This is a genomic window from Actinacidiphila sp. bgisy167 (assembly GCF_965342175.1).
Lineage (GTDB): Bacteria > Actinomycetota > Actinomycetes > Streptomycetales > Streptomycetaceae > Actinacidiphila.
Map to the genome: position 1 here is coordinate 1 of NZ_CBDRBL010000002.1, position 112,471 is coordinate 112,471.

The 112,471-nt window shown below is 72.8% G+C and carries 101 protein-coding genes and 4 pseudogenes (1 of these 105 cut by a window edge); 49 read left to right on the forward strand and 56 right to left on the reverse strand.

Annotated elements, in window-relative coordinates; translation table 11 throughout:
- The first annotated feature begins 99 nt into the window (after positions 1-99).
- A complete protein-coding gene (locus tag ACRWND_RS01040; protein WP_431944804.1) occupies positions 100-738 on the forward strand; it encodes an HAD family hydrolase in 639 nt (212 codons plus the stop codon).
- Between the two features lie 14 nt (positions 739-752).
- On the opposite strand, the pseudogene ACRWND_RS01045 reads toward ACRWND_RS01040, so the two are convergent.
- Both ACRWND_RS01045 and ACRWND_RS01050 read right to left on the reverse strand, forming a co-directional pair.
- A pseudogene (locus ACRWND_RS01045) lies at positions 753-998 on the reverse strand (transposase); the annotation flags it as partial.
- Positions 999-1,170: 172 nt separating this feature from the next.
- Positions 1,171-2,382 (reverse strand): pyridoxal phosphate-dependent aminotransferase, encoded by a 1,212-nt coding sequence (locus tag ACRWND_RS01050; RefSeq protein ID WP_431944806.1) that lies wholly within the window; start codon positions 2,380-2,382, stop codon positions 1,171-1,173.
- Between the two features lie 105 nt (positions 2,383-2,487).
- Between ACRWND_RS01050 and ACRWND_RS01055 the strand changes: the two genes are divergently transcribed.
- On the forward strand, positions 2,488-3,102 hold the full coding sequence (locus tag ACRWND_RS01055) for a winged helix-turn-helix transcriptional regulator (protein WP_431945071.1): 615 nt from the start codon (positions 2,488-2,490) through the stop codon (positions 3,100-3,102).
- A gap of 138 nt (positions 3,103-3,240) precedes the next feature.
- Here the strand turns inward: ACRWND_RS01055 and ACRWND_RS01060 are convergent, their stop codons facing one another.
- The 15 genes from ACRWND_RS01060 to ACRWND_RS01130 form a co-directional block, all read right to left on the reverse strand.
- Positions 3,241-3,996: a sirohydrochlorin chelatase gene (locus ACRWND_RS01060; RefSeq protein ID WP_431944808.1), complete on the reverse strand. Its 756-nt coding sequence runs from the start codon at positions 3,994-3,996 to the stop codon at positions 3,241-3,243.
- A gap of 2 nt (positions 3,997-3,998) precedes the next feature.
- Positions 3,999-4,919 carry an ABC transporter permease gene (locus ACRWND_RS01065; RefSeq protein ID WP_431944810.1) on the reverse strand — a complete coding sequence of 307 codons (921 nt, stop codon included), beginning with the start codon at positions 4,917-4,919 and terminating at the stop codon, positions 3,999-4,001.
- Positions 4,906-5,700, reverse strand: coding sequence for an ABC transporter ATP-binding protein (locus tag ACRWND_RS01070; protein WP_431944812.1), 795 nt, complete (start codon positions 5,698-5,700; stop codon positions 4,906-4,908). Before ACRWND_RS01070 ends, ACRWND_RS01065 begins: the two co-directional genes overlap by 14 nt.
- A gap of 53 nt (positions 5,701-5,753) precedes the next feature.
- Positions 5,754-6,881: an ABC transporter substrate-binding protein gene (locus tag ACRWND_RS01075; protein ID WP_431944814.1), complete on the reverse strand. Its 1,128-nt coding sequence runs from the start codon at positions 6,879-6,881 to the stop codon at positions 5,754-5,756.
- Positions 6,882-7,280: 399 nt separating this feature from the next.
- Positions 7,281-8,630, reverse strand: a complete 1,350-nt coding sequence (locus ACRWND_RS01080) for a sulfate adenylyltransferase subunit 1 (protein ID WP_431944816.1) — start codon at positions 8,628-8,630, stop codon at positions 7,281-7,283.
- A gap of 2 nt (positions 8,631-8,632) precedes the next feature.
- Positions 8,633-9,568 (reverse strand): sulfate adenylyltransferase subunit CysD, encoded by a 936-nt coding sequence (gene cysD, locus ACRWND_RS01085; protein WP_431944818.1) that lies wholly within the window; start codon positions 9,566-9,568, stop codon positions 8,633-8,635.
- A gap of 118 nt (positions 9,569-9,686) precedes the next feature.
- Complete coding sequence (gene cysC, locus ACRWND_RS01090) at positions 9,687-10,232, reverse strand: adenylyl-sulfate kinase (RefSeq protein WP_431944820.1); 546 nt, start codon at positions 10,230-10,232, stop codon at positions 9,687-9,689.
- Positions 10,233-10,336: 104 nt separating this feature from the next.
- On the reverse strand, positions 10,337-11,011 hold the full coding sequence (locus tag ACRWND_RS01095; protein ID WP_431945073.1) for a phosphoadenylyl-sulfate reductase: 675 nt from the start codon (positions 11,009-11,011) through the stop codon (positions 10,337-10,339).
- Between the two features lie 29 nt (positions 11,012-11,040).
- On the reverse strand, positions 11,041-11,220 hold the full coding sequence (locus ACRWND_RS01100) for a hypothetical protein (RefSeq protein WP_431944822.1): 180 nt from the start codon (positions 11,218-11,220) through the stop codon (positions 11,041-11,043).
- Positions 11,217-12,914, reverse strand: a complete 1,698-nt coding sequence (locus ACRWND_RS01105; RefSeq protein WP_431944824.1) for a nitrite/sulfite reductase — start codon at positions 12,912-12,914, stop codon at positions 11,217-11,219. The genes ACRWND_RS01100 and ACRWND_RS01105 overlap by 4 nt, the downstream gene beginning before the upstream one ends.
- Before the next feature lie 168 nt (positions 12,915-13,082).
- The gene (locus ACRWND_RS01110) at positions 13,083-13,166 is read right to left on the reverse strand and encodes a putative leader peptide (RefSeq protein ID WP_431945075.1); all 84 of its coding nucleotides are present in this window, start codon (positions 13,164-13,166) and stop codon (positions 13,083-13,085) included.
- 93 nt (positions 13,167-13,259) lie between these two features.
- A complete protein-coding gene (locus ACRWND_RS01115) occupies positions 13,260-14,297 on the reverse strand; it encodes a carbohydrate kinase family protein (protein ID WP_431944826.1) in 1,038 nt (345 codons plus the stop codon).
- Between the two features lie 26 nt (positions 14,298-14,323).
- On the reverse strand, positions 14,324-14,902 hold the full coding sequence (locus ACRWND_RS01120) for a GNAT family N-acetyltransferase (protein ID WP_431944828.1): 579 nt from the start codon (positions 14,900-14,902) through the stop codon (positions 14,324-14,326).
- A 97-nt stretch (positions 14,903-14,999) separates the two neighbouring features.
- A complete protein-coding gene (locus ACRWND_RS01125; RefSeq protein WP_431944830.1) occupies positions 15,000-16,289 on the reverse strand; it encodes a GAF domain-containing protein in 1,290 nt (429 codons plus the stop codon).
- Positions 16,290-16,648: 359 nt separating this feature from the next.
- Entirely contained in the window at positions 16,649-18,283 is a 1,635-nt protein-coding gene (locus ACRWND_RS01130) for an acyl-CoA dehydrogenase family protein (RefSeq protein ID WP_431944832.1), read from the reverse strand.
- A gap of 18 nt (positions 18,284-18,301) precedes the next feature.
- Between ACRWND_RS01130 and ACRWND_RS01135 the strand changes: the two genes are divergently transcribed.
- Together ACRWND_RS01135 and ACRWND_RS01140 are read left to right on the forward strand one after the other, a co-directional pair.
- Positions 18,302-19,462, forward strand: a complete 1,161-nt coding sequence (locus ACRWND_RS01135) for a YihY/virulence factor BrkB family protein (RefSeq protein ID WP_431944834.1) — start codon at positions 18,302-18,304, stop codon at positions 19,460-19,462.
- Between the two features lie 139 nt (positions 19,463-19,601).
- The gene (locus tag ACRWND_RS01140) at positions 19,602-20,279 is read left to right on the forward strand and encodes a helix-turn-helix domain-containing protein (protein ID WP_431944836.1); all 678 of its coding nucleotides are present in this window, start codon (positions 19,602-19,604) and stop codon (positions 20,277-20,279) included.
- Between the two features lie 91 nt (positions 20,280-20,370).
- Here the strand turns inward: ACRWND_RS01140 and ACRWND_RS01145 are convergent, their stop codons facing one another.
- A complete protein-coding gene (locus tag ACRWND_RS01145) occupies positions 20,371-20,763 on the reverse strand; it encodes a VOC family protein (protein ID WP_431944838.1) in 393 nt (130 codons plus the stop codon).
- A gap of 1,144 nt (positions 20,764-21,907) precedes the next feature.
- Between ACRWND_RS01145 and ACRWND_RS01150 the strand changes: the two genes are divergently transcribed.
- Together ACRWND_RS01150 and rsgA are read left to right on the forward strand one after the other, a co-directional pair.
- Positions 21,908-22,864 carry a hypothetical protein gene (locus ACRWND_RS01150; RefSeq protein ID WP_431944840.1) on the forward strand — a complete coding sequence of 319 codons (957 nt, stop codon included), beginning with the start codon at positions 21,908-21,910 and terminating at the stop codon, positions 22,862-22,864.
- Positions 22,865-23,091: 227 nt separating this feature from the next.
- Positions 23,092-24,213 carry a ribosome small subunit-dependent GTPase A gene (rsgA, locus tag ACRWND_RS01155; RefSeq protein WP_431944842.1) on the forward strand — a complete coding sequence of 374 codons (1,122 nt, stop codon included), beginning with the start codon at positions 23,092-23,094 and terminating at the stop codon, positions 24,211-24,213.
- Positions 24,214-24,255: 42 nt separating this feature from the next.
- Here rsgA and ACRWND_RS01160 read toward each other — a convergent pair whose 3' ends face one another.
- Complete coding sequence (locus tag ACRWND_RS01160) at positions 24,256-24,387, reverse strand: hypothetical protein (protein WP_431944844.1); 132 nt, start codon at positions 24,385-24,387, stop codon at positions 24,256-24,258.
- Between the two features lie 335 nt (positions 24,388-24,722).
- Between ACRWND_RS01160 and ACRWND_RS01165 the strand changes: the two genes are divergently transcribed.
- Positions 24,723-26,174 (forward strand): protein phosphatase 2C domain-containing protein, encoded by a 1,452-nt coding sequence (locus ACRWND_RS01165; RefSeq protein WP_431944846.1) that lies wholly within the window; start codon positions 24,723-24,725, stop codon positions 26,172-26,174.
- On the opposite strand, the gene ACRWND_RS01170 is transcribed toward ACRWND_RS01165, so the two are convergent.
- Entirely contained in the window at positions 26,132-29,311 is a 3,180-nt protein-coding gene (locus tag ACRWND_RS01170; RefSeq protein ID WP_431944848.1) for an alpha-mannosidase, read from the reverse strand. The two genes, ACRWND_RS01165 and ACRWND_RS01170, sit on opposite strands and share 43 nt — an antisense overlap.
- A gap of 90 nt (positions 29,312-29,401) precedes the next feature.
- Here ACRWND_RS01170 and ACRWND_RS01175 point away from each other — a divergent pair, with 90 nt between their 5' ends.
- Positions 29,402-30,817 (forward strand): glycoside hydrolase family 47 protein, encoded by a 1,416-nt coding sequence (locus tag ACRWND_RS01175; RefSeq protein WP_431944850.1) that lies wholly within the window; start codon positions 29,402-29,404, stop codon positions 30,815-30,817.
- A gap of 25 nt (positions 30,818-30,842) precedes the next feature.
- Here ACRWND_RS01175 and ACRWND_RS01180 read toward each other — a convergent pair whose 3' ends face one another.
- Positions 30,843-31,337, reverse strand: a complete 495-nt coding sequence (locus ACRWND_RS01180) for an OsmC family protein (protein WP_431944852.1) — start codon at positions 31,335-31,337, stop codon at positions 30,843-30,845.
- 2 nt (positions 31,338-31,339) lie between these two features.
- Positions 31,340-31,993: a GntR family transcriptional regulator gene (locus tag ACRWND_RS01185; RefSeq protein ID WP_431944854.1), complete on the reverse strand. Its 654-nt coding sequence runs from the start codon at positions 31,991-31,993 to the stop codon at positions 31,340-31,342.
- A 346-nt stretch (positions 31,994-32,339) separates the two neighbouring features.
- Here ACRWND_RS01185 and ACRWND_RS01190 point away from each other — a divergent pair, with 346 nt between their 5' ends.
- Entirely contained in the window at positions 32,340-32,699 is a 360-nt protein-coding gene (locus ACRWND_RS01190) for an ATP-binding protein (RefSeq protein WP_431945077.1), read from the forward strand.
- A gap of 173 nt (positions 32,700-32,872) precedes the next feature.
- Here the strand turns inward: ACRWND_RS01190 and ACRWND_RS01195 are convergent, their stop codons facing one another.
- Positions 32,873-33,907, reverse strand: coding sequence for a DUF2637 domain-containing protein (locus ACRWND_RS01195; protein ID WP_431944856.1), 1,035 nt, complete (start codon positions 33,905-33,907; stop codon positions 32,873-32,875).
- A gap of 360 nt (positions 33,908-34,267) precedes the next feature.
- On the opposite strand from ACRWND_RS01195, the gene ACRWND_RS01200 reads away from it, so the two are divergent.
- Positions 34,268-35,065: a GntR family transcriptional regulator gene (locus ACRWND_RS01200; RefSeq protein WP_431944858.1), complete on the forward strand. Its 798-nt coding sequence runs from the start codon at positions 34,268-34,270 to the stop codon at positions 35,063-35,065.
- 3 nt (positions 35,066-35,068) lie between these two features.
- Here ACRWND_RS01200 and ACRWND_RS01205 read toward each other — a convergent pair whose 3' ends face one another.
- Together ACRWND_RS01205 and ACRWND_RS01210 are read right to left on the reverse strand one after the other, a co-directional pair.
- Positions 35,069-35,836 (reverse strand): hypothetical protein, encoded by a 768-nt coding sequence (locus ACRWND_RS01205; RefSeq protein WP_431944860.1) that lies wholly within the window; start codon positions 35,834-35,836, stop codon positions 35,069-35,071.
- A 207-nt stretch (positions 35,837-36,043) separates the two neighbouring features.
- Positions 36,044-37,690 (reverse strand): PucR family transcriptional regulator, encoded by a 1,647-nt coding sequence (locus ACRWND_RS01210; protein ID WP_431944862.1) that lies wholly within the window; start codon positions 37,688-37,690, stop codon positions 36,044-36,046.
- 263 nt (positions 37,691-37,953) lie between these two features.
- Between ACRWND_RS01210 and ACRWND_RS01215 the strand changes: the two genes are divergently transcribed.
- From ACRWND_RS01215 to pucD, 3 genes are read left to right on the forward strand one after another with little or no spacing between them, the layout of a single operon-like run.
- Positions 37,954-38,841 carry an FAD binding domain-containing protein gene (locus tag ACRWND_RS01215; protein ID WP_431944864.1) on the forward strand — a complete coding sequence of 296 codons (888 nt, stop codon included), beginning with the start codon at positions 37,954-37,956 and terminating at the stop codon, positions 38,839-38,841.
- Positions 38,832-39,398, forward strand: a complete 567-nt coding sequence (locus tag ACRWND_RS01220) for a (2Fe-2S)-binding protein (RefSeq protein ID WP_431944866.1) — start codon at positions 38,832-38,834, stop codon at positions 39,396-39,398. Before ACRWND_RS01215 ends, ACRWND_RS01220 begins: the two co-directional genes overlap by 10 nt.
- 5 nt (positions 39,399-39,403) lie before the next feature.
- Positions 39,404-41,785, forward strand: coding sequence for a xanthine dehydrogenase subunit D (gene pucD, locus ACRWND_RS01225; RefSeq protein WP_431944868.1), 2,382 nt, complete (start codon positions 39,404-39,406; stop codon positions 41,783-41,785).
- A 102-nt stretch (positions 41,786-41,887) separates the two neighbouring features.
- Here the strand turns inward: pucD and ACRWND_RS01230 are convergent, their stop codons facing one another.
- Complete coding sequence (locus tag ACRWND_RS01230) at positions 41,888-42,448, reverse strand: NADPH-dependent FMN reductase (RefSeq protein WP_431944870.1); 561 nt, start codon at positions 42,446-42,448, stop codon at positions 41,888-41,890.
- 117 nt (positions 42,449-42,565) lie between these two features.
- Here ACRWND_RS01230 and ACRWND_RS01235 point away from each other — a divergent pair, with 117 nt between their 5' ends.
- Positions 42,566-43,075 carry a MarR family winged helix-turn-helix transcriptional regulator gene (locus ACRWND_RS01235; protein ID WP_431944872.1) on the forward strand — a complete coding sequence of 170 codons (510 nt, stop codon included), beginning with the start codon at positions 42,566-42,568 and terminating at the stop codon, positions 43,073-43,075.
- A 149-nt stretch (positions 43,076-43,224) separates the two neighbouring features.
- Here the strand turns inward: ACRWND_RS01235 and ACRWND_RS01240 are convergent.
- Positions 43,225-45,811: pseudogene (locus tag ACRWND_RS01240) on the reverse strand (ATP-binding protein).
- 524 nt (positions 45,812-46,335) lie between these two features.
- Here ACRWND_RS01240 and ACRWND_RS01245 point away from each other — a divergent pair.
- Positions 46,336-46,572: pseudogene (locus tag ACRWND_RS01245) on the forward strand (AMP-dependent synthetase); the annotation flags it as partial.
- A 241-nt stretch (positions 46,573-46,813) separates the two neighbouring features.
- Here ACRWND_RS01245 and clpB read toward each other — a convergent pair.
- From clpB to dnaK, 5 genes are read right to left on the reverse strand one after another with little or no spacing between them, the layout of a single operon-like run.
- Positions 46,814-49,453, reverse strand: a complete 2,640-nt coding sequence (gene clpB / locus ACRWND_RS01250) for an ATP-dependent chaperone ClpB (RefSeq protein WP_431944874.1) — start codon at positions 49,451-49,453, stop codon at positions 46,814-46,816.
- A complete protein-coding gene (locus tag ACRWND_RS01255) occupies positions 49,444-49,851 on the reverse strand; it encodes a chaperone modulator CbpM (protein ID WP_431944876.1) in 408 nt (135 codons plus the stop codon). Before ACRWND_RS01255 ends, clpB begins: the two co-directional genes overlap by 10 nt.
- Positions 49,848-50,801, reverse strand: coding sequence for a DnaJ C-terminal domain-containing protein (locus ACRWND_RS01260; protein ID WP_431944878.1), 954 nt, complete (start codon positions 50,799-50,801; stop codon positions 49,848-49,850). Before ACRWND_RS01260 ends, ACRWND_RS01255 begins: the two co-directional genes overlap by 4 nt.
- Before the next feature lie 6 nt (positions 50,802-50,807).
- Positions 50,808-51,419: a nucleotide exchange factor GrpE gene (locus tag ACRWND_RS01265; RefSeq protein WP_431944880.1), complete on the reverse strand. Its 612-nt coding sequence runs from the start codon at positions 51,417-51,419 to the stop codon at positions 50,808-50,810.
- Positions 51,420-51,427: 8 nt separating this feature from the next.
- Complete coding sequence (gene dnaK, locus ACRWND_RS01270) at positions 51,428-53,335, reverse strand: molecular chaperone DnaK (RefSeq protein ID WP_431944882.1); 1,908 nt, start codon at positions 53,333-53,335, stop codon at positions 51,428-51,430.
- Between the two features lie 712 nt (positions 53,336-54,047).
- Here dnaK and ACRWND_RS01275 point away from each other — a divergent pair.
- A complete protein-coding gene (locus ACRWND_RS01275; RefSeq protein WP_431944884.1) occupies positions 54,048-55,676 on the forward strand; it encodes a PucR family transcriptional regulator in 1,629 nt (542 codons plus the stop codon).
- A 678-nt stretch (positions 55,677-56,354) separates the two neighbouring features.
- Positions 56,355-58,142 (forward strand): glyoxylate carboligase, encoded by a 1,788-nt coding sequence (gene gcl, locus ACRWND_RS01280; RefSeq protein ID WP_431944886.1) that lies wholly within the window; start codon positions 56,355-56,357, stop codon positions 58,140-58,142.
- A gap of 109 nt (positions 58,143-58,251) precedes the next feature.
- On the opposite strand, the gene ACRWND_RS01285 is transcribed toward gcl, so the two are convergent.
- The 4 genes from ACRWND_RS01285 to ACRWND_RS01300 form a co-directional block, all read right to left on the reverse strand.
- Positions 58,252-58,797: an EF-hand domain-containing protein gene (locus ACRWND_RS01285; RefSeq protein ID WP_431944887.1), complete on the reverse strand. Its 546-nt coding sequence runs from the start codon at positions 58,795-58,797 to the stop codon at positions 58,252-58,254.
- Between the two features lie 127 nt (positions 58,798-58,924).
- The gene (locus ACRWND_RS01290; protein ID WP_431944889.1) at positions 58,925-59,650 is read right to left on the reverse strand and encodes a hypothetical protein; all 726 of its coding nucleotides are present in this window, start codon (positions 59,648-59,650) and stop codon (positions 58,925-58,927) included.
- A 399-nt stretch (positions 59,651-60,049) separates the two neighbouring features.
- Entirely contained in the window at positions 60,050-60,949 is a 900-nt protein-coding gene (locus ACRWND_RS01295; protein ID WP_431944891.1) for a 2-hydroxy-3-oxopropionate reductase, read from the reverse strand.
- A gap of 15 nt (positions 60,950-60,964) precedes the next feature.
- Positions 60,965-61,795 carry a TIM barrel protein gene (locus tag ACRWND_RS01300; RefSeq protein ID WP_431944893.1) on the reverse strand — a complete coding sequence of 277 codons (831 nt, stop codon included), beginning with the start codon at positions 61,793-61,795 and terminating at the stop codon, positions 60,965-60,967.
- Positions 61,796-61,911: 116 nt separating this feature from the next.
- On the opposite strand from ACRWND_RS01300, the gene ACRWND_RS01305 reads away from it, so the two are divergent.
- From ACRWND_RS01305 to ACRWND_RS01330, 6 genes are all read left to right on the forward strand, one after another.
- Positions 61,912-62,163: a hypothetical protein gene (locus tag ACRWND_RS01305; RefSeq protein WP_431944895.1), complete on the forward strand. Its 252-nt coding sequence runs from the start codon at positions 61,912-61,914 to the stop codon at positions 62,161-62,163.
- On the forward strand, positions 62,160-62,540 hold the full coding sequence (locus ACRWND_RS01310) for a helix-turn-helix domain-containing protein (RefSeq protein WP_431944897.1): 381 nt from the start codon (positions 62,160-62,162) through the stop codon (positions 62,538-62,540). The genes ACRWND_RS01305 and ACRWND_RS01310 overlap by 4 nt, the downstream gene beginning before the upstream one ends.
- Before the next feature lie 248 nt (positions 62,541-62,788).
- On the forward strand, positions 62,789-63,304 hold the full coding sequence (gene uraD, locus ACRWND_RS01315) for a 2-oxo-4-hydroxy-4-carboxy-5-ureidoimidazoline decarboxylase (protein ID WP_431944899.1): 516 nt from the start codon (positions 62,789-62,791) through the stop codon (positions 63,302-63,304).
- The gene (uraH, locus tag ACRWND_RS01320) at positions 63,301-63,639 is read left to right on the forward strand and encodes a hydroxyisourate hydrolase (RefSeq protein WP_431944901.1); all 339 of its coding nucleotides are present in this window, start codon (positions 63,301-63,303) and stop codon (positions 63,637-63,639) included. The genes uraD and uraH overlap by 4 nt, the downstream gene beginning before the upstream one ends.
- Positions 63,640-63,646: 7 nt before the next feature.
- On the forward strand, positions 63,647-64,534 hold the full coding sequence (gene pucL, locus ACRWND_RS01325; RefSeq protein WP_431944903.1) for a factor-independent urate hydroxylase: 888 nt from the start codon (positions 63,647-63,649) through the stop codon (positions 64,532-64,534).
- Positions 64,535-64,546: 12 nt separating this feature from the next.
- Positions 64,547-65,932, forward strand: a complete 1,386-nt coding sequence (locus ACRWND_RS01330; RefSeq protein WP_431944905.1) for an 8-oxoguanine deaminase — start codon at positions 64,547-64,549, stop codon at positions 65,930-65,932.
- Between the two features lie 67 nt (positions 65,933-65,999).
- Here ACRWND_RS01330 and ACRWND_RS01335 read toward each other — a convergent pair whose 3' ends face one another.
- Complete coding sequence (locus ACRWND_RS01335; RefSeq protein ID WP_431944907.1) at positions 66,000-66,998, reverse strand: hypothetical protein; 999 nt, start codon at positions 66,996-66,998, stop codon at positions 66,000-66,002.
- Positions 66,999-67,253: 255 nt separating this feature from the next.
- Here ACRWND_RS01335 and ACRWND_RS01340 point away from each other — a divergent pair, with 255 nt between their 5' ends.
- Positions 67,254-67,574 carry a nuclear transport factor 2 family protein gene (locus tag ACRWND_RS01340; protein WP_431944909.1) on the forward strand — a complete coding sequence of 107 codons (321 nt, stop codon included), beginning with the start codon at positions 67,254-67,256 and terminating at the stop codon, positions 67,572-67,574.
- Positions 67,575-67,651: 77 nt separating this feature from the next.
- Here ACRWND_RS01340 and aceB read toward each other — a convergent pair whose 3' ends face one another.
- Both aceB and ACRWND_RS01350 read right to left on the reverse strand, forming a co-directional pair.
- Positions 67,652-69,274 carry a malate synthase A gene (gene aceB / locus ACRWND_RS01345; protein WP_431944911.1) on the reverse strand — a complete coding sequence of 541 codons (1,623 nt, stop codon included), beginning with the start codon at positions 69,272-69,274 and terminating at the stop codon, positions 67,652-67,654.
- Positions 69,275-69,444: 170 nt separating this feature from the next.
- A complete protein-coding gene (locus tag ACRWND_RS01350) occupies positions 69,445-70,098 on the reverse strand; it encodes a nucleotidyltransferase family protein (RefSeq protein WP_431945079.1) in 654 nt (217 codons plus the stop codon).
- Positions 70,099-70,159: 61 nt separating this feature from the next.
- Between ACRWND_RS01350 and ACRWND_RS01355 the strand changes: the two genes are divergently transcribed.
- Positions 70,160-70,825 (forward strand): histidine phosphatase family protein, encoded by a 666-nt coding sequence (locus ACRWND_RS01355; RefSeq protein WP_431944913.1) that lies wholly within the window; start codon positions 70,160-70,162, stop codon positions 70,823-70,825.
- A 158-nt stretch (positions 70,826-70,983) separates the two neighbouring features.
- On the forward strand, positions 70,984-71,292 hold the full coding sequence (locus ACRWND_RS01360) for a DUF5955 family protein (protein WP_431944915.1): 309 nt from the start codon (positions 70,984-70,986) through the stop codon (positions 71,290-71,292).
- Between the two features lie 174 nt (positions 71,293-71,466).
- Here the strand turns inward: ACRWND_RS01360 and ACRWND_RS01365 are convergent, their stop codons facing one another.
- The 4 genes from ACRWND_RS01365 to ACRWND_RS01380 form a co-directional block, all read right to left on the reverse strand.
- Positions 71,467-72,351: an LLM class F420-dependent oxidoreductase gene (locus tag ACRWND_RS01365; RefSeq protein ID WP_431944917.1), complete on the reverse strand. Its 885-nt coding sequence runs from the start codon at positions 72,349-72,351 to the stop codon at positions 71,467-71,469.
- Positions 72,352-72,521: 170 nt separating this feature from the next.
- The gene (locus tag ACRWND_RS01370; RefSeq protein WP_431944919.1) at positions 72,522-72,758 is read right to left on the reverse strand and encodes a helix-turn-helix domain-containing protein; all 237 of its coding nucleotides are present in this window, start codon (positions 72,756-72,758) and stop codon (positions 72,522-72,524) included.
- Entirely contained in the window at positions 72,758-73,243 is a 486-nt protein-coding gene (locus tag ACRWND_RS01375; RefSeq protein ID WP_431944921.1) for a DUF2975 domain-containing protein, read from the reverse strand. The genes ACRWND_RS01370 and ACRWND_RS01375 overlap by 1 nt, the downstream gene beginning before the upstream one ends.
- A gap of 98 nt (positions 73,244-73,341) precedes the next feature.
- Positions 73,342-74,106 (reverse strand): IclR family transcriptional regulator, encoded by a 765-nt coding sequence (locus tag ACRWND_RS01380; protein ID WP_431944923.1) that lies wholly within the window; start codon positions 74,104-74,106, stop codon positions 73,342-73,344.
- Between the two features lie 260 nt (positions 74,107-74,366).
- Between ACRWND_RS01380 and allB the strand changes: the two genes are divergently transcribed.
- From allB to ACRWND_RS01395, 3 genes are all read left to right on the forward strand, one after another.
- Complete coding sequence (allB, locus tag ACRWND_RS01385) at positions 74,367-75,728, forward strand: allantoinase AllB (RefSeq protein ID WP_431944925.1); 1,362 nt, start codon at positions 74,367-74,369, stop codon at positions 75,726-75,728.
- Complete coding sequence (gene alc / locus ACRWND_RS01390; RefSeq protein ID WP_431944927.1) at positions 75,725-76,834, forward strand: allantoicase; 1,110 nt, start codon at positions 75,725-75,727, stop codon at positions 76,832-76,834. Before allB ends, alc begins: the two co-directional genes overlap by 4 nt.
- A gap of 266 nt (positions 76,835-77,100) precedes the next feature.
- Positions 77,101-77,700 carry an SMI1/KNR4 family protein gene (locus ACRWND_RS01395; protein WP_431944929.1) on the forward strand — a complete coding sequence of 200 codons (600 nt, stop codon included), beginning with the start codon at positions 77,101-77,103 and terminating at the stop codon, positions 77,698-77,700.
- 356 nt (positions 77,701-78,056) lie between these two features.
- Here the strand turns inward: ACRWND_RS01395 and ACRWND_RS01400 are convergent, their stop codons facing one another.
- Genes ACRWND_RS01400 through ACRWND_RS01415 form a run of 4 tightly spaced genes read right to left on the reverse strand, consistent with a single transcriptional unit; the run spans position 78,057 to position 82,647 of the window.
- Complete coding sequence (locus tag ACRWND_RS01400; RefSeq protein WP_431944931.1) at positions 78,057-79,415, reverse strand: GH1 family beta-glucosidase; 1,359 nt, start codon at positions 79,413-79,415, stop codon at positions 78,057-78,059.
- Between the two features lie 37 nt (positions 79,416-79,452).
- The gene (locus ACRWND_RS01405; protein WP_431944933.1) at positions 79,453-80,313 is read right to left on the reverse strand and encodes a carbohydrate ABC transporter permease; all 861 of its coding nucleotides are present in this window, start codon (positions 80,311-80,313) and stop codon (positions 79,453-79,455) included.
- Positions 80,306-81,316, reverse strand: coding sequence for a carbohydrate ABC transporter permease (locus ACRWND_RS01410; protein ID WP_431944935.1), 1,011 nt, complete (start codon positions 81,314-81,316; stop codon positions 80,306-80,308). Before ACRWND_RS01410 ends, ACRWND_RS01405 begins: the two co-directional genes overlap by 8 nt.
- A gap of 14 nt (positions 81,317-81,330) precedes the next feature.
- Positions 81,331-82,647, reverse strand: a complete 1,317-nt coding sequence (locus ACRWND_RS01415; protein WP_431944937.1) for an ABC transporter substrate-binding protein — start codon at positions 82,645-82,647, stop codon at positions 81,331-81,333.
- Positions 82,648-82,786: 139 nt separating this feature from the next.
- On the opposite strand from ACRWND_RS01415, the gene ACRWND_RS01420 reads away from it, so the two are divergent.
- Together ACRWND_RS01420 and ACRWND_RS01425 are read left to right on the forward strand one after the other, a co-directional pair.
- Entirely contained in the window at positions 82,787-84,058 is a 1,272-nt protein-coding gene (locus ACRWND_RS01420) for an ROK family protein (RefSeq protein ID WP_431944939.1), read from the forward strand.
- Positions 84,059-84,092: 34 nt separating this feature from the next.
- Positions 84,093-84,908, forward strand: coding sequence for an AIM24 family protein (locus tag ACRWND_RS01425; protein WP_431944941.1), 816 nt, complete (start codon positions 84,093-84,095; stop codon positions 84,906-84,908).
- Between the two features lie 204 nt (positions 84,909-85,112).
- Here the strand turns inward: ACRWND_RS01425 and ACRWND_RS01430 are convergent, their stop codons facing one another.
- On the reverse strand, positions 85,113-85,715 hold the full coding sequence (locus ACRWND_RS01430; RefSeq protein ID WP_431944943.1) for a TetR/AcrR family transcriptional regulator: 603 nt from the start codon (positions 85,713-85,715) through the stop codon (positions 85,113-85,115).
- Positions 85,716-85,939: 224 nt separating this feature from the next.
- Between ACRWND_RS01430 and ACRWND_RS01435 the strand changes: the two genes are divergently transcribed.
- The 4 genes from ACRWND_RS01435 to ACRWND_RS01450 all read left to right on the forward strand — a co-directional run bounded on the left by ACRWND_RS01435 (position 85,940) and on the right by ACRWND_RS01450 (position 89,892).
- Positions 85,940-86,422 carry a peroxiredoxin gene (locus ACRWND_RS01435; protein ID WP_431944945.1) on the forward strand — a complete coding sequence of 161 codons (483 nt, stop codon included), beginning with the start codon at positions 85,940-85,942 and terminating at the stop codon, positions 86,420-86,422.
- 247 nt (positions 86,423-86,669) lie between these two features.
- Positions 86,670-87,698 (forward strand): L-threonine 3-dehydrogenase, encoded by a 1,029-nt coding sequence (gene tdh, locus ACRWND_RS01440; protein ID WP_431944947.1) that lies wholly within the window; start codon positions 86,670-86,672, stop codon positions 87,696-87,698.
- 63 nt (positions 87,699-87,761) lie between these two features.
- Positions 87,762-88,955 carry a glycine C-acetyltransferase gene (locus ACRWND_RS01445; RefSeq protein ID WP_431944949.1) on the forward strand — a complete coding sequence of 398 codons (1,194 nt, stop codon included), beginning with the start codon at positions 87,762-87,764 and terminating at the stop codon, positions 88,953-88,955.
- A 4-nt stretch (positions 88,956-88,959) separates the two neighbouring features.
- Positions 88,960-89,892 (forward strand): LysR family transcriptional regulator, encoded by a 933-nt coding sequence (locus tag ACRWND_RS01450; protein ID WP_431944951.1) that lies wholly within the window; start codon positions 88,960-88,962, stop codon positions 89,890-89,892.
- A 45-nt stretch (positions 89,893-89,937) separates the two neighbouring features.
- On the opposite strand, the gene ACRWND_RS01455 is transcribed toward ACRWND_RS01450, so the two are convergent.
- On the reverse strand, positions 89,938-90,759 hold the full coding sequence (locus tag ACRWND_RS01455) for an HAD hydrolase family protein (protein WP_431944953.1): 822 nt from the start codon (positions 90,757-90,759) through the stop codon (positions 89,938-89,940).
- A gap of 441 nt (positions 90,760-91,200) precedes the next feature.
- Here ACRWND_RS01455 and ACRWND_RS01460 point away from each other — a divergent pair, with 441 nt between their 5' ends.
- From ACRWND_RS01460 to ACRWND_RS01525, 14 genes and pseudogenes are all read left to right on the forward strand, one after another.
- The gene (locus tag ACRWND_RS01460; protein WP_431944954.1) at positions 91,201-92,493 is read left to right on the forward strand and encodes an ABC transporter substrate-binding protein; all 1,293 of its coding nucleotides are present in this window, start codon (positions 91,201-91,203) and stop codon (positions 92,491-92,493) included.
- 2 nt (positions 92,494-92,495) lie between these two features.
- On the forward strand, positions 92,496-93,392 hold the full coding sequence (locus ACRWND_RS01465) for a carbohydrate ABC transporter permease (protein WP_431945081.1): 897 nt from the start codon (positions 92,496-92,498) through the stop codon (positions 93,390-93,392).
- Complete coding sequence (locus ACRWND_RS01470) at positions 93,392-94,312, forward strand: carbohydrate ABC transporter permease (protein WP_431944956.1); 921 nt, start codon at positions 93,392-93,394, stop codon at positions 94,310-94,312. The genes ACRWND_RS01465 and ACRWND_RS01470 overlap by 1 nt, the downstream gene beginning before the upstream one ends.
- Positions 94,309-96,420 (forward strand): alpha-galactosidase, encoded by a 2,112-nt coding sequence (locus tag ACRWND_RS01475; protein WP_431944958.1) that lies wholly within the window; start codon positions 94,309-94,311, stop codon positions 96,418-96,420. Before ACRWND_RS01470 ends, ACRWND_RS01475 begins: the two co-directional genes overlap by 4 nt.
- 55 nt (positions 96,421-96,475) lie before the next feature.
- Positions 96,476-97,234, forward strand: a complete 759-nt coding sequence (locus ACRWND_RS01480; RefSeq protein ID WP_431944960.1) for an SDR family NAD(P)-dependent oxidoreductase — start codon at positions 96,476-96,478, stop codon at positions 97,232-97,234.
- Between the two features lie 49 nt (positions 97,235-97,283).
- Positions 97,284-98,045, forward strand: coding sequence for a FadR/GntR family transcriptional regulator (locus ACRWND_RS01485; RefSeq protein ID WP_431944962.1), 762 nt, complete (start codon positions 97,284-97,286; stop codon positions 98,043-98,045).
- Positions 98,042-99,187 (forward strand): galactonate dehydratase, encoded by a 1,146-nt coding sequence (gene dgoD / locus ACRWND_RS01490; RefSeq protein WP_431944964.1) that lies wholly within the window; start codon positions 98,042-98,044, stop codon positions 99,185-99,187. Before ACRWND_RS01485 ends, dgoD begins: the two co-directional genes overlap by 4 nt.
- Entirely contained in the window at positions 99,181-99,978 is a 798-nt protein-coding gene (locus tag ACRWND_RS01495) for a hypothetical protein (protein WP_431944966.1), read from the forward strand. The genes dgoD and ACRWND_RS01495 overlap by 7 nt, the downstream gene beginning before the upstream one ends.
- Positions 99,979-100,005: 27 nt before the next feature.
- Positions 100,006-100,641 carry a bifunctional 4-hydroxy-2-oxoglutarate aldolase/2-dehydro-3-deoxy-phosphogluconate aldolase gene (locus ACRWND_RS01500; protein WP_431944968.1) on the forward strand — a complete coding sequence of 212 codons (636 nt, stop codon included), beginning with the start codon at positions 100,006-100,008 and terminating at the stop codon, positions 100,639-100,641.
- Complete coding sequence (locus ACRWND_RS01505) at positions 100,638-101,528, forward strand: SMP-30/gluconolactonase/LRE family protein (RefSeq protein WP_431944970.1); 891 nt, start codon at positions 100,638-100,640, stop codon at positions 101,526-101,528. Before ACRWND_RS01500 ends, ACRWND_RS01505 begins: the two co-directional genes overlap by 4 nt.
- Positions 101,529-101,537: 9 nt before the next feature.
- Entirely contained in the window at positions 101,538-102,515 is a 978-nt protein-coding gene (locus tag ACRWND_RS01510) for a sugar kinase (RefSeq protein ID WP_431944972.1), read from the forward strand.
- An 81-nt stretch (positions 102,516-102,596) separates the two neighbouring features.
- Positions 102,597-103,823, forward strand: coding sequence for a cytochrome P450 family protein (locus tag ACRWND_RS01515; RefSeq protein ID WP_431944974.1), 1,227 nt, complete (start codon positions 102,597-102,599; stop codon positions 103,821-103,823).
- A gap of 175 nt (positions 103,824-103,998) precedes the next feature.
- Complete coding sequence (locus ACRWND_RS01520; protein WP_431944976.1) at positions 103,999-104,388, forward strand: hypothetical protein; 390 nt, start codon at positions 103,999-104,001, stop codon at positions 104,386-104,388.
- A 137-nt stretch (positions 104,389-104,525) separates the two neighbouring features.
- Positions 104,526-105,264: pseudogene (locus tag ACRWND_RS01525) on the forward strand (SAM-dependent methyltransferase).
- Positions 105,265-105,292: 28 nt separating this feature from the next.
- Here ACRWND_RS01525 and ACRWND_RS01530 read toward each other — a convergent pair.
- From ACRWND_RS01530 to ACRWND_RS01560, 7 genes are all read right to left on the reverse strand, one after another.
- Positions 105,293-105,961 (reverse strand): hypothetical protein, encoded by a 669-nt coding sequence (locus ACRWND_RS01530; protein ID WP_431944977.1) that lies wholly within the window; start codon positions 105,959-105,961, stop codon positions 105,293-105,295.
- A gap of 206 nt (positions 105,962-106,167) precedes the next feature.
- Complete coding sequence (locus tag ACRWND_RS01535; RefSeq protein WP_431944979.1) at positions 106,168-107,211, reverse strand: Gfo/Idh/MocA family protein; 1,044 nt, start codon at positions 107,209-107,211, stop codon at positions 106,168-106,170.
- Between the two features lie 201 nt (positions 107,212-107,412).
- A complete protein-coding gene (locus ACRWND_RS01540; protein WP_431944981.1) occupies positions 107,413-108,432 on the reverse strand; it encodes a Gfo/Idh/MocA family protein in 1,020 nt (339 codons plus the stop codon).
- A 31-nt stretch (positions 108,433-108,463) separates the two neighbouring features.
- Complete coding sequence (locus ACRWND_RS01545) at positions 108,464-109,375, reverse strand: sugar phosphate isomerase/epimerase family protein (RefSeq protein WP_431944983.1); 912 nt, start codon at positions 109,373-109,375, stop codon at positions 108,464-108,466.
- A 191-nt stretch (positions 109,376-109,566) separates the two neighbouring features.
- The gene (locus ACRWND_RS01550) at positions 109,567-110,460 is read right to left on the reverse strand and encodes an ATP-binding cassette domain-containing protein (protein ID WP_431944985.1); all 894 of its coding nucleotides are present in this window, start codon (positions 110,458-110,460) and stop codon (positions 109,567-109,569) included.
- Between the two features lie 5 nt (positions 110,461-110,465).
- A complete protein-coding gene (locus tag ACRWND_RS01555; protein ID WP_431945083.1) occupies positions 110,466-111,545 on the reverse strand; it encodes an ABC transporter permease in 1,080 nt (359 codons plus the stop codon).
- Positions 111,545-112,471, reverse strand: partial view of a sugar ABC transporter substrate-binding protein gene (locus ACRWND_RS01560; protein ID WP_431945085.1) — the 3' portion only. It continues 78 nt past the right edge of the window; 927 of the gene's 1,005 nt are visible here — the last part of the coding sequence; the start codon falls outside the window, past its right edge — the gene reads right to left on this strand; the stop codon is at positions 111,545-111,547. The genes ACRWND_RS01555 and ACRWND_RS01560 overlap by 1 nt, the downstream gene beginning before the upstream one ends.

A 112,471-nucleotide genomic window follows, 5' to 3' on the forward strand; every position in this document is an offset into this window, starting at 1 on the left:
GTGGCGCGTGGGTCGTTACTGGGGCTGAGGCGGAGCACCACCGGGGAGCGGTCTGCGACGGCACGCCTAGCCGCTGCGGCCTCCGGAGGGAATGAGGCTGTGAAGAAGTACATCCTCTCCGATCATGACGGCGTCCTGGTCGACACCGAGTTCTGGTATTTCAAATCCGCGGAACGCGCCCTGGCGGAGGCCGGTTTCACGCTGGACAAGGATCAGTACCTTCAGGACATGGCCCGTGGATCGGGCTCATGGGCCCAAGCCAAGGCGGCCGGCATCGAAGACCGGACCCTCAGCCGGGTTCGCGAGGCCCGCAACGGCTACTACCAGGAGTACCTGAGGACTGAGGCCATTGAGATCGAGGGCGTCGTCGACACTCTTGCCGAACTGTCGGCGCACATCCGCATGGCCATCGTGACGACCGCGAAACGGGCCGACTTCGACATCATCCATGAGAAGCGCCAGATCAGGCAGTTCATGGATTTCGTCATTGTTCGCGAAGACTACCAACTCGCCAAGCCGCACCCGGAACCGTACCTGGCCGGGCTGAAGCGCTTCGGCGCAACCAGGGAGGAGACTCTGGTGGTGGAGGACTCGGCCAGAGGACTGACCTCGGCGGTTGCGGCCGGTATCGACTGCGCTGTTGTCCATAACGAGTTCACGAAGGACAACGACTTTTCCCAGGCAAGTTACCGGATCGACAGCCTGAGCGAATTGAAGGGCATCCTCCGGGTGAGCTGACCACCTTGGCGCGGCTAACCTGCTGGCCCGACCTTCTTGGTCCAGTCGGTGCGGGGGCTTTTGCGGGTGAGGCGTCGGGTCATCATGGTGATGAGTGCCCAGTTCAGGTGGGCTTCAGAGTGCTGCGGGAGACGTTCGTAGTCGCGTGTGTTGCGGCGGGCGTTCATGCACCAGCCGATCGTGCGCTCGACTTTCCAACGGCGGGGCAACACGACGAAGCCCTTGGCCCCTTTGGGCCGGGAGACGATGCGCAGGCTCAGCATTGGCCAACGGGTCGTTCGCCAGAACAGTGCGGTAGGCCGCGCCGGTCCTCGTCGGTGAGCTTCTTCGTCCACACCGGTTCGGCGAGCACCCGCTGGACGAGCGCCGACGGTTTTCCGCCGCCCTGCCGTAGCCGCTGGTCAGTGCGGGGCGCCCGGCCCCCGGGAGGTGTCACTGCCGGTAGCCCGCGAGGAAGCGGCCGATGCGGCTGATCGCCGCGTCCAGGTCGTCGGCCCGGGGGAGGGTCAGGATGCGGAAGTGGTCCGGGCGCGGCCAGCTGAAGCCGGTGCCCTGCACCACCTGGATCTTCTCCCGGAGCAGCAGGTCGAGCACGAACTTCTCGTCGTCGTGGATCCGGTGCACCTTCGGGTCCAGCCGGGGGAAGGCGTACAGCGCGCCCTTGGGCTTGACGCAGCTGACGCCAAAGATCTCGTTCAGCTTCTCCCATGCCTTGTCACGCTGCTCGTGCAGCCGCCCCCCGGGCAGGATCAGGTCCTTGATGCTCTGCCGTCCGCCGAGCGCGGCCTGGATCGCCTGCTGGGCCGGGACGTTGGGGCACAGCCGCATCGATGCCAGCATCGTCAGGCCCTCGAGGTAGCTCCTGGCGTGCTGCCGAGGGCCGGTGACGACCAGCCACCCGGAGCGGAAGCCCGCCACCCGGTAGGCCTTGGACAGCCCGCTGAAGGTCAGGCACAGCACGTCGGGGGCGAGCTGGGCCGCCGTGTGGTGGACGGCGTCGTCGTAGAGGATCTTGTCGTAGACCTCGTCGGCGAAGACGACCAGGTGGTGGCGCCGGGCCAGGTCGAGCATGCCCTCGAGGAGTTCGCGCGGGTAGACCGCGCCAGTCGGGTTGTTGGGGTTGATGATGACCAGCGCCCGCGTACGGCTGGTGATCTTCGAGGCGATGTCGTCGAGGTCGGGGAACCAGTCCGCCTGCTCGTCGCAGAGGTAGTGAACGGCCTTGCCGCCGGCCAGGTTCGTCACGGCCGTCCACAGAGGGAAGTCCGGGGCCGGGATCAGCACCTCGTCGCCGTCGTCGACGAGGGCCTGGACGGCCATCTGCACCAGTTCCGACACCCCGTTGCCGAGGAAGACGTCGTCCACGCCGACGTCGGCGAGCCCGCGCTCCTGGTAGTGCTGGGCCACCGCCCGCCGGGCGGACAGGATGCCGCGCGAGTCGCTGTAGCCGTGCGAGGCGGGGAGCGTGCGGATGATGTCCTGGAGGATCTCCTCGGGCGCCTCGAAGCCGAAGAGCGCCGGATTGCCCGTGTTGAGCCGAAGGACGCTGTGGCCGGCCTCCTCCAACGCGTTGGCGTGCTCGATCACCGGCCCGCGGATCTCGTAGCAGACGTCGGCCAGCTTGCTCGACTGCTTGTACTCCATGCGACGGCCTCCCGACCCGGTCCGGCGATCCTGCTCGGTGCGACTGCTCTCCTTGGTTTTACCAAGTACGTGCTTGGAAAGTCCAACTCCTTGTCTACACTGGGGATCATGCCGCGCCGAAGTTACGACCAGTACTGCGCCGTCGCCCGGGCCCTGGACACCGTCGGGGAGCGCTGGACGCTCCTGATCGTCAGGGAGTTGCTGGCGGGCCCCCGCCGCTACACCGACCTCCACGCCGACCTGCCCGGCGTCAGCACCGACGTCCTCGCCTCACGGCTCAAGGAGATGGAGCGCGACGGCCTGGTCAACCGCCGCCGCCTCGCGCCGCCCGGTGCCGCGTACGTCTACGAACTCACCCCGCGCGGCCGCGGACTGCTCTCGGTGCTCGGCGCCCTCGCCGAGTGGGGCGCGCCGGAACTGCGGGAACCCCGGCCCACCGACGCCGTCCGCGCGCACTGGGCCGCCGTGCCCCTCATGCGGCATCTCGCAGCGCTGCCCGGGGCGCTCGCGGGGGTGGTCGAGGTCCGCCTCGACGAGGGCGCCTTCCACATCGAACTGGGCGGTGTGACCCCGTCGTACGCGGACGGCCCCGCCGAACGTCCCGACGCGGTGCTGGCCCTGCCGGCGGGCGCCGTCCAGGACCTCGGCGGCACCCTGCTCGACGGCGGCGCGAAGGTCACCGGAGACGGCCCCCTCGCGGACGCCCTGCGCGGCGCCTGAGGGCCGTACACGACATTCCGCTCGGCCCGCGCCGCACTGCCCGGCGGCGCTCGGCGGACGGGCATGGGGCGGGGTGGGACGGGTCGTTCGGCTGTCCCGGCCTCTCGCGCCCTGAGGCCACGAGAGGCTGCCGCCGCCTCAGGCCGACGCGAGCGACACGCGCGGCAGCAGCGCCTCGTCGAAGCGGCGCAGCAGCAGCCGGGCGACCTCGGGGGCGTCGCCGAGGACGTCGGCGAGGACGTCCGCCCCGGAGGCCTGGGCGCCGCGGGCGATGCGGTCGGGCAGGAAGCCCGGCGCGAGGACGTACGGCGCGACGGCGATGTGCCGCACCCCCTCGGCGCGCAGGGCGCGCACCGCCTCGTCGGTGGTGGGAAGGGATGCGGAGGCGAAGGCAGGCCGCACGTCGCGCCAACCGGTACGCCGCCACTCCCGCGCGATGTCCTCGATCACCGCGATCGCCTCCGGGTCGGAGGAGCCCGCCGAGGCCAGGACGATCCCGGTCGAGGGGCGGTCGCCGGGGCCGAGCCCGGCTTCGCGCAGCCGCCGCTCCAGGGCGCCCAGCAGCAGCGGTGAGGGGCCGAGCACGCCCGCCCGGCGCACCCGCATCCCGGCGTGCCGCGCCGCGCACTCGCGCAGCACCGCCGGGATGTCCGACTTGGCGTGGAAGGCACGGGTCAGCAGCAGGGGAAGGGCCACCACGTCGCGCACGCCCTCCGCGGCCAGCCGGTCCACGACCTGCGGCACGTCGGGGGCGCAGTGGTCGAGGAAGGCCGTCTCCACCCGTTGTCCGGGGCGGGCCGCACGGACCTGTTCGGTCAGGGCGTGGACGGTCGCGGCGTGCCGCGGGTCGCGGCTGCCGTGGGCGATGACGAGGAGGACGTGGCGCGCGGTCATGGTCAGCCTCGAGCGAGCAGGCCGCGGCCGCGCAGCACCGTGCGTTCCAGCGGCGCGAAGACCAGCAGTTCGATGCCGATGCCGACGACCAGGATGAGCAGGATCGCGGCCAGCACGCTCGGCATGTCGGACAGTTCGCGTCCCTGCTCGAGCAACTGGCCCAGGCCCACGCCGAGGTCGGGGGAGGTGGCGATCAGCTCGGCGGCCATCAGGGAGCGCCAGGAGAACGCCCAGCCCTGCTTGAGGCCGGCGAGGTAACCGGGCAGGGCGGCGGGCAGCAGCACGTGCCGCACCGCGTGGACGCCGGTCGCGCCGATGGTGCGCCCGGCCCGCAGGAACAGCGGCGGGATCTGGTCGACGCCCGCGACGAGGCCGTTGGCGATCGAGGGCACCGCGCCCAGCAGCACCACGCAGTAGATCGTGGCGTCCGACAGCCCGAACCAGATGATCGATGCGGGCACCCACGCCACCGACGGCAGGGACTGCAGGCCCGACAGGATCGGCCCGATCGCGGCCCGCACCACCCTTACCCGCGCCACGAGCAGGCCGAGCGGCGTGCCGATCACGACGGAGGCCACGAAGCCCAGTGCGCCGCGTGACAGGCTGGTCCAGACGTAGCCGAGCAGGGTGCCGTCGAGCCACTTGTCCTGCAGGGCCCGTCCCACGTCAGCGGGACTGGGGAGCTGGTAGTGCGGCTTGACCTCGAAGTGGTACGCGAGCTGCCACACCACCAGCACCAGGGCGATGGCGACGAGCGGGGGGACGGCCTTCTGCAGCAGCACGCGGGCCGGCGGCACGCGCGGGGCGGAGGGCGTCTCCAGGGCGTCGAGCCCGGCCCCGATCCCCGCGAGATCCCCGGAGGGCGCGGTTTTCGCGGCGTCGGTGGCGTGCGCGGCGTGCGCCTTCGTCTCAGTGCTGGCCATGGCGGCGGATCTCCCCCCGGAGGTGTTCGGTGATCTCCACGGAGAGCTCGGCCACGGCCGAGTCCTCGATGCGGCGCGGCTGCGGGATGTCGACCTTCCACTCCCGGGCGATCCGTCCCGGCCGCGAGGAGAGCAGCACGACCCGCTCGGCGAGCCGCACCGCCTCACGGACGTTGTGGGTCACGAACAGCACCGACAGGCGGGTCTCGGACCAGATGCGGGTGAGCTCCTCGTGCAGGACGTCGCGGGTGATGGCGTCGAGCGCCGCGAACGGCTCGTCCATCAGCAGCAGCCTGCTGTCCTGCGCCAGCGCCCGGGCCAGCGCGACCCGCTGCCGCATGCCGCCGGACAGCTCGTGCACCCTCCTGCCGTACGCGCCCTTGAGGCGGACGACCTCCAGCAGCCGCTCGGCCTCCGGGCGCCGCTCGGCGCGCGGCACACCGCGCATGCGCAGGGCGAGTTCGATGTTCCTGCCCGCGGTGAGCCACGGGAACAGGGCGTGGTCCTGGAACATCAGGGCCGGGCGGCCGCCGGGGGTGTCGATGCCCCCGGCGGTCGGCCGGTCGAGTCCCGCGACCAGGTTGAGCAGCGTGGACTTGCCGCAGCCCGAGGCCCCCAGGAGGCAGACGAACTCGCCGGGGGCGACGTCGATGCTGATGTCGTCCAGCACGTGCGTTTGCGCGCCGGGACGGCCGAAGGACTTCGAGACGTGCTCGAGCCGGGCGGCGTGGGGGGCCGTGTCGGCCGTCACGGCGGGCTGGTCGGTGAGTGCGGTGGCCATGGCGTCACCTCCTGAGGGCTGGGGTTGCGGGCTTCATCGGGTGCTGCCGGGGGTCAGCCGCCGAGACCGGCGTCGTCGACGGTGGGCTTCCCGTCAGCCTTCAAGACCTTGTTGAGGAGCGTCAGGTCGTAGATCCCCTCGAGGTCGGGCTTCTCCAGCAGGCCCGCGGTGACGGCGTGGTCGGCCTCGGTCCGCAGGGTGGACGCCAGCGGGTCGTCGATCACCTGGATGCTCTTCCACGCCGGGTCGATCACATCGGCGGGCAGCGGCTTGCCGGAGAGCCTCTCCAGCTGGGCGTTGGCGTCGGCCTTCGCCTCCTCCGGGTGGGCGTTGATCCAGGCGTTGGTCTTCACCGAGCCGCGCAGCACGGCCTCGACGACGTCCGGGTGCTCCTTGAGGAAGGCCTGGGAGACGATCACGTTGGTGATGACGAACTTCTTGTCCGGCCACAGGTCGCTCTCGTCCAGGAGCACCTTCGCGCCCTCGGCCACCAGCTTCGAGGCGGTCGGTTCGGGCACCCACGCGCCGTCGATGGAGCCGGTCTTGTAGGCGTCGGGCGTCACCTTGTTGTCCGTGCGGACCACGGAGACGTCGCCCTTGCCGCTGGTGGGATCGACCTTCCAGCCCTGCTCGGCGATCCAGTTGAGGAACGCCACGTCCTGGGTGTTGCCGAGCTGGGGCGTGGCGATCTTCTTGCCCTTGACGTCCTTCAGTGTCTTGATCTTGTCCGGGTCGACGACCAGCTTCACGCCGCCGGAGGCCGAGCCGGAGATGATCTTCAGGCTCTTGCCGCCGGACTTCGTCCAGCCGTTGATCGCGGGGGAGGGGCCGATCCAGCCGATGTCGATGGAACCGGCGTTGAGGGCCTCGATCTCGGCCGGGCCGGCGTTGAACACCGACTCCTTGATCGTGGTGCCCGATCCCAGCTCGTCGGCGAAGAAGCCCTCCTTCAGGCCCACCAGCGCGGTGGCGTGGGTGAGGTTCGCGAAGTAGCCGATCTTCACCGTCGAGGCGGACAGCTTCTTGCTGGTGCCGCTGCTCGCGGCCGCACTGGTGGTGTCGTCCTTCTTCTCGGAGCCGTAGCCGCACGCGGCGAGGGCCAGTAGCGGCAGAAGGGCGGCGCCCGCTATGAGGCGGCGACGGGCGGACGTTCTCGGGGCGGTAATGCGATCGGCAGTCACGGGAGGCGGTCCTCTCGATGGCCCCGGCTCGCGCCCGCTAGGGCGTGTTTCGAAAGTAGCGCCGGCCGCCCGAAGGGCGGGTCCCGCGGCGTCTGGTGCGGTGCATCGCAAGGCGGAGAGTCGTCCTCGTAGTGGGCTACTCGGACGATTCGACAACGCAGCGAGGTGCCGTGCCGGGCGTCGCGGGACAGGCGGGACTTTCGAAACACGCCCTAGGGCGCGCCGGGGTGGTGGCTGTCTGGTGGTCGGTGGTGCGGCGCCGCGTGCGCGGCGCGGGTACGGTGCTCGGCCGGGGTCAACGCGCACATCGCGTGACACCGCCCGTGCCGCTGCCCAGAGCGCCGCTGCCGACGCGACCGCCCTCCTTGGCGAAACCCGCGAAGGCGTCGTCGAACGCCATCAGAAATCCCACCCCTCGTCGTCGGCGGCCGCGCGGTCGGCGGCCGTGGCGGTGCGGACGGCGAAGGCCTCGCCCGCCATGCCGGCGGTCAGCGTGGCGCCGTCCGCCGGGTCGATCAGCAGGAAGGAGCCGGTGAGCCGCGAGTCGGCGTACGCGTCCAGCGGCAGCGGCTCGGCGGTGCGCAGCACCACCGCGCCGATGTCGTTGACGCCGAGCCCGCCCGGCTCGTCCTGGTGCTCCAGCCCCCGGGTCAGGTCGATCCGGTACGGCAGGCGCTTCACGATCGCCTTGACCGTGCGCGTGCCGTGCTTCAGCAGCACGCGCGCGCCGACCGTCAGCGGCCGCTCGTGCAGGTGGCACACGGTCGCCTCGACGTCTTGCGTGGTCTTTGGGGCGGCGTCGGACGGCGCGATCAGGTCGCCGCGCGAGACATCCAGGTCGTCGCTGAGCAGCAGGGTCACCGACTGCGGCGCCCATGCCGCGTCGACCGGGGTGCCGAGCGCGTCGATGCCGCTGATCGTGCTCGTGAGCCCGGACGGCAGCACCGTCACCGGGTCGCCGACGCGCAGCACCCCCGAGGCGATCCGCCCCGCGTAGCCGCGGTAGTCCGGGTGCTCCGCGGTCTGCGGGCGGATCACGTACTGCACGGGGAAACGCGCGGGGTGCCCGCTGGGGTCGCTGCCGACAGGCACGGTCTCCAGGTGCTCGAGGACCGTCGGCCCGCCGTACCAGTCCATGGTGGCCGACGGGGCCACGACGTTGTCCCCGGCCAGCGCCGAGATGGGGATCGCGGTGACCTCCGGGACGCCGATCGAGGCCGCGTAAGCGGTGAACTCCTCGGCGATGGCCGCGAAGACCGGCTCCGACCAGTCGACCAGGTCCATCTTGTTCACCGCGAGCACCACGTGCGGCACCCGCAGCAGCGCGGCCACCGCCGCGTGCCGGCGGGTCTGCTCCACGACGCCGTTGCGGGCGTCCACCAGGATCACCGTCAGCTCGGCGGTCGAGGCGCCGGTGACCATGTTCCGCGTGTACTGCACGTGCCCCGGCGTGTCCGCCAGGATGAAGCGCCGACGCGGCGTCGCGAAGTAGCGGTACGCCACGTCGATGGTGATGCCCTGCTCGCGCTCCGCGCGCAGGCCGTCGGTGAGCAGCGCCAGGTCCGGGGCCTCCTGGCCGCGGCGGGCGGAGGCCAGTGCGACCGCCTCCAACTGGTCGGCGAGCACCGACTTGGAGTCGTGCAGCAGCCGGCCCACCAGCGTGGACTTGCCGTCGTCGACCGAGCCCGCGGTGGCGAAGCGCAGCAGGGAGGTGGCCGAGAGCTGCTCGGCGGCGGTGCCGGTGGTCATGGCTAGAAGTACCCCTCGCGCTTGCGGTCTTCCATCGCGGCCTCGGAGAGCTTGTCGTCGGCCCGGGTGGCGCCTCGCTCGGTGAGCCGGGACGCGGCGATCTCGGCGATGACGGCCTCGATGTCGGCGGCGTCGGAGTCCACCGCGCCGGTGCAGGACATGTCGCCCACCGTGCGGTAGCGGACCAGCCGGGTCTCCACCGGCTCGCCGTCCTTCGGGCCGCCCCAGTCGCCCGCGGTCAACCACATGCCGCCGCGCCGGAACACCGCGCGCTCGTGGGCGTAGTAGATCCCCGGCAGCTCGACGCCCTCGCGGGCGATGTACTGCCAGACGTCCAGCTCGGTCCAGTTGGACAGCGGGAAGACCCGCACGTGCTCACCGGGGGCGTGCCGGCCGTTGTAGAGCTGCCACAGCTCGGGGCGCTGGCGGCGCGGGTCCCACTGGGAGAACTCGTCGCGCAGCGAGAACACCCGCTCCTTGGCGCGGGCCTTCTCCTCGTCGCGGCGGCCGCCGCCGAAGACCGCGTCGAAGCGGTTCTCCTGGATGGCCTCGGTCAGCGGCACGGTCTGCAGCGGGTTGCGGGTGCCGTCGGGACGCTCGCGCAGCCGTCCGTCGTCGATGTAGTCCTGCACCGAGGCGACGTGCAGCCGCAGGGCGTGCTTCGCCACGGTGCGGTCCCGGTACTCCAGCACCTCGGGGAAGTTGTGACCCGTGTCGACGTGCAGCAGCGAGAAGGGCACCGCCGCTGGGGCGAAGGCCTTCAGCGCCAGGTGGAGCATGACGATGGAGTCCTTGCCGCCGGAGAAGAGGATCACCGGCCGCTCGAACTCGCCCGCCACCTCCCGGAAGATGTGCACCGCCTCCGACTCCAGCGCGTCCAGGTGGGACAGCGCGAAGGGGTTGCCGGTGTTCTCGCCGGCCGCGACGACCGTGGTCACGCCGTGCCCCCTTCGTTCGCGCCCAGGGCACGCACGTCTATGGTGCCCCCGTGTCCGTCCGGTTGGCGGACGCGCCGCCCGCCGGTCGGCTGCGGCCCGGCGGCCGCGAGCAGGTCGCTCACGCGAGTCCCCTCTCCACCAGGAGCGCCGTGACAAGCGCCGCTGAGTCCTCGACGGTGTGGTCCTCGGTCCCGATCCGCAGGTCGGGGGCCTCGGGAGCCTCATAAGGGTCGTCGACACCGGTCAGGCCGGAGATCTCGCCCGCGGCCTGCTTGGCGTACAGGCCCTTCACGTCCCGTACGGAGCAGACCTCCACCGGGGTGGCGACATGCACCTCCAGGTACGTCGTGCCCCGCGCCTCGTGGCGCTTGCGGACGGCCTCCCGGCTGTCGGCGTACGGCGCGATGACCGGGACCAGCACCTTGACCCCGTGGGAGGCGAGGAGTTCGGCGACGAAACCGATCCGCTGCACATTGGTGTGCCGGTCCTCGCGGCTGAAGCCCAGCCCGGCGGAGAGGAACTCACGGATCTCGTCGCCGTCCAGGACCTCCACGCGGTGCCCGTCGCCGCGCAGCCCGGCGGCCAGCGCACGGGCGATCGTCGTCTTGCCCGCGCTCGGCAGCCCCGTGAGCCACACCGTGGCCCCTGTGCCCGTCACGCCCATCGACTCCTCCCGGGAGGCCTGATCCGCCCGCTCCCACTGTCCTGCCGGTACCTGCTGCGCCTTCTGCGCTTCCCGCGGCGTCTGTCGCGCCTGCCGTGCCGTCATCAGCCGTGCAGCCCGCACTCGGTCTTGGCCCGTCCCGCCCAGCGGCCGGCCCGCGGGTCCTCGCCGGCCAGCACCCGGCGGGTGCAGGGGGCGCAGCCGACCGAGGCGTAACCGTCCGTCAGCAACGGGTTGCTGAGCACGCCGTGCTCGGTGACGTAGGCGTCCACGTCCTCCTGCGTCCAGCGGGCGATGGGGGACACCTTCACCTTGCCGCGCCGGGCGTCCCAGCCGACGACCGGTGTGTTCGCCCGGGTGGGGGACTCGTCGCGCCGCAGGCCGGTCGCCCAGGCGTCGTAGCCGGTCAGACCCTCCTCCAGCGGCTTGACCTTGCGCAGCGCACAGCACAGGTCGGGGTCGCGGTCGTGCAGCCGCGGCCCGTACTCGGCGTCCTGCTCGGCCACGCTCTGACGCGGCGTCAGGGTGATGACCCGCACGTCCATGACGGCGGCGACGGCGTCGCGGGTGCCGATGGTCTCCGGGAAGTGGTAGCCGGTGTCGAGGAAGACGACGTCGACGCCCGGCACGACGCGTGCGGCCAGGTGCGCCACGACCGCGTCCTCCATCGAGGAGGTGACGCAGAACCGGGACCCGAAGGTGCCGACGGCCCAACGCAGGACGTCGAGCGCGGGTGCGTCCTCGAGATCGCGGCCCGCCCGCTCGGCGAGCTCGCGCATCTCCTCCGGGGTGTGCCGCTGCACGCTGTTCACGCATCGCCTCCGTCGGGGGTTCTGCCACGCAGCCCCCGGGCCAGCAGACCCAGGAACTTCAGCTGGAAGGCGCGGTTGCACGCCCGGCACTCCCAGGCGCCGTGGCCCTGCTCCGCGGGGTGCAGGTCCTCCTCCCCGCAGTAGGGGCAGTGGAAGGGTGCGGCACGCTCGCTCACGACAGCGCCTCCTCGCTCGCACGCGTCACCCACTGCGCGAAGCGCTCGCCGTCCGCGCGCTCGGCCTGGAAGCGCCGCAGAAGGCGCTCGACATAGTCCGGCAGTTCGTCCGCGGTGACCTTCAGGCCGCGGACCTTGCGGCCGAAACCGGCCTCCAGGCCCAGCGCGCCGCCCAGGTGCACCTGGAAGCCCTCCACCTGGTTGCCCTCGTCGTCCAGCACCAGCTGGCCCTTGAGGCCGATGTCGGCGACCTGGATCCGGGCGCAGGCATTGGGGCAGCCGTTGACGTTGATCGTGATCGGCTCGTCGAACTTGGGCAGCCGGCGCTCGAGTTCGTCGATCAGCAGGGACCCGCGCGCCTTGGTCTCGACGATGGCCAGCTTGCAGAACTCGATGCCGGTGCACGCCATCGTGCCGCGCCGGAAGGGGGAGGGCCGCACCTGCAGGTCGAGCGCCTCCAGGCCGGCGACGAGGGAGTCGACCTGGTCCTGCTCGACGTCCAGCACGATCATCTTCTGCTCGACGGTGGTCCGCAGCCGGCCGGAGCCGTGCGCCTCCGCCAGTTCCGCGATCTTGCTGAGCGTGGCGCCGTCGACCCGGCCGACGCGCGGCGCGAAACCGACGTAGGAGCGGCCGTCCTTCTGGCGGTGCACCCCCACGTGGTCCCGCCACTGCTCGACCGGCTGGTCGGGGGCGGGGCCGTCGGTCAGCCTGCGTCCCAGGTACTCGTCCTCCAGCACCTGGCGGAACTTCTCCGCGCCCCAGTCGGCGACCAGGAACTTCAGCCGGGCGCGGTTGCGCAGCCGCCGGTAGCCGTAGTCGCGGAAGATCGAGATGACGCCTTCGAAGACGTCCGGGACCTCCTCCAGGGGCACCCACGCGCCCAGCCGGACCCCGATCCTGGGGTTGGTGGACAGCCCCCCGCCGACCCACACGTCGAAGCCCGGCCCGTGCTCGGGGTGGCGGACGCCGACGAAGGCGACGTCGTTGATCTCATGGGCCACGTCCAGCAGCGGCGAACCGGAGATCGCCGACTTGAACTTGCGGGGGAGATTGGAGAACTCCTTGTTCCCGACGATGCGGCGGTGCGCCTCGTCCACGGCCCACGTGCCGTCGATGATCTCGTCCTCGGCGATCCCGGCGACGGGCGAGCCGAGGATGACGCGCGGGGTGTCGCCGCACGCCTCGGTCGTCGACAGGCCCACGGCCTCCAGCCGCTGCCAGATCTCGGGCACGTCCTCGATGCGGATCCAGTGCAGCTGGATGTTCTGCCGGTCGGTGATGTCGGCCGTCCCGCGGGCGAACTGCTGGGAGATCTCCCCGATGACGCGCAGCTGCCCGGTGGTGAGCCGGCCGCCGTCGATGCGGACCCGGAGCATGAAGAACTTGTCGTCCAGTTCCTCCGGCTCCAGGATCGCGGTCTTGCCGCCGTCGATTCCTGGCTTGCGCTGGGTGTACAGGCCCCACCAGCGCATACGGCCGCGCAGGTCGGCGCTGTCGATCGCGTCGAATCCGCGGTAGCGGTAGATCGTCTCAATGCGTGTCCGCACGTTGAGACCGTCGTCGTCCCGCTTGAACTGCTCGTTGGCGTTCAGCGGGGTCATGTGGCCGGCCGCCCACTGGCCCTCGCCGCGGTGGCGACTCACCTTGCGGTGCGGCACGGCGGCCTTCGGCTGGTCAGGGGTGGAAGCCATGGCGATGCGGTCCTTCTGCAGGATGGAGAGAGGCGGTGGTAGCGCAAAAAGCCCCCTTGGCCAGCGGGCACGCCAGACGCCGCGGACAGCGCGGAGCGGGGGCGCGTCGTCGCGCCCGCGGGGCCGGGGACGGCCGGGATCAGTCCTTGAGGGGACGGCGGCGAGTGCTCAGCACGCCGGACAGATGGCGCTGGACATACGTCCGAGATCGACGTGCAGTCGACCTACCAAGGCGATTCCAGTGCGAGACATGCCGAAAGCGTGGCATGCGTTACTCGGACCAGTCCACCGTTATCCATATGATGGACGTTGTCATCCCGCATTCCGAGATATGGGCGGTGCCCGTCACCCGACGGGACGCCCCGGACTCAGGAAACCTGCCGCGATCGCCCGGAAACCGTCGTGCCCGCGGGTCCCCACATGCCGCAGCTTGTGGGCCGCCAGCGCGGCGCCCAGCCGCACGCCCGCACCGAGCAGGGACCGGTCCGCGACCAGCGCCGCCAGCAGCCCCGCCGCGAAGACATCGCCCGCCCCCGTGGCGTCCTCGACCTGCCCGTCGGGCAGCGGGCGGTGCCCGTAGAGCTCCACGGAGCCGGGCCGGTGGACCTCGACGCGGTCCGGGTACTTGACCACGGCGGCGCCCTCCCGCCGGGTCCGTACGGGGGCCAGCCGCTCGAACTCCCGCCCGTTGACCAGCAGGTAGTCGCTCATCGCCGCCATGGCCAGCACATCGTCGGTCGGCTCCGCCGACCAGATGTGCCCGGGGTCGAAACAGATCAGGGTCCCGGGTGAACGCCGCCGCACCTCCACCAGCAGCCGGTGCAGCGCCGCCCCGCCGTCCGGATCCAGGAAGGAGGTGACGTGCACCGCCCGGGCCGCCGCCAGGTAGCCGGCGATCTCCGTGAAACGCTCCCGCACATGGGCGGCGATCCCCGTGTTGGCGCCGGTGTGGGTCAGCAGCGTGCGCTCCCCGGCGTCGTGCACGGACAGGCAGATCCCGCACAGCCGGTCCGGGTCCCCGGCCACCAAGCGCCGGTCGATGCCGAGGCCGTCGAGGACCGCCGACGGGCCCGACGCCCCCAGGGGGTCGCGGCCCGCGACGCCCACGTAGCCGAGTCGCAGCCCCCGCCCCAGACGGCTCAGGGCGTGGAGGGCGTTGAAGGCCGAGCCGCCCGGCTCCGGCGTCAGCGGCACCCCCTGGGCGCGCAGCCACTCCAGCCCGGCGTGAACGGCTCGCTCGTCGACCATGCGCTCGCCGCCGCTCTCCAGCGGACGCCGCAGCCCCATCCGCGCGCCGAGCCTGGCCAGCACCTGCCTGCCGTCCAGGGCGGACGCCCCGGTGATGAGGTCGAGATTGAGCGCCCCGACCCCGACGACGTCCACGCCCCGCCCTCCCCCCTGGCCGGCCCCTACCGGGCTCCTGGCCACGGCCCCGTCACGGGCCTCCTGTCCTCTTCCCCCGTCTCGGTGCGGAAGATGCGGAAGCCGCGCTTCTCGTAATTGGCCAGCGCGTGCGGACCGTCCAGGCTGCAGGTGTGCACCCACACCCGCTTCGTGGGGGCGCGGTCCGGCCAGCGCTCGGCCAGGTCCCAGGCGCGGGCGATCCCGACGGACAGCAGGTGCCCGCCGATCCGCCGACCGCGGAAGGCGGGCAGCAGCCCGAAGTACGCGATCTCGACCTGGCCGTCGTCCTGCGGGTCCAGCTCGATGTAGCCGGCCGGGGTGTCCCGGTCGTACGCCACCCAGGTCTCGACGCCCGGGCGCTCCAGGAAGGACCGCCATTGCTCGTACGACCACGGCAGGCGGTCCGTCCAGGCGCAGTCCGAGCCCACCGAGGTGTACAGGAAGCGGCTGAACTCCGGGCACGGCACCTCGGCCCGCGCGATGCGGACGCCCGCGGCCGCGGGGTCCGGCTCCAGGGAGGGCCGCAGGTCGGCATGGGAGGTCTGCTCCAGGGACCAGGTGGTCACGGTGACGCTAGTGCTCATGCGCCACATTGTGCGGCCCCGGGGGGTCGGCGGGTCGGCGGCTCGCTGCGGTGGGCGGTCGGGGTGCGGGGTGGCCGGGACAGGGAGTCCGACCGGGTCACTGCCGCAGGCGTGCCTCGCGGACGGCGGGGGCCGTCGAGTGGGGGAGGAGGTCCATGGGATGGGCGGGGCGTACGACCTCGACGTGGACTCCGTCGGCGAAGCGGTAGGGGCGGTGGTCGAGCACCCCGGCGAGGGTGCGGCGCAACCGGGACATCTCGGCGCGCACCGTCACGGTGCGGGACGGGTCGTCGAACAGGTCGCCGGCGAGTTCCGCGGCGCTGCGGCCGTCCCGGTGCAGGGCGAGCACGAAGAGGAGTTCGGCGTGGCGCGGGCTGAGCTCCTGCGACCAGCCGCCGGCCGCACCGGAGACGCTCACCGTCCAGGTACGGGGACGGCCGAGGTCCAGCACCACGTGCCCGGCCGCCGGCGCCTCCTCCGGCGGGCCGACCCGTACCAGCCAGCCGCCCGGCAGGGGCTCCAGGGTGCAGGTGCCCAGTGCGGGCACCCAGGTGCGTCCGGCGCTCGGGTTGGCGGGCAGCGTGATCCGCTCGACGGGCGGCATCCCGGTCACGGCCGCCGTCCAGCCGTTGGGGTCGACGACCGCCGCCCGGCCCGGCATCCGGGCCAGCAGCGGGGCGGCGACCGAGCGCAGCCGGTCCACGGCCGCCCAGTGCCGGCTGCGCAGTTCGGCCTCGGCGACCCTCGTCACGGCGGTCACCAGCGACAGCATCGTGGGGTGCATGGCGGCCGCGGGCCCGCTGACGTCCACCGCGCCCAGCAGCCGTCCGTCGCGCGGGTCGTGCAGCGGGGCGGCGGCGCACGTCCACTGGTGGTGCACCCGTACGAAGTGCTCGGCGGAGTGCACCTGCATGGGGCGACCGGTGACCAGGGCGGTGCCGATCGCGTTGGTGCCGACGGCCTCCTCCGACCACGACGCACCCTCCGCGAAGCCGAGCCGGTCCGCGCTCCTGCGCACGGCCAGGCTGCCGTCCCGCCAGAGCACCCGCCCCTCGGGGTCGGTCACCACCATGATGTGCCGGGCCTCGTCGGCGACCGAGACCAGCCCGTCGCGCAGTGCCGGCAGTACGTCGCCCAGCGGGGTGCGGCGCCGGCGCACCTCGATCTCGTCGGCGGTCAGCACGCCGGTCTGACTGCCGTTGTCGGGGTCGACACCGAGGTCGAGGGCACGTCGCCAGGAGTCCTGGATGATCGGCCTGGGCACCGTACCGCCCGGTCCGCCGCTCAAGGCGGCGTCCCGCATGCCGGCGAGCAGCCGCGCGGAACGGCGCGGTTCCCCCGCTGAATGGACCGACAACGACCGTGCGTCGATCGGAACCTGGCTCATGGTGCTCCCCGCGTCCGTGTGCGCCGCGCTGTACGCGCCCCGGCAGTGACAGCGACGGCTCGGTGCTGCCACACCACTGCATATGGTGCCGCCGAGCCGTTCCCCGCGATGGGATATCAGGCCAATACCTTGCAACCGTCTGCAACGGTTGCGAATATGCCTGCAGTTGACGGACAGTGACGGCGCATCACGCTACTCGTACGGAGCCCTGAATCCGTACGACGGTGAGGCGAGGCCGGGGGTGGTGCCGAGTCGGCGCGGCACCACCCTCCGTGCGGCGCGGCGGCGGAACGTTTCCCCGCGGGTCCCGTCCCTCCGTCGGGACCTCGGGCGGACCGCCGCCGCACCCGCCCCCCAACTCACACCGGCGGGCGCGCCCGCTCCACGATCGCCGCCAGATCCAGGCCGTTCGGCAGGGTGCCGAAGGTCGCCCCCCAGTCGCCGCCGAGCCGTGAGGCGCAGAAGGCGTCCGCGACCGCCGCCGGGGCGAACCGCACCAGCAGCGAGCCCTGCAGCACCAGCGCCATGCGCTCGACCACCCGGCGCGCCCGCGCCTCGATCCCCTCCAGATCGGCCAGTTCCGTCAGCAGCGAGGTGATCGCGCGGTCCAGCCGGTGGTCCGCGCCGCGCGCCAGGCCGATCTCGCCGAGGAAGGCGTTCAGCGCCTGCGGCTCCCGCTGCAGCACCCGCAGCACGTCCAGGGCCTGCACATTGCCCGAACCCTCCCACACCGAGTTCAGGGGCGACTCGCGGAACAGCCGCGGCAGCCCCGACTCCTCGACGTAGCCGTTGCCGCCCAGGCACTCCAGGGCCTCGGCCACCAGGGGCGGGCAGCGCTTGGTGATCCAGTACTTGGCGACCGCCACCGCCAGCCGCCGCAGGTGCCGCTCCTGCTCGTCGTCCGTGTCGTACGCGGCCGCCAGCCGCAACACGGTCGTCGTGGCCGCCTCCGACTCCAGCGCCAGATCCGCCAGGACGTTGCGCATCAGCGGCTTGTCGATCAGCAGCCCGCCGAACGCGCAGCGGTGCCCGGCGTGGTGCACCGCCTGTGCCACCGCCTGCCGCATCAGCGCGGCCGAACCGGTCGCGCAGTCCAGCCGGGTGGCCGCCACCATCTCGATGATGGTCGCGATCCCGCGCCCCTCCTCGCCGACCCGGCGCGCCCACGTACCGTCGAACTCCACCTCCGCCGAGGCGTTGGAGCGGTTGCCCAGCTTGTCCTTGAGCCGCTGGATCAGGAAGACGTTGCGCGAGCCGTCCGGCAGCACTCGCGGCAGCAGGAAGCAGGTCAGCCCGCCGGGGCCCTGCGCCAGGACGAGGAAGGCGTCCGACATCGGCGCGGAGCAGAACCACTTGTGCCCGGTGAGCAGGTATGTGCCCTCCTCCGCCAGCGGCTCCGCCCGTGTGGTGGCGGCCCGCACGTCCGAGCCGCCCTGCTTCTCGGTCATCCCCATGCCGAACAGCGCCCCGGGCTTGCCCCCGGGCGCCGCGAGCCGGGGGTCGTACACCCGCGACGCGAGCCGGGGCTCCCACTCCGCGGCCAGCTCCGGGTCGGCCCGCAGCGCCGGCACCGCCGCGTGCGTCATCGACACCGGGCAGCCGTGCCCGGCCTCGGCCTGCGACCACACGAGAAAGCCCGCCGCGCGCCGCAGGTGACCGCCGGGGCGCGACCAGGCGTCGGTCAGTCCGGAGGACACGGCCCGCCCCAGCAGCCGGTGCCAGGCGGGGTGGAACTCCACCTCGTCGATCCGGTGCCCGTACCGGTCGTGGGTGCGCAGCACCGGTGGGTGGGCGTCGGCGGCCTCCGCCCACCCCCGCGCCTGCGAGGAACCGGCGGCCCGGCCGATGTCGCCGAGCTCCCGGTGGACCTCCTCCCGAAGCTCGGGCGCCACATGCCGTGCCACCCCCTCCACCAGGGTGGTGTCGGCGGCGTACACGTCATACCCGACCAGGGGCGGAGCCTGGTTGGTCACGGTGTGTGTGGGAGGACTCATGGCAGTTACGGTAGGCGCGTGCAGGCAGCAGACGAAACACCCGAGCGGCCCCGGCGAGGCCGCCTCCACCGGGCGCAGGCCCTCTACCGGAACGTATCCAAGCGCAAGGTCGGCTGGCTGCTGCTCAAGGACACGGTCAACTCGTGCATGGAGTACCGCGTCACCGGACTCGCCGCCGAAGCGGCCTTCTTCGTGCTGCTCTCGCTGCCGCCGCTGCTGCTGAGCCTCGTCGGCGCCATCGGCTACGTCGACGAGGTCATCGGCACGGACACGATCGACAACATCCGCGGCAACATCCTCACGGCCGCCGCAACCGTCCTGTCCGACAAGGGCGTCGACCAGTTGCTGCGGCCCCTGGTCGACGACGTCTTCGGCGGCGGCCGGCCCGACGTGATCTCCATCGGCTTCCTCATCGCCCTGTGGTCCGGATCGCGCGCCCTCAACGTCTTCGTGGACACGATCACGATCATGTACGGGCTGGAGGGCAGGCGCGGCATCATCAAGACGCGGCTGCTGGCCCTGCTGCTCTATGTCGTGGCCCTGGTGATCGGCGCGGTCGTCATGCCGCTGATGGTCATCGGGCCGGACGTGGTGGTGTCGCTGCTGCCGTGGAGCGAGGCCGTGATCCGGATACTGTACTGGCCGGTCGTCATCGTGCTGTCGATCGCGTTCCTCACCACGCTCTACCACGTCTCGGTACCGGTGCGGTCGCCCTGGTACGAGGACATGCCGGGAGCGGCCGTCGCCCTGCTGATCTGGGTCCTGGGCAGCTTCGTGCTCCGCATCTACCTCACCCAGACCGTCGAGGGCCCGACCATCTACGGGTCGCTGGCCGCGCCCGTCGCCGTACTGCTGTGGATCTTCGTGTCGGCCTTCGCGGTACTCGTGGGAGCCGCCGTCAACGCCGCCATCGACCGGGTGTGGCCGTCGATCGAGACGGCGGCCGCCCGCGAGGAGAACGCCCGGGCCAGGGTACGCGCCGCCGCAGACCTGGTCGCCGAGGCGGCCGCCCGCCGCGCCGCGTTCTACGCAGGTCCGGACGACGAGGTCGGCCCGGAGGACGCGCCGGCCGAATTCCCCGAACGCTGGGCGGGCTTCCTGCCACCGGAGGACGTACGGTCCCGGTTGCGCGGCCGCCGCCCCTCGGGCAAGGACGGCGGCAAGCAGCCGCGCGACTGAGGCGCTCCCGTCCGGCGGCCCTGGCCGGGCACGGCGGGGCGCGGAAGGCCCCGGGCGGCCACGGCCGTTCCTCGTCATAGCAAGGGCCGGACCGCGCCCGGATGCGGGCGGTGTCAGTGGCCGGTGCCATGCTGGAGCGGTGTACCGGGAAAGGGGCTCCTCCGTGCCCGGCGCCGTGCTGTGGACGCGGACAGCGGGCGCCAGGGCCGCCCGCGTGCTGCCCGACGGGTGCACCGACCTGATCTGGGGCGAGGACACCGGGCTCTTCGCGGCGGGCCCCGACACCGCCGCCCACCTGTCCGGCAGCCCGCCCGGCACGCGCTACGCGGGGCTGCGCTTCGCCCCCGGCGTCGGGCCCGACGTGCTCGGCGTGCCCGCGCACGAACTGCGCGACCGCCGGGTGGCGCTGGACGCGCTGTGGCCCGGCGCCGAGGCGCGCCGGCTCACCGAGCGCGTCGCCGCGGCCGCCGACCCCGGCGCCGCCCTGGAGTCGCTGCTCCTGGCGCGCGGCGTCCGCCACGTGGCGGACGCGTGGGGACCGGCGATCGCCGCGAGCCTGGCGGCCGGCGCCCGCGTGGCCGCGGTCGCCGAGGACGCCGGGCTCAGCGCGCGCCAGCTCCACCGCCGCTGCCTGGACGCCTTCGGCTACGGCCCGAAGACCCTCGCCCGCATCCTGCGCCTCCAGCGCGCACTGGGCCTGGCTCGCCAGGGCCACACCTTCGCCGACGTCGCGGCCCGCGCCGGCTACGCCGACCAGGCCCATCTCGCCCGGGACGTCCGCGCCCTCGCAGGCCTCCCGCTCGGTGGACTGCTGTAGGTGCACGGCCCGGCCGTCCGCCGGACACACCTCCACCGGGCCGCACGCTTCGGGGGGTGGCGAGGGTCCGGGAGCCCAGGTCGTGCACCGGTCATGACAGCCGTGCGAAGAGGTCCACCGGGTTCCCGTCCGGGTCGAGGACCGTGGCGTACCGCATTCCCCAGGGCGCGTCGAAGGGTTTCAGGTGCCCTGTGTATCCGGCCTCGGTCAGGTCGGCGAAGACCGCGTCCACCTCGGTCGGACCGTCGCACGCGAAGGCCAGCGCCATCCGGTGGCCACCCCGCGGCGGCGTCCACGAGGAATCGAAGGACAGGACCGTCTCCTCGGTGTCCCACGCCAGCCGCAGTCCTCCGGGCAGTGCCGCCTCCACGTGCGGTTCGGCGTCCGCCGCGGCGGGGATCTCCAGCCCCAGCCGGCGGTAGAAGGCCAGGGAGGCGGCCATGTCGGACACCACGATTTCGACGACGTCGATACGAAGAGTCATGCCGCAACGCTAGGGCCGGGCAGCCCGGGACGGCTTGAACGAATCGGACGCGCGGCGACGTTCCCGCTCCTGGACAGGGGCGTGCCGTCGGCCGCGTGCAGCCGGCGACTCGGTGGACGCCACAGCGGCCGCCCGGCACTCCGCGAGGTGACCGCTCCACGCACCCTGGCCCGGTTCGGCCGTACAGCAGCCACCGGTCCGCTGCACCGCGGCGCGACGCTCCACGACGTCCAGGCCGTGTTCGGGCCGCCGCGGGACATCGGTCGAGTCGGCAGGCGGCGCCCTTGGCCCCATCTGTTCTCCTCCGCAGACGCCGAGTTCTGTGTCCGCCGCTGCCGTCGCGTCACGCTGATCAGCGCGCAGATCCGGCGAGACGCCATAGAGCTCTATGTCCCGGGAACGAGGGCACTGGCCCACGTCCGCGGGGCCGCTCACGCGTGCCCGGGGCACCGCGGAACTCGCGTCGTCCGGTCGCCGCCTCAGCCCTGTGACTCTCAACCGACCACCTGGCCGGCTGGCCCTGCGGGTCGAGACGACAGGCGTCACCTCACCCTGACCTTCCGGGCTGAGGCCGGCTCCCAGCCCCTGCCGCAGAACGCCGGGCACTGGATCAGCGCCCACGAGTGCACGCCCCCGGCAAGCGGCGCTCGGGATGACGGCTCCGGCGCGTGAGAGAACCGGTCCCGGTGGATCGCCCGACGGCGTGGCGTTCCGAGGGTGTGACAACGGGACCGGCACTTCAGGGGCGCGCCCCCGACCCGACTGTTGGCGGCCGACCTGGACATGGGGATCGGCGTGCCCGACCGCAACGACGCGGGGCTCGACACGAGGCATGCCGAACCCGCGCCCCACCGCGGAACCCGATGTCCCGCGTCACCGACGCCTCCTCGGGTGGATGACCGGTGACGGGACGGCGAACGCTCGAAGCCGCCGACGGGGCGGGCGTCACGGTTGGGCAACACCCGGCTCGAGGCGGCAGCCGCACGCACCGGTGTGCGCATCATGAGACGCGGGTGGGGCCGTCAAGGGGGTGGAGCGGTGGAGTTCTCGGTGGAGCGGACGCTCGTGAGACGAGGCCGGCGATGGGTGACCGGAGGCCTGGCGACGGTCGGGGTGGCAGTGGTGTGGCTGCTCGCCTCGCGCAGTGCGACGGGCCCCCTGGTGCTGGGCTTCCTGGGGGGGGCTCGCGGCCTGGGCCGGGGCGAAGGACCTGCGCAAGGCGCGGCGGCCGTTCCGGCTGCGGATCGACGCGTTCGGCATCACGCTGCACGACGCGGAGCTCGCATGGGAGCAGATCGACGCGGTCTCCCTCTGGCACGTCCCCAACAGAGGGGACAGCGAGACCACCTCGCCGCCCAAGCCGCGACTCATGCTGTGGCCGGCGCCGGGTGTGGCCTTCCCCCGCAAGCCCGACCGTACCCTCGGCGACCGGCGGCGTTACACGCTCGTCCACTGCGAGGACCTGGACCAGAGCGTTCGCGAACTGACGGCTGTGCTCGCCGAGCACGGCGGCGCCGCCTTCGAGACGGCGCCGCGTTCGGTGCGCCCGCCGGTCCCGGTGACCGTTTCGGGGCCGGAATCGCGCGTGCTCGGGGAGGAACGGCAGTTCGTGGACGGGCGGCGGGCGGGCACCTGGACCTTGGTCTGGGCGGCGATCGCCGTCGTCCACAGCTACTCGTTCTGGGAACTCGTCCACGGCCGCGTCGTCGGCCCCGCGGCCTTCGCCGCCGTCGCGCCGCCCGGCGCGATCTGCTGCTGGTGCCTCGCGGGCCGTTCGTACGGGCGCTGGCGCAAACCGCTGCGCCTGCGCGTCGGGCCGGAGGGGATCGGCATGCGCCAGGCGGGCAATGACGAGTCGTTCTTCGCATGGAGGGACATCGCGGCCGTCACGGTCCACCGCTCGCCGACCTCGGGCGAAACCGGTTTGTGGCTGGTGGTGTGGCCGCTGCCGGGCAGCCGTCCGGACGACGACCCCTCATACCTGATCGACGGTCACAAGGCCTTCTCCTTGGTGCGGCTGGACCGGCTGCCCGGTGGCGCGGAGACCGTCTTGCCGGTGGTGCGGCAGTACGCGGGGGAGCGCTACAGCGAGACGGCGTGAGCCCGCCGGAAAAACCGTTGCGGGGTCCTCCGGCGTACCGGCTAGGGTGTTTCCGTCAGACCACGAGCGAATTGGGAGGTGTGGACGATGACTGTCGCCGCGATGGGCGCTGCCCGCATTCAGAAGATCATCGACATCACCTCAGCGGTCGCCGGCTGACCCGGCCCGTCGCCAAGCATCCGACGGCACAGCACCACGCGACCGCCCTCCCGAAGGGCTCTCCTCCGTTGACCAACGGATCCGTCCCGCAGCCGTTCACCGCGCTCACCGCCTACGGCTGGGACTCGGCACACGACATCGACTTCGCCGTCCACGCGGAGCGGGGACTCACACCCGGCCGCATCGTCCGGGTCGACCGCGGGCTGTGCGACGTCGTCCTCCCCGACGGCGAGCACGGTCTGAAGGCCGTACGCGCCGACACCGAAGACGTCTTCACCCGCGATCCCCTGCGGATCGCCTGCACCGGCGACTGGGTCGCCGTCGACGAGGCCCCGGCCGGCGGCCCCGCGGTACGCGCGCTGCTGCCGCGCCGCACCACCTTCGTCCGCTCCACCTCCTCCAAGCGCTCGGAGGGACAGGTCCTCGCGGCCAACGTCGATCTGGCGGTCATCGCCGTGTCGATCGCCGCGGAACTCGACCTCGGGCGCCTCGAACGCTTCGTGTCCCTGGCGTGGACCAGTGGTGCGCAGCCGCTGGTCGTCCTCACCAAGGCCGACCTCGTCGACGATCCCGCTCCTCTGGCGGACGACGCCCGCGGCGCGGCGCCCGGCGTGGAGGTCCTCGTCGTCAGCGCCGCCACCGGCGAGGGGGTGCCGGAGGTGGCGCAGGCGCTGGGCGGCATCACGTCCGTGCTGCTCGGGCAGTCGGGGGCGGGCAAGTCCACGCTCACCAACGCACTTCTGGGCCGCGAGGTCCAGGAGGTGCAGGCCATCCGAGACAGCGACGGCAAGGGCCGGCACACCACGACCACGCGCGACCTGCTGCCGCTGCCCGGCGGCGGGGTGATCATCGACACCCCTGGGCTGCGCGGGGTCGGACTGTGGGACGCCGACGCCGGTCTCACCCAGACCTTCTCCGACATCGAGGCACTGGCCGGCGCATGCCGCTTCCACGACTGCTCGCACGACTCCGAGCCCGGGTGCGCGGTCCTCGCCGCCCTGGAGGACGGCACGCTGACCCACCGCCGGCTGGACAGCTACCGCAAGCTGCTCCGTGAGAACGCGTGGATCGCCTCCCGCACCGACGCGCGGCTGCGCGCCGAGATCCGGCGCGAGTGGAAGACGCGCTCCGCCGCGGGGCGCGAGATGTACGAGCGCAAGCGCGGCGGCGGTCACCGCAAGGTGTACTGACCGGACCCGGCCCGGCCCCCTCGCAGGGTGCCGGGCCGGCGGTCATCCGGGTCCGTTGTGGCGCTCGCCGCCACGGCGCAGGGTCAGCGGGCTGCCCTCGTGCCAGAAGGTGTAGACGATGCTGCCGAGGCCGAGCGCGACGATGACGACGCCGAGGACGATCGAATAGACCATGGCTCCTCCAGCCCGTTCGAGGCGCGTTTCACCGCGCCTTCACCTTCGATGTTCGAACGTGACCTTCCCTCGGCCGTGCCCTCTCACACGCCTGGTGGAACAACTCGCATGTACGTGCGCCGAGTTGTCCGTATGTGCGGCGCGCGCCGACTCGGGGCGCCCCTCGGCGGCGGCGTACCCGGCGTACCCGTACGGCAGTGCTGCTCAGGGCCCTGTCCTGGCAGGGTGTCCCTGCTGGATCGTCCGACGTGCGGCCCGAGGAGGGGCTCGTACGTCGGACCGTTCGTGTGCCCGAACCCTGTTCCGACGCGCAGCCGCCGGTGGACACTGGGGGCATGAGCCAGCAGGGGGAGACGGGCCGCCGCCAGGAGGACGAGTGGTGGCGGCAGTTGTACGGGCAGCCGGACTCCGTCGGCCGGGAGGTCGGCGACACGCTCGACGACCGCTACAGCTCGGCGCTCTCCGCCCTCGGCGAAGGGGGCGACAGCGAAGCTGCCGACGGCGAAGTGACGGAGGCCGAGGGGTCGGACGGCCGCGACGCGGTGCCGCGGCAGGCCGACCCGTGGCCGACGGATCGGACGGCGGCCCCGGGCGGCCCATCCCGCGGCGGCCCCGGCGGCACCGACACGGACGACGCGGGCTCGCCCGACACTCTGCGGCTGCGTCGCCCGGTCCCGCCGCCGGGAACCGTCCCACCCGCCGCGCGCCCCTGGCAGCACCAGGGCCCGCCCCACCCGCGGACAGCGGCCGAACAGGCCCCGCAACCGCCCGCGCTGCCCCCGGGCTGGGTCCCGGCCGCAGGGTCCGCCGCGGATCCCCGGAGGCCCGCGGCACCCCCTGGCCCTCCAAAACCCCCAGGACCCCTGCCGCCAGAGATCCCCGCCGCCGCGTCCGCCCCGGCAGCCGGGCCTGATCAGGCCCGCCCCGAGGCGCCCTACCTCGGCGACGGCTCGGCCACATACGACCCCGAGCCCACGGCCTGGCCTGAGGCGCACCCGGACGCACTCGACGACCTCGTCCCGGACACCGAACTCGACGGCGCCCGCTACGGACTGCTGACACTTCGTACGGCCTCGGTGCGCGGCGCCACCGCCCGCCTGCGGGGCGAGCCGCGCCGCGACGCCGTGCTGACCGCACGCTTCGGCGACGGCGACGACGCTCTCCTGCTGGTCGCCGTCGCCACCGGGCCGCGCGACTCGGCCACCGCCCACCGCGCCGCCCACGACGTCTGCAGGTGGATGGCGGCAGCGGTGGGCCGCAGCCGGGCCCGGCTCGGCGAGGACATCCGCTCCTCTCGCCGGGGCTCCCTGAAGTCCGGGCTGCACCGGCTCACCGACCGCTGCCGCGGACGGCTGCGGGCCCGCGGACAGGAACTGGGTCTGGACCCGGCCGAGTACACCGCCACCCTGCGCTGCCTCCTCCTGCCCGCCGACCCCGACTGCCGCATCCGGCTCTTCTTCGGGACTGGCGACGGCGGGCTCTACCGCATCCGCGGCGGGGAGTGGCAGGACCTCGACCCCTGGCAACCGGAGGACCCCGAGTCGGGAGACGGCCCTGCCGTACGCTTCCGCTTCCGCGCCACAGTGGCCCGCCCCGGCGACACCCTGCTGCTGTGCAGCGGCGGCCTGGCCGGGCCGCTGCGCGGCGAGCCCGCCCTCGCCGCCCACCTGACGCAGCGGTGGGGCGCCGCCGAGCCCCCGGGCCTTGAGGCCTTCCTCGGCGACACCCGGACCAGGGTCGAGGGCTACGACGGCGACCGCACGGCGGTCGCCGTCTGGGACGACTGACGCGGCCCGGGAGTCAACCGCAGCGTCAGGATCTGGAACGGGCGCAGCGTGACGGCCACCGCGCGGCCCTCGCGTGCGGCTTCCTCCAGCGGGCGCTCCAGCAGGTCGGTGACCCGGGCGCCGGCGAGCGGGAATTCCGTGGTGAGCGTGCCCGAGGCGCGGTCGCCCCGCGACTCGTACAGGCGCACCACCACGTCGCCGGAGCGGTCGTCGGCGAGCTTGACCGACTCCACGGTGACGGCCGGGTGCGAGACCCGCAGCAGCGGTTGCCGCGACGCCAGTGACCGCGCCTGCCGCAGCGGCAGGTTGAGGGCGAGCCCCTCCGCGACCGCGTCGCCCACCGTCGCGCCGGGCAGCAGGGCGTAGCGGAAGCGGTGGGCGCCCTGGTCGGTGTGCGGATCGGGGCTGTGCGGAGCGCGCAGCAGGGTGAGCCGGACGGTGGTGTCGGTGCCGGAGCGTCCCGCGTCGTGGCCGTACGTGGAGTCGTTGAGCAGCGCGACCCCGTAGCCGGGCTCGCCGACGTGCAGCCAGCGGTGGGCGCAGATCTCGAACCGGGCCGCGTCCCAGCCGGTGTTGGCGTGGGTGGGGCGGTGCACATGCCCGAACTGGATCTCGGCGGTGGAGCGCTCGGCGAGCACGTCCAGCGGGAAGGACGCCTTCAGCACCTTCTCCGACTCGTGCCAGTCGACCTCCGTCAGCACGTCCAGACGGCGGCTGCCGGCGGTCAGCCGCAGCTCCTGTACGATCCGGCTGCCGCCGAAGGTGCGCACGATCCGGACGGCGGCCCGCAGCGGCCCCTCCTCCACCAGCTCCACGGACTCCGCCGAGGTAAGGTCGGTGTGCTTGCGCCGGTAGTGGCAGTCGATGTCCCAGGCGTCCCACCGGGTGGGGTGGTCGGGGTGCAACTGCAGCAGGTTGCCCCGCGCCCCCCGAGCCAGCACCTCCCGGCCGGCGCTCAGGTCCCGGACCGAGGCCAGCAGACCGTCGCGGTCGACGGCGACCCGAAGCAGGCCGTTGCCGAGCACGAGACAGCCGTCCTCGCGCATCGCGCCCACCGGCTCCACGGCGGTGTCCGCCCCTCCCTCGACGGCCGCGCAGCCCAGCGCCGGCACACTGACGGCCACCGCCGCCCGGCCGTCGCCCAGAAGCTGCGCGTCGCCGCCCTGCGGCAGGGCGCCCGCCGCGGCGGCGTCCAGCTCGACCACCTCCTGCCGCGCGTACGGCGAGGCGTTGAGCACGAAGGGAGAACCCTGACCACCGCCGGCGCCCAGTGCCCGCACCGCCGCCGCGACAAGCTCCTCCAGTTCCTCCCGCACCTGCGCGTAGGTGTCGCGTGCCTCGCGGTGCACCCAGGCGATGGAACTGCCCGGCAGGATGTCGTGGAACTGGTGCAGCAGCACCGTCTTCCAGATCCGGTCCAGCTCCTCGTACGGATAGGCGTACGAGGACGAGCCGTCCAGCGCGGCCGTCGCGCACCACAACTCGGCCTCGCGCAGCAGGTGCTCACTGCGCCGGTTGCCCTGCTTGGTCTTGGCCTGCGTGGTGTACGTCGCCCGGTGCAGCTCCAGGTAGAGCTCACCGGACCACACCGGGGCCCGTTCGCCGTACTCGGTCTCTGCGGCCGTGAAGAAGGCGGCCGGCTTCTCGATGTCCACCCGGGGCGCACCCTCCAGACTGCGCAGTCGGCGCGCCTTCTCCAGCATCTCCCGGGTCGGACCGCCGCCGCCGTCGCCCCAGCCGAACGGCACCAGGGAGCGGGTGGCGCGCCCCTTCTCGGCGAAGTTGCGCACCGCGTGGGCCAGTTCGCGGCCGGAGAGCTGCGAGTTGTAGGTGTCGACGGGCGGGAAGTGCGTGAACACGCGCGTGCCGTCGATGCCCTCCCACCAGAACGTGTGGTGCGGCATCTTGTTGGACTGGTTCCAGGACAGCTTCTGGGTGAGGAACCAGCGGACCCCCGCGAGCTTCGCCAGCTGCGGGAAGGCCGCGGTGTAGCCGAAGGAGTCCGGCAGCCAGATCTCCTCCGTCTCCACCCCCAGCTCGTCGAGGAAGAAGCGCTTGCCGTGGACGAGCTGGCGGGCCAGCGCCTCGCCGCCGGGCATGTTGGCGTCGGACTCCACCCACATGGAGCCGACGGGCGCCCAGTTACCCGTCCTGACGGCCTGCTGGATGCGCTGCCAGACCACCGGCTGGTGCTCCTTGACCCAGGCGTACTGCTGGGCCTGCGAGCAGGAGAAGACCAGCTCGGGGTAGTCGCGGGCGAGCGCCGTGACGTTCGCGAAGGTGCGGGACGCCTTGCGGACGGTCTCCCGCAGTGGCCACAGCCACGCCGAGTCGATGTGGGCGTGGCCGGTCGCCGAGACGCGGTGCGCGCTGGCGTGCGCCGGCCGGGACAGCACTTCGGCCAGGGCGCGACGGGCGTCCGCGGCGGTGCCGTGAACGTCGTGCAGGTCGAGCGCGTCCAGGGCGTCCTCCAGCGCCCGCAGGATCTCGTGGCGGCGCGGATCGTGGAACTCCAGCTCGTGCATCAGGCCCTCGAGGACCTCCACGTCCAGCTCCAGGTGCCAGACCTCCTCGTCCAGGACGGCCAATTCGGCGGTGTCGAAGCGGTAGAGCGGGGCGGACCCGGCCGTCAGCACGTCGCCCAGCGGTGTCGGCCGCCAGTCCCGCAGCACGGCGGGGTTGGCCGCGGCCTCCAGCAGCAGGCTCACCCGCTCGCCCCCGGCGGCCGGACGAGCCACCGGCACGTGGCGGTTGAGCGGATGGACGCCCTTGACCGGTACGCCCTCGGCGTCGTACACCATGCCCTCGGCCACGAACCCCGGGCCGTTCTCGCCGAACCCCGGGTCGATCACGGCCTCGACCCGGCGGCCCGCCCAAGCCGCCGGCACCGTGCCCTCCAGCCGGAACCAGCTGGTCGACCACGGCGGCCCCCAGGGGGTGCCCACGGAGAACGGCTCGAACTCTCCGTCCGACCACGCCTTCAGCGCCTCGGCGACCGGCAGGGGATCTTCCCGCCGGTCCTCCACATGCCACGCCGACATGACCAGGGGCACCCGGTCGGCGTAGCGGGCGGGCCGGACGAACTGGTCCATGGCCCTGGTCAGACGGCCCTCGACCAGCAGTCGGTCGTCGTGCATCTCAGCTCCTCGCGTCGGCTCACCGGATGGATTCCCCGTCAATGCGGCGGTGTCCCGTAACGCCCGGAAGGCGGACGGGGTTTTCGGGGCATGAGAAACATCGCGCGTCCCCGCGGACTCTCCCGGCGCAGATTCCTCGGTACCGCAGCCCGGCTCGCCCCTCTCGCCGCCGTCCCCTCTCTGTCCCTGCCCGGCACCGCGGCGGCCTCCGCCGACCCGTACGCGGCACTCGCCCGCGCGTCCGTCGCCGAGTTCCGCACCGCATGGGACGCCTACCGCAGACTCGCCTGGGGACGCGACGAGTTGCGGCCGCTGACCGGCACCGGTTCGGACTTCTTCATCCCCGGCAGCACCCTCGGCCTGACGATCGTCGAGGCGCTGGACACCCTCTACCTGATGGAACTGGACGAGGAGCTGGACGCTGCCGTCCGGTGGGTGCGCGACGACCTCGTGCTCGAACAGGACGCTCCCGTGCAGGTCTTCGAGGCGATCATCCGCCTGGTCGGCGGACTCCTGTCGGGGCACCTCGCCACCAAGGACCCGGTGCTGCTCGACCGCGCCCGCGAACTGGCGGACCGGCTGCTCCCAGCTTTCACGCGGTCGCCCACCGGGGCCCCCTACCGCTATGTGAACCTGTCCACCGGAGCGGTCTCCGGCAAGGAGAACCACCTCGCGGAGATCGGCACCTGCATCACCGAGTTCGGCGAGCTGTCCCGGCTCACCGGGAACCGGAAGTACTACAACGCGGCGAAGCGGGCCCTGCTCGCCGTCTACGACCACCGCTCGCGGCTGAACCTGCTCGGCACCAGCATGAACGTCGAGACGGGCGCGTGGACCGGCACCACCGCCACCCTCGACCCGCCCGTCGACTCCTTCTACGAGTACCTCTGGGACGGCTGGGAGCTGTACGGCGACAAGGACCTGCGCACCTGGTACACCACGCTCACCGCGGGTGTGCTCAGGCACCTTTCCGAGCGCCGCTCGGGACGGCTCTGGTTCCGTCAGGCGGACATGCGCACGGGCGCCGCCACCGGGCACGCACAGTCCGAACTGACCTCCTTCTACGCCGGACTGCTCGCCCAGAGCGGACACATCGCCGAGGGCGAGGCTTACCACAACAGCTGGACCGCCGTCCTGCGCTCCTTCCGTCTGCCGCCCGAGAGCCTGGACTACCGCGGCATGCGCGCCCTGGATCCCTCCTATCCGCTGCGCCCGGAGTACGTGGACTCCTGCTTCTTCCTGTGGCTGGTCACGGGCAAGGAGATCTACCGGCAGCGGGCCGCCGAGATGTTCCGGCGGCAGAGGCGGTACTGCAAGGTGGCCAACGGTTACACCGTCGTCCGGGACGTGACCGCCCGTCCCATGAAGCTGGGCGACCTGACCCCGGGCTACTGGTTCAGCGAGAACGCGAAGTACTACTACCTGCTGTTCGCTCGAGCGCGCCGCTTCGACTACCGCTCCAACTACCTCACCACCGAGGGCAACGTCCTGCGGGGCCTGCTCTGACCGGCGCCCGCTCCACGAGGGGAGGTCAGCCGTCCGAGGCGACGGCGACCTCTGCCTCATGGCGCACGGGGAAGTTGACCGAGCCGGCGATGAAGCACAGCCGGTGGGCTTCGGAGTGCAGTTCGACAGCGGCGTCCACCATGGTGGCGGAGGACACCTCCACCCGAGGCCGCAGCAGGACACCCGTGAAGTGCCCGCCGCCGTCGCCGGTCTCCTCCATAGTTCCCTCCGCCCGGTCGGTGTAGCCGGTGACCACCACGCCTGCGGCGGTGCACACGTGCAGATACGACAGCATGTGGCACTGCGACAGCGCGGCGAGCAGCAGCTGCTCGGGATTCCACCGGGCCCGGTCGCCGCGGAAGGCGGGGTCGGAGCTGCCGGGTATCGGGGGAACGGGCAGGCCGGGAGCGGTGAGCTCGTGCTCCCGCCCGTAAGCGCGATACGCACTGGTGCCCGAGCCCCGGTTCCCCGTCCAGACGACTTCGGTGGTGTAGGTGTGGCGCTTGCTGATGTCCGGCACGGTCAACCCTCCTTGTTCGTCTCGTCCCGCTCATGGGCGGCACAGGTGTCCCTGACGTGCTCACGGGCGGCCGCGTGAGCCTCGTCGGCGCGGCCGGCGGCGATCGCCGCCAGCAGCCGGCGGTGCTGCGCGGCGATGTGGCCGCGGCGCTCCGGCGCAGCCGGCGACCGCCGTGTGGAGATATGGATCTGGTCCCACAGCCGCTCGAGCGACCCGGCGGCCACCGGGTTCGCCGAGAGTGTGGCGATCCGGGTGTGGAAGCACCGGTTGTGCCGGGCGGCGTCGACCGGCCGGCCGTCGTCCGCGGCCTCCTCCGCGTCCGCCACGAGTCGCTCCAGGGCGGTCAGTTCGGCGGGCGCTATCTCACCACGCCGCTGCCGCTCGGCGGCCAGCTCCGCCGTCAGCCCCTCCAACGCGCCCCGCACCTCGTACGCGTGCCGCAGCGCCTGCGGCCCCAGGTCGACGACGCTCACCCCGCGCCCCGTGGCCCGCACCAGCCCGTCGGAGACCAGCGCCCGCAACGCCTCGCGCACCGGGGTGCGGCTCATGGCCAGCACCGCCGCGGCCTCGAGCTCGGTCAGGCGCTGGCCGGGGGCGTACACCCCCTCAAGGATCATTTCCCGTAGCCGCGAGTGCGCGGCGTCTGTCTGCTGCACCCCAGCAGTGTATCCATTGCATGCAGTGCATGCAATGGAGGGACGGGACGATCCGTCGTCAGTACATGACTGAGCGTGGCTGCGACGGGGCATGCATTGCGCGTCGATGTTCGACCCCGAAAGGGCGTCAGCGGCCGGAGCGGAGCCGATGGAACGTCAGCCTGTCCAGTCCTCACGGCACTCACAGCCTTCGAAGACAGTCCAGCCGGTTCAGCCGGTCCAGCCAGCCCACCCCGTTCACCCCGCCCTGCCTGTCCCGCCTGCTCCACGTGTCCCACGTGACGGCCCGGAGACCGAAGGGCCCGACGGGGTTCGCCGACTGCACCGCCCCCTTCGGCCCGCCGATCTGCCGGCCGTCGGCGACGTCCGCAGGATGCTGCGCGAGGCGTTACGGCGCTGGGGCGTACCCGCCCTGGCCGGTACCGCCGAACTCCTCACCACCGAACTCGTCACCAACGCCCTGTGCCACACCGACCGCGGCGCCGTTCTCACCGTGACGTTGCAGTCCGGCAGCGGCAGCCGACTCACGGTCGAGGTGCGCGACTTCACGACCCGCCACCCTCGGCTGCGCGCCCCCTCCGAGCGCCGCACCTCCGGGCGCGGACTGCAGCTCGTCCAGTCGCTCGCCGACGCCTGGGGAGTCCGCCCCGACGGCGACGGCACAGGGAAGATCGTCTGGTTCGCACTCGACGCCGGGGTCGCTTGAACCGCCGGCGAACGGCCGCCGCACCACCTTCCCGCGGCCGCGCGCCACGACCGGCCGCCGCTCCAAGGGAGGACACGGCCGTCCCCCCAAGGGCACGGCCGTCGAGCCGCCATACCGAGTGTCCCGCGAGGCGCCGACACCCCGGCCGGGAATCCGGACCGGGGCACGTGCTGTCAGCCGTACTGGCGCTCCAGGTCGGCGAGCTTGCGCTCCAGTGAGTCCAGCTTGGGGAGAGCCGTGGTGTCGTCCTCGGCGGTGAGGTCGATGGTCGCGCGGGTCTCCTCACGCACGGGCGACAGGGCGGGACGGGATCGCCGCGGCAGTCCCGCCTTGTCCGCTTCTATGGCGGGCTCCGCGCCGGCCTGGCTACCGGCCGCTGCCGAGGAGGGGAGTTCGTACTTGCTGCCGCCGCGGTTCCAGATGCGGTGCTGCCGGTTGATCGCCTTGATGCGGGCGCGCTCCAGGCGCTCGTGCTCGCGGCGGCGCAGGCCCTCCTGCTCCTTGCGGGCGCGGTCCTCGCGGACCTCCTCGACGGCTTCGTCCAGAGTGCGGACGCCCTCGAGGAGCATCAGCGACCAGGCGCCGTACGTCTCGCGGGGCGCACGCAGCCAGCGGACCATGCGGATCTGCGGGAGCGGCCGCGGGATCAACCCCTGCTCGCGCAGGGCTGCCCGGCGGGTCTGCTTGAGGGCGCGGTCGAAGAGCACGGCCGCGGACAGCGACATGCCCGCGAAGAACTCCGGGGCGCCGGCGTGGCCGCCTCCCCGGGGCGCGTGCACCCAGTTGAACCAGGCCGCCGCGCCGGCGAACAGCCACACCAGCAGCCGCGAGCCCAGCGCCGCGTCACCGTGGCTGGCCTCGCGGACGGCGAGGACCGAGCAGAACATGGCGGCGCCGTCCAGCCCGAAGGGCACCAGGTACTCCCAGCCGCCGGACAGGCCGAGGTTCTGCCGGCCGAAGCCGACCAGGCCGTGGAAGGAGAGCGCCGCTGCGACCGAGGCGCACCCGAAGAGCAGGACGTAGGAGGCCGTGCCGTAGACGGCCTCCTTCTTGCGGCGCCGTTCTTCCGCGCGCTCCCAGGAATCGGCCTGGCCCGCGTCCGCCTTGCGGGCCTTGCGGTTGTGCAGGAGCACCGCCGCGGCGGCGAGGACCAGCAGACCCGCGGCGCCCGGGAGCGCCCAGTCCAGCGTTATGTCCGTAAGTCTCATCGTGTGATTCCTTGCGTCGCGGTACCGTCGCGCTCGGGCCGCGAAACGGCGTCAGCGCGCCATATTGGCGAAGGCGTGGCGGGTGTGACGCGGTTTCAGGTCAAGACGACTCAAAAGAGGTTCGGCGTGGTGGTGAGATCACCGAAATGCTCGAACCGGTCCTCGGGTATGGAACATGTGAGCGGGACGCGTGCCGCGGCCAGACCTACCGCGGCCCGAGACACGGCCGGTCCCGGACGATGGGGAGGCCGGGCCGTCCCCCGGGCGCGCGAGGCCGGTCGCTCAGCGTGTTGCAATAGAGGGCGGCGTAGCCACCCCCGGGTAGTGCGCCGGCGCACACGACTGCCCCAAGGAGGCCCTGTGGACCACGCCCCTCGCGCCCCGCGGCGCCCCGCGGCGCCCGGGTCGCCCCCTGGCGGCGACGAGCGGGTCCGGGGCGCCCACCCGCACGCCGAGCCCGGTGCCGAGAGCGACCCGGACCGCGCCGGAGGATTCCCCCGGCCGCGCCGGCTGCCCGAGCGGCAGACCGTACGCGACCAGGTGCTGGGCGCTCTGCGCGGCGCCCTGCTCAGTGGCGAGCTGTGCCCCGGGGCCGTGTACTCCGCGCCCGCGCTGGCCGAGCGCTTCGGGGTCTCGGCCACCCCGGTGCGCGAGGCGATGCAACTGCTGGCCCGTGAGGGCGCGGTGGAGGCCATGCCGAACAAGGGTTTCAGGGTGGCCGAGCGCAGCAGCCGGGACATGGCCGAGCTCGCCGAGGTGCGCGCGCTGCTGGAGGTCCCCGTCGTCCTGCGCATGGCGCGCACCCTCCCGGCGGCCCGCTGGGAGCAGCTGCGCCCGCTCGCCGACGCCACGGTGGCCGCCGCGGCCCAGGGCGACCGCGCCGTCTACGCAGAGTCGGACCGGGCCTTCCACCGCGCCCTGCTGGAGCTCTCCGGCAACCGGCAGCTCGTCGCCGTGGCGGACGAGCTGCACCGCAGGGCGCAGTGGCCGGTCACCGAGGACCACGGGTGCGCCCGACCCGGCGCGGCTCCCGCGCGCGGCACCAGCGCCCGCCTGGTCACCGACGCCACACAGCACGCGGCGCTGCTGGAGGCACTGGCCGGCGGGGACCTCGCGGCCGTCGAGTCACTGGTGCGCGGGCACGTCTGCGGGACGTGAGGCTCAGCCCGCGTCCACCTCCAGCTCCTCGGCCAGCCACACGGGCACCCCGCCCAGCGTCCGGACCAGGCGCGCCGCCTCCGCGCGCAGCCGCTCGGCCTCGGGATCCGAGGTGACCCCGGCCAGCGCCGCCAGGGCGGGCGCGACACCGACCGCGTAGCCGAGCTCCACCCGGATCCGCAGCGACTCGGCGAAGCCGTGGCGCGCCTCGGCGACATCCCCGTCGCGGGCCGCGAGCCCGGCCAGATGCCGCCAGGTGTACGAGGTCAGCAGCAGGTCGCCGTGGGCCACCGCACCCGCGTGCGCCCGCCGGTAGGCGGCACGCGCCGCGGCCGAGTCCTCGCCCAGGTTCTCCGCGACCAGCCCGCGCCGGAAGTCCAGCAGCGGCCGCCCCGCCGCACCGGGAGGCAGCAGCGCGGCGCTGCGCATCAGGGCGGCCCGCGCCTCGTCGGCCCGGTCGCGGAGGCCGAAGAGCGTCGCCAGATACGCCAGGTTGCCGCGTTCGCAGGCGGCCTCGCCGCGCTCGTCGTCCGTACGGGCCAGTGCCTCCGCCGTGCGCAGGGCGTCCTCGGCCTCCGCCCAGCCGTCCAGGGTGTACATGCAGCGCTCGATCAGCAACGCCGCCCGCCGTGTCGCCGCCCCGGGCAAGCGCTCCGCGTGCGGTGCGAGCAGCTGCGCGGCCTCCGTCCAGCACCCGCGGCCCCGCAGCCGCGAGACGTCGGGCGGCGTACCGCCACCCGCCGCGTTCGGTCCCACTTCTGCGTCCGACATGGCGATGTCCGCCACTTGCCCTCCCCGAAGCGCGCCATTGAGCCGGTTGCCGGAAGTCCAGCACGACACCGGGTGCCACGCCAAGAGGGCGGACGGCGTGTGATCGGTTTCCCGCCTTCGGCGGCACCTCGCGCCCCAGGCCGGCGACGCGGCTGCCGCCGTCGCCGACGGTGCGGTCCGTGCGGTGCCGCTCCGGCCCGGGGCGCGTCAGCTCATGCGCAGGGCCAGGAAGAAGTCGAGCCTGTCCTCGAGGCGCGACAGGTCGCGGCCCGTCAGTTGCTCGATCCGGCCGATGCGGTAGCGCAGAGTGTTGACGTGCAGATGCAGCCGGTTCGCGCAGCGGGTCCAGGAGCCGTCGGACTCGAGGAAGGCCTCGAGCGTGGGCACGAGCTCCGCGCGGTGCCGCCGGTCGTAGGCGCGCAGCGGGTCCAGAAGGTGGGCGGTGAAGGCGCGGCGGACGTCGTCGGGGACGAACGGCAGCAGCAGGACGTGGGAGGCCAGTTCCTCATGGCCGGCGACGCAGACCCGGCCCGGGCGGGCGGCGGCGACGCGGCGGGCGTGGCGGGCCTCCTCCAGGGCGCCCCGCAGCCCGTCGGCGGAGTGGACGGCGGAGCTGACACCGATGGTGAGTCGCCCGTCCTCGCCGAGGCCCGGGGAGAGGGGGCCGATCAGAACGGAGAGCAGGCCCTCGGCGGTCAGCGCGGGGGCGGCGCCGTCGGACTCCAGCGACGACGACGGGACGAGGGCCGTCGCCTCCTCGCCCGTGTGGGCGACGGCGACGAGGTCGGCGGAGTCGGGTCCGACAGCGCCCGGGTCGACCAGGGCCTCCTCCAGCAGGGCCTGGGCGGCCGGGCCCGCCGCGGGCCCGTCGCCCGCCCAGTCGACGCGGGCGACGACGACCTGCCAGTGGGGCGCGGCGCCGAGCCCCGGCGCCGGCACGGGGGCGGCCAGGCGCAGCCGGGCGCCGATCTCGCCCGGCGCCGCGCCGGTCTGCACGAGGTCCAGCACCTCGGTGGCGAGCCGGCGGCGCACGGTGCGCGTGGCGTCCCGACGTTCGCGCTCCACCGCGATGAGCTGGGTGACGCCGTCCAGCAGGTCCAGGCGCTCGGCCGGCCAGTCACCCGCGTCGGCCTCGACGGCCAGGAACCAGTCGGAGAGCAGCGTGCCGCGGATGTCGTCGGCCGGGACGCCGCCGCGGACGGGGAAGAGCGAGAAGGGGCGCCCCGCGACGTGCGCGCGGTACGGCGCGCGGCGGCCGGACCGGGCGGCGGCCAGGTGCTCGGCGGCGAGCTGGGCCCCCGCGCCGGCGGGCAGCGGGTGGATCGCGCCGGCGATCCGGCGCCCGGTGGCGGACAGCACCCAGGCGCGCAGGTCGAGGTCGCTGCCGAGCAGGTCCAGGACGGCGTCGGGACCGCCGCCGCCGGGCCCGGCGGTCATCAGCCTGCGGTGCCGTTCGACCACGGCGGCCAGGTCCCCGGCCCGCTCGGTGGAGACCTGGCGGACGATGTGCTCCGTGACGGAGGCGAAGGCGACCTCCTCGTCGACCGCGAACAGCGGCAGCCGGTGCCGGGCGCAGGCCAGCACCAGGTCGTCCGGGACGGGGCCGGACTCGGCCTCCCCCGCCGCGAGCCCGGCGACACCGGCGGCGGCCAGGATCCGCACGAAGCGCTCCGAGTCCTCCGGCCCGCGGCGCCACGCCAGCCCGGTCAGCACCAGCTCGCCGCCGGACAGGTAGCGGCTGGGGTCCTTGAGGTCGGTGGTCATCACGCCCCGCACCGCGCGGTCCAGCTCCTCCTCGCCGCCGAGCAGCCGCAGGCCGAGGGAATCGGTGTCCAGCAGTGCGCGCAGCCGCATCGTCGTCGCCTTGTCTCGAACGTTTCCTCGTCGGAGCCGGTACCAGGGTGGCGCACGCCCGGTCGCCCCGGTGTTGCGGCGACGATGCCGACAGATTTCACGTGCGCGTCCTTCGGAGGAACCTACAAGGCCAGCTTAACGACCAGCGATGTGCTTCATGTCTTCGGTGACTGCACCCGGCACCGCGCTCGCCGTGTACTGGATCACAGAGCGTGAACGGGACACGACCAGCCGACCGCCCCTCGACGAAGAAGAGAGCGCTCATGGACTTTCTGCGTCCCGCGACCTGGGAGGAGGCCCTTGCCGCCAAGGCGGAGCACCCCTCGGCCGTGCCCATCGCGGGTGGCACCGACGTCATGGTCGAGATCAACTTCGGCCACCGCCGGCCCGGTGTCCTGCTGGACCTGAACCGCGTCGGCGACCTGTACGCATGGGAAGTGGGGGAGGAGACCGTACGACTGGGCGCCGCCGTCCCCTACGCCCGCGTCATCGAGGCCCTGAGCGGGGAACTGCCCGGCCTCGCGCTCGCCGCGCGCACCGTGGGCTCGCCGCAGATCCGCAACCGGGGCAGCGTCGGCGGCAATCTCGGCGCCGCCTCACCGGCGGGCGACTCGCACCCGCCGCTGCTCGCCGCCGGCGCCGAGGTGGAGGCGGTGTCCGTGCGCGGCACCCGGCTCATCCCGGTCGACGAGTTCTACACCGGGGTGAAGCGCAACGCCCTTGCCCCGGACGAGCTGATCCGGGCCGTGCACATCGCCCGGGCCGACGGGCCCCAGCAGTTCTCGAAGGTCGGCACGCGCAATGCCATGGTCATCGCGGTCTGCGCCTTCGGCCTCGCCCTGCACCCGGCGACCCGGACGGTGCGCACCGGCATCGGCTCGGCCGCGCCCACCCCGATCCGCGCCGCCGCGGCCGAGGAGTTCCTGGCCGCGGCGCTGGAGGAGGAGGGGCTGTGGGAGGGCGCGGGGGTTGTCCCGGCGTCCGTGGTGGGCCGGTTCGCGGAGTTGGTCGCGGGGTGCGCGAGCCCGATCGACGATGTGCGCGGGAGCGCGGCGTACCGGCGGCACGCGCTGGGGGTGATGGCCCGGCGCACGTTCGGCTGGGCGTGGGAGGAGTTCCGCGGCGGGGAGAGGGGTGTGCGATGCGCGTGAGTTTCACCGTCAACGGGCGGCGTCAGGAGGCCGACGACGTCTGGGAGGGCGAGAGCCTGCTGTACGTCCTGCGTGAGCGCATGGGCCTGCCGGGCTCCAAGAACGCCTGCGAGCAGGGCGAGTGCGGTTCGTGCACCGTCCGGCTGGACGGCGTGCCGGTGTGCGCCTGCCTGGTGGCCGCGGGGCAGGTGCAGGACCGGGAGGTCGTCACCGTCGAGGGCCTGGCCGACTACGCCAAGCGGCGGGCCGCGGGCGGTCCCCGGACCGGTCCCGGAACCGATCCGGGCACCGCGCGGCGATGGCAGGCGTCTGCTGCGGGCCCTGCGACGGAACTGTCGCCCGTCCAGCAGGCCTTCGTCGACGCGGGAGCCGTCCAGTGCGGCTTCTGCACCCCCGGGCTGCTGGTCGCCGCCGACGAACTGCTGGAGCGCACCGCGCAGCCCACCGACGCCGACATCCGCGAGGCCCTGTCCGGGAACCTGTGCCGCTGCACCGGCTACGAGACGATCCTCGACGCGGTCCGCCTCGCGGCCGCCCGCACGGCGACGGAGGCCTGACCGCCATGGGCGTGACCCGCACCCCCACACCCACCACCCAGGGCAGCGAGACCCGGGGCGGCGTCGGCGAGTCCACGCTGCGCCCCGACGGCGTCCTCAAGACCACGGGCGAGTTCGCCTACGCCTCCGACCTGTGGCACGAGGACATGCTCTGGGGCCACACGCTGCGCAGCCCGCACGCGCACGCCGAGATCGTCTCCCTCGACGTCTCGCGGGCGCTGGCGCGCCCCGGTGTGTACGCCGTGCTCACCTACGACGACCTGCCCACGGACGTCCGGCACTACGGACTGGAGATCCAGGACACCCCCGTCCTCGCCCACGGCCGGGTCCGCCACCACGGCGAACCGGTCGCGCTGGTCGCCGCCGACCACCCCGAGACGGCCCGCCGCGCGGCCGCCGAGATCCGCGTCGCGTACCGGGAACTGCCCGTCGTCGTCGACGAGGCGACCGCCACCGCCCCGGACGCGCCGCTGCTCCACGAGGGCCGCACCGACCGCCACAGCGGCCATGTCCCGCACCCCAACATCGTGCACCGCCAGCCGATCGTCCGCGGCGACGCCGACGCGGCCGCCCGGCGCGCCGACGTGATCGTCACCGGCGACTACGAGGTCGGCATGCAGGACCAGGCCTTCCTCGGCCCCGAGTCGGGCCTCGCCGTCCCCGCCGAGGACGGCGGCGTCGACCTCTACCTCGCCACCCAGTGGCTGCACGCCGACCTCCGCCAGATCGCCCCCGTCCTCGGCCTGCCCGAGGAGAAGGTCCGCATGACGCTCTCCGGCGTCGGCGGCGCCTTCGGCGGGCGCGAGGACCTGTCGATGCAGATCCACGCCTGCCTGCTGGCGCTGCGCACCGGCAAGCCCGTCAAGATGGTCTACAACCGCTTCGAGTCCTTCTTCGGGCACGTCCACCGGCACCCCGCCCGGCTCCACTACGAGCACGGAGCCACCCGCGACGGGAAGATCACCCACATGCGCTGCCGCATCGTGCTCGACGGTGGCGCCTACGCCTCCTCCTCCCCGGCCGTCGTCGGCAACGCCGCCTCCCTGGGCGCCGGCCCGTACGTGATCGACGACGTCGACATCGAGGCGCTCGCGCTCTACACCAACAACCCGCCCTGCGGCGCCATGCGCGGCTTCGGCGCGGTCCAGGCCTGCTTCGCCTACGAGGCGCAGATGGACAGGCTCGCCGCCGCACTCGGCATGGACCCGGTGGAGTTCCGTCAGATCAACGCGATGTCCCAGGGCAGCGTCATGCCCACCGGACAGGTCGTGGACGCCCCCGCGCCCGTCGCCGAACTGCTGCGCCGCGTCAAGGCGATGCCGATGCCGCCCGAGCGGGAGTGGGAGAGCGCCGGCGGGCGCGTGGACATCCGCGAGCTGCCCGGCGGAGCGTCCAACACCACCCACGGCGAAGGCGTCGTGCGCGGCGTCGGCTACGCCGTCGGAATCAAGAACGTCGGCTTCTCCGAGGGCTTCGACGACTACTCCACGGCCCGCGTCCGGCTGGAGGTGATCGCCGGCGAGCCGGTGGCGACCGTCCACACCGCGATGGCCGAGGTCGGCCAGGGCGGCGTCACCGTCCACGCCCAGATCGCCCGCACCGAGCTCGGCGTCGCCCAGGTGACCATCAATCCCGCCGACACCCAGGTCGGTTCGGCCGGCTCCACCTCCGCGTCCCGGCAGACGTACGTCACCGGCGGCGCGGTGCGGCACACCTGCGAGGCGGTGCGCGCACGCGTCCTGGAGCTGGGCCGCGCCGTGTTCGGCGCGAGCCACCCTGCCTGGGCCACCGCCGGGCTGCGGCTGGAGGGCGGGAAGGTCGTCACCGAGAGCGGGGAGGTGCTGGCGGGGCTCGCCGAGGTGCTGGGCGACGAGGTGATCGACATCGAACGGGAGTGGCGGCACCGCCCCACCGAGCCCTTCGACCTGCGCACCGGGCAGGGCCGCGGGCACGTCCAGTACTCCTTCGCGGCGCACCGTGCCGTCGTGGACGTCGACACCGAACTGGGTCTGGTCAAGGTCGTCGAACTCGCCTGCGCCCAGGACGTCGGCAAGGCGCTCAACCCGCTGTCGGTCGTCGGGCAGATCCAGGGGGGCACGACCCAGGGCCTGGGGCTGGCCGTCATGGAGGAGATCCTGGTCGGAGAGCGGGGCACGGTCCGGAACCCGTCCTTCACCGACTATCTGATCCCCACCATCCTCGACACGCCGCCCATCCCCGTCGACGTGCTCGAACTCGCCGACGACCACGCCCCGTACGGGCTGCGCGGCGTCGGCGAGGCCCCGACCCTGTCCTCGACCCCGGCCGTCGTCGCGGCCATCCGCGCGGCGACCGGGCGCGCCCTCGTCCGCGTCCCCGTGCGGCCGGAGCATCTGACCGGCACGTGAGGAGGCGTCCGCGCGGCGCCGCCCGACACGCGGGTGCACGTCGGGGCCGGGTGGAGGATCACTCCGCCCGGCCCCGGTGTGCTGTGGATCAGCCGCGTGGGATCAGCCGCGCAGCGGCGCGAGGGCGCTGCTCCACTCGATGACCTCGTCGATCAGGGTCGACAGGCTCGCGGCCTGGTGCTCGCCGGGGGCGAACTCGCTGAAGTTGACGAAGTCGGTGAAGAGCGAGAGCGCGACCTGGGAGCGCACGTCGGCCATCTTCAGCTCACCGGCGATCAGCCGCAGGTGCTCGGCGGCGCGGGCGCCGCCCACGGAGCCGTAGGACACGACGCCCAGCGCCTTGTGGTTCCACTCGGCGTGCAGGTAGTCGATGGCGTTCTTCAGCACGCCCGAGGTGGAGTGGTTGTACTCCGGGGTGACGAAGATGAAGCCGTCGAAGCTGGCGATCTTGGCGGCCCACTCCTTGGTGTGGGCGTTCTGGTACTGGCCCATCGCCGGCGGGATGGGCTCGTCGAGGTGGGGGAGCGGGTAGTCGGCGAGGTCCACGAGCTCGAAGGTGGCGTCGCCGGTGTGCTTTCCGGCCTGCTCGAGGACCCAGTGGGCGACCTTCTCGCCGTTGCGGCCGGGGCGGGTGCTGCCGAGGATGATGCCGATCCTGGTCATGTGGCGTGACTCCCGATCTGTCGATGCAAGGGTATGAATTGAAGCTTCAACTTGAAGCTTCAAGTGGACTGTAACAGATCGACTTGAAGCTTCAAGCTATTCGATAGCCTGGGAGGCATGACGAAGAACACACCGGCACGGGAAGCGACCGCCGCGGGGGAGCCGCGCTGGCTGCGGGGCGGCGAGCTGACCGCGTGGATGTCGATGGCCCGGGTGATGTCCCGGCTCCTGCCGGCACTGGAGCGCGAGCTGGAGCGCGACGCCCAGTTGAACTGGATGGAGTACCACGTCCTCGCGATGCTCTCCGAGCAGGTGCGGCACACCATCAGAATGAGCGTCCTCGCGGACCGGGCGAGCTCGTCCCTGTCGCGGCTGTCCCACGTGGTGAGGCGTCTGGAGCACCAGGGCTTCGTCCGCCGCGAGCCGGATCCCGAGGACGGCCGCTACACGCTGGCGATCCTCACGCCGGAGGGGTACGAGAAGCTGGTGGCCTCCGCGCCCGCGCATGTCGAGGCCGTCCGCCGGATGGTCCTGGACCCGCTGGAGCCGGGGGAGCTGGAGGCCCTGCGCCCCGTCCTCGACCGGATCCACGCGGCCGTCGAAGCCGAGGAACGCGGCGGCCGCTGAGGCGGTGCCGCGGCTGCGCGGCGATCCACGACGAGGGAGCGTGACCGGCGACGGGCCGAGGCCACGGGATCAGCGCGAACGGCCCGTGGGCGGCCCGTGGGGTGGTTCCGTTCGTGCGGGGGATGCGCGACGCCGCGGGGGCAGGGCCCTCAGCCGGCCCGGCGGCCCGCGGCGAGCCGCACGATGTCCACCCGTGAGCGGATGCCCAGTTTGCGGTAGACCCGGGTCAGGGTCGCCTCGACCGTCTTGACGCTGACGAAGAGCGTCGCGGCGATCTCCCGGTTGGTGGCGCCCTCCAGAACGAGCGCCGCCACCTGGCGTTCCATCCGGGCGAGCCCTTCCAACTCGGGCAGCGCCGCTTCCGGTGCCTCTCGGCCCTCCGGTGCCTCCCGGCCCCCCGGGGTCGGTCCGAGCCGTTCCAGCCACGGCAGGGCCCTGGCCCGCCGGAACAGCCGGTCCGCCTCCTCCCGTCCCGCATGCGCCGCCCTGAGGTTGCGCCGGTCCGCCTCGACCCGGGCCAGCGCGAGGACGGCGCGGGCCTCCTCCAGGCCGTAGCCGAGCGCGGCCAGCCGCTGCCGGGCCCCGGTCAGCACCGCCACCGCGCCGTCGGCGTCACCTTGGGCGGCGAGCAGCATCCCCTCGGCGCGGTCCAGGACGGCGAGGATGCCGCGCCGGCCGAGCCGCAGCGCGTGCCGGCGTGTCTCGTCGATGACCTCGCGCGCCTCACCGAGCCCGCCGGTCAGCCGTGATCTGCAGCGCGAAGCCCTCGCCGATGCCGGTGTCCTCGGCCAGCCGGAGGCTTTCGCGGGCCAGGTCCAGCGCCGCGCCGCAGCGGCCGGAGCGCAGCTCGATCTCGGCGAGGCCCCGCACGGAGTGGACCTCGGTCTCCACCGCGCCCCGCTGCCGTGCCTCCCCGGCCAGCCGCGCCAACGCGGCTCGTGCCGCGTCGAGTTGGTCGTTCATCACCAGGTAGCGGGAGCGGATGTAGACCGGGCCGTTGTGATCCGTGGCGACGTCCGGGTCCTGCGGCGCGGCGGAGGCCAGAGCCAGCGTTCCGGGGGCGTCGGGGTGCCCCATCAAGGTCTCGTTGAGCGCCTTGAAGGACAGCGCCAGCAACTCCGTGCGGCGGTCGCCCGCCTGCGCGGCGAGCTCCGCCGACCGGGCGGCCTCACAGCGGGCCTCGAGGACGCGGCCGTCCATCAGGGCCCGCCAGGCGAGCTGGTAGCGCACCCGCCCCTGCAGCCGCGGGTCGTCCCCCGCGTCGGCCAGGGCCTGCGGGAAGACGTCGTCCACCTCGCACATGGCCTGTCCGGCCGAGTCGATCACCACACTCCACGCCCGCACCCGGTCCGCGGGGACCGTGGCCCGCGCCAGCACCTCGTGGGCCGTGGCACGGGCGAGTTCGGGCTCCGCGGCGGTCAGCGCGTCCTCGGCGGCCCGCAACCGCCGCTCGTTCGCGGTGGGCGCCGCGTCCTCGGGGGTGTGCCGGGCGGCCAGCAGGCCGAGTTGCGCGGCCATCGAGGGGGCGCCGCGGGCCCGGGCGTCGTCCGCGGCCTCTGCCAGGCTCGCCGCGACCCGTTCGTCCTTGCCGGTCGTCGCCAGCGCCAGATGCCGCGCCCGCTCGATCGGGTCGCCCGCGGCCCCGGCCAGCGCGGCATGGGCGCTGCGCCGGTCCTCCGGGGTCGCCTCCGCGTACAGCGCCGCGGATATCAGCGGATGCGCGAAACGCACCAGCCCGGCGCCGTCCCGGTCGTCCATCTCCACCAAGCCGAGGGAGGCGGCCACCCCCGTCTCGCTCTTGGCGTTGACACGCCCGGCGCTGTGCAGGGTCGCGAGGGTCGGGCGGGCTCCCGCGCTGGCGACGAGCAGCGTCCGGCGGGTCTCCGCGGAGAGCATCTCCAGCCGGTTGAGCACCAGGGCGCGCAGCGAGGTCGGCACGGGCAGCGGCTCCCCCGGGCGCGGCGGTGTGCCGCTCTCCGCGAGGGCGCGGGCGAGTTCCAGGGCGAACAGCGGATTTCCGCCGCTGGTGCGGTGGATGTCCCTGACGACCGCGCGGGACAGCCCTCCGTGCCCGCGCGCGTCGAGGAGTTCGGAGACGGCCGGCCGGGACAGCGGCGGCACCCGCAGCGCGAGCACGTCCTGCGGGAAGGCGCGCAGATGGCGGTCGTGCTGGTCCTGCGGGTCGGTGACGCGGACGGCGCCCAGCACCCGCACGGGCAGTTCGCCGACCCGGCGCGCCGCGAAGGCCAGGAGCTCGGCGCTGGCGGGGTCCATCCACTGCAGGTCGTCCACGACGATCAGTACCGGGCCCTCGGCGGCCAGCGCCCGCAGCACCGACAGCACGGCCAGCCGCAGCGCGAGCCCGTCCCCCTGCAGCGAGGTCTCCCCGCGCCCGGTGAGCGCCGCCTCCAGCACGGCCCGCTGAGGTCCGGGCAGGCGGTCGGAGACCTGGCCGGCGACCAGGCCGAGCAGGTCGACCAGGGCGAGGAAGGGAAGGTGCGATTCGGATTCGGTCGCGGAACAGCGCAGCACCGTGGGCTCGCCGCCGCATTCCTCGGCGAGGGTCCGCAGCAGGGTGGACTTCCCGATACCGGCCGGTCCGCACAACAGGAGACTGCCCCCTCGACCGAGCTGCCCGCGGGCCCGCTCCAGCACATCCCCTCGCCCGATCACCTGATCGGGTCGGGGTCTGGCCGGCACGTCGAAGACCTGCACCACGGTCGCCGCTCCCCTCATGTCGTGTCCGGGGCCATGTTAGAGGCCGCGCGGATAGGCGGGCCGGCGTCGCGGGTCGATGGCTCTCGCCCGGCGGCGTTGTCGTCGGTCGCCGCAGCTCCGCTGCGTCTCCCTTCTTGGCCTTGCCGGGCTCGGCCCTCGACCCGCTCCATTCTCCACCCCGCCTATCCGCGCGACCTCTTATGCAAGAAGCTTCGCAAGTCCCCGATGCGGAAGTGGAAGGGCCCTGGGGAATGCGCATCCGCCGGGATGCCGGGGCCGGCGGGTCCGGAGGGCGTGAGGGAGCTTCCCGGCTGCCCTCAGCGCGCCGGCGTGAGGCTTCGGCGGGTGCCGGGGGTGGCCGCCCGCCCGACCCGGTGTGCCTGTCCGGGCCGCCGCGCCGGTGCCGCTTTCCCAGACTCCCGAACGGAGGTGGTGAAAGCCCCCGCACTGCCGCAGGATGCTTCCAGAGAGGCCGGCCGCGAGGAGGGCACACGAAGGCCACCAGCCGGACCGAGGAGTTCCGGACGGCGCGGGACTTCCGGCTGCGCCACCGCGAGGACTGCCAGGCGGCCTGCGAGGGCTTCCGCCGGCCGTGGCCGGAGCACTCCGACTGGGCGTTGGACTGGTTCGACGTCATCGCCCGCGGCAACGACCGCCCCGCTCCGCACATCGCCCCGGAGGACAGCTCCGAGTCCGCCGTCCCGTCCGCCGCGATGTCGGAGCGCTCCGCCCGCGTCGCGAACCGGCTGCGCGGCCTCGGGATGGAGGCGGGGGACCGCAGGTCGACCTTCTCCAGTGAGGGGAGACCATGCGGCAGAGGCCGTACCAGGTGGCCCGTAGGTCCACGGCGACGGGCACGGGGGCCTGTTCGGCGACGTCGGTGAGGTCGTCGTCGCCCGTGTCGGCCATCCACGGCGGCAGCCGCTTGCGGTTGCCGCACCTGGGGCACCCTCGGCGGCCGCCGGCACCCGGTTGGTGCACCGCAGTGCGGGCAGGTGCCGTCGCCGGCTTGCACGGTGATCATGCCGCCCGCGCGCCCTCCACGGCCTCGGGCTGGGCGTAGGTGACCACCAGCTCTCCGTGTTCGGCGTCGACACGGATCGTCGCGCCGTCCTGGACGTCGCCGCGCAGCAGGGACCGCCCGACCAGCGTCTCGACCTCGTGGGAGATATAGCGGCGCAGCGGGCGGGCCCCGTACACCGGGTCGTAGCCCTGGTGGGCGATCACTTGCCGTGCAGCGTCGGTGAGCTCGACGGTGATGCGGCGTTCGGCGAGACGGCGGCGCAGTTCGTCGAACTGCAGCTCTACGATGCGCTCGATCTGCCGCTCACCGAGCGGCTTGAACAGCACGATGTCGTCGACGCGGTTGAGGAACTCCGGGCGGAAGTGCCCGCGCAGCTCGCCCATCACCAGGGCGCGGGCGTCGGGCTTGATCTCGCCCTCGGCGGTGGCGCCGTCGAGCAGGTACTCGGAGCCGATGTTGGACGTCATGATGATCACGGTGTTGCGGAAGTCGACCGTGCGGCCCTGAGCGTCGGTGATGCGGCCGTCGTCGAGGATCTGCAGCAGGGTGTTGAAGACATCGGTGTGCGCCTTCTCGATCTCGTCGAACAGCACAACCGAGTACGGCTTGCGGCGTACGGCCTCGGTGAGCTGGCCGCCTTCCTCGTAGCCGACGTATCCGGGTGGGGCGCCCATGAGCCGGCTGACGGTGTGACGCTCCTGGTACTCGCTCATGTCGAGGCGGACCATGTTCTCCTCGGAGTCGAAAAGGGCCCGGGCGAGGGTCTTGGCCAGCTCGGTCTTCCCGACGCCGGTGGGGCCGAGGAAGATGAACGAGCCGATGGGGCGGCGTGGGTCGCGGATGCCGGAGCGGGCGCGGATGATGGCGTCGGCGACGAGCTTGACGGCCTCGTCCTGGCCGATGACCCGCTCGCTCAGGATCTCGTCGAGGCGCAGCAGTTTCTCGCGTTCGCCCTCCTGGAGACGGGCGACGGGGATGCCGGTCCAGGCGGCGACGATCTCAGCGATCTCCTCCTCGGTGACGACCTCGCGCAGCAGCCGGTTCCTCCCTTGTTTGGCGGCCAGTTGCTCCTCCTCTGCGGCGAGCCGGCGCTCCAGGTCCTGAAGGCGGCCGTAGCGCAGTTCGGCGGCTCGGTTGAGGTCGTAGGCGCGTTCGGCCTCCTCGGCTTCGTGGCGGACCTGCTCCAGTTCCTGGCGCAGCTCCTGCACACGGCGGATGGCCTGCCGCTCGGCCTCCCACTGGGCGCGCTTGGCGTCGGCCTCGCCGCGCAGGTCGGCCAGTTCCCTGCGCAGTTCCTCGAGGCGGGCTCTGCTGGCGGGGTCGGTCTCCTTGGACAGGGCCGCATCCTCGATCTCCAGGCGGGTGACGCGGCGGGTGATCTCGTCGAGTTCGGCGGGCATCGAGTCGATCTCGGTGCGCAGCCGGGCGCACGCCTCGTCGACGAGGTCGATGGCCTTGTCGGGCAGGAACCGGTCGGTGATGTAGCGGTGGCTGAGGGTGGCCGCGGAGACCAGCGCGGTGTCCTGGATCTTCACGCCGTGGAAGACCTCCAGGCGTTCGCGCAGTCCGCGCAGGATGGAGATGGTGTCCTCCACGCTCGGCTCGTCGACCAGCACCTGCTGGAAGCGGCGTTCGAGGGCCGCGTCCTTCTCGATGTACTTGCGGTACTCGTCGAGGGTGGTGGCGCCGATCATGTGGAGTTCACCGCGGGCGAGCATCGGCTTGAGCATGTTGCCCGCGTCCATGGCCCCTTCGGCGGCGCCCGCGCCGACGACGGTGTGCAGTTCGTCGACGAAGAGCAGGATGCGTCCTTGGGCTGCCTTGACCTCGCTGAGCACGGCCTTGAGGCGTTCCTCGAACTCACCGCGGTACTTGGCGCCCGCGACCAGGGAGCCCATGTCGAGGGCGAACACCGTCTTGTCGCTGAGTCCTTCGGGAACGTCACCGCGGACGATGCGCTGGGCGAGGCCCTCGACGATGGCGGTCTTGCCGACGCCGGGGTCGCCGATGAGGACGGGGTTGTTCTTGGTCTTGCGGCTGAGGATCTGGGTGACGCGGCGGATCTCGGCGTCCCGGCCGATGACCGGGTCGAGCCTGCCGTCCCTGGCCTCGGCGACGAGATCGCGGCCGTACTTCTCGAGAGCCTCGTAGGCCGTTTCGGGGTTGGCGGAGGTGACGCGCTGGCTGCCGCGGACCTGGGTGAGCGCGCTCAGGAACGAGTCCCTGGTGATGCCGGCCCCTTTGAGCAGTCGCCCGGCGGCGGTTGAAGAGCCCTCCTCGGCCAGGGCGAGCAGCAGGTGCTCCACGGACACGTACTCGTCCTTGAGACGTTCGGCCTCCCGTTCGGCTGCATCGAGCAGGCGGGCGAGGCGCTGGGTGACGAAGACCTGGCCAGGTGCCGCGCCGGGGCCGGTGACCTTCGGACGGCGGGAGAGTTCCCCGCGCACGGCGGCGAGCAGCTCCTTCGGCTCCATCCCGGCCCGCTGCAGCAACCGCGGGATCAGACCGTCCTCCTGGTCGAGAAGCGCGAGCAGCAGGTGCTCCCCGTCGACCTCGGTCTGCCCCATGCGGACGGCCGCGGTCTGAGCCTCCTGCAGGGCTTCCTGGGACTTCTGGGTGAGACTGTTCATGTCCATGAGCGTGTTTCACTCCTCGTGCCGGCGCGGCGCAGGGCGGCTTCGAGCAGGCTGATGCGGTCCAGCAGGTCGAGCACCAGGCCGATGGATGCGTAGTTGAGGCAGAGTCCGGTGCGCAGCCGCTGGATGCGGGCGAGGACCGCCGGGGCCGCGGGGTCGAACACCAGGTGCTCCGAGGCATCGCGTTCGGCGTCGACGAGGCCGAGGGCGACGAACCGGCGGATCAGATCGGGGTGGAGGCCCGAGCGACGGGCCACGGCGTCCAGGGAGAGCCTGGGGACGGGCACGAGCTCGTACCGGACAGCCGTCGAGGCGGTGATGTCGGTTCCCGCTCGCACCGGGCGGGCACCCACTTCGGCCCGGCCGATGCCTGCCGCTGCCACGGGTCGGTCGTTCATCGCGTCCTCCTGGGGTCGTACGAGGAGGTGGCGGCGAGCTCCTCGAAGAGTTCGCGCTCCCGGTCACCGAGGGCGGGCGGCACCATGACACGGAGTTCGGCGTACAGGTCGCCGTTCGCGCCTCGCAGGTTCGGCATGCCCTCGCCGCGCAGCCGCAGCCGCCGGCCACTGGAAGAGCCCGCGGGCACCGTGACCTTGGCCGTGCCGCCGCCGGGGGTGGGCACCGGCACGGTCGCGCCCAGGGCCGCCTCCCAGGGGGCGACCGGGAGCTGTACGTGGACGTCGCGGCCGTCCAGCCGGAACCGGGGGTGGGGCTGGATGCGTACCCGCAGGTACAGGTCGCCCGCGGGGGCGTCACCACTGCTGCGGCCGCCCTCGCCCGACAGCCGGATGCGCTGCCCGTCGGTGACACCGGGTGGCACGTCGATCCCGTACCGCCGCGGCTGCCCCTGGGGACCGGCGAGCGTGACGGTGCGACGGCCGCCCCGGTACGCCTCCTCGACGGTGAGCGGCAGTTCTGCCTCCTGGTCGGCTCCGGGGACGCCGCCTCGGGCGGTGCCGGCTCCGAACATGGAGCCGAGCAGATCCTCGATGTCGATGCCCTCCGCTCCGAAGTCGTCGCCGAAGCCGGTGGCGTACCGGACGCGGGGGCCGCCCGCGCCCGCGGTCCTCGGAGCGCGGAAGCCGCCGCCCGCTCCGGCCGCGACCCGTTCGTCGAAGTCCTCGGGGATCTTGCGGAAGTCCTCGCCGAAGCGGTCGTAACGGGCACGGGTCTTCGGGTCCGACAGCACGCTGTATGCCTCGTTGAGGTCCTTGAAACGTTCCTCCGCCCCGGGGTCCTTGTTGACGTCGGGGTGTGACGTGCGGGCGAGCTTGCGGTATGCCTGCTGGATCTCGTCCTGGCTCGCGGTCCGCGACACGCCCAGCACTTCGTAGAAGTCCCGTGCCATGACCGGTCACTCCCGCTTCGCGACCGTCACGGCGGCGGGCCTGAGCTGCTGCTCGCCGTCCCCGTAGCCGGGGCGCAGCATCTCGACGACGGTGCCCGGTGGGGCGTCGGAGTCCTGGACGACGCCGACCACCTCGTGCCGGGCCGGGTCGAAGGCGACGCCGGTCTCCGCGTGCCGCGGGTAGCCGAGCAGTTCGAGGACGTTCACCGCCTGGTCGCGAACGGCCCGGACGCCCTCCACGATCGCATCCGGATCGGCGCCGGCATGGGTCAGGGCGAGCTCGAGGTTGTCGAGGACGGGCAGGAAGGCGGCCGCCGTGCGGGAACGCTCGACCCTCCGCTCCCGCTCCAGTTCCCGGGCGTGGCGCTTGCGAAGGTTGTCGAGGTCGGCGAGCGCGCGCCGCCAGCGGTCCTCCAGTTCCTGGATCGCGGTCGTGTACTCGTCCTCGTCAGGCGTGGGGCCGGCGGCGTCGGGTCCCGGTTCGTCGTTCGCCGCTACCGGCCGGGGCGACGGGTCCGGTTGCGGCACATCCCCGCGCGGAGGGCGTACGGCGCCTTCCCGGACCGGTTCGACCGACTCCGACGCGGCCTGGTGGGGTTCCTGGGCGCGGCTGGGCATGGCACGCCTCAGTCCTTGTCGAACTCGGCATCGATGACGTCGTCGTCACCGCCACCGCCGCCCGGGCCACCGGCCGCGCCGCCCCCGGTGGTGTCCTGGCCGGGACCGCCCGTGGCAGCGGCGCCCTGATGGGCCGCCAGCCCGGCGAGCACCTGCTGGAGTTCGGAGGTCAGGGGCCGCGCGCGCTCCACACCCGCCTCTTCCTTGACCGCCGCCCGGGCGTCGGACACGAGCATCTCGGCGCGTGCCTTCTCGTGCGCGGGCGCTGCGTCGCCCAGTTCGGCGAGGCGCTTCTCGACCTGGTAGGCGACGGCGTCGAGCTCGTTGCGGGCGTCGACGGCCTCGCGGAGTGCCTGATCCTGGCCCCGGTTGCGCTCGGCCTCCTGGACCATGCGTTCGACCTCGCTGCGGTCCAGGTTGGAGCTCTCGCTGATGGTGATGCCCTGTTCCTTGCCGGTGTCCCGGTCACGTGCCTTGACGTTGAGGATGCCGTTGGCGTCGATGTCGAAGGTGACCTCGACCTGCGGTTCGCCCCGCGGCGCCGGGCGGATGTCGGTGAGCTGGAACCGGCCGAGCACCCGGTTGTCGGCGGCCCGTTCGCGCTCGCCCTGGAGGACGACGATGTCGACGGCGGGCTGGTTGTCCTCGGCGGTGGAGAAGGTTTCGGTGCGACGGACGGGGATGGTGGTGTTCCGCTCGATGATCTTCGTCATCACGCCACCGCGTGTCTCGACACCCAGCGACAGGGGTGTGACGTCGAGCAGCAGGACGTCCTTGACCTCGCCCTTGAGCACCCCGGCCTGGATTGCGGCGCCCAGGGCGACGACCTCATCGGGGTTGACGCTCATGTTGGGTTCCTTGCCGCCGGTCAGCCGGCGCACGAGGGACTGGACGGCCGGGATCCGTGTGGAACCGCCGACGAGGATGACCTCGTCGATGTCGCTCTCGCCGACCTTGGCGTCGGCCATGGCCTGCTGGACGGGTCCCAGGCACCGCTCCACCAGGTCGCTGGTGATCTGGTCGAACGTGGACCGCATGATCGTGTCGGTGAGATGCTTGGGGCCCGAGGCGTCGGCGGTGATGAACGGCAGGCTCACCTGCGTCTGCGTCACCGAACTGAGCTCGGTCTTGGCCTTCTCGGCCGCCTCGAACAGGCGTTGCAGGGCCTGCGGGTCCTTGCGCAGGTCGATTCCGTTCTCCTTCTGGAAGTCGTCCGCGAGGTGATCCACCAGACGGCGGTCGAAGTCGTCGCCGCCCAGGTGGCTGTCGCCGGCGGTGGAGCGCACCTCCACCACGCCGTCGCCGACGTCGAGGATGCTCACGTCGAAGGTGCCGCCGCCCAGGTCGAAGACGAGGACGGTCTCGTGCTGCTTCTTGTCCATTCCGTACGCGAGGGCCGCCGCGGTCGGCTCGTTGATGATCCGCAGGACCTCCAGACCCGCGATCCGTCCGGCGTCCTTGGTGGCGGTCCGCTGAGCGTCGTTGAAGTAGGCGGGCACCGTGATGACCGCCTCCGTGACCCGCTCCCCCAGTTGCTTGGAAGCGTCGTCGGCGAGTTTCCGCAGCACCTGGGCGCTGATCTCCTCAGGCGCGTACAGCTTGTCGCGCACCTTGAATCGCGCGGCCCCGCCTTCGCCCTCGACGACGTCGTACGCCACCGCCCTGGCCTCGTCGGAGACCTCGTCGAAACGCCGGCCGATGAACCGCTTGGCCGAGTAGATGGTGCCCTTCGGGTTGAGGATCGCCTGGCGCCGGGCCAGCTGGCCCACCAGGCGCTCGCCGGTATCGGTGAAGGCCACCACGGACGGTGTCGTGCGGTTGCCCTCGCTGTTCGGCACGACGTGCGGCTCGCCGCCCTCCCACACGGCGATCACCGAGTTGGTGGTGCCCAGGTCGATGCCCACTGCCTTGGCCATGAGGGACTCCTCCCGTTCCGGCGCCTGCGCCGACTCTCCGGATCACGTTCGTTCAGGTTCGGGTGGGACCTCCGCCGGTCATCTGCAGCCCGCCGATCCGCCCTACAGCCTCTTCGGAGACAGCGAGCCGATCAGGACGCCGGGGAGCGCACCGCTCGCAGCTTTGCGAAGGGCGGCCCTGCCGTGGCCCATCCCGGCCGATCACGCGCCCGACCACGGCGGGTCCTGGCCGGTGACGCCACTCTGTACGGGAAATCCGTGGTCAGGGAGGTGGTCAACGGCACGTGCGGCTTCCGGGTGCCTCGGGTGCGACGCAACCGACCCGCGATGCTTCCCGCTCATCGCCCAGCCTTCCTGACAGTCCGGACGGAGAGTCTCGAACACTTCCAGGGTGGCGCGCCGAGTGGCTCCACGCCTGCGCCTCACGAGTCGGATATGCACGGGTCCGGTTGCCCCACGAGTACGAAAAGAACCATCCGGATCTGAGGAGCCGGCCCGTGAGCGGGCACGCGAAACACCGCTCGCCTCCCTGTAGGGTTGGAGAGAACGGAGTGATCCCATGGTCAGCAGCCAGGCGCACAACCTGTACCGCCGGCGCTCCGACCGGGAGGGCAGCCCTCCGCGGGGCAGTACCAGGCGGCCCCCCAGGACCGCGGGGAAAGAGCCCCGCCCACCCGCTCCCGTCCCAGCCGGCCATGCCCCTCACGAACTGATGGCGCTCTCCCACGCCCTGTTCGACACCCCGGACGAAGGCGAGATCCTGCGCCTGGCCATGAGCCATGTAGCCGCCGCCGGGCCGTACAGCGCCGAGGCCGGATACCTCGAGGTGGACGGCGAGCTGGTCCCCAGCACGGGGAACGGGGAGATCCATGCCGCGGCCGTGGACTGCAGGGTGCGGGAGCTGGCCGGGCAGGACGGCCCTGTGACCGTACCCGGCCGGCCCTGGGGCCGGGCCCTGGGGCTACGCGGACTCGACAGGCTCCACGGCTACCTCGTGGTGACCTCCCGCTCCCGGCCCACCGAGGCCGAGTACTCCCTGCTCGTCACGCTCGTCCGGCACACCGCCGCCGCACTGTCGGTCGCCTTCGCACACCGCCGCCGACGCGAGGACGCGCTGGAACTGCACCGGCTGAGGGAGGAACGCACAGCCCTCCAGCGGCAGCTGATCTCGGTCGCGGCCGAGCTGGGGTATCAGCGCGTCGTTCACGCGCTCATGGCCGACGTCGCCGCCTCGGGCGGCGGCGAGGAAGCCGTCACCCGCGCACTGCATGGGCTCACTGGACTCTCCGCGCTGGTCGAGGACCGCTTCGGTCGACTGAGGTCCTGGACCGGGCCCAGCCGACCCGACCCCTATCCGGAACCGGACCCCTTGCGCCAGGACGAAATGCTGCGCGCTGTCGCCCGGGAGGCCGGGCCGGTGCGGATAAAGGACCGACTGGTCACCCTGGTCCGCCCGCACGGCGAGATCCTGGGCGTGCTGGCCCTGGTCGATGCCCGGAACGAGGCCGACGAGCACACCGTGCTCGCGCTGGAATACGCCGCCACGTCGCTCGCCCTGGAGCTGGCGCACCTGCGCGACCTGGCCGAAGTGGAGCTGAGGCTGCACCGCGAGCTGGTCGACGACCTCCTGGCAGGGGCGGACGAGGCGAGCGCCTACGCCCGGTCCGAGGCAGCCGGGTACGACCTGCACCGCAGTCACTACGTCGTCGTGGTGCAGCGGTCGGACCGGACTGCGGACGACTCCTTCGCGCAGACCGTGGGTCGGGCGGCCTCCGGCGTGGGCATACGCTCGCTGCTGACCCCACGTTCCGACCATGTCGTCCTCATCGCCGACGACAGGCCGCACGCCCGCGCGCTGTACGAGGCGCTCGCCCAGGAGACCGGGACACGGTCCGCGACGATCGGGGTGAGCGCCCGTTGCGACTCCCTGGACGACATCCCCCACCGCTACCAGGAGGCGCAGCGCGCCCTGGACGTGCGCCGCCACTCGCGCGAGCACTACGGCACGACGTTCTTCGACGAGCTCGGCCTCTACCGCATCCTCGGACCCGGCAACGATCACAGGGAACTGGAGACGTTCGTCAACGAGTGGCTCGGGCAGCTCATCGACTACGACTCCCGGCACCACACGACCATGGCGGAGACCCTGTCCCGCTACTTCGACTGCGGCGGCAACTACGACGAGACCGCCGAGTCCCTCGCGATCCACCGCAGCACGCTGCGCTACCGGCTCAAGCGCATCCGCGACATCAGCGGCAACGACCTCGCGAACGTCGAGGACCGGCTGAACCTCCAGGTGGCGACCCGAGTGTGGAAGATCGTGCTGGGCGGGTCCAGCTGATTCCCTGATGGAACGGTCGGGACCAGGCACGGACCAGTGATCGCCATGCCGGACTTCCGAATCCCCGTTCGTGCCGGTCAGGGACACGTGGGCAGGTGTACCAGCAGCCGACGGAGAATCCGCCGGCGACCGCCCACCCCTGGCCGGCCTCGGTGGTGCCGGAGGCGGCCGACTTCCGCACACCTCTTCACCTGCGAGAGCAAGAAAGTCGCACTTCGAGTGCGAGAAGCGCTCGGCCGCCTCGCCGCAGTTCTGCCTGGCGAGCCGCGAGCCCCAGCCCGCCTGCAGTACAGGGCGTGATCACGTTCCGAGAGGGCCGGGGTCGGTGATGCCCGGAAGTGCGAGTGCCGTGCCTGCTCTGCCGTGCACCCCAACCGGTCACGGCCCGGCCGACCACCCCATCCGACCACGGAACCCGTGCGCGCGGCGAGGCAGCCGGACGGGAGGACGGCGGTGGGAACAGGCGGTGCTGACCCAGTCCGAAGACCGTCGGCGAGCCGCTCAGCGGAGGCAGCGATCGGCCGCTTGCCCCACCGCTTTCGCATCTGCTTCTTGACCCGCCTGCCAAGGCACCTTATGTTCACAGTAGTTCCGCATGGCAAAAGAACTCTTCCGCAATGTGAAATGTGAGCCCCGGGCGCGACCACCTGGACCGCAGGACGACGCAGGAGTGACCGAATGCCTCGAATGACCGCCGCCCGAGCGGCAGTGGAGATCCTCAAGCGCGAGGGCGTGGACACCGCCTTCGGCGTGCCCGGTGCCGCGATCAACCCCTTCTACGCCGCCCTCAAGGAGTCGGGCGGCATCCAGCACACGCTGGCCCGCCACGTGGAGGGCGCCTCCCACATGGCCGAGGGCTACACGCGCACCGCCCACGGCAACATCGGCGTCTGCATCGGCACCTCCGGTCCCGCCGGCACCGACATGATCACCGGCCTCTACTCGGCGACCGGGGACTCGATCCCGATCCTCTGCATCACCGGCCAGGCGCCCACCTCGGTGATCCACAAGGAGGACTTCCAGGCCGTGGACATCGCGGCCATCGCCGCGCCCGTGACCAAGGCCGCCACCACCGTCCTCGAGGCGGCCCAGGTGCCCGGCGTCTTCCAGAAGGCCTTCCACCTCATGCGCTCCGGACGCCCCGGGCCGGTCCTGATCGACCTGCCGGTCGACGTCCAGCTCACCGAGATCGAGTTCGACCCCGAGACGTACGAGCCGCTGCCGGTCTGGAAGCCCGCCGCCACCCGCCGGCAGATCGAGAAGGCCCTCGCCATGATGACCGCCGCCCAGCGGCCGCTGATCGTGGCCGGCGGCGGGGTGATCAACGCCGACGCGGCCGGTCTGCTGGTGGAGTTCGCCGAACTCACCGGCACCCCGGTGGTGCCGACCCTGATGGGCTGGGGCGCCATCCCGGACGACCACGAGCTCAACGCGGGCATGGTGGGCCTCCAGACCTCGCACCGCTACGGCAACGCGACCTTCCTGGAGTCGGACTTCGTCCTCGGCATCGGCAACCGCTGGGCCAACCGCCACACCGGCCGGATCAACGTCTACACCAAGGGCCGCGCCTTTGTGCACGTCGACATCGAGCCCACCCAGATCGGCAAGATCTTCGCCCCCGACTACGGGATCACCTCCGACGCCGGCGCCGCGCTCGAGCTGTTCGTCGAGGTGGCCCGGGAGCTGCGGGCCGCGGGCGAGCTGCCGGACCGCTCGGCCTGGGCGGCGTCCGCCCGGGAACGCAAGGCGACGCTGCACCGCCGCACGCACTTCGACGACATCCCGATCAAGCCGCAGCGCGTGTACGAGGAGATGAACCGCGCCTTCGGCCCCGACACCCGCTACGTCACCACGATCGGCCTCTCCCAGATCGCGGGCGCGCAGATGCTGCACGTCTACCGGCCGCGCCACTGGATCAACTGCGGCCAGGCCGGCCCTCTCGGCTGGACCGTGCCGGCCGCCCTGGGCGTGGCGAAGGCCGACCCGGGGACGCCGGTGGTGGCGCTCTCGGGCGACTACGACTTCCAGTTCATGATCGAGGAGTTGGCGGTCGGGGCGCAGCACCGCATCCCGTATGTGCACGTGTTGGTGAACAACTCCTATCTGGGCCTGATCCGCCAGGCGCAGCGGGCGTTCGACATCGACTTCCAGGTCAACCTGGAGTTCGAGAACGTCAACTCGCCCGAGCTGGGGGTCTACGGCGTCGACCACGTCAAGGTCGCCGAGGGCCTGGGCTGCAAGGCGATCCGGGTCACCGACCCCGCCGACCTCGGTGCCGCCTTCGAGCAGGCGAAGAAGCTCGCGGCCGAGTACCGGGTGCCGGTGGTCGTCGAGGCGATCCTGGAGCGGGTCACCAACATCGCCATGAGCGTCACCAACGACATCGGCAACGTCGTGGAGTTCGAGGAGCTGGCCACCGAACCCGGCCACGCGCCCACCGAGATCATCCCGCTCACGAGCCCCTGAGCGCGCTCGTACGCCCTGCCACCGGCCGCCCCGTCCTGACCTCCCGGGCGCGGCGGCCGGGCTCCACGCGCACCTCCCCGAGGTGTCCGGCGCGCCGGCCGCTACCCGTTCAGAGCGGTCCGAACAGCCAGTTGCCGGGCGCCTCGGGGTCGGTGCCGATGTAGTAGGCGCGGATGGCCGCCACCAGGTCGGCCGTGCTCACGCAGCCGTCGCCGTCGGCATCGAGGCGGTTGAAGGCCGCCGCGATGTCGGTGCCGGGGGTGTTGAAGGCCCGTTGCAGGACCTCGAACTCCCCGCGCCCGACGCGGCCGTCGCCGTCGGTGTCGCACAGGTGGACGACGGCCTCGGCCGCCGGATGGAAGACGGGGTCGAAGGCGGGTCCCTCGATGAAGGCCTTGGTCATCCCGTGGTGGTATTCCACGGACGACAGCCGCCCGTCGCGGTCCGTGTCGGCGTACGCCGCCAGTTCCGCCCAGACGGCGTCCAGCCGCACCGCCACCGCCTTGCCCTTGGGAGAGGTGGGGGACATGCCGAAGCCGTGGATCAGCCGCGCGCCGACGTCCTGGAAGTCGGCGCGCTCGGCATATCCGTTGCCGTCCGTGTCCAGACGGCGGAAGGATTTGTCGAGCTTGCGCTTCAGAAGGGCCGTAGACATCGCTGCGTCCTTGACGTAGTCATGGGATTGCCGTACGGAGGGGAACCTCTCGATACTCCCCCGGGAGCGGCGGTCGCGCGACCCGAGTGACCACGGACGGTGAAGGGCTGGGCAGAGCTCGCGCGGCTCAGGGCGTGGCGCGGGGGCCCCTTCTGATGAGGATGTCCGCGGCGTTGTTGACCGGCTGAGGCGTTCCGGTGAGGTCCATGACGAAGAGCGGCACCCCCAGCCGGTCCGCGCGCAGGCGTGCGTCGTGGGCGTAGCCCGCCAGGGAGAAGAAGGCGCCGGCACAGTCCTCGTTGAGGCAGTTGAGCCAGAGGGTCTCGACGTCCCGCGGGGGAGTGGGCCGCGTCGCAGGGTCGACCTGGGCCACGACCCCGTCACCGCGCAGGTCGATGCCGTTGGCCGAACGGTCCCCCGCCGTGCGGACATCGGCGAAGCCCAGCCACTTCAGGTACTGCGCGGCGGCGGCGACCGCGTCCCGCGCGGTACGGATGGTCACCGGCCGGAACGGCGGCCGCGGCGCGGGCGCCGCCGGCCCCGGGAAGGCCCGCCGCGCCGGGGCGACCGGGCGCTCGGGCACCCGCAGGGCCCGGGTGTCCACCGGCAGCCGGACCACCGCCCCGCAGTCGCAGTCGAGTTCGGGCTGCGGCCACTGGTCGTCACGGCCGCAGTCCGGGCAGCGCATGGCCACCCAGGAGTCGTCCCAGGAACGGTGGCGGATCCGCAGCGGGATGCCGCCGCGCAGGATCGGCAGGGCCAGCGGCGTGCCGCAGGCGCAGGGGAAGGCGGGTGCGGTGTAGGCGTGCTCCCGGCGGCAGGCCGGACAGCGCACGGGCACGCTCTCTGCCATGGTTCGCGACTCCTGGGCGGTGCGGCGGCGGTCACCGGCGGTCCGGCGACGGCGGTCCGGCGACGGCGGTGCTCGCCGGGCGCGCGCCGGGTGCTCGGCGGTACGGTCCTGCCGTCCATCGTCGCGTACGAGGCGCCCCTCGCGCACCCGCCTTGGCGTCCCCGGTCGCGGTACGCGGCTGCCGGGTCACGCAGCGACCGCGTCACGCGACGACCGCCGCCCGGGGCCCGGTCCCGCCCCCGGCCCGGTCGCGGTCACCGGTCCCCGGGCGGGCCCGGTCCGCGCCGCCTCGACCTACCCCTCAGAAGCTCTCGGCGGCGCGGACGTTCGTGATCCGGGCGGCGGCGCCCCATCGGGCGCGACACGACAGGTCGGGGCGCCGCCGCCCGGAAACCGGGGTCAGCCCCTGGCCGGGAGACCGGACAGGCGCTCCACTCCGCGCAGCAGGGCGGAGTGGTCGAGGCCGCCGTCGCCCTGGGCCCGCAGCGAGGCGACGAGGTTCGCCACCACCGAGCCGACGGGTAGGGCGGCGCCGACGGTGCGGGCGGCGTCGGTGACGATGCCCATGTCCTTGTGGTGCAGGTCGATGCGGAAGCCCGGGGCGAACTCGCGGTCGAGGAAGTTGCGCTTCTTGCGGGTCAGCACCGTGGATCCGGCGAGACCGCCGTTCAGCACGTCCAGCGCCGCGCTGAGGTCGACGCCGGACTTCTCCAGGAAGACCACCGCCTCCGCGCAGGCCTGGATGTTCACCGCCACGATCAGCTGGTTGGCCGCCTTGACGGTCTGCCCGGCGCCGTGCGGACCGCACAGGACGACGGTCTTGCCGAGGGCGTCGAACAGGGGCCGCGCCTCGTCGAAGTCGGCCTGATCGCCCCCCACCATGATCGACAGCACCGCCTCGATCGCTCCCGCCTCGCCACCCGAGACGGGCGCGTCCAGGACGCGGATCCCCTTGTCCGCCGCCGCGGCGGCGAGGTCGACCGAGGTCTGCGGGGTGATCGAGGACATGTCGATCAGCAGGGTGCCCGGCCGGGCGTTGGCCAGGATGCCGTCCTCGCCGTAGGCGACGGCCTCCACCTGGGGGGAGGCCGGCACCATGGTGACGACGACGTCGGCCTCCTTCACGGCCTCCGCGACCGATCCGGCGGGCGTGCCGCCCGCCGCGGCCAGGCGGTCGAGCTTGTCCTGCTCAAGGGTGTAGCCGGTGACGGGGTACCCGGCCTTGATCAGGTTCTCCGACATGGGGGAGCCCATGATGCCGAGGCCGATCCACGCGACCCTCGGAAGTACGGTGGTCATGATGTCCTCTCCGGATCACTTGTCGGCGGGGGTGAGCCAGTCGAAGGAGGCGGCGCTGCCCTGCGGGCCCGGCTTGTACTCCAGGCCGACCCAGCCGTCGTAGCCGGCGTCGTGGAGCCGGTCCAGGAGGGCGGCGAGCGGCAGGGAACCCGTGCCGGGCGCGCCCCGGCCGGGGTCGTCGGCGATCTGGACGTGGCCGGTGCGGTCCGCGTAGGCGTCGATCACGGCGGGCAGGTCCTCGCCGTTCATCGACAGGTGGTAGAGGTCGAGCAGGAACCGGGCGTTGTCCAGACCCGTCTCGGCGTTGACCTTGTCGACGACCTCGACCGCGGCGGCGGCGCTCACCAGCGGGTAGTCCGGCGACTCCGGCTTGTTCAGGGCCTCGACCAGCAGCACCGCGCCGACCCGGTGGGCCGCGTGCGCGGCCCTGACCAGGTTCTCCAGGGCGAGTTCGTCCTGCGCCTCGGGACTCACGCCCTCCATCCGGTTGCCGTAGAGCGCGTTGAGCGCCGTGCAGCCCACGGAGCGGGCGAAGTCGGCGGCGACGTCGATGTTGGCGCGGAAGCGCGCGGACTCCTCGCCCGGCACGGACAGGGCGCCGCGGTCGGGGCCGGGGAGCTCGCCCGCGTAGAAGTTCAGCCCCACCAACTGGGTGCCGGCCTCCCGCAGGGCGTCCCGCAGGGCGTCGAGTTCGGACTGCGGAGGGGTCGGCATCCGGGTCCACGGCCACCACAGCTCGACCGCGGAGAAGCCGGCCGCGGCGGCCGCCGCGGGACGCTCCAGCAGCGGGAGTTCCGTGAAGAGGATCGAGAGGTTCACATCGAAGCGCGTGGAGTCGAAGCCCATCACATGCGCCCTTCCGTAATACGGAAACTTGTTTCTGCCTAACGGAAGTCTAGGAGCCGGACTGCGGCTGTCAAGGGGGATGTCCGGGCAAGCCCCTGACCAGCTAGGTTGAGGACGTGCGCTTGAGAGTCGAATTCACCACCGAGCCGTTCGACCTGTCCGAGCCCCCGCGCCACGCCGTGGTCGGCCGCGAGGTCCTGGAGACGGCCGGACTGGACGCCGTCGACGTCGGCCCCTTCGGCAACTCGGCGGAGGGCGGGACGGAGCAGGTCGTCGCGGTCGTCGGCGAGCTGCTGCGGCGCACCCTGGAGGCCGGCGCGACCAGGGTGTCGCTGCAAGTCAACGTCCTTCGGGAGGCGGACCGGTGACCGAGGCGGACGAGCATCCGTTCAGCGCGGCGATCAGGCCGCTCGCCGACGCGCTGGGCGCCGAACTGGTGCCCCCGGCCGAGGCGCGCGGTGACGACGTGGTGCTCAGCTGGGAGGGCGCGGAGGTCGTCGCCGTACGGCTCCCGCACCTCGCGGACTCGCTCGACCACATCCTGGCCGACCTCCGGCGCCGGCACGGCAAGGAGTTGTCGGAACTGGGGCGGAAGGAGAAGCAGATGATCGTCCGCAGCCTTGAGGAACGCGGCGCCTTCTCGGTGCGGCACGGGGTCGAGACGGTCGCCTCGGCGCTCGGCGTGAGCCGCTTCACCGTCTACAACTACCTCAACAGGGAGAACGCGGCGAAGGGCGATGGATAGGGCCGGCCCGGATCCCACCGGGCCCACTTTCACCAGCACCGGCACGCCACCAGCCCCGGGCGGCGCGCCCCCGTCCTCCTTCCCGGACCGAACCGGCGCCGGGAAAGATCGTTGGCGGTCTCCCCCTGGGGGCCTGCTCGCTGCCAGGGCCCCCGGCTCCGCGCATCCGGCGTCCGTCCGGGCGTCATGGGTGGCGACCTTTCAACAAACTGTTGACGTCGCATGGTGGACGCTTCTAGCGTGCCGTTGTGACGTCCCGTCCCTTCCCGGGCCTGGCCCGGTTCGACGCCTCCGGCGGACCGGAGGCGGCAGCGCTGCTGCGCGAGGTCTGCGCGAGCCGCTCCTGGGGCGCCGCCGTCCTGGCGGCCCGCCCGTACGGCACCCTCGACGCGCTCCTCGCCGCCTCCGACGCCGCCACGGCCGGCCTCACCGCCGACGACCTGGCCGAGGCGATGGCGGGCCACCCGCCGATCGGCCGTCCCCGCCCCGGCGACCCGGTCTCCGCCCGTGAACAGCGCGGCGTGCGGGACGGCCAGCGCGAGGAACTGCTCGCGCTGAACCTCGCCTACCAGGAGCGGCACGGCCACGTCTTCCTCATCTGCGCCACCGGCAGGACCGGCGAGCAGATGCTGGCCGCGCTCGAGGAGCGGATCGGCAACGACCCGGACACCGAGCGCGAGATCGTCCGCACCGAACTCGCGGGGATCAACCGCGTCCGCCTCACGCGCCTCTTCGGAGGCGCCGCTCAGGAAGACCCCCCATGACCTCCGTCTCCACGCACGTCCTGGACACCAGCCGCGGCCGCCCCGCGGGGGGTGTGCCCGTCACGCTCGCGGTGCGCTCCGGCAGCGACGCCGCCTGGGTGCCGCACGGCGCCTTTGAGACCGACGCCGACGGCCGCTGCAAGGACCTGCCCGACCTGCCGGACGGCACCACCCACGTCCGGCTGGAGTTCGCCACCGAGCACTACCTCGCCGACCGGGGCGGCGGCGCCTTCTTCCCGGAGGTGGCGACCGTCTTCGCCGTCGAGCCGGGCGAGCACTACCACGTACCGCTGCTGCTCAACCCGTTCGGCTACTCCGTATACCGAGGGAGCTAGCACCGACATGCCGTCCACCCGACTCGGCCAGAACCAGTACGGCAAGGCGGAGACCCGCGTCGTCCACGTCACCCGCGACGGCGCGACCCACCACGTCAAGGACCTGAACGTCTCCGTCGCCCTCTCCGGCGCCATGGACGACGTCCACTACCACGGCAGCAACGCCGCAGTGCTGCCCACCGACACCGCCAAGAACACGGTCTTCGCCTTCGCCAAGCAGTACGGCGTCGCGTCCGTCGAGCAGTTCGGCATCCACCTCGCCCGGCACTTCGTCACCAGCCAGGAGTCCATCGACCGGGCCAGGATCCGCATCGAGGAGTACGCGTGGGAGCGGATCGCGCCGGAGCACTCCTTCGTCCGCGGCGGCCGGGAGACCCGCACCACCGAGGTCGCCTACGACGGCGCGCGCTGGCAGATCGTCTCCGGGCTCAAGGACCTCGTCGTCATGAACACCACCGACTCCGAGTTCCGGGGCTTCGTCAAGGACCGCTACACCACGCTGCGCGAGACCGGTGACCGCGTCCTCGCCACTGAGGTCAGCGCCCGCTGGCGATTCAACTGGACCCGCGACGAGGACCCCGCCCCGCGGTGGCAGGAGTCCTACGCCGAGGTGCGCCGCCACCTCCTCGACGCCTTCGCCGGCACCTACTCGCTCTCCCTGCAGCAGACGCTGTACGCGATGGGGGACCGGGTCGTCGAGCACCGCCCCGAGATCGACGAAGTACGGCTCTCGCTCCCCAACAAGCACCACTTCCTCGTCGACCTCGAGCCGCTCGGCCTCGAGAACGACACCCTCGACAGCGCGGTGTACTTCGCGGCCGACCGCCCCTACGGCCTCATCGAGGGCACGGTCCTGCGCGAGGGCGCCGAGCCCCGCATCCCGGTGACGGACTGAGAGGCCCCGCCCATGACTGTCTTCGCGCAGCGCGTCGTCATCGAGAACTGTGCCGTGGCCACCGTCGACGCGCACGACACGGAGTACCCGTCAGGCCATGTCGTCGTCGCCGGCAACCGCATCGAGTCCGTCGGCCCGGGACCCGCGCCCACCGGACTGGACGGCGTCGTACGCAGGGTGGACGGCACCGGCCACCTGCTCACTCCCGGCCTGGTCAACACCCACCACCACTTCTACCAGTGGATCACCAGGGGCCTGGCCACCGACCGCAACCTCTTCGGCTGGCTCGTCGAGCTCTACCCCACCTGGGCGCGGATCGACGAGCAGATGACCCACGCGGCCGCCCAGGGCTCCCTGGCGATGATGGCCCTCGGCGGTGTCACCACCGCCATGGACCACCACTACGTCTTCCCGCGCGGCGCCGGCGACCTGTCCGGCTCCATCATCCGGGCCGCCGCCGGCATGGGTGTGCGCTTCACCCTCGCCCGCGGCTCGATGGACCGCGGCGAGTCCGACGGCGGACTGCCCCCGGACTTCGCCGTCGAGACCCTCGACGCGGCGCTGGCCGCCACCGAGGAGACGATCGACGAGCACCACGACGCCGCGTTCGACGCCATGACGCAGATCGCCGTCGCCCCCTGCTCGCCGTTCTCGGTCTCCACCGAACTGCTGCGCCAGGGGGCGGAACTGGCCCGGCGCAAGGAGGTGCGCCTGCACACCCACGGCAGCGAGACCGTGGAGGAGGAGCAGTTCTGCAAGGAGCTGTTCGGCATGGGGCCGACGGACTACTTCGAGTCCACCGGCTGGCTCGGCGAGGACGTCTGGATGGCGCACTGCGTCCACATGGCCGACTCCGACATCGCCGCCTTCGCCCGCACCCGGACCGGCGTCGCCCACTGCCCGTCCTCCAACGCCCGCCTGGCCGCCGGGATCGCGCGCGTCCCCGACATGCTCGCGGCCGGCGTCCCGGTGGGCCTCGGCGTGGACGGCACCGCGTCCAACGAAGCGGGCGAGCTGCGGACCGAGCTGCGCAACGCCCTGCTCGTCAACCGCCTCGGCGCCCACCGGGAAGCCGCGTTGACGACCCGTCAGGCGCTGCGGCTGGGCACATACGGGGGCGCCCGGGTGCTCGGCCGGGCCGAGCAGATCGGCTCCCTGGAGCCAGGGAAACTGGCGGACCTCGTCCTGTGGCGGATGGACACCCTCGCCCACGCCTCGATCGCCGACCCGGTCGCCGCGCTGGTCCTCGGCGCGCCGGCCCCCGTGACCCTCTCCCTGGTCGACGGCCGCCCGGTGGTCGAGGACGGCCGCCTGGTCACCGCTGACGAGGAAGCCATCGCGCGCGCCACCCGGGACGAGGCACGGCGGCTCGCGCGGATCGCCGGTCGGGCGGGCTGACCCGCGCGGCCGGCCGCGGGCTTCGGGGCGGTGCGGGACCTGGCCGCACCCGACCCGCCTGCGGTGTTCACGTCGAACGGCGCACCGCCGGGCCCCGCCCCTGGAGGCGGCCCTGCGCCTCGCGCAGGACCGCGCCGCCGCGGGCGACGGTGTAGAGGTCGGTCGGCACCGGCCAGCCCTTCTGCCCCGCGTGGTCGCCGTTGAGTCTGCGCGCCCACTTGCTGTAGTCGGTCTCCAGGCCGTTTCCGGTGATGCGGATGCCGGGCGGCACCATCCGGGCGGCGCCGGAGGCCGGTTCGGCGACCGTGTGCCTCAGGGTGATGAACAGCGCCTGGTTGGCGGGATGGTCCGGTCCCGCCGAAAGGTGCCGCGCGACGACCTCCCGGCGCACGGGCAGCCACAGCCGCAGCGCCGCCCGCGCCGACCGGGGGAGCGCGAACTCCTGCCGGGTCGCCGTGGTCCTGCCGGGCAGGTTCACGGTGAGCCGGATGCGGGACTCCCCGGCCGACAGATCGGTGACGTCGGCGGCCACCAGGCCCTCGCGGGGCACCGCCGTAGCCCACAGCAGCTCCAACGCCGCCAGCATCCGCAGCCGGTACGGCTCGCGGCGCGGCTCCCCGGGGGTGCTCAGCGCCCGGCGCAGCACGATGTGCCCGGTGAAGTCGAGCGGCTCCTTCGTGTGCTTGGACCACGGGCGCATCCCGCGGGCCTGCCAGGCGAACGCGGGGCGCCCGGCGGCCCGGTTGAGGTCGGCGACGCCGTCCATGATGTCGCGCTGGCTGGCGGGGGTGAGCGGGCGGCCGACCTGGCCGCCCCGGGTGCGGTAGCGGCCGGCCGCGATGCGGCCGAGCACGGTGTCCGGCTGACCCGGGTGGCCGAGAACGGCGTCGTCGAACAGGTCGTCGAGGCCGCGCAGGGCGTGCGGCGGGACGTCGGCGGCCGCGCGTTCCAGTACCGCGGTGGCCTTGCGCAGGCGTTGCTCCCGGGACCGGGAGGTGGCGATGGCCGGGTCGGCGAGGGCGCTTTCCAGCGCCGCACGCAGCTGGGGGAGGGCGGGCGTGTTCACCCTCAGCAGGGTAGGGGCGGGCGCCGACAGTCGGACACAGAGAGTAATGCAAGGGCCCAGACTTTCGTCCGCCCCCGCACGGGCTGCTGGGCGTGCCGCGGCGCCGGGCCGCAAGGGTCCCCGCGGTGTGGGCGAGGGGCCAGCGGTGCCGGTCCGCGCGGGTGAACGGCGGGCCGTGCACAGGGGCCGGGTAGCGCGGCAGGTCCGCTCGGGCGAGGCTGGTGCCACGATCCTTGAGCACAGGGAGCAGCAGCGATGATCCGCACCGACGCCCTCAACGAGCCCGCCGTCCGCGCCTTCGTCTCGGCGGTGAACTCCGGGGACCGGGAGGCGTTCGAGGCCGCGCTGGCCGAGAACGCGACGATGTCCGACGACGGCTCCGACCGCGACCTGAAGGAGTGGGCGGAGCGCGAGATCTTCGAGTCCCACGGCCACATGGACGTGCAGTCCCAGGACTCCTCGGGGCTCACCCTGATCGCGGACTACCGCAATGACGCGTGGGGCGAGATGCGCACGAAGTGGCGCTTCACCGTGGACGACGGGAAGATCAGCCGTTTCGACACCGGCCAGGCCTGAGCACGGCGTCGGGCCGGCCGGTCAGGCGGGCGAGCCTGACCGGCCGGCCGTCGCTCCGGGAGGGCGGCGGCCCCGGTTCAGTCGAGCAGTTCGTATGCCGGCAGCGTCAGGAAGTCGACGTAGTCCTCGTCGAGCGCCGTCTTCAGCAGCAGGTCGTGGGCCTGCTGCCAGCGTCCGGCGGCGAAGGCCTGTGCGCCGGTCTCCTCGCGGACGGCCGCGAGTTCGCGATCGGCGAGGGAGCGTACGAGGTCGGCCGTGACCTTCTCTCCGGTGTCGGCGAGGACCACGCCCGCGTTCACCCACTGCCAGATCTGGGAGCGGGAGATCTCGGCCGTGGCCGCGTCCTCCATCAGGTTGAAGATGGCGACGGCGCCCGAGCCGCGCAGCCACGACTCGATGTAGCGGGTGCCGACCTGGACGGCGTTGCGCAGCCCCTCGTAGGTGGGTCTGGCGTCGAGGGAGTCGACGGCCAGCAGGTCGGCGGCGGTGACGTGGACGTCCTCGCGCAGCCGGTCCTTCTGGTGGGGCCGGTCGCCGAGGACGGCGTCGAAACAGGCGCGGGCGATGGGCACGAGGTCGGGATGGGCCACCCAGGAGCCGTCGAAGCCGTCGTGGGCCTCGCGGTCCTTGTCGGCCCTGACCTTGTCGAAGGCGACGGCGTTGGCCTCGGCGTCGCGCCGGGAGGGGATGAAGGCGGCCATGCCGCCGATGGCGTGGGCGCCGCGTTTGTGGCAGGTGCGGACGAGCAGGTCGGTGTAGGCGCGCATGAAGGGGGCGGTCATCGTCACGGCGTTGCGGTCGGGCAGGACGTAGCGTTCGCCCGCGTCGCGGAAGTTCTTCACGATGGAGAACAGGTAGTCCCAGCGGCCGGCGTTGAGGCCGGAGGCGTGGTCGCGCAGCTCGTAGAGGATCTCGTCCATCTCGAAGGCCGCGGTGATGGTCTCGATGAGGACGGTGGCGCGGATGACGCCCTGTTCGACGCCCAGGTGGTCCTCGGCGAAGACGAACACGTCGTTCCACAGGCGGGCTTCGAGGTGCGACTCGGTCTTGGGGAGGTAGAAGTAGGGGCCCTTGCCCTTGGCGAGCAGGCGCCGGGCGTTGTGGAAGAAGTAGAGGCCGAAGTCGGCGAGGGCGCCGGGGACGGGTTCGCCGTCGACGGTGAGGTGGCGTTCGTCGAGGTGCCAGCCGCGGGGGCGCATGACGACGGTGGCGAGGTCCTTCTCGTCCGCCAGCGCGTAGGACTTGCCTTCAGGGGTGGTGAAGTCGATGCGGCGTTCGTAGGCGTCGATCAGGTTGACCTGGCCGCCGATGACGTTCTGCCAGGTGGGGGCGGAGGCGTCCTCGAAGTCGGCGAGCCAGATGCGGGCACCGGAGTTGAGGGCGTTGATGGTCATCTTGCGGTCGGTGGGGCCGGTGATCTCCACGCGGCGGTCGTTCAGCGCGGTGGGGGCGCCGGCGACCCGCCAGTCGCCCTCGCGGATGTGGGCGGTTTCCGGGAGGAAGTCCAGGGTGCCGGTGCGGGCGATCTCGGCGCGGCGTTCCCTGCGCTTGGCGAGGAGTTCGTCGCGGCGCGGCGTGAACCGGCGGTGCAGTTCGGCGAGGAAGGCGAGTGCCTCGTCGGTCAGTACCTCCTCGGCGCGCGCGACGGGGGGTGCGGTGTCGGCGACGACGGCGTGCGGTGCGGGGCCTGGTGCGGACATGTCCCTGACTCTCCTCTTGCCGGTGAGGGGTGGCGTGCGGCCGGGGGAGCCGGGCGGCCGCCGCGCCCCGGTCGGCTCGGGGCGCCGGTCCGGGCGGGGGAGGGCCGCGAGGCGCGCCGACCGTACGGGCGCTTCTGCTGTGTGGAGCATAGTTTCTGCATTGCGGAACTTCAACGTTCTGTGGTATTCGGTGCCGGGGGCTCCGGCCGCTCCGGCGGCGCCGCCAGCAGCCGGAGGTCGTCCGGGGTGTCGATGTCGGCGGGATCCGCGACGTCCCCGCACTCGACGTGCACGATCGCCTCCGCGTGCCGCCTCAGGTAGGAGCGTGCCCCCCGGTCCCCCACCGCACTCGCGGCGATCGGCGGCCAGTGGGCGGCGCCCAGCAGGATCGGGTGGCCGGGCCTGCCGCCGTAGGTGGCACGGGCGAGGGTGCGCGGCGAGGCGCAGGCGGCGGCGACCCGGGCCACCGCCGCGGCCCCGATCCCCGGCTGGTCCACCAGGAGCACGACGACGGCCGGCGCGCCGGTGCCCGCCAGCGCATCGAGGCCGGCGCGCAGCGAGGAGCCCATGCCCTGCTCCCAGTGCGGGTTCACGGTGACGGCGTAGCCGTCCAGGGCGGCCTGCCGGCGCACCTGCGCGGCCGCCGCGCCCAGCACGATGTGGACCGGGCCGCAGCCGCCGGCGCGCAGCGTCGCCGCCGCGTGCTCGACCAGCGGACGGCCGCCGTACTCCAGCAGCGCCTTCGGGCGGCCGCCCAGCCGCCTGCCCCCGCCTGCCGCGAGCAGCAGCCCGGCGACGGCGCCCGTGCCCGCGTCGCGTTCCACGCCTCCTGGATGTCTCACGCCTCCTGGATACCGCGGACGGGGGAGTGGGGAAAGGACTGGCATGACGAGCTGGATCATCGCCGTGCGGCACGGCGAGAGCGAGGCGAACGCGGCTTTCGCCCGAGGCAGGTCCCTGCCCGGGGTCCGGGACGCCGACGTGGCGCTGACCGCGCTCGGCCGGGAGCAGTCGGCGCTGCTCGGCCGCGATCTGCTGGCCCTGCCCGACGCCGAGGCGCCCGGCCGGGTCTGCTGCTCGCCCTTCGTTCGGGCCCGGCAGACCCTGAGGGCCGTCCAGGAGGTCCTTGTGGCCGCGGGCGGCGCACCGCTGCCCGTCACCTGTGACGAGCGGCTCCGGGACCGCCAGATGGGCCTGCTGGAGCTCCTCACCCCGGAGGAGATCCGTGAGCGCTTCCCGGAGCAGGCGCGGCGGCGCGAGCGCGAGGGTGAGGCCGTGTACCGCCCGCCGGGTGGGGAGTCGGTGCGGGACGTCGAGGCCCGTGTCCGGGACTTTGCGGCGGATGTCGTCGCCCGTCCGGGGCCGCCGCTGCTGGTCGTCACGCACGACGCGGTGGTGCTGGCGTTGTGCGGCCTGCTCGGGACGCCGCCGCCCGGCGACGCCCGTGTGGTTAACGCCTCGATGGCCCGCTGGTGGCGTGCCGGGGGCGGTTGGCGGCTCGTGGACTGGAACCGGGTCGCGGCCCGCGCGGGTGGCGGCGGCGGGGTGTGACGGGCGGCGCGCGGTCGGAACGGATTTCGCTCTGTGTGTAGCGGGGGGAGCGTTCCGTCGCGTTTAATGTCCTCCCCGACAAGGCGGGTCGGATGGGGCCGGCCGGCCTGGGGGATGACCGGGGCCTACTCGTGGGGGACGTATCAGTGGTGAAGGACATGACTGCCCGTGTGGCGGTCGACGAGGGCGGCAGCCTCGACCCGCGGGTGACCGCCCTGCGGGCCGCGGTGGCCCGTTGCCGCCGTGAACTTGCCGGGTACCGCGCCGACTTACCGGACCGGCGCATCGCCGAGGACGAGCTGACGGCGCTGGCCGCCGCGGCCGCCGCCGGTGTCCCGGACGTCCTGCGGCTGCGCCGCGGCCTGCTGGTGATCGCCGGATCGCTCGGCTCCGTGAGTGCGCTGGCCGGCGCCCTCGCCGAGGTGCGGGGGGCCATCGAGCTGTTCGGCGCCCCGCGCCCGCAGTGACCCGGGGCGCCGCCGCGCCCTGTCGTCCGGGCCTTTGCCGGTCCGGTCGTCCACGGCCCGCGTCGTCGGGGGCCTGCCATGAGGACGCCCGGCCCTCGCGGGGGCGCGGTGCCGGGCCGGGCGTCTTTGCGCGGGCGGCTGGGGGAGCGGCCGTGACGGCGGGGCCGGGGCCGGTCAGCCCCCGAGCTCGGCCAGCCGGGGCACGGCCGGAGCGCAGCGGCTCTCGATCCAGCCGGCCGGCTCGGCGTCCGGTGGCATCACGATGACCGTGTCGACGCCGAGCGCGGCGTAACCGGCCATGTCGGCGACGAAGGCATCGGTGTCACCGCTGCGGAGGGAGTCGCCGGCGAAGAGCAGGGTCTTGCGGATCCGCGCGTAGTCGCGTCCGGCCTCGTCGCAGTGCGCCCGCAGCACCTCGAGCTTGTGCGCGACCTCGGCGGTCGAGGAGGCGAAGAGGTTGCAGGCGTCGGCGTAGCGCGCGACCAGGCGGAGCGTCTTGCGCTCGCCGCCGCCCCCGATCATGATCTCCGGGCGGGGTGTGCTCACCGGGGCCGGGTGGCCGAGGGTCTCCGCCAGGGAGTAGTGCGTGCCGTCGAAGGGGCCGTCGTCGTCCTGGTCCCACATCTGCAGGCAGATCCGCAGCGTCTCCTCCAGCCGTTCGAAGCGCTCCGCGAGTGGCGGGAAGGGCACGCCCAGGCCCAGGTGCTCGCGTGCGTACCAGGCCGCCCCGAGGCCGAGGGTCGCCCGGCCGCCGGACAGGACGTCGAGGGTGGTCGCGATCTTCGCCAGCAGGCCGGGGTGGCGGTAGGTGACCCCGGTGACGAGGACGCCCAGCCGGACGGAGGAGGTGCGGGCGGCGAGGAAGCCCAGAGTCGTGTAGGCCTCCAGCATCGCGGCCTCGGCGCCGCCGTTGTTCTCCATTTGGAAATAGTGGTCCATCACCGACAGCCAGCTCGCGCCGGCCGACTCGGCGGCCTCACCGGCGGCGGCGAGCGCGGGCGCGAGGCCGGCGGGTCCCGCGGGGTGGTCGAACTTCGTGAGGTGCAGTCCCAGTCGCATGGTTCCACCGTCCGTCGTGGTCGCTACGGTGACGACCGTAGGTCGTGGAGTGCGCTCGAGGTCAAGCAGCCGTGGCTGCCGTCACCCCGCCGGGCGCACGCCGCCGTCACCCCGCCGGGCGCCGCCGTCACCCCGTGCCGACCCGGCGCGCCCGGCCGGGGGCGTGGGCATCAGACCGTTCGCGCGTCGGCCGTCGCGGGTTCGTCGGCCTCCCAGCGCAGCAGGTCGCCCGGCTGGCACTCCAGCACCTCGCAGAGCGCGGCGAGGGTCGCGAAGCGCACCGCCTTGGCGCGGCCGTTCTTGAGCACGGCCAGGTTGGCGGGGGTGATCCCGACGCGGTCCGCGAGTTCGCCCACGGACATCTTGCGTCTGGCCAGCATCACGTCGATGTCGACGGCGATCGGCATCAGATCACCTCGGCCAGTTCGTCCCGCATCCGTGCGGCCTCGACGTCGCGGGCGACGGCCTGGGCGAGCAGCATCCGCAGCACGAGCACGATGAGCGCGACCCCGAGGACGGCCACGCCGACGCCGCCCATGATGACCGTGACACCGGGGTCGTCCCGCTGGCCCGGCGCATTGAGCAGGGTGACAGCGAACCAGACGAGGGCGGCCGCCACGATGGCGCCGATCATGACGTCCACGTAGCGGAAGGCGGCGTGGGAGAACACGGTGCCACGCCGCACCATCGCCACCAACCGCCATACGCAGACCAGGGCCACCTGGGCCGCCACGAGGCCCAGGATCGTGACCAGGCGCAGCGGGGTCAGCGGGAGCGACCCGTCCTCCGGGTCGGTGGCCAGCGCCCACACCATCAGTGCCTGTATGCACACCGAACCCGCGAGCAGCACCGCGAGCACGGCACGCAGCGCGAGCAGCGTCAGCTTTCCCATTGCCTCTCCCTCGATCGTCCTTCGATGGAAAGCTATCGACTTTCGATAGGTGAGGCAAGAGCTGTACCCGCTGGGGCGAAAGGTGGTGGTGCCCGGGGTCAGGCGGCGCCGCTGCCGGTCAGTGCGGCCGACAGACTCCGCGCCACGCCTTGCAGCACCGGCACGATCTTCTCGACGGCCGCCTCCGTGACCCGTCCGGCGGGTCCGGAGATGGAGATGGCGGCGGCCGTGGGGGAGTCGGGGACCGTGACGGCCAGGCAGCGCACACCGACCTCCTGCTCGTTGTCGTCCACGGCGTAGCCCTGGGCGCGGATGCGCTCCAGCTCGGCGAGGAAGGCGTCCGGGTCGACGATGGTCCGCTCGGTGGCCGCCGGCATGCCGGTGCGGGCCAGCAGGGCCCGTACCTCCTCCGGGGGGACGTGCGCCAGCAGGGCCTTGCCGACGCCGGTGCTGTGCGGCAGGACGCGCCGCCCGACCTCGGTGAACATCCGCATCGAGTGGCGTGAGGGGACCTGGGCGATGTAGACGACCTCGTCGCCGTCGAGGAGGGCCATGTTGGCGGTCTCGCCGGTGGCCTCGACCAGTTCCGCCAGATAGGGGCGGGCCCAGGTGCCCAGGAGGCGGGCCGAGCTCTCGCCGAGGCGGATCAGCCGGGGGCCGAGCGCGTAGCGGCGGTTGGGCTGCTGGCGCACGTAGCCGCAGCCGACCAGGGTGCGCATCAGCCGGTGGATCGTGGGCAGGGGGAGCCCGCTGCTCGCGGACAGTTCGCTGAGGCCCACCTCGCCGCCCGCGTCGGCCATCCGCTCCAGCAGGTCGAAGGCGCGTTCGATGGACTGGACGCCCCCGGCGCGGTCTGACGCCACGTTTCCTCCCCAGGCGGACGGTGGTGAAAGCGCAGCCTACCGGCCCTGACCAGGCAGGCGACGCCGTGAGCGGCGGTCGTGGGGCGGGCGGTGGCCGTCGGGCTACGGAAAGCGCATTCCATTGGACGGAATCCTTCAACTGTACTGCGGGGACGCCTCGCGGTGCCCCCGGGGCGGGGTTGACGTGGCTCGGGGGCGGGCGGAGGATGCGGTTCAACAGAACGTTGACGTCCTGGGCGTTTGTCGGGGAAGGGGAGCCCGTGTCCGAGGCCGCTGACGGGATCGAACTCGTCCTGCGTTCACCGCGGGTGGTCACCCCGCACGGCGAACGCGCCGCCGACGTGGCCGTCGCGGGCGGCCGGATCGCCGCCGTTCTGCCGTACGGGGGCGAGCCCCCGGCGGGCGCCCGTCTGGTCGACCTCGGCACGGACGCCCTGCTCCCCGGCCTCGTCGACACCCACGTCCACGTCAACGAGCCCGGCCGCACCGCGTGGGAGGGCTTCGCGACCGCCACCCGGGCGGCCGCGGCCGGCGGCGTCACGACGCTGGTCGACATGCCGCTCAACAGCGTCCCGCCGACCACCACCGCCGCCCATCTGGAGGTCAAGCGCGCCACCGCCCGCGGCCGGGTCCACACCGACGTCGGGTTCTGGGGCGGCGCCGTCCCCGGCAACGCCGGCGATCTGCGTCCTCTGCACGACGCGGGGGTCTTCGGCTTCAAGTGCTTCCTGCTGCCCTCCGGGGTCGACGAGTTCCCGCCGCTGGCCCCGGTCGAACTGGAGGCGGCGATGCGGGAGATCGCCCGCTTCGACGGCCTGCTGATCGTCCATGCCGAGGACCCCCGGCTCATCGACGCCGCCCCGCCGCCCTCCGGCCGGGCGTACGCCGGATTCCTCGCCTCCCGTCCCCGCGCCGCCGAGAACGCCGCCGTCGAGGCGCTGATCGACCTCGCCCGCCGTGTGGACTGCCGGGTGCACGTCCTGCACCTGTCCTCCGCCGAGGCCCTGCCCCTGATCGCCGCCGCCCGCCGCGACGGCGTACGCCTGACGGCCGAGACCTGCCCGCACTACCTGACGCTCACCGCCGAGGAGGTCCCGGACGGCGCGACGGTGTTCAAGTGCTGCCCGCCGATCCGCGAGTCGGGCAACCGGGAGGCGCTGTGGCAGGGCCTGCTCGACGGCACCGTCGACTGCGTCGTGTCCGACCACTCGCCCTCCACCGCCGACCTCAAGCATCTCGACACCGGGGACTTCGGCGCGGCGTGGGGCGGCATCTCCTCCCTGCAACTCGGCCTGCCCGCGGTCTGGACCGACGCCCGCCGGCGAGGCGCCGCACTCACCGACGTGGTCCGCTGGATGGCGTCGGGCCCGGCACGCCTCGCCGGGCTCAGCACCAAGGGCGCCGTCGCCCCGGGCCACGACGCCGACTTCGCCGTCCTGGCGCCCGACGAGAGCTTCACCGTGGACCCGGCGGCGCTCCACCACCGCAACCCGGTCACCGCCTACGCGGGCCGCACCCTCACCGGGGTGGTGCGCAGCACCTGGCTGCGCGGGGAGCAGATCGCCGGCCACGGCGCGGCCGCCCACCCCTGCGGCCGCCTCATCGCAAGGGAGAACGCATGACCGCCGTCCCCCGGCACACCGGCGCCGCCCAGCCCTACGGCGGAGGCGACCCCTACGCCGACTACCGGGGCGCCGACCTGTCCTTCACACGTCTCGTCGACCTCGCCGACCGGCGGCTGGGCGCCGCGGTGACCGCCGCCAGCGACGAGTTCTTCGCCGAACGGGAGAACCTGCTCGTCCCAGGACGCGCGGAGTTCCGACCCGGGCACTTCGGACACAAGGGCCAGGTCATGGACGGCTGGGAGACCCGCCGCCGGCGCGGCACCGGCCCTGACAGCCCGCACCCCGGCGACGCCGAGCACGACTGGGCGCTGATCCGCCTCGCCGCCCCCGGCGTCGTACGCGGCGTGGTCGTGGACACCGCCCACTTCCGCGGCAACCATCCCGCGGAGATCGCCCTCGAGGCCGTCTGCGCACCGCTGTCCGCCGCGCCCGCGGACCTGCTCGGCGACGGTGTGCGGTGGACGGAACTGGTGCCCCGTACGGCCGTCGGCGGCCATGCCGCCAACGGATTCGAGGTGGCCGTCGAACGCCGCTTCACCCACCTGCGGCTCAAGCAGTTCCCCGACGGCGGCATCGCCAGGCTGCGCGTCCACGGCGAGGTCGTCCCCGACCCGGCGTGGCTGTCCGCGCTTGGCACCTTCGACCTGGTCGCGCTGGAGAACGGCGGCGCCCCCGAGGACGTCTCGGACCGCTTCTACTCCTCCCCGGTCAACCTCGTCCTGCCGGGCAGGTCGCACCGCATGGGCGACGGCTGGGAGACCCGCCGGCGCCGCGACAAGGGCCACGACTGGGTGCGCTACCGCCTCGCCGGGCAGGGCACCGTCCGCGCCGTCGAGATCGACACCGCCTACTACAAGGGCAACGCCCCCGGCTGGGCCGCCCTGCTCGGCCGGGACGGAGAGCACGGCGACTGGTTCGAGATCGTGCCGCGCTGCCCCCTGCGGCCCGACACCGTCCACCGCTTCGTCGTCGACGTCCCGCCCGCCACCCACGTACGCCTGGAGACCTACCCCGACGGCGGCGTCGCCCGCCTGCGCCTGTGGGGCTCGCTCACCGAAACGGGCGCCGCCCGCCTGGCCCGGCGCTGGGAGGACCTGGCCTGAGCGCCCGGGACCGCGGCGCCGACCGCCCGGCAAGCGGCATACGGGGACGCGGTTTTGTCGGGGCACGCCGCGCGCCGCAACATCGCCTGCACCGTCGGTACGAACGCAAGGCAGGACACTTCCTCGCGTTCGCCGGCATCCCCGCCGCTCTGATCTGCTACCGCAGACTTGTGAAGGTCATCACCTCGACGTGATCCGTAGAGTGCGGCTCCAAAGGGTGCGGCCCAAGGCGGGGGACCGTGCCACGACACACCGTCGAGGAACTCATGACTGACTACCTGGCTGCCGTGCTGGAGATGCTCGGCCCGGCCCAGAACGGCTTCGCGGACCCAGCTGCCTGGGACCGTCTCCACGCAGAGCTCGGCATAGAACTACCGCCCGACTACAGGGCACTCGTGGACGCGTTCGCCCCCATCCAGATCAACGGGCACCTGTACCTCCACCACCCCGCGACCGAACGGTGGAACCTGGGCGAACACATGCGCAGCACGATCAAGGCGTGGTCCGAGGTGCCGTGGGACGACCTCCATCTCGACCCGGACAAGGACCCCCGCCAGCTCTTCGGACTCGACGAGCTGAGCTTTGGCACCCCCAACGGGCTGTGGCCGATCGCGGGCACCGACAGAGGCGAGACCATCTTCCTGATCGCTGCCTCCGAGGCTCCGAGGCTCCTGGTGAGCTATCACGAAACCTGGGCAGAGCACCGCATTCTTTTCGTGGAATGGCTCTACCGCTATCTTGTCGGCGAGGACATGAGCGGGCCCAACAGTGCAGCCTTCTACCCTGGCCCCGTGAAGTTGCAGCGCCTTCCGATGTCCGCCGGCGAACGCACCGAACCTTGGTACGGCCCAGACCGCGGCATGTGAGAGGTCGCCACTTCCATTACAGCAGCCACCTGATGAGAGCACCTTCTCAGCGTGGCGCCGGCCGTCCAGTACCGGGCAGCCACCTGTACCTGGTTCGCCGGATCCGGCTGTCGAGCGGGCGGGTATGAGGCGCGACAACCCGGTTCACCCCAGGGCAAGCCCGCTCTGGGCAGGTAGCACTCCAGCCAAGCGGGTGTGAGAGCCCGTCGGCACGCGGCCCGGCAGCGGCCCGCTCCGGCTGCGCCCCGGACCAGCGGACAAACGTCGTCTCGACGCGAGGTGGCCAGCCCTCACGGCGTGCGGAGCACCGTTGGGTGCAGGCACGCCGAGAGGTCGAAGCCGCCGCCGAGGTGGCGTCAGGCCGCGCTGCGGCCGCGGCGCCGGTGGGCGGCGATGATGTCGGCGTAGCGGCGGCCGCTGCCCTTCACGGTCCGGCGCTGGGTCGCGTAGTCGACGTGGACGAGGCCGAAGCGCTTGGCGTAGCCGTACGCCCATTCGAAGTTGTCCAGCAGCGACCAGGCGAAGTAGCCGGCGAGCGGGGCGCCTGCGCGCACGGCGCGCGCGCAGGCCGCCAGGTGCTCCTCCAGGTAGGCGGTGCGCTCCGGGTCGTGGACCTGCCCGTCGGGGCCGACACGGTCCTCGTACGCCGAGCCGTTCTCGGTGACGTAGATCGTGCGGGCGCCGTACTCCTCGGTCAGCCGCAGCAGCAGCCGCTCCAGGCCGTCGGCGTGCACCTCCCAGTCCATCGCGGTGCGGCGGACGTCCGGGAGACGCACGGCACGGGTGCGGGGGACCGGCCCCGAGGGGTCGTCGGCGACGACGTCCCGGAAGTAGTAGTTGAGGCCCAGCCAGTCCAGCGGCGCGGCGATGGTCTCCATGTCGCCCGCCTGGACGGGCAGGTCGACCCCGTACAGCTCCAGCATGTCCTCGGGGTAGCCGCGGCCGTGGATCGGGTCCAGCCACCAGCGGTTGGTGTGCCCGTCGGCGCGCAGCGCCGCCGCGACGTCCTCGGGCCGGTCGGAGGCCGGCTCGCAGGGGCTGAGGTTGTTGACGATGCCGACCTGGGCGTTCGGGACAGCGGCGCGCAGCGCCTGAACCGCCAGGCCGTGGCCCAGGTGCAGGTGGTACGAGGCGCGGACGGCGGCCGTCAGGTCGGTGAGGCCGGGGGCCATCTCGCCCTGCAGGTGGCCGATCCAGGCGGAGCACAGCGGCTCGTTGAGCGTGGCCCAGTGGGTGACCCGGTCCCCGAGCCGCTCGGCCACAACGGCGGCGTAGTCGGCGAAGCGCAGCGCGGTCTCGCGCTCCGGCCAGCCGCCGCGGTCCTGCTGCGCCTGCGGCAGGTCCCAGTGGTAGAGGGTGGGGAAGGGGGTGATGCCCGCCTCCAGCAGGGCGTCGACCAGGCGGTCGTAGAAGGCCAGGCCAGCGGGGTTGACGGTGCCGCCGCCCTGCGGCACCACGCGCGGCCAGGCGATCGAGAAGCGGTACGCGTCCAGGCCGAGCCGGCTCATCAGGCCGATGTCCTCCGGCACGCGGTGGTAGTGGTCGCAGGCGATGTCACCGGTGTCGCCGTTCGCGACCTTGCCCGGAGTGCGGGAGAAGGTGTCCCAGATGGAGGGCGCTCGGCCGTCCTCGGCCACGGCTCCTTCGATCTGGTACGAGGCCGTCGCGGCGCCCCACACGAACTGGTCGGGGAGGGCGCTGAGGTCGAGGGTCACGGACTGCCTTTCGTTCGGGGGTGCTGAGGGTGGGGGCTCACTTGACGGCGCCGGCGGTCAGCCCGGCGACGAGGTAGCGCTGCAGGAGCAGGAACCCGGCGACGACGGGCACGCTGACCACGAGCGAGGCGGCCATGACCTGGTTCCAGTACACGTCGGTCTGCGTGGCGTAGCCCTGCAGGCCGACGGCGAGCGTGCGGCTGGTGTCGTTGGTCATGACGGAGGCGAACAGCACCTCGCCCCAGGCCGTCATGAAGGCGTACACGCAGACCGCGACGATGCCGGGCACGGCGGCCGGGACGACGACCCGGAACAGCGCTCCCAGCGGCCCGCAGCCGTCGACCATGGCGGCCTCGTCCAGGTCGCGGGGGATCGAGTCGAAGTAGCCCGCCAGCATCCAGACGGAGAAGGGGAGCGAGAAGGTGAGGTAGGTCAGGATCAGGCCGCCGCGGCTGCCGTACAGGGCGATGCCCGTCGCGTTGCCGAGGTTGACGAAGATCAGGAAGAGCGGCAGCAGGAAGAGGATGCCGGGGAACATCTGGGTGGACAGGATCGTCACCGAGAAGAAGCGGCGGCCCTTGAAGTCGTAGCGGCTGACCGCGTACGCCGCGAAGACCGCCACGGCGACCGAGCAGATCGTCGCCCCGCCCGCCACGACCAGCGAGTTCACGAAGTAGCGGGCGAGCGGCACGGTGTGCCAGATGTCGGCGTACGGGCGCAGGGTGAAACCGCTGGGGAACCAGCGGAACGGGCCCTGCACGTCCTGCAGCGGCTTCAGCGACGAGACGACCATGACGAACACCGGCGCCAGCGCGAAGGCCGTCAGCACGGCCAGAACGATCCGCCGGGTCCACACGAAGGAGCGCGGCGCGGCCATGGGGCTGCGGACCTCAGGCATCCTTCCTCCTCAGGGAGGTGGCGAGCAGGTAGAGCACCGTCACGACGAGCAGGAAGAGCAGCAGGAGCACGGACATCGCCGAGCCGGAGCCGAAGTTCCAGGTCACGAAGGACGACTGGTAGATGTGGATCGAGATCAGGTCCGCGGCGTCCGGCGCCGCCCGGCCGAACAGCACATAGGGCGTGTTGAAGTCGTTGAACGTCCACAGGAACAGCACCAGCACCAGGACCTGGTTGACCGGGCGCAGCGACGGCAGGGTGATCCGGCGGATCTGCTGCCAGATCCCGGCGCCGTCCATCGCCGCCGCCTCGTACAGCTCGCGGGGGATGTTCTGCAGGCCGGCCATCAGGCACAGGAACGCGAACGGCCACTGCCGCCACACCGACACCGTCACCAGCGCGAAGAAGCTGTTGTCGCCGATCAGCCAGAAGGGCCGGCCGTCGGTGAGGTGCAGCTGGTCGTGGATCACGTGGTTGATCATGCCGGTGTCCCGCTGGAACATGAACGACCAGGTGATCACCGCCGCGTAGACGGGCAGCGCGTACGGCACGAGGAAGACCGCGCGCAGCAGACCGCGACCGCGGAAGCGGTCCTGCATCAGGATCGCGGCGGCGGTTCCGAAGAGCCAGGACAGCCCGACCGCCAGCACCGTGAACTCGCAGGTGACGAGGAAGGACCCCAGCAGGTCCGCGCCGACGGGTGCGTTGAAGTCCACCGCCACGCGGTAGTTGTCGAGGCCCTTCCAGGGGGCGGACGACCAGTCGCTGATGAAGAACTGGGTGAGCTCCTTGAAGCTCATCACCACGCCGACGACCATCGGCACCAGGTGGATGAGCAGTTCCAGCGCGAGGGCGGGCAGTAGCAGGACGTACGGGAGCGACGCGCGCCGCAGCCGCGCCGGCGGGCGCAGCCGCGACAGCGGGGTCCTTCCCCCGGCGGCCTCGCGGCCGCCGGGGGAAGGCGCCTTGGAGTTGTGCCGCACGGGCGGCACGGTGGCGGTCATCGGTTCCTTCGTCCTCACGACGCCGGCATCTGCTGCTGGGCCTTTTCGAGGGCGGCCTTGACGCTCTCGGTGGTGACCGGGCGGCCGGCGGCGGCGTCGGCGAACAGGTCCTTCATCGCCGTGCCGACGGTGGTCTCGAACTGGCTCTCGTTGGCCACCTGCGGCAGCGGCGCCGCGCTGCCCGCGAGCGCGTCCGCGAGGACCTTCAGGTCAGGGGTGGCGAAGGCCGGGTCGGACTGGGCGGCCTTGACCGGCGGGAGCGAGCCGTAGGCGCCGTTGAGGATCTTCTGCTCGTCGTCGCTGGTCATGAACTTCACGAACTTCAGCGCGCCGTCGAGGTTGTCGGTCTTCTTGAAGACAGCCAGGTTGATGCCCGCGACCATCGAGTTCACCGCGGTGTCGCCGGTGGCGCCCGCGCTCTGGAACGGCACCTGGGCGACGCCGTAGTCCTCGGGCTTCATGCCGTGGGACTTCAGGGAGGAGCCGGCGGCCTGCCACAGCAGCATGGCGGCCTTGCCGGTGGCGAAGTCGGCGACGGACTGGTTGGCGGCGTACTCGGCGTTGCCAGGGGCGGCGATCTTGTCCTTGGCGATGAAGTCGATGTACTGCTTGACCGCGGCGACGGCCTCCGGGGTGGTGAAGGTCGGCTTGCCGGAGGCGTCGAAGAAGTCGGCGCCGTGCTGCTTGCCGAAGACGAAGGCGTGGTGGGCGTTCTCGGAGAGGTTGCCGCCCTCGACGGCGAGGCCGTACTTCCCGCCCTTGGTGAGCTTCTTGCCGTCGGCGACGAGCTCGTCCCACGTGGTGGGCGGGTTGGCGATGCCCGCGTCGGCGAACATCTTCTTGTTGTAGTAGAGGCCGTAGGCGAGGGAGTACAGCGGCACCGCGGCCGGGTCCTTGCCCTCGGCGCCCGTCGCGCCCAGAGCGGAGGGGACGAAGCGGTCCTTTCCGCCGATGGCTTCGAACGCCTTGGCGTCGAAGGGGTGCAGGGCGCCGGTGGCCTGCAGGGAGGCGGACCAGGTGTTGCCGATGTTGAGCACGTCGGGGCCCTGGCCGGAGGTGGCGGCGGCGAGGATCCGGTTGAGCAGGTCGGACCACGGGATGACCTCGAGCTTGACCTTGATCCCGGTCTGCTGCTCGAACTTCTTGAGTTCGGGCGTCAGGGTCTGCTTGTCGGCTTCGAGGCTGGCGCCCTGGTTGCTGGCCCAGTAAGTGAGCTCTTTGGGGCTGCCGTTGCCGCTGCCGTCGGTCGAGGAGCCGCCGCCGCACGCGGTGGCGGAGGCGATGAGCGCGGCCGCGAGCGCCGCGGCGGCCGTGGTGCGGGTGATGTGCATGACCGGGGGTCCCTCTCCAGGGTGGGTGCCTTAGGGGAATGAAGTACGTCACGCCTTAATTCAAGGCGTGATTTAACGTCTGAGGAAACATGGCGTCAAGACTTGGCGCAGCGATAGATTCAGCCGGGGAGGGAGCACCATGGCAGACCGAGGCAAGCGGACCGTACGCGACCTGCGGCGGGGCAACCGCTCGGCGCTCTTGCGGCACCTGTATTTCGAAGGACCGCTCAGCCGTCAGGAGTTGGCGAGGGACACCGGACTGAGCACAGGCTCCATCAGCAACGTCGTGGCCGAGCTCATCGCCGACGGCGTCGTCGAGGAGGCCGGCTCGGTCGAGTCCGACGGCGGCCGCCCCCGCGTCATGCTCAAGGTCGCACCGCGCCAGGGCTTCCTCATCGGCGTCGACGTCGGCGAGACCCGCGTCCGCGTCACCCTCTTCGACCTCGCCCTCACCGAACTGTCCTCCACCGACCGCCCGCTGGCCGACAGCGGCCACGACGTCGCCCTGGTCGTCCAGCTCATCCTCGACGGCCTGTCCGTCGTCCTGCAGGACACCCGCGTCGACCCCGCCCTCGTGCTCGGCGTCGGCATCGGCGTGCCCGGCATCGTCGAGCAGGGCGCCGGCGGCGCCGGGGCGGTCGTGCACGGCCAGACCATCGGCTGGGAAGCCGTCCCCCTCGGCGCGCTGCTCGCCGAGGGCACCGCGCTGCCGCTCCACATCGACAACGGCGCCAAGACCCTCGGCCAGGCCGAGATGTGGTTCGGCGCCGGACGCGGCGCCCGCAACGCGGTGATCGCGCTGCTCGGCTCCGGGGTCGGGGCCTGCGTGGTCGCCGACGGCACGCCGTACCGCGGGGCCAGCAGCAGCGCGGGGGAGTGGGGCCACACCACCCTGCAGGTCGGCGGACGGCGCTGCCGCTGCGGCGCCCGCGGCTGCCTGGAGGCCTATGTGGGCGCCGAAGCGCTGATCGAACGCTGGAACGCGCCCGCCGGGCTCAGCGAGGAGGCCGCGATCGCCGCCCTCCTGAACGCGGCCGAGGCCGGGGACGCCGCCGCCGTCGCGCTGCTCGACGAGACCGCCGAGTACCTCGGCGCCGGCATCGCCGACCTCGTCAACCTCTTCAACCCCGAGCGCATCGTGCTGTCCGGCTGGACGGGCCTGATGATCGGCCCGCGCCTGCTCGGCGCCGTCCGGGAGGCCACCGCCGCGTACGCCCTGCACCACCCCTGCGCCCAGACCTCCATCGAGCTGGGGCGGCTCGGGACGGACGCGGTCACCGTCGGCGCCGCCACCCTGCCGCTCGCCCGCTTCCTCGACGCCGGCGGCCGGCCCGCCGCCTCCGCCGCCCGCCCGCGGGAACAGGCGGAACCGAATCGTCCGGGTCGTTCGTTGTCCGGTACATCCGTGTGAACGAGAGCACGCCGAGAACGACCGGAGTACCGCAGTGACCCTCAAGCAGCAGATCGTGGGCAACGCCATGCAGATGGCCGTCTGCACCCTTCAGCCGGGCCAGACCGTCTACTGCGAGGCGGGGAAGTTCCTGTTCAAGACCGCGAACGTGAGCATGGACACCCGGCTGGCGGGCCCCGGCGCCCAGCGCCGCGCCGAGGGCGGCGGTGCGGGCGGCGGCATGGGCGGCATGCTGCGCCAGGCGATGGGCACGGCCATGCAGGTCGGCCAGCGGGTGCTGGCGGGCGAGAGCATCGCCTTCCAGTACTTCACCGCGAGCGGCGGTGAGGGCACCGTCGGCTTCGCGGGTGTCCTGCCCGGGGAGATGCGCACCCTCGAACTGGACGGGTCACGCGCCTGGTACGCGGAGAAGGACGCCTTCGTGGCGGCGGAGTCGACCGTCGACTTCGGCATCGCCTTCCAGGGCGGCCGCAGCGGCATGAGCGGCGGCGAGGGCTTCATCCTGGAGAAGTTCACCGGCCGCGGCACGGTGATCATCGCCGGTGCGGGCAACTTCATCGACCTCAACCCGGCCGACTTCGGCGGCCGCATCGAGGTCGACACCGGCTGCATCGTCGCCTTCGAGGACGGCGTGCGTTACGGGGTGCAGCGCATCGGCGGCCTCAACCGGCAGGGGATCATGAACGCCGTCTTCGGCGGCGAGGGGCTGTCGCTGGCGACCCTGGAGGGCGACGGGCGCGTCATCCTGCAGTCCATGACCATCGAGGGCCTGGCCAACGCGCTGAAGAAGGCCCAGGGCGGCGACAAGCAGGGCCCCACCGGCGGGCTGTTCTCCACCCACGCGGGCTGATCCCCGCCCCGGCCGCCCCGGTGCGGCAGCGCGGCGTGCGCACTCGCGCGCCGGGGCGTGTGCCGGAACCGCGGTGTGAGGTCCACGCGGCCGGCCGCTACCAGAGGGCGGGCCGTCCTCGTCGAAGTAGCGGCCGTTCGTCGCGCCCGCACTCGCCGCCCAGCCCGGTCGGCATGGCCAACGGTGGATCTCACGCGGCCGGCGTCACACCACCCCGGCGCGCTCCAGGACGTGCCGGACCGCCCGCGCCAGGGAGGCGCGCACCGCATCCGCGTCGCCGAGCGCGGCGGCCATCACGGCGCCGTCGCGCAGCATCATCAGGTCCGCCGCGTCCTCGGCGGGCTCGGGGTCGCCCGCCTCCGCGAGCAGCCGGGCGACCAGTTCGCGCAGCCAGTCACGATGGGCGACGATCGCGCGCGAGACGGGGTCCGACAGGTCCGGGTACTCCGCGGCCGCGTTGAGGAAGGGGCAGCCGCGGAAGCCCGGCGCGCACAGCTGGTCGCCGAGCGCCCCGGCCACCGCCAGCACCGCCTCCCGCGGGTCCAGGCCTTCGAGCGCGGCCGAGGTGAAGGCGCGGATCTGCTCGTCGGTGGCCTGGATGTAGCTCAGGACGAGCTGCTCCTTGCCCAGGAAGTGCCGGTAGAGAGTGGCCCTGGTGGTGGACGCCTCCGTGACGATCCGGTCCATTCCCACGGCGTGGATGCCCTCGCTGTAGAACAACCGGGCCGCGGTGGCCAGGATGCGGTCGCGCGGCGGTGCGCCGGCTGCGGCGTGCGTGGCCAGAGGGACGGCGGCAGGGGCACTCATGTCCTTGACGGTAGCGGAACGCACCACGTACCGTCTCGCCAAGAACGAACGTTCTGCATCGCGCGACCGCGCCGCGTCCCCCGCGCGGGGACGCCGGACAGCCGGAGCCCGGGCCCGAGCTGGAGCCCGCGCCGGAGCCCGAGGGTCCGGAATTCCGGGTTCTCCGGCGCACCGAGCCCCGGACGGCGCGGCCGCCGCGCCCGCCCCCTGTGAGGAGACCTGCCATGCCCGTGCCCGAGATCGGCACGCCCGCCCCCGACTTCGCCCTTCCGGGAGTCCTGCTCGACGGAACGACCGCCGAGCGCGGCCGGTACTCCCTGTCCGCGCAGCGCGGCGCGCCCGTCGTGCTCGCCTTCTACCCCGGCGACGACTCGGCCGTGTGCACCAAGCAGCTCTGCTCCTACACCTCCGACCTGGACCGCTTCCGCGACCTCGGGGCGACGGTGTGGGGTGTCAACTTCAGCGACCTCGACAGCCACGAGCAGTTCGCCCGCAAGCGTGACCTGCGCTTCCCGCTGCTCGCCGACACCGAGCGCACCGTGGCCAGGGCCTACGGCATCACCATGCCGGGCCTCGGACTGAAGCGCTCGGTCTTCATCGTGGACGCGGAGGGCATCGTGCGCTGGAAGCACGTCGCCCGCCTCGGCCTGACCTTCCAGGACACCGGCACGATCACCGCGCAGCTGGCCGCGCTGGCCCCGCGCTGAGCCGTGCCGCCGCCGGGCGGCAGCCGCCCGTGTCGCCCTTCCGGCCGAGCGTGAAGCTGCGCTGTTGCCGAGCTTAAGAAAAGATCGATGGACTGAACGCTCGAAGCCGGGCAGATTGTCGTCTGCCCGGCACATCGCGCGAGCCGGCGCCGACGGGCGCCGCCGCTCCCGCCCGGGCTCCCCCGCGCCCGGTCCGCGTCCCCCCGCGCGGGCCGGGCCACAACGTCTGCCGGCAGGAGTCGCAAGAGTGAAGGCACTGGTGAAGGAGAAGGCCGAGCCCGGCCTGTGGCTGCGGGACGTCCCGGAGCCGGAGATCGGTCCCGGGGACGTCCTCATCAAGGTGCTGCGGACCGGGATCTGCGGCACCGACCTGCACATCCGTGCCTGGGACGGCTGGGCCCAGCAGGCCGTGGCCACGCCGCTCGTGCTCGGCCACGAGTTCGTCGGCGAGGTGGCGGCCGTCGGCTCCGACGTCGCCGAGATCAAGACCGGCGACCTCGTCAGCGGCGAGGGCCACCTCGTCTGCGGCAAGTGCCGCAACTGCCTGGCCGGCCGCCGCCACCTGTGCCGCAACACGATCGGCCTGGGAGTCGGCCGCGACGGCGCCTTCGCCGAGTACGTCGCGCTGCCCGCGTCCAACGTGTGGGTGCACCGGGTCCCCGTCGACCTCGACATCGCGGCGATCTTCGACCCGTTCGGCAACGCCGTCCACACCGCTCTGTCCTTCCCGCTGGTCGGCGAGGACGTGCTGATCACCGGGGCCGGGCCGATCGGCATCATGGCCGCCGCCGTCGCCAAGCACGCCGGCGCGCGCAACGTCGTCATCACCGACGTCAGCGAGTACCGCCTGCAGCTGGCCCGCAAGGTCGGCGTCAGCCTCGCCCTGAACGTCGCCGAGACCACCATCGCCGAGGGGCAGCGCGAGCTCGGCCTGCGCGAGGGCTTCGACATCGGCCTGGAGATGTCCGGCCGCCCCGAGGCCATGCGCGACATGATCGCCAACATGACGAACGGCGGCCGCATCGCGATGCTCGGCCTGCCCGCGGAGGACTTCTCCGTGGACTTCGCCAAGATCGTCACGTCGATGATCACCATCAAGGGCATCTACGGCCGTGAGATGTTCGAGACCTGGTACGCCATGTCCGTGCTGCTGGAGGGCGGCCTCGACATCGCCCCGGTGGTCACCGGCCGCTACTCCTACCGCGACTTCGACGCCGCCTTCGACGACGCCGCGAGCGGCCGGTGCGGCAAGATCGTCCTGGACTGGACCTCCTGACCCCTCCCGGCCCCGAGGGCACGGCCCCACCGCACCACCCGCAGCTTCCCAGGGAGACTCCCGATGTTCGACTCCGTCCGCGACGACCTGCGCGGCACCCTCGACGAGATCCGCGAGGCCGGGCTCTTCAAGCCCGAGCGCGTGATCGGCAGCCCGCAGAACGCCTCCGTCTCGGTCACCGGCGGCGGCGTCCCCGGCGACGTCCTCAACTTCTGCGCCAACAACTACCTCGGCCTCGCCGACCACCCCGAGGTCACCGCCGCCGCCAAGGAGGCCCTGGACCGCTGGGGTTACGGCATGGCCTCCGTTCGCTTCATCTGCGGCACCCAGGAGGTCCACAAGGAGCTCGAGGCGCGCCTTTCCGCCTTCCTCGGCACCGAGGACACGATCCTCTACAGCTCCTGCTTCGACGCCAACGGCGGCGTCTTCGAGACCCTCCTCGACGCGAACGACGCCGTCATCTCCGACGCGCTCAACCACGCCAGCATCATCGACGGCATCCGGCTGTCCAAGGCCCGCCGCCTGCGCTACGCCAACCGGGACATGGCCGAGCTGGAGGCGCGCCTGAAGGAGGCGTCCGACGCCCGCCGCCGCCTGATCGTCACCGACGGCGTCTTCTCGATGGACGGCTACATCGCGCCGCTGGACGAGATCTGCGACCTCGCCGACCGCTACGACGCCATGGTCATGGTCGACGACTCCCACGCGGTGGGCTTCACCGGCCCGGGCGGCCGCGGCACCCACGCCCTGCACGGGGTGATGGACCGCGTCGACATCATCACCGGCACCCTCGGCAAGGCCCTCGGCGGGGCCTCCGGCGGCTATGTCGCGGCCCGCGCGGAGATCGTCGCGCTGCTGCGCCAGCGCTCGCGCCCGTACCTGTTCTCCAACTCCCTCGCGCCGGTCATCGCCGCCGCCTCCCTGAAGGTCCTCGACCTGATCGAGGACTCCGAGGAGCTGCGCACCCGCCTCGCGGAGAACACCGCGCTCTTCCGCTCCCGTATGACCGAGGCCGGATTCGAGATCCTGCCCGGCGAGCACCCCATCGCCCCGGTCATGATCGGTGACGCCGCCAAGGCGGGCCGTATGGCGGAGCTGCTGCTGGAGCGCGGCGTCTACGTCATCGGCTTCTCCTACCCCGTCGTGCCGCACGGCCAGGCCCGCATCCGGGTCCAGCTGTCGGCCGCGCACTCCACCGCGGACGTAGAGAAGGCGGTGGACGCGTTCATCGCCGCGCGCGAGGCCCTGGCAGGATGAATGGGTGATTGACGCACGACGGCTGCGGACCCTGAGGGCCGTGGCGGACCACCGAACGGTGACCGCCGCGGCCGCGGCCCTGTACCTGACCCCCTCCGCGGTCTCCCAGCAGCTCGCGGCCCTGGAGCACGAGACCGGCCACCGGCTGCTGGAGCGCGGCGGCCGCGGCGTCCAGCTCACCCCCGCCGGCGAGATCCTGCTCACCCACGCCAACACCGTCCTCGCCCAGCTCGAACGCGCCGAGGCCGAGCTGGCCGCCTACACCTCCGGCGCGGCCGGAGAGGTGACGGTGGCCTCCTTCGCCACCGGCATCGCGCTGGTGCTCGCCCCCGCCATCGCCGCGCTCGGCGGCACCGCCCCGGGCATCCGCGTGCGGGTGCGCGACGCCGAGGGCGACGAGTCGCTGCCCATGGTGCTCGACGGCCGCGCCGGGATCGCCGTCGCCGTCGAGTACCGGGGCGCCCCCCGCGCCGACGACCAGCGGCTCTCCCGCGTCCCCCTGTACGCCGAGCCCTTCGACGCCGTCCTCCCGTCGGGGCACCGCCTCGCCGACGCCGGGACGGGCTCCGTTCGCGTCGCCGACCTCGCCGGCGAGACCTGGATCGGCCCCTACCCCGGCAACCCCTGCCACGACGTGGTGGTCCTGGCGTGCGAGTACGCCGGGTTCCAGCCCCGTCTCGAGCACTCCTCCGACGACTTCCGCGCGGTCGTCGCCCTCGCGGCGGCGGGCGCGGGCGTGGCTCTCGTCCCGCGCAGCGCGCTGCGCGACATGGATCTGTCCGACGTCGCCGTCCGGCCCGTCGACGACGTCGTCGCCACCCGCCGGGTCTTCGCCGCGGTCCGCCGCGGCGCCGAGGACCACCCGCTGCTGCGCCCCGTGCTCGACGCGCTGCGCGAGGCGGCGCAGGGCGCGGGCGGCACGGACGGAATCGGCTGACCCAGTCCGGACGGTGTGAACTCCCGGGAATCGCCCTTCGGTGTGTCAGCGCTCCCGCGCTCCTGCTCCGAAGAGCCGCTCCAGGACGCGGGCCACGCCGTCGTCCTCGTTGGAGGCCGTGCGGTGGGGGACCGCCGCGAGCGCGGCCGGGTGGGCGTTGGCGACGGCGCACGCGGTGCCCGCCCAGGTCAGAACGGGCAGGTCGTTTGGCATGTCGCCGAAGGCGACGACCCGCTCGGCGGGGATGCCGCGGTCCGCGCACAGGGCCGCGAGGGCGGCCGCCTTGGTGACGCCGAGGGCGCTGACCTCCAGCAGGCCGCGGCCGCCGGAATGGGTGAACTGGGCCCGGCCACGGGCGGCCTGTTCCGCGACGGCGAGCAGCGCGTCCGCGTCGAGCGCGGGCGACCAGGCGAGCAGCTTCACCACGGGGCCCGGGGCCGTCCACAGTTCGGCGAGCGAGCGCACGGGGAGTTCGGCGTCCGCGTCCTCGGGCAGGTGGTGCCCGTACCCCGGTGCCCAGCGCAGATGGTGGCCCGTCTCCACGGCGAACCCGACGCCGGGTGCCGCGTCCCGCAGCGCGGCGGCGACCATTCGTGCGACGGAGGCGGCGAGCGGGGTAGACCCCGTGACGGTGCGTCCGGCGATGTCGTACACGATCGCGCCGTTGGAGCACACCGCGGTCCCGGTGAGGCCGGTGGCGGCCGCGAGCGCGTCGAGGTAGCGGGGCGGCCGGGCGGTCACGAGGACGACCTCGGCGCCGGCGCCGGACGTGGTGCGCAGGGCGTCCAGCGTGCGGGTGGAGAGCGTGCCGTCGTCGCGCAGCAGCGTGCCGTCGAGATCGGTGGCGACCAGGCGGGGGCGGGGCATCGCGGCATCCTAGGGGTCCGCGGAAGGCGGCGCGGCTCGGGGCGGCGCGTGCCCGGCAGGTCACCGGCAGATCCCGTTTTTAAGTTAATTAGCAATTAATATTGACAGGCTTCCGGGGTCCGGCCACAGTTTCCGCCGTGGCACCGGCGCCCGGCGCGACGTCGCGGCGTCACGGTGCGGCACCTGCTCCACCCCCGTTCCTCCGCCGCTGTGTCCGCCGTCGGGCCTGTCTCGGCCGTGTCGGCTTGCTGCGGTGCGCGTCGGCCCGTGCCGGCGGGGGCGCCTGAAGGGCCTTGCGGGGCCCGCGACGCCCCACAGAAATAAATTACTAATTAATCTTGACGGGACGCTGACCCCTGCGACAGGCTGTGCCTGCCGCACCAAGAGCCGGGCCGTCAGGGGGCCTCAGCTCCGTTCCGTGGGCACTAAGGGAGTGCACAGATGACCGCCTTCAACGCCAGTCGCCGCCGGTTCCTCGCCGTCTCCGGCGCCGTCGGCACCGGCGCGCTGCTCAGCAGCTGCGTCACCCAGAGCCCGTCCGCCTCCGGAGGAAAGTCCGGCGGCCCGGTGACCCTGCAGTCCAACCTCTCCTCCCCGCAGGCGAAGAGCTCGATGCAGCAGCTCGTGGCCGCCTTCAACAAGCGCGGCGGCGCCGAGGCGAAGCTCAACACCGTCGCGTCGGAGACCTTCCGCACCCAGCTGCCGACGTACCTCACCTCGGCCAACCCGCCGGACATCTACACCTGGTACCCGGGCTCCGTCGCCGAGTCGTACGCCAAGAAGGACTTGCTCCTCGACCTGGACGACATCTGGGCCAAGCCCGAGCTGTCCGGCTACACCGACGCCCTGAAGAAGCTGTCCACCTCCGCCTCCAGCGGCAAGAAGGTCTTCGTGCCCACCAGTTACTACTGGTGGGGCATGTTCTACCGGAAGTCCCACTTCGCCAAGTGGGGCGTGCAGGAGCCGAAGAACTGGGACGAGTTCCTCGATCTGTGCGACAAGCTCAAGAGCAAGGGCGTCGCCCCGATCGGCCTCGGCGCCGGCGGCGACACCCCGTGGGTCGCCTCCGCGTGGTTCGACTACCTCAACATCCGCGTCAACGGAGCCACTTACCACCGCGAACTGCTGGCGGGCAAGCACCGCTTCGACGACCCCGAGGTCCGCAAGGTCTTCGACACGTGGGACCAGGCCCGCCCGTTCTTCGACCCGAACGGCACGGCGATACCGTTCCAGGACGCCACCACCGCCCTGCTGCAGGGCCGCACCGGCATGATGCTCATCGGCACCTTCTTCGCCGACGCCGCGCCGAAGGACGCCCTGGGCGACCTGGACTTCTTCCAGTTCCCCATCATCGACCCCAAGGTTCCGGTCGCCGAGGAGGCGCCCACCGACGGCTACTTCGCCAGCGCCCGCAGCAAGCGCGCCGACGGCGTCAAGGAGCTGCTGAGCTACCTGGCCACCGCCGAGGCGCAGGAGCTCTACCTCAAGAACTCCTCCGGCACCGCGCTGCCCACCCACCCGGACGCCAAGGACGCCGGCACCCCGCTGGTGGTCAAGGGCCGCAAGCTCATCGAGAGCGCCTCCGATGTGACGCAGTTCTTCAACCGCGACTCCAGCGACGCCCTCCAGCCGACCGCCGACACCGCGCTGGTGCACTACCTGGCCAAGCCCAAGGAGATCGGCTCCATCCTCACCACGTGGCAGCGCGGCGCGCAGAAGATCTGGAGCCAGTGACGATGGCGCTGCTCGGCTCAACACGTCGGTCCAGGGCCACCCGGGTGCCCCCGGTGGTCCTGGCCTTCGTCCTCGTCCCGCTGCTCGCCGAGGCCTTCTGGGTCTTCTGGCCGGCCCTCCAGGGCTTCTACCTCTCCCTGACCTCCTGGGACGGCCTGGCCGCCCCTAAGTTCGTGGGCCTGGGCAACTTCAGCGAGATGCTGCACGACCCGGTCTTCCGCACCGCCGCGGTCAACACGGTGCTGTGGCTGCTGCTCTTCGGCGGGCTCTCCGCCGCCCTGGGCCTCGGCGCCGCGCTGCTGCTCCAGCAGGAGCGGCGCGGCGTCGGGTTCTACCGGGCGGCGCTCTTCCTGCCGGTGGTCTTCTCACTGGTCGCCACCGCGCTGGTGTGGCAGGCCATGTACCAGCCGGACGGCCTGATCAACAATGTGCTCGACGGCATCGGCCTCGGCGGCTGGAAGCACGCCTGGCTCGCCGACCAGGACACCGCCTTCTACGCGGTGATCGTGCCCGCGCTGTGGCGCCAGGTCGGCTACGTGATGGTGCTGTACCTGGCCGGGCTGAAGGGCATCGACCCCGCCCTGTACGAGGCGGTCAAGGTCGACGGGGCCACGCGCCTGCAGCAGTTCCGGCACATCACGCTGCCGCAGCTGCGCAGCGTCAACGCGGTCGTCCTGTCGGTGATCATCATCGACTCGCTGCGCTCGTTCGACGTGGTGTGGGCGCTCACCCGCGGCGGCCCGTACCACTCCTCCGAACTGCTGAGCACCTACATGTACTCCACCGCGTTCCAGTCCCTGCGGCTGGGCTACGGCTCCGCGCTCGCCGTCGTCATCTTCGTGCTGGCCTTCGGTGTCATCGCGAGCTACCTCGTGCGCGCCTTCCGGGAGGCCGACTGATGACCGCCACCCATGCCACCGCGCGCCTCGAGGACCCGGCCGGCGGCGACGGCGCCGCCGAGGCCCCGGCCACGGCGCCGCGCCGGCCCGTGCCGAGCGGCCGCGCCCTGCGCACCGCCGGCTTCCACGTCACCGGGATCGCGCTGTCCGCGCTGTGGCTGCTGCCGATCGTCCTTGTCCTGGTCACCAGCACCCGCACCTTCGACGACATCGCGGCGCACGGCGTCGGCAGCTGGCCGCACTCCTTCACCCTCGACGGCTTCCGCCAGGCGTGGGTGGACGGCGGCCAGCAGCGCGCCCTCATCAACAGCCTGCTGGTCACGATCCCCACCGTGCTGCTGTCGCTGGGCCTGGCCTCCATGGCAGCCTTCGCGCTCAGCCGCTACGACCTGCCGTTGCGGCGCGTCCTGCTGCTGCTGATGCTCGGCGGCAATCTGCTGCCCCCGCAGATCCTGCTGATCCCGGTCTCCAAGCTCAGCGAAGTGCTCGGCATCTACGACCAGTTGTACGCCCTGATCGGGGTGCAGGTGGGATTCGGCGTCGGCTTCTACGTCTTCGTGCTGCACGGCTTCATGCGGGCCATCCCCGGTGAGATCCAGCAGGCCGCCGTCATCGACGGCGCGGGCCCCTGGCAGATCTACTGGCGGATCATCCTGCCGCTGGCCCGACCGGCGCTGGCCGCGCTGAGCGCCCTGTCGTTCACGTGGATCTTCAACGACCTGCTGTGGGCCATCACGGTGCTGCGCACCGACACCCAGATGCCCATCACCGCGTCCCTGATCGGACTGCAGGGCCAGTACGTGTCCATGTGGAACGTCATCGCGGCCGGCTCGGTGATCGCCGCCGCCCCGACGGTGGCCGTCTTCCTCCGCTTCCAGCGCCACTTCGTGGCAGGACTCAACCTCGGAGCCGTCAAGTGACCGCGCACGACCGGTGGCTGCTGCGCACCGACACCACCACCTACGCCGTCGTCCTCGGCGGCGACGGCCACTGGGCCGAGCTCGCCGCCTGGGGGCCGCACGGCGCCGAGGACGGCCCGTCGCCGCTGGACTGGTCGCGCCGCACCCACTTCATCACCCCCGCCGACGCCGCCCCGGCCGAGTACATCCCCTACGGGCTGAGGCCGTTCACCGGCGCCGACCTGGTCGCCTCCCGCCCCGGCGGGGACCGCGGCAGCTGGTGGCGGTTCGACGGCGCCACTCCGGACGGCGACCGGGCGCTGCGCCTGGACTTCGCCGACGACCTCCTCGGGCTGCGCACCTCGCTGCACTACGAGACGGTGCCCGGCACCGACGTCGTTCTGCGGTGGACGGAGCTGACCTGCACCGGCGAGGAGGAGGTGCGGCTGGAGCGCTTCGACTCCGCGGCCGTCAACGTGCCCGTCCAGGGTGGCGCGCGGCTGAGCTACCTGGCGGGCCAGTGGTCCCAGGAGTTCCAGCTGAAGGACGTGACGCTGGAGCGCGGGCGCTTCGAGATGGAGAGCACCCAGGGCTCCGCCGGGCACGCGTACCACCCGTGGCTCGCGATCCAGGACGCCGCATCCCCCGCCGAGGGCGCCACCCCCACCTACGGCATCGCCCTGGAGTGGTCGGGCAACTGGCGGATCACCGCCGACGCCGAGCCCGGCGGCGCGGTGCGCGTCCGCGCCGGCCGGGTGCCGCACGAGGGCGCCGTCCGCCTCGCCCCCGGCGCCACCCTCGTCACGCCCCGGCTGGCCTGCGCCTTCAGCCCCGACGGCCTCGACGGCCTGGCCCGTGTCTGGCACCGCTATGAGCGGCGCCTGACAGGCGGGCGCATGGACCGGCCGCGCAAGGTGCTCTACAACTCCTGGGAGGCCACCGGCTTCGACGTCGACGCCGCCGGCCAGCTCGAACTCGCCAAGGTCGCCGCCGAGCTCGGCGCCGAACTCTTCGTCGTCGACGACGGCTGGTTCACCGGACGGCCCGACGACACCGGGGGCCTTGGCGACTGGGACCCGGACCCGGCCGAGTTCCCCGGCGGATTCGACCGGTTCGTCGAGGACGTCCGGGCGCTGGGCCTGGACTTCGGCCTCTGGGTCGAGCCCGAGGGCATCAGCCCCCGCTCGAAGCTGTACGCCGAGCACCCCGAGTGGGTGTACCGGATCGACGGCCGCCCCGCCACGCTGGTGCGCAACCAGCTGCTGCTCGACCTCGGCCGTGAGGACGTCCAGGAATTCGTCATCGGCACCCTGGACCGGCTGCTCGGCTCCCACGCCATCAGCTACCTCAAGTGGGACATGAACCGCCCGCCCACCGAGCGCGGACGCCCCGGCCACCCGGCCGGCCCCGACCCCGAGCGCCAGGACCTCGACGCCGCGCACGTCGCCGGCTACCTGCGCGTCCTGGACCACCTGCGCACCGCCCACCCGAACGTCACCGTCGAGGGCTGCGCCGGCGGCGGCGGCCGCGTCGAGCACGCCACCATCGCCCGCACCGACGTGGTCTGGCCCAGCGACAACACCGCGCCCATGGACCGGCTGCGCATCCAGTACGGCTACCTGCACGCGCACGCACCGCACACCATGAGCTCCTGGGTGACCGACGCCCCTGGCGTCTTCGACCCGCGGCCCCGCTCCCTCGCCTTCCGCTTCGTCAACTCCATGGCCGGCGTGCTCGGCATCGGCGCCGACATCCGCCACTGGACGCCCGAGCAGCGGGCCGAGGCCGCGCGATGGATCGCCCGCTACAAGGAGATCCGCGACATCGTCCACCACGGCGAGGTCCACCTGCTGGGCAGGCCCGTCGACCCGACCTGCGGCATCCAGTACGAGGAACCGGGCGGCGACCGGCTGGTGGTGACGGCCTGGAACACCGGCCCCCTCGACGGCGCGCCGCTGGTGCCCGGCCGCGCCGCCCGGCTGCGCCTGCGCGGGCTGCGACCGGACGCCGTCTACGCCGACGCGGCCACCGGCACCCGCTACAGCGGCGCGTACCTGCTCCACTCGGGGCTGCCGTACGCCTGGACCGCCGGGCACGACGCGGACCTGACCGTCCTGGTACGGCAGTGACGACAGCGGAAGAATCTGCATCCACCTGACCCCCGAACAGGAGAAGAACCACCCCATGAACCCAGCGGCCCGCTTCACCAACCGCGTCGCCGTCGTCACCGGCGCCGCGTCGGGCATCGGCGCGGCGACTGCGGCCCGCCTCGCCGAGGAGGGCGCGGCCGTCGTCCTCGTTGACGTCGCCGCCGACCGGGGCGAGGAGACCGCCGAACGGCTGCGGGAGGCCGGGGCCAGGGCCCGGTTCGTCGCCGCCGACGTCGCGGACGAGGCCGACTGGCAGCGGGTGGTCACCGCGGCCCAGGACTTCGGGCCGGTGGGCGTGCTCGTCAGCAACGCGTACACGGTGGCCGTGGCGCCCGCCCACGAGACCAGCCTCGCGTCCTGGGAACGGCAGCTGTCGGTCAACCTCACCGGCGCCTTCCTGGGGGTGAAGGCGACGCTGCCCGACCTGCGCGAGCAGCAGGGGGCCGTGGTGCTCGTCTCCTCGGTCCACGCGCACCGGGGTGTCCCCGGCCACCCGGCGTACGCGGCCAGCAAGGGCGCCCTGCTGTCGCTGTGCGGTCAACTCGCCGTCGAGTACGGTCCGGACGTCCGCGTGAACGCGGTGCTGCCCGGGCCGATCCTGACCGCCGCCTGGGACCGGGTCCCGCAGGCCGACCGTGAGTCGAGCGTCGCCGAGACGGCGGCCCGCCGTTTCGGCGCCCCTGAGGAAGTCGCCGCCGCCGTCGCCTTCCTCGCCGCCGACGAAGCCTCCTACATCACAGGATCGAGCCTGCTCGTGGACGGCGGCTGGAGCGTCACCAAGGCCTCGGCCTGACGGAAACGCACGCCCCGGCCACCGACGGAACAGCAAGAAAGGCAAACACATGACGCCATACGCGCGCCGCGGAGTGCACGGCCAGACCGTGGAGACACTCGCCCGCCGGGTGCTCAGCGGCGAGATCCCCGAGGGAGCGACGCTCGACATGGCGGCCCTGCAGAGCGAGCTGGACGTCAGCCTGACGGCTCTGCGGGAATCACTGAAGGTGCTCGCCGCCAAGGGCATGGTCGACGCCCGGCAGAAGCGCGGCACCTTCGTCCGGCCCCGCTCGGACTGGAACCTGCTCGACGCCGACGTGCTGCGCTGGCAGTTCTCCGAGAGCAGCGACACCGGCGCCGATCCGGCGCTGCTGCGCAACCTCGGCGAGGTCCGCGGCATCGTCGAGCCGGCCGCCGCGCGGCTGGCCGCAGCCCGCCGCACCGACGCCGACATGCAGGCGCTGGAGGAGGCACTGACAGCGATGGGCGAGAAGATCGGCGCCAGCCACGCCGTCGAGGCCGACCTCGCCTTCCACCGGGCGCTGCTCGCGGCCACCCACAACGAACTGCTGGAGCGCATGGAGGTGGTCATCGAGTCGGGCCTGGCCCAGCGCGACCAGCTGGTGCACAGCGCCCCGCACAGCGAGGACCCGGTGCCGAGCCACCGCGCGGTCCTCGACGCCGTGCGCGACCGGGACCCGGACGCCGCGGAACACGCCATGCGCGCCCTGCTCGACCAGGCGACGCGCGACCTCGACAAGGTCAACGGCCCGCAGGCGCCCGAGGGCGCGGACGGCTCCACCGAACAGAAGGACGGCCAGGCACAGTGAAGATCGCGCGCGTCGAGACCTTCCTCGTCCCGCCCCGCTGGCTGTTCTGCCGCATCGAGACCGACGACGGCGTCGTCGGCTGGGGCGAGCCGGTGGTGGAGGGCCGGGCCGAGGTGGTGCGGACCGCCGTGGAGGTGCTCGCCGAACACCTCGTCGGCCAGGACCCCCTGCGCATCCAGGACCACTGGCAGGTGCTCAGCAAGGGCGGATTCTACCGGGGCGGTCCCGTGCTCTCCAGCGCCGTGGCCGGCATCGACCAGGCCCTGTGGGACATCGCGGGCAAGGTCCTCGGAGCACCCGTGCACACCCTGCTCGGCGGCCCCGTCCGCGACTCGGTCCGGGTGTACGCCTGGGTCGGCGGCGACGAGCCGGACCGGCTTAAGGAGGAGATCACCGCCCAGGTGGAGGCGGGCTTCACGGCCGTCAAGATGAACGCCGCGGGGCGCACCCCGGCGCTCGGCAGCCCCGCGGAGACGGCCGCCGTCGTCGAACGCGTCACGGTCGCCCGCGAGGCCCTCGGCCCTCACCGGGACGTCGCCGTCGACTTCCACGGGCGCTTCACCGCGGCCAACGCGCGGCGTGTGCTGCACGAGATAGCCGCGCTGCACCCGCTGTTCGTCGAGGAACCCGTCCTGCCCGACCAGGCGCACCTGCTGGCGGGCCTGGTCGCGGCCTCGCCCGTGCCGCTCGCCACCGGGGAACGGCTCTACGGGCGGGCCGAATTCCTCCCCGCGCTCACGGCGGGCATCGCCGTGGCCCAGCCCGACCTGTCGCACGCAGGCGGGATCTCCGAGGTCACCCGGATCGCCTCACTCGCCGAGACCTTCGGCGCGCACCTGGCGCCGCACTGCCCGCTCGGACCGATCGCGCTCGCCGCGAGCCTGCAGGTGGCCTTCGCCACGCCGAACTTCCTGATCCAGGAGCAGAGTCGGGGCATCCACTACAACAAGGACGCCGACCTGCTGTCCTACGTGGTCGACACCGAGCCGTTCCGCTTCGTCGACGGCCAGGCGCACCGCACCGCGCAGCCCGGACTCGGCGTCGAGGTCGACGAGGACGCGGTCCGTGCCGCGGACCGCTCCGGCCATGCCTGGCGCAACCCGGTGTGGCGCCACGCCGACGGCTCCTTCGCCGAATGGTGACCGGCGAGCGGCTCCCCGTCCGCGTGGTCACCGACCCGGATCACGGCGGCCGCTGGACGTCGCTGACCGCGGGCGGACGCGAATGGCTGTGGCACCGCGACGAGCCCCGGCGCGCCCTCGTCCGGCCCGGTGACCCCTTCGCCGACGCCGGCGGCCTGGAGGAGTGCGTCCCCACCGTGCGCGGGCTGCCCGACCACGGCGACGCCTGGTCGCGGACCTGGCGCGGGGAGGCGGACGCGGAGGTCGTGGACTGCCCCGACTTCCGGCTGGTCCGGCGCCTGAGCACGCACGGCGGGGCTGCCGTCGCCGACTACACGCTCACCGCCGAGCCCGGCTACCGCTTCGTGTGGGCCGGCCACGCCCTGCTGGACCTCTCCCCCGACGCGTGGATCGCCATCGACGCGGGCGCGGAGACCCGGCTGTACCCCGACGAGGGCGCGACCTGGGTCACCGGCGCCTGGCCGCGCGTCGAGGGCGTCCCCCTCGACCGGCTCGGCCCGGACGACCAGACGGCCGTCGGGGCGATCGTCCTGACCCCGCGGGTGACCGTGCACGACGGTCCCGACGCGCTGCACCTGGCCGTCGAGGCCGGCGGCCGGCCCGTCGCGGTCGCGCTCTGGCGCAACCTCGGCGGCTTCCCCCACGACGCGCCCTACCGGTCGATCGGCGTCGAGCCGATGCTCGGCCGCGTCTTCGACCGCACCGGGGCCGGCGACGGCGACACGGTCGTCGTCCCGCCCTCCGGCGAGGTCGCCTGGCGGCTCACGATCACCGCGACCCGCCGCCCCTGAACCACCCATCACCAGAAGGGATGTCGGATGGATCTGCTCGCCGCGCTGCGCGCCCGCCGACTGCTCGCCATCGTCCGCGGCAGCGACCCGGACGCCGCACTGGCCACCGTGCTCGCCCTCGCCGAGGAGGGGATCACCCTCGTCGAGGTGTCCCTCAGCGGACGTGACGCGCTCGACGTCATCGCCAAGGCGCGCGCCGCGCTCGGCCCGGACGCGCCCCTGGGGGCCGGCACCGTGCTCAGCGCCGACGACGCACGGGCCGCCCACGAGGCCGGCGCCGCCTTCCTCGTCACCCCCGCGGTCAGCGACGGCATCGCCGCCGGGCGGGAACTCGGGCTCCCCGTGCTGGCGGGAGTGATGACGCCCACCGACATCCTCCAGGCGCTGCGGCTCGGCGCCGACGCCCTCAAGCTCTTCCCCGCGGGCAGCGCCGGCGGCCCCGGCTACCTTCGGGACCTGCGCGGTCCCTTCCCCGACCTGCCCTTCGTGCCGGTCGGAGGCGTGGACGCGCAGGCCGCGGAGGTCTACCTGCGGGGTGGCGCCGTCGCCGTCGGCGTCGGGTCGCCCCTGATCGGCGACGCCGCGGACGGCGGCAGTGTCGCCGCCCTGCGCGACCGGGCCCGCGCCTTCCTGGACGTCGTCCGGGCGGAGGACCGCGCATGACCGCCACCGTGCCCCCGGCGGTCCTGGGAACCGACCGCCTCGAACTCGGCGAGGGCATCCGCTGGACGGACGGCCGCGCGGTGCTCACCGACATCCTCAGCGGTCGGCTGCTGGCAGCCGCGGACGGCCCCGCCGAGTCGCACCGGCTCATCGCGCACCTGCCGTGCCCCCTGGGTGCGGTGGCGCCGGTCGAGGGGCGCCCCGGCCACTGGGTCGCGGCCGCGGGCACCGGCATCTGCCGCATAGGCCCCGCGGGCAGGACCGAGTGGATCGCCCGCCCCGAGGACGGCGCCGCGGTGCCGACGCGGATGAACGACGGGGTCGCCGACCCGCACGGCCGCTTCTGGGCGGGCAGCATGGCCTACGACACCACCGAGGACGCCGGCTCGCTCTACCGGCTGGACCGCGACGGCCGCGTCACCCGTGTGCTGACCGGCATCACGATCCCCAACGGCCCGGCCTTCACCGCCGACGGCACCGTCATGTACCTCGCGGACAGCGCGCGGGGCGTCATCCGGCGCTACCCGATCGACCCCGCGAGCGGCGACCCCGGCGCCCCCGAGACCTTCGCCACCGTCACCGACGGCAGCCCCGACGGCATGACCACCGACAGCGAGGGCGGCCTGTGGACCGCCGTCTGGGGCACCGGACGCGTCCACCGCTACCTGCCGGACGGCAGCCTCGACCGGATCGTCGAGCTGCCCGCCGGACAGCCGGCCGGACTCTGCCTCGGCGGCGCCGACGGGCGCACCCTCCTCGTCACCAGCGCGCACATCGGCCTGGCCGCCCCCGGACCGCTCGACGGCGCCGTCTTCGCCGTCCGGGTCGACGTGCCCGGAGCGCCGGCCGCCCCGTACCGCCCGGCGGACCCCGCCGACACCCCCTAGGAAGCCACGATGAGCACCCCCCGGCCGCTGCGCCACGGACCCGTGGTCTGCGTCGGCGAGACCATGGCCGCCCTCGCGCCCACCCCGCTCGGGCCGCTGGACGACGCGGATCTGCTGCGCGTCGACATCGCGGGCGCCGAGTCCAACGTCGCGCTGTTCCTCGCCGACCACGGCATCCCCGCCCGCTGGGTCTCCGCGGTCGGCGACGACCCCTTCGGCCGGCGCGTCCGCGCGCGGATCGCCGCGGGCGGCGTCGACGTCACCGGGGTGCGCACCGACCCCGCGCGGCCCACCGGGCTCCTGCTGAAGGACCCCGGTGAGGACGGCACCCGCGTCCACTACCACCGCGCGGGGTCCGCGGCCTCCGCCCTCACCGCGGACGTGCTCGACGACCCGGCCCTGACCGGGGCCGCGCTCGTCCACCTCAGCGGCATCACGCCCGCCCTGTCGCCCGGCTGCCACGCCCTCGTCGAACAAGCGCTGCGCCCCGACCGCCCCTGGCCCGTCAGCTTCGACGTCAACCACCGCCCCGCGCTGTGGACCGGCCGCTCCGCCGCCGACGTCCTGCGACCGCTCGCCGACCGCGCCGACATCGTCCTCGTGGGCCTCGACGAGGCCCAGGCACTGTGGGGCGAGCGGATCACCGACGCCCGCTCGGTCCGTGAGCTGCTGCCCGGCCCCGGCGTCCTGGTCGTCAAGGACGGCTCCCGGGCCGCGACGGCCTTCACCGGGAACGACGCCCACAGCGTGCCCGCGCTCACCGTCCGCGTGGTCGAACCGGTCGGCGCCGGGGACGCCTTCGCCGCGGGCTTCCTCAGCGGCCTGCTGCGCTCCCTTCCCGTGGAGCGCGCCCTGCGGCTGGGCCACCTGACCGCCGCCTCGGCACTGCGCGTGGCCGCCGACCACGGGCCGCTCCCCGAGCCCGCCGTCCTCGCCTCGCTGCTCGAGGCGGACGACGAGACCTGGCGTGCCGCCACGATCGGCTGAACCGCTGCGGGCGAGACCTCCCGGGGCATCTCGTCCCGCAGGGGGATGTGCCGGGACGGGCCCCCGGCTACCGTGCGGGCCATGGAAACGGTCGATCTCACGGAATACGGCAAGGAGTTCACCGCCGATCCCTATCCCGTCTACGCCAGACTCCGCGAGCAGGGGCCCGTGCACCATGTGCGCACCGCCGACACAGGGGAGCTGTGGCTGATCGTCGGCCACGAGCAGGCGCGGGCCGTGCTCGCCGACAACCGGTTCGCCAAGGACGCCCGAGCGCTCGGCCTGGTCACCTATGACGAGGAACTCCTCGGCCGCCACATGCTCGTCACCGACCCCCCGGAGCACACCCGTCTGCGCAGGCTGGTGGCCCGGGAGTTCACCGGCCGCCGGGTCGAGGAGCTGGCACCGCGCGTGGAGGCGATCACCGCGGGCCTGCTCGACGCGATGCTGGCCCGCCCGGACGGCGCGGCCGACCTCGTCGAGGCCCTCGCCTACCCGCTGCCCATCACGGTCATCTGCGAGTTGCTCGGTGTGCCCTACCTGGATCGGGCCGCCTTCCGCGCCTGGTCGAACGAGGTCGTCGCACCGACCGGCGCCGACGCCGAGCGCAAGGCTTTCGAGGAACTCGCCGTCTACCTCCACGAGCTGATCGAGGACAAGCGCCGCGCGCCCGGCGACGACCTGATGAGCGCCCTCATCCGCACCACGACCGAGGACGGCGACCGGCTCTCGCGCACCGAACTGAGCGGGATGGCCTTCCTGCTGCTGATCGCCGGACACGAGACCACGGTCAACCTGATCTCGGGCGGCGTCCGGGCACTGCTCTCCCACCCGGAGCAACTGGCGCTCCTGCGAGCCGACATGAGCCTCATCGACGGCGCCGTGGAGGAGATGCTCCGCTACGACGGCCCGGTCGAGACCGCCACCTTCCGCTTCACGACGGAGCCGGTCGAGATCGCGGGCACCGTCATCCCGGCCCACGCCCCCGTCCTCGTCGCCCTGGCCTCCGCGTCGCGCGACCCGGGCCGCTTCAGCGAGCCGGACCGCTTCGACATCCGCCGGGACACCCGCGGCCACCTGGCCTTCGGGCACGGCCTGCACTACTGCCTCGGCGCGCCGCTGGCCCGGCTCGAAGGCCGCATCGCCGTCCGCGCTCTGCTGGAGCGCTGCCCCGACCTCGCTCTCGACGCCGATCCGGCGGGGCTGGACTGGCTCCCCGGAATGCTGATCCGCGGTGTGCGCCGGCTCCCCGTACGCTTCACACCCGCCGGGCGCGGCGCGCCGGGAGTCTCATCCTCCGTTCCGTGAGGTCGGTGATCGCAGGCGATCAGTGACCTCAGGCGATCAGTGACCGCAGGTGACGGCCGGTCCGGTGGCGTCGTCGAGCCGGGGCGCGGCGATCAGCGCGAGGACGCGCCTCCCGGCCTGGGGCCGGAGCGTGAGACGGTCGTGCGGGTACGGCCGCAACCACCGGGAGGAACCCGTGTCATACCCTCGACCGCTCACCCCCGAGCAGGAACTCGCCGACGCGAAGAAGCGGCTGGGCCTGCCGGGGATCGTCGTGATCTGCGGCTCCACCCGCTTCATGAGCGACATGGCCGAGGCCGATCTGCGGGAGACGGCAGCCGGAAGGATCGTCGTCAAGCCGGGCTGCGACATGAAGTCGCCGCACGCGCTCTGGTCCGATCCCGTCGAGGCCGAGGCGCTGAAGGCGCGGCTCGACGATCTGCACCGGGCGAAGATCCGGCTCGCCGACGACGTGCTCGTCGTCGGCGACTACATCGGGGACAGCACCCGGGCCGAGATCGCCTACGCCCGGTCGTTGGGCAAGCCCGTGCGGTTCACGCATCCGGACGTCGACCCCGACGCCTGACCGCCGCCCCCGCACCCTCCGCGGTCGGCCCCTGTGCATCGACCACCTCGTGGGGACCGGCCGGCACCGGCGCGGGCCCCGCATGCGCGACCTCTAACCGGATGCGGTGCCGGCCCCCGCCCTGACAGGCTTCTCGGATGGAACGACGCCGTGTCTCCCGCATCGCGCACACCCACCACCCCATCGCCGCCCCGCTCGACGACGCTGCGGTGCGCCGCCTCCTCGACCGGGCGCTCCGCCGCGGCGACGAGCGCGTCCTCGACCTCGGGTGCGGAGAGGGCGCCTGGCTCCTGCGGGCCCTCGCCGGTCGGCCTGGTGTCACCGCGGAGGGCGTCGACCTGGACGCCGACGCCCTGGCGAAGGCGGCTCGCGAGGCCGCCGCGCTCGGCGTCGGCGACCGGCTGACGCTCCATGAGCGGGACGCGGCGGACTTCGCCTCCCCGCAGCCGTTCGACGTCGTCCTCAGCGTCGGCGCCGCGCACGCCTTCGGCGGCCTCATGCCGACGCTCGCCGCGGCCCGCGCGCACCTCGCCCCCGGCGGCATGCTCCTCGTGGGCGACGGATTCTGGGAGCGCGAACCGGCCCCCGACCTCGTGCAGGAGATGGGGGAGTACGCGGACCTGCCGAGCACCCTGGACAAGGATCGCCGAGGCCGGCTGGACGCCCGTCCTCGCCCACGTCAGCTCCCTGCGCGAGTGGGACGACTACGAGTGGTCCTGGACGGGCTCCCTCGCCGAATGGGCCCTGGACCACCCCGGCGACCCCGACAGCGCGGCCGCCCTCGAGGCAGCCGCCGTCCACCGCGCCGAGTGGCTGCGCGGCTACCGCGGCGTGCTCGGCTTCGTCACGCTGCTGCTGCGCCGCACGTCGTCCTGACGGCATCCGCTCGGACCGACGGCACCACTCAGACGGCCCGCGGCCGCGGCGGCCGGGAACGGAAGCTCGCGACCACGACGTGGAGGCTGACGATCAGCGCCCACAGGGGGAAGACGAGCTCGGCCAGCGGCACGCCCGGCACCACGAACAGCAAGGCGACGCCCACGAGGTACCCCAGCAGCACCAGCCAGCGCGGGAACGAGCCGAGCCGGAGCGAGATGGTGGAGGCCGACAGCACGAACACCGCGGCCATCCGCATCGAGAACGTCGTCAGCAGGCTGTAGGTGAGGTGCTGTCCGAAGTACGACAGCTCGGCCCGCGGCGCACCGGGCGCGGCCATCTGCGTGGTGGCCAGCAGGCTGCCGGCCGCGGCGGCGGCGCCGAAGAGCGTCGCGACGAACACCAGGCCGCTGCCCAGGAACACCGTCGAGAGGAACTTGTCCTCTCCCTCGCCCATGTGCGCGCGCACCGCGCCCATGAACCAGAGGAAGAAGACGCCCGCGAAGGGGATCAGGGCCAGCGCCGTCCGCACCCCGCCGCGCGCGGAGTGGCTGAGGGGCGATGCGGTCAGCGCGCCCTCACCGCTGGGGATGGAGACCCGTACCAGGACGATGGCGGCGCCGATCAGCACCGCGAAGGCGATCCCCACCAGTCCCGCCGCGCGGGGGGTGCGCAGCGCCTGGATCCTCGTCGCCATCCGGCCTCCCGGCAGGGAACCCACGGGCTTCGGCCGGTGGGGCAGAACGCATCCAGGAAGCACCCCCGGAGGCGATCACGCCACCCGGAGCGGACCGCCGGGGTGACATGCCGGCGACGTCCCGTGCGGTCACCCCGCAGACAGCCCCGGACGCCGCCGCGGACACGGTCACGGACACCGTGCCCGACACCGTCCCGGACGCGGCCCTATGACCGTCCCGCGCGCCCCCGGAGGCGCTCCGCGACCTCGGCCGGTTCGGCGATCGCGACCGGGCGCCGCTCCCGGCGCGAGACCTCGCACGCCTCCGCCACGAGCAGCGCGGCGAGCGCCTCCCGCCCGTCGCAGGGATTGCCCGATCGGCCCGTCACCACCCGCAGGAAGGCGTCGATCTCCGCCCGGTAGGCGTCCCCGAAACGGTCCACGAAGCCGGTCCACGGATCCGGCACGCCCGGCGCCGCGCCCGGTTCCACGGAGGTGACCGGCGTCCGGGGGCCGACGCCGACCGCGATCTGGTCCAGTGTCCCGGCGAGTTCCATGCGGATGTCGTACCCGGCCCCGTTGTAGCGCGTGGAGGTGGCGGTCGCGAGGGTGCCGTCGTCGAGGGTGAGGAGGGCCGCCGCGGTGTCCACGTCGCCCGCCGCGCGGAAGAAGTCCGCGCCGCCCGCGGTGCCCGTGGCGTACACCTCGACGACCTCGCGTCCGGTCACCCACCGCACCGCGTCGAAGTCGTGGATCAGGCAGTCCCGATAGATCCCGCCGGACAGCGGCACGAACTCCGGCGGCGGGGGCGCCATGTCGGAGGTCAGCGCCCGCACGGTGTGCAGCCGTCCCAGTCGGCCGGCCCGGACTGCTTCCCGGGCGGCCCGGTAGCCGGGGTCGAAGCGGCGCTGGAAGCCCATCTGCAGGACGGTGCCGGCCTCCTCCACCTCGCGCAGTGCGGTGACCGTCGACTCCAGGTCGAGGGCGACCGGTTTCTCGCAGTACACCGGGAGCCCGGCCCGCACCGCGCGGGAGATCAGCTCCGCGTGCGAGGAGGTCGCGGAGGCGATGACCACCGCGTCCGCGCCTTCGGCGAACGCCGCCTCGACCGAGGACGCCGCCCGCACACCGGGGCCCAGTCGTGCGGCGGCCCCGGCGGCCCGCCGGGCGTCGGCGTCGGCGAGGACGAGTTCCGAGACCTCGGGGTGGTCATGGAGGGTGGCCGCGTGGAAGGAGCCGAGGCGCCCCACGCCGAACAGGACGACGCGCATGGTGGTGCGGGTCCTTTCTGACGGTCTCGCAGGTCTCGCAGGTCTCGCAGGTCTCGCGGTCCACGGGTCCCGCTCGTCTCATCGATCGCGCACTCGCGGGTCCACGGGTCCACGGGTCCGCGGGAGGCGCGGGAGGCGCGGGCGGGGGCCAGGGAGTGACCTCCCACCCCGCGCCGGATCCAGGAGGTCGAGGAAGGCGCCTCAGCGGTAGAACGCGGGGCGGTCGGCCAGTTCGACCTCGACGCGCCCGCCCGTGCTCTGCGAGCGGACACCGGCCTCGCAGACCGCGGCGGCGGCGTAGCCGTCCCAGACGCTGGGGCCGGTGACCTCACCGCGCCGGGTGGCGTCGACCCACGCCTGGACCTCGCGGTCGTAGGCGTCGGCGAAGCGCTCCACGAAGTCCTGGGCGATCCTGCCGCCCCAGCGGCCCGCGGTGTTGACCAGCAGGTCGTGCGCGTCGCCGATGCGGGCGCTGCCGCGTTCGCAGACCGCCTCGGCCTGCACCTGGTAGCCGAAGCCGCAGTTGAGGTAGACCTCGACGTCGACGACCGCCCCGCCGTCGGTCTCGAAGACCACGAACTGCGGGTCGTCCAGGCCCTGCGGCGCGTGGGAGGACGGGCGCGGGCGCAGCACGGTGACGGCGGTGATCTCCTGCCCCAGCAGCCAGCGGGTCACGTCCATCTCGTGGACGAGCGAGTCGTTGACGAGGTTGGCGTTGGTGAAGCCGGGCGGGATGCTCGCGTTGCGGTGCCGGTTGTGCAGCATCAGCGGGCGGCCCAGTTCACCGCTGTCGAGCAGGGCCTTGAGCTTCGTGTACTCCGCGTCGTAGCGCCGCATGAAGCCGACCTGCACCCGCCGGTGCCCCAGCCTCTGCTCGGCCTCCATCACCCGCAGCGCCGAGGCGGCATCCGGTGTGAGCGGCTTCTCGCACAGCACCGGCAGGTCGTGCGCGAAGGCCGTGAGCAGCGCCGCCTCGTGGGCGGGGCCGGGCGAGGCGATGAGGACGGCCTCCACATCGGCAGCGGCCATCGCCGCCGCGGGGTCGGTGTAGGCGGTGCAGCCCTCGATGCCGTCGGCGACCGCCTTCACGCGCTCGGCGTCGACGTCGACGACGGCGGTCACCCGGGCGCCGCTCACGACGTCGTTGATGCGGCGTACGTGGTCGGCGCCCATCTTGCCGGTACCGATGACGGCGACCCCGAGCGGTCCGTGCTGCGTCATGATGCGTGTCTTCCCTTTCGTGGGCGGTGCGTCAGGCACCGCAGGAGCGCAGGAACTTCCGGGTGCGCTGCGCGATGGGCAGCGGCCGCTCCGGCTCGCAGGGGTACATGTCCTGCTCGACGATGGCGAACAGGTCGACGCCCAGGCCCTGCGCCGCGGCCAGCACCGGCTCCAGGGCGGGTACCCCGCCCGGGGGCTCGCACATGACCCCGCGCTGCACGGCCGGGCCGAAGGGGATCTGGTTCTTCACGACGTCGGCGAGGATCTCCGGGTCGACCTGCTTCAGGTGCAGATAGCCGATCCGCTCGCCGTAGGTCTCGATGAGCTTGACGCTGTCGCCGCCGCAGTAGGCGTAGTGGCCGGTGTCCAGGCAGAGGCTCACCAGGCCCGGGTCGGTGGCGTCGAGGAAGCGCTCGACGTGCTCCTCGGTGTCGATGTGCGTGTCGGCGTGCGGGTGGACCACGATGTCCAGGCCGTAGGTGTCGCGGACCTGGCGGCCCAGCCGCTCCATGCCGGTGGCGAGGTGTCCCCACTGCTCGGCGGTGAGCTCGCGCGGCTCGATGACCTCGGCGGTCTTGTCGTCGCGCCAGAAGGAGGGGATGACCACCAGATGCCGGGCGTCCATGGCCTGGGCGAGCGCGGCGACCTGGCCGACGTGCTCCCAGGTGGCGTCCCACACCGACGGGCCGCGGTGCAGGGAGGTGAAGACCGTGCCCGCGGAGACCTTCAGCCCCCGGCGCGCGGTCTCCTCGGTGAGCCGGGCGGGGTCGGTCGGCAGGTAGCCGTACGGGCCGAGCTCGATCCACTCGTAGCCGGACTCGCAGACCTCGTCGAGGAAGCGCTGCCAGGGCACCTGCCGCGGGTCGTCGGGGAACCAGACGCCCCACGAGTCGGGCGCGGAGCCGATCCGGATCCGGTCCAGAACGGGGGAGGGGGCAGTCATGAGGAGGGCTCCTCTCACCGGTCGCCGCGGGACCGGTCGTGGTTCGGCAGGGCGCCCCGGCAGGGCGGTGGTACGGATGCCCGCGGAGCTCCGTTGTCCCGCTGGAAGCTTCGCCGTCCGGCCGGGCAGCCGTCAAGAGTTGGTCCTGACATACGGACGTCATGTCAGCTCTGAGGAGGCCGCCGCGGCTGTCACGGGGCGGGGCGGCCCCCGCCCGCTTCCTCGCGTTCGGGCAGCCCCGGTTCGGGCGGTTCCTCCGGGGCCACACCGCCGACCTGGCTCAGTTCGTGCCTGAGCGCGGCCAGTTCGGCGCCGCCGGCCATGTGGTGGGTGAGCTCCTCCAAGGTGACGTCCCCGCGGCCCGCGCTCAGTTCCGGCGTGCCCAGCCGCAGCACGCAGAAGTGGTCGCCCACCAGGAACGCGTGGTGCGGGTTGTGGGTGATGAGGACGACGCCCAGCCCCCTGTCGCGTGCGGCCGCGATGTACTTCAGGACCACCCCCGACTGCTTGACGCCCAGCGCCGCCGTCGGCTCGTCCAGGACGAGCACCCGCGCGCCGAAGTGGACGGCGCGGGCGATGGCCACGGACTGCCGCTGGCCGCCGGAGAGGGTGCCGATGGGCTGTTCCAGGTCGTCCAGGACGATGCCCATCGCCCGCAGTTCCCCGTCCGCGGTCTCTTTCATCCGGGCGATGTCGAGGCGGCGTACGGGCCAGGGGCCGCGGGTCAGTTCGGAGCCGAGGAAGAAGTTGCGCCAGACGGGCATCAGGGGCACGGTCGCCAGATCCTGGTAGACGGCGGCGATGCCGCGGTCCAGGGCCTCCCGCGGGCTGCTGAGTCGTACAGGTGCGCCGTCGATGCGGAACTCGCCCTCGGTGTGCTGGTGCAGCCCGGAGACGATCTTGATCAGGGTGGACTTGCCGGCGCCGTTGTCGCCGAGGACGCAGGTGACCTGCCCCGGCCGGACGGACAGCTCGACCCCGTGCAGGGCGCGGACGTTGCCGTAGCTCTTGCCCACCCCGACCAGGTCGACGAGGGGCGCGGGGGCGGGGGCGGCGCCGCCCGGTGCGGTGCTGGCGGTGGTCATCGGGCTCACCTCCGGGTCGCCGTGCGGCGGACCCACAGATTGACGAGGGTGGCGATCAGGAGCATCACGCCGAGGAAGAACGTGAACCAGTCAGGGTTCCAGTTGGCGTAGACGATGCCCTGCGAGACCATCCCGAAGATGAAGGCGCCGACCACGGCCCCGATCGCGGACCCGTGGCCGCCGGTGAGCAGGCAGCCGCCGATGACCGCCGCGATGATGTACAGGAACTCGTTGCCGACGCCTTCGCCGGACTGCACCGCGCGGAACGAGAACAGCAGGTGCATGCCGGTGAACCAGGCGCCGAAGCCCACGGCCGTGAACAGCGCGATCTTGGTGAAGGCCACCGGTACGCCGACGGCTCGCGCGCTGTCCTTGTCGCCGCCGACCGCGAAGATCCAGTTGCCGAACCTGGTGCGCAGCAGGACCCAGGTGGCGAGCGCGGCGAAGCCGAGCCACCACAGCACCGTCACCTTGAGCCGGACCCCGCCGATGCCGATCTCCGAGGCGAACACCGCGCGCGCCTGGGCGAAGCCGTCCATGTCGCTGATGGAGTCGGTGGCGACGTTGCCGGTGAAGACCTTGGTGACCGCCAGATTGAGTCCCTGCAGCATCAGGAAGGTGGCCAGGGTGATGAGGAAGCTGGGCAGCCCCGTCCTCACCAGCAGGTAGCCGTTGAGCGTCCCGACGCCCAGGGACACCACCAGGGCGACGGCCACGCCGGTCCACACGTTCATGCTCAGCTGGAAGCTGAACATGCTCGCGGTCAGGGCGGACGCGGTGACCGCGACGCCGGCCGAGAGGTCGAACTCGCCGCCGATCATCAGCAGCGCCACGGGCAGCGCCATGATGCCCATGACCGACGCCTGGTAGAGCACGGTCGCCAGCGAGCCCGCCTCGCGGAAGGACGGCGCCACCGCGAAGAAGAAGAGGTAGACCGCGACGGCGGCGATCAGCGCGCCGGTCTCCGGGCGGGCCAGTGCCCGGCGCAGCAGCGGGCGTGCGGCGGCGCGGCCGTCCGCCGAGGGGGCCGGGGCCGCGGGCGGTGGCGGGGACTGCGCTGGGGCGGCGGTCCGCGGCACAGGGATCACCGGGTGCCCTTCGCGGCGAACGCGGCGACGGACGCGACGTTGTCCTTGTCGACGAAGGCCGGGCCGGTCAGCACCGGCGCCACACCGCCGCCGCTGACGTTGCCGTTGGTCCTGTAGAGCCACAGGGAGTCGACGGCCAGATAGCCCTGCAGATAGGGCTGCTGGTCGACGGCGAACTGCACCCCGCCGTCCTGGACGGCCTTGACCAGGTCCTTGTTGAGGTCGAATGTGCCGACCTTCGCCTTGCTGCCGGCGTCCGCCACCGACTGCACGGCGGTCAGGGCGAAGGGCGCGCCCAGGGTGACGACATAGTCGATGCCGTCGTCCTGCTTCAGCTTGGCCGTGATCGTGGACTTCACCGACGGCATGTCCGTGCCGTTGACGTAGAGGTTCTCGGTCTTCCCCTTGAACGTCTTCTTCACGCCGGCGCAGCGGGCCTCCAGGGCGACATGGCCCTGTTCGTGGATCACGCACAGGTTGTGCCGGGCGCCCAGGTCGTTGAGCTTCTCGCCCAGCGCCTCACCGGCGACGCTCTCGTCCTGGCCGAAGTACTGCAGCAGCCCCTGCTCCTTCCAGTCGTCCAGGCCCGCGTTGAACCCGACCACCGGGATGCCCGCGGCCTCGGCCTTGGCGACGACGTCCTTCATGGCGTCGGGCTTGGCAAGGGTGACGGCTATGCCGTCGACCTTCTGGTCGATCGCGTTCTGGATCAGGTTGGCCTGGGTCGCGGCGTTGGGGTCGTTGGAGTAGACCAGCTCCACGTTGTCCTTGGCGGCGGCGGCCTGCGCGCCCTTGCGGATCAGGTCCCAGAAGGTGTCGCCGGGGGCGGCGTGGGTGACCATCGCGATCTTGATCCGGGGGGTTCCGGCCTTTCCCGCGGCGGGGGCGTCCGCCGACTCCTCGGACTTCTTCCCGCCTGAGCT

What these genes read in the sequence shown, in the direction of transcription:
- ACRWND_RS01215 (WP_431944864.1), top strand. Translation starts at nt 37,954, where the DNA reads ATGGACTTTCTGCGTCCCGCGACCTGGGAGGAGGCCCTTGCCGCCAAG.
- ACRWND_RS01510 (WP_431944972.1), top strand. Translation starts at nt 101,538, where the DNA reads ATGAGCACCCCCCGGCCGCTGCGCCACGGACCCGTGGTCTGCGTCGGC.
- ACRWND_RS01165 (WP_431944846.1), top strand. Translation starts at nt 24,723, where the DNA reads ATGAGCCAGCAGGGGGAGACGGGCCGCCGCCAGGAGGACGAGTGGTGG.
- ACRWND_RS01275 (WP_431944884.1), top strand. Translation starts at nt 54,048, where the DNA reads ATGGCGCTCTCCCACGCCCTGTTCGACACCCCGGACGAAGGCGAGATC.
- ACRWND_RS01105 (WP_431944824.1), bottom strand. Translation starts at nt 12,914, where the DNA reads ATGGCTTCCACCCCTGACCAGCCGAAGGCCGCCGTGCCGCACCGCAAG.
- pucD (WP_431944868.1), top strand. Translation starts at nt 39,404, where the DNA reads ATGGGCGTGACCCGCACCCCCACACCCACCACCCAGGGCAGCGAGACC.
- ACRWND_RS01230 (WP_431944870.1), bottom strand. Translation starts at nt 42,448, where the DNA reads ATGACCAGGATCGGCATCATCCTCGGCAGCACCCGCCCCGGCCGCAAC.
- ACRWND_RS01130 (WP_431944832.1), bottom strand. Translation starts at nt 18,283, where the DNA reads ATGAGTCCTCCCACACACACCGTGACCAACCAGGCTCCGCCCCTGGTC.
- ACRWND_RS01120 (WP_431944828.1), bottom strand. Translation starts at nt 14,902, where the DNA reads ATGAGCACTAGCGTCACCGTGACCACCTGGTCCCTGGAGCAGACCTCC.
- ACRWND_RS01460 (WP_431944954.1), top strand. Translation starts at nt 91,201, where the DNA reads ATGACCGCCTTCAACGCCAGTCGCCGCCGGTTCCTCGCCGTCTCCGGC.
- ACRWND_RS01505 (WP_431944970.1), top strand. Translation starts at nt 100,638, where the DNA reads ATGACCGCCACCGTGCCCCCGGCGGTCCTGGGAACCGACCGCCTCGAA.
- ACRWND_RS01470 (WP_431944956.1), top strand. Translation starts at nt 93,392, where the DNA reads ATGACCGCCACCCATGCCACCGCGCGCCTCGAGGACCCGGCCGGCGGC.
- ACRWND_RS01495 (WP_431944966.1), top strand. Translation starts at nt 99,181, where the DNA reads ATGGTGACCGGCGAGCGGCTCCCCGTCCGCGTGGTCACCGACCCGGAT.
- ACRWND_RS01365 (WP_431944917.1), bottom strand. Translation starts at nt 72,351, where the DNA reads ATGCGACTGGGACTGCACCTCACGAAGTTCGACCACCCCGCGGGACCC.
- ACRWND_RS01355 (WP_431944913.1), top strand. Translation starts at nt 70,160, where the DNA reads ATGACGAGCTGGATCATCGCCGTGCGGCACGGCGAGAGCGAGGCGAAC.
- ACRWND_RS01360 (WP_431944915.1), top strand. Translation starts at nt 70,984, where the DNA reads ATGACTGCCCGTGTGGCGGTCGACGAGGGCGGCAGCCTCGACCCGCGG.
- aceB (WP_431944911.1), bottom strand. Translation starts at nt 69,274, where the DNA reads ATGTCCGCACCAGGCCCCGCACCGCACGCCGTCGTCGCCGACACCGCA.
- ACRWND_RS01295 (WP_431944891.1), bottom strand. Translation starts at nt 60,949, where the DNA reads ATGACCACCGTACTTCCGAGGGTCGCGTGGATCGGCCTCGGCATCATG.
- ACRWND_RS01405 (WP_431944933.1), bottom strand. Translation starts at nt 80,313, where the DNA reads ATGCCTGAGGTCCGCAGCCCCATGGCCGCGCCGCGCTCCTTCGTGTGG.
- ACRWND_RS01370 (WP_431944919.1), bottom strand. Translation starts at nt 72,758, where the DNA reads ATGCCGATCGCCGTCGACATCGACGTGATGCTGGCCAGACGCAAGATG.
- clpB (WP_431944874.1), bottom strand. Translation starts at nt 49,453, where the DNA reads ATGGACATGAACAGTCTCACCCAGAAGTCCCAGGAAGCCCTGCAGGAG.
- ACRWND_RS01290 (WP_431944889.1), bottom strand. Translation starts at nt 59,650, where the DNA reads ATGGCAGAGAGCGTGCCCGTGCGCTGTCCGGCCTGCCGCCGGGAGCAC.
- ACRWND_RS01260 (WP_431944878.1), bottom strand. Translation starts at nt 50,801, where the DNA reads ATGGCACGGGACTTCTACGAAGTGCTGGGCGTGTCGCGGACCGCGAGC.
- ACRWND_RS01455 (WP_431944953.1), bottom strand. Translation starts at nt 90,759, where the DNA reads ATGCCCCGCCCCCGCCTGGTCGCCACCGATCTCGACGGCACGCTGCTG.
- alc (WP_431944927.1), top strand. Translation starts at nt 75,725, where the DNA reads ATGACCGCCGTCCCCCGGCACACCGGCGCCGCCCAGCCCTACGGCGGA.
- ACRWND_RS01395 (WP_431944929.1), top strand. Translation starts at nt 77,101, where the DNA reads ATGACTGACTACCTGGCTGCCGTGCTGGAGATGCTCGGCCCGGCCCAG.
- ACRWND_RS01435 (WP_431944945.1), top strand. Translation starts at nt 85,940, where the DNA reads ATGCCCGTGCCCGAGATCGGCACGCCCGCCCCCGACTTCGCCCTTCCG.
- ACRWND_RS01110 (WP_431945075.1), bottom strand. Translation starts at nt 13,166, where the DNA reads ATGTCTCGCACTGGAATCGCCTTGGTAGGTCGACTGCACGTCGATCTC.
- ACRWND_RS01195 (WP_431944856.1), bottom strand. Translation starts at nt 33,907, where the DNA reads ATGAGACTTACGGACATAACGCTGGACTGGGCGCTCCCGGGCGCCGCG.
- ACRWND_RS01050 (WP_431944806.1), bottom strand. Translation starts at nt 2,382, where the DNA reads ATGGAGTACAAGCAGTCGAGCAAGCTGGCCGACGTCTGCTACGAGATC.
- ACRWND_RS01285 (WP_431944887.1), bottom strand. Translation starts at nt 58,797, where the DNA reads ATGTCTACGGCCCTTCTGAAGCGCAAGCTCGACAAATCCTTCCGCCGT.
- ACRWND_RS01445 (WP_431944949.1), top strand. Translation starts at nt 87,762, where the DNA reads ATGTTCGACTCCGTCCGCGACGACCTGCGCGGCACCCTCGACGAGATC.
- ACRWND_RS01080 (WP_431944816.1), bottom strand. Translation starts at nt 8,630, where the DNA reads ATGACCACCGGCACCGCCGCCGAGCAGCTCTCGGCCACCTCCCTGCTG.
- ACRWND_RS01255 (WP_431944876.1), bottom strand. Translation starts at nt 49,851, where the DNA reads ATGAACGACCGACCCGTGGCAGCGGCAGGCATCGGCCGGGCCGAAGTG.
- ACRWND_RS01205 (WP_431944860.1), bottom strand. Translation starts at nt 35,836, where the DNA reads ATGTCGGACGCAGAAGTGGGACCGAACGCGGCGGGTGGCGGTACGCCG.
- ACRWND_RS01410 (WP_431944935.1), bottom strand. Translation starts at nt 81,316, where the DNA reads ATGACCGCCACCGTGCCGCCCGTGCGGCACAACTCCAAGGCGCCTTCC.
- ACRWND_RS01500 (WP_431944968.1), top strand. Translation starts at nt 100,006, where the DNA reads ATGGATCTGCTCGCCGCGCTGCGCGCCCGCCGACTGCTCGCCATCGTC.
- ACRWND_RS01145 (WP_431944838.1), bottom strand. Translation starts at nt 20,763, where the DNA reads ATGACTCTTCGTATCGACGTCGTCGAAATCGTGGTGTCCGACATGGCC.
- ACRWND_RS01420 (WP_431944939.1), top strand. Translation starts at nt 82,787, where the DNA reads ATGGCAGACCGAGGCAAGCGGACCGTACGCGACCTGCGGCGGGGCAAC.
- ACRWND_RS01530 (WP_431944977.1), bottom strand. Translation starts at nt 105,961, where the DNA reads ATGGCGACGAGGATCCAGGCGCTGCGCACCCCCCGCGCGGCGGGACTG.
- ACRWND_RS01070 (WP_431944812.1), bottom strand. Translation starts at nt 5,700, where the DNA reads ATGGCCACCGCACTCACCGACCAGCCCGCCGTGACGGCCGACACGGCC.
- ACRWND_RS01515 (WP_431944974.1), top strand. Translation starts at nt 102,597, where the DNA reads ATGGAAACGGTCGATCTCACGGAATACGGCAAGGAGTTCACCGCCGAT.
- ACRWND_RS01175 (WP_431944850.1), top strand. Translation starts at nt 29,402, where the DNA reads ATGAGAAACATCGCGCGTCCCCGCGGACTCTCCCGGCGCAGATTCCTC.
- ACRWND_RS01060 (WP_431944808.1), bottom strand. Translation starts at nt 3,996, where the DNA reads ATGACCGCGCGCCACGTCCTCCTCGTCATCGCCCACGGCAGCCGCGAC.
- ACRWND_RS01065 (WP_431944810.1), bottom strand. Translation starts at nt 4,919, where the DNA reads ATGGCCAGCACTGAGACGAAGGCGCACGCCGCGCACGCCACCGACGCC.
- ACRWND_RS01265 (WP_431944880.1), bottom strand. Translation starts at nt 51,419, where the DNA reads ATGCCCAGCCGCGCCCAGGAACCCCACCAGGCCGCGTCGGAGTCGGTC.
- ACRWND_RS01160 (WP_431944844.1), bottom strand. Translation starts at nt 24,387, where the DNA reads ATGGTCTATTCGATCGTCCTCGGCGTCGTCATCGTCGCGCTCGGCCTC.
- dnaK (WP_431944882.1), bottom strand. Translation starts at nt 53,335, where the DNA reads ATGGCCAAGGCAGTGGGCATCGACCTGGGCACCACCAACTCGGTGATC.
- ACRWND_RS01430 (WP_431944943.1), bottom strand. Translation starts at nt 85,715, where the DNA reads ATGAGTGCCCCTGCCGCCGTCCCTCTGGCCACGCACGCCGCAGCCGGC.
- ACRWND_RS01235 (WP_431944872.1), top strand. Translation starts at nt 42,566, where the DNA reads ATGACGAAGAACACACCGGCACGGGAAGCGACCGCCGCGGGGGAGCCG.
- ACRWND_RS01485 (WP_431944962.1), top strand. Translation starts at nt 97,284, where the DNA reads ATGACGCCATACGCGCGCCGCGGAGTGCACGGCCAGACCGTGGAGACA.
- ACRWND_RS01170 (WP_431944848.1), bottom strand. Translation starts at nt 29,311, where the DNA reads ATGCACGACGACCGACTGCTGGTCGAGGGCCGTCTGACCAGGGCCATG.
- ACRWND_RS01125 (WP_431944830.1), bottom strand. Translation starts at nt 16,289, where the DNA reads ATGAGCCAGGTTCCGATCGACGCACGGTCGTTGTCGGTCCATTCAGCG.
- ACRWND_RS01220 (WP_431944866.1), top strand. Translation starts at nt 38,832, where the DNA reads ATGCGCGTGAGTTTCACCGTCAACGGGCGGCGTCAGGAGGCCGACGAC.
- gcl (WP_431944886.1), top strand. Translation starts at nt 56,355, where the DNA reads ATGCCTCGAATGACCGCCGCCCGAGCGGCAGTGGAGATCCTCAAGCGC.
- ACRWND_RS01415 (WP_431944937.1), bottom strand. Translation starts at nt 82,647, where the DNA reads ATGCACATCACCCGCACCACGGCCGCCGCGGCGCTCGCGGCCGCGCTC.
- ACRWND_RS01480 (WP_431944960.1), top strand. Translation starts at nt 96,476, where the DNA reads ATGAACCCAGCGGCCCGCTTCACCAACCGCGTCGCCGTCGTCACCGGC.
- ACRWND_RS01545 (WP_431944983.1), bottom strand. Translation starts at nt 109,375, where the DNA reads ATGACTGCCCCCTCCCCCGTTCTGGACCGGATCCGGATCGGCTCCGCG.
- ACRWND_RS01550 (WP_431944985.1), bottom strand. Translation starts at nt 110,460, where the DNA reads ATGACCACCGCCAGCACCGCACCGGGCGGCGCCGCCCCCGCCCCCGCG.
- ACRWND_RS01375 (WP_431944921.1), bottom strand. Translation starts at nt 73,243, where the DNA reads ATGGGAAAGCTGACGCTGCTCGCGCTGCGTGCCGTGCTCGCGGTGCTG.
- ACRWND_RS01540 (WP_431944981.1), bottom strand. Translation starts at nt 108,432, where the DNA reads ATGACGCAGCACGGACCGCTCGGGGTCGCCGTCATCGGTACCGGCAAG.
- pucL (WP_431944903.1), top strand. Translation starts at nt 63,647, where the DNA reads ATGCCGTCCACCCGACTCGGCCAGAACCAGTACGGCAAGGCGGAGACC.
- ACRWND_RS01340 (WP_431944909.1), top strand. Translation starts at nt 67,254, where the DNA reads ATGATCCGCACCGACGCCCTCAACGAGCCCGCCGTCCGCGCCTTCGTC.
- cysC (WP_431944820.1), bottom strand. Translation starts at nt 10,232, where the DNA reads ATGGGCGTGACGGGCACAGGGGCCACGGTGTGGCTCACGGGGCTGCCG.
- ACRWND_RS01330 (WP_431944905.1), top strand. Translation starts at nt 64,547, where the DNA reads ATGACTGTCTTCGCGCAGCGCGTCGTCATCGAGAACTGTGCCGTGGCC.
- ACRWND_RS01210 (WP_431944862.1), bottom strand. Translation starts at nt 37,690, where the DNA reads ATGCGGCTGCGCGCACTGCTGGACACCGATTCCCTCGGCCTGCGGCTG.
- ACRWND_RS01095 (WP_431945073.1), bottom strand. Translation starts at nt 11,011, where the DNA reads ATGCGCGAGCTCGCCGAGCGGGCGGGCCGCGATCTCGAGGACGCACCC.
- uraH (WP_431944901.1), top strand. Translation starts at nt 63,301, where the DNA reads ATGACCTCCGTCTCCACGCACGTCCTGGACACCAGCCGCGGCCGCCCC.
- ACRWND_RS01465 (WP_431945081.1), top strand. Translation starts at nt 92,496, where the DNA reads ATGGCGCTGCTCGGCTCAACACGTCGGTCCAGGGCCACCCGGGTGCCC.
- ACRWND_RS01300 (WP_431944893.1), bottom strand. Translation starts at nt 61,795, where the DNA reads ATGGGCTTCGACTCCACGCGCTTCGATGTGAACCTCTCGATCCTCTTC.
- ACRWND_RS01535 (WP_431944979.1), bottom strand. Translation starts at nt 107,211, where the DNA reads ATGCGCGTCGTCCTGTTCGGCGTGGGGCGCCTCGGCTCCTTCCACGCG.